The organism is Vibrio parahaemolyticus (assembly GCF_900460535.1).
Classification (GTDB): Bacteria; Pseudomonadota; Gammaproteobacteria; order Enterobacterales; family Vibrionaceae; genus Vibrio; species Vibrio parahaemolyticus.
On the sequence record NZ_UHIL01000002.1, the window covers coordinates 1 to 115,343 of the forward strand.

Sequence of the window (115,343 nt, forward strand, 5' to 3'; positions counted from 1 at the left end):
CATCGGATTTCTCGCTTGAGATTTGTCCCCAGCGGCGCATTTGGGTCAGATACCAAATCGCATCGCTGTAGTACGGGTACGTGGCGTTATGACGGAAGAACACGTTGAAGTCTGGTACGTCTCGTTTGTCGCCTTTCTCGTATTCAAACGTGCCTGTCATTGAGTTGGCGATAACATCGGCATCAGCTCCCACATACTCGCTCTTCGCCAACATCTTCACCGCTTCTTGGCGGTTGGCATTGTTGTTTTCATCCAACCAATGTGCCGCTCGAATCAGGGCTTTCACGACACGAATGTGCGTGTTGGGGTTCTTTTCTGCCCATGCTTTGGACACACCAAACACTTTCTCTGGATTGTTCTTCCAGATTTCGTAATCGGTCACGACTGGCGTACCAATGCCTTTGAATACGGCTTGCTGGTTCCATGGTTCGCCGACGCAGTACCCTTTGATTGTGCCCGCTTCCATTGTGGCTGGCATTTGTGGTGGCGGTGTAACACTCAAAAGAACGTCAGCATCCAATTGACCACTGTTATCGCCTGAGTCTGGTGCATAAAAACCTGGATGAATCCCACCAGCAGCAAGCCAATAACGCAACTCGTAATTGTGAGTAGAAACAGGAAACACCATGCCCATATTGAATGACTTGCCCTTGTCGCGATAACTGTCAACGACGGGCTCCAACGAATCCGCTTTGATTGGATGTACAGGTTTGCCATCTGGCTGCTTTGGTATGTGTGGCTTCATCTGTTCCCACGTGTCATTGGAAACCGTGATTGCGTTGCCATTCAAATCCATGCTGAACGCGGTAATCACTTCTGCTTTTGTTCCGATACCAATCGTCGCGCCCAACGGCTGCCCTGCCAGCATATGCGCGCCATCGAGTTCACCATCGATAACGCGGTCCAACAGCACTTTCCAGTTTGCTTGCGCTTCGAGCGTGACGTATAACCCTTCGTCTTCAAAAAAGCCTTGCTCATAGGCAACCGCTAGCGGCGCCATATCGGTTAACTTAATAAAACCAAACTTCAGGTCTTCAATTTCTGGCTCACCCAACTCTGCCTTTGCGCTAACCGTGGTGATTACCGATAACGAAATTGCTGACACTTTCAGCATCGAACTCCATTTCATTGGATTGCTCCCATAAAAAAAGCGCTACTACTCCGAAGAGCAGTAGCGCCGTTGCTAAGTCTGCAATTACCGCCATTGATAATTGAGATAAGCGATTCAACAATAAACCCGTTCTAACTAATCCAATTACTGTGCCAACTAATTTTTCACTTTAAATACAGCAAATTAGAGTTGACCCTAGTTACCAAACAATTGTATTTGCTTACTGTTAGTGCAACACGCACCACGGTAGAATTTTCACCATAACTCCAAAGTAGTAGAGAAGTTAATCAATTAGTTGCAATGCGGTAATCAGGTTCTTCGCAACTTGAGTAAGCGTTTGACTCGATTGCATTGCAGAGTTTCGCATTGCTTTGTACGCGTGTTCCTCATCTACATTGTGCACTTTCATCAATAAGCCTTTGGCTTTTTCCACCAGCTTTCGCTCTTCAATCTTGTTCGTCAGCGATTCAATTTCTGAATTCATTCTCTCGAACCGCTCACGTACCAAGGTTGCGTGGTCAATCCAAGGTTGAAGAGCAAACTCAGTATCATTAGGCATCAACACATAATCCATTTGGCTTGATAACCGATTGATATCATTAGAAGATAGTTGCTTTAGCACGATAAGAAGTGGTACCGATTTTTGTCGGCAGTAATCGACGATCAAACGCAGCTCTGCGGTTGGCTGCTGCCATCCAACCACAACTCTTGCCGATGGCTCTCTCCGTATCAGCGTTTCTAGCTGTGCCAATTGGCTACCGATGATGTTGTCGTAATCTTTGCTCAATAAGCCGGACAATCGAGCTTGCTCTTGAAGGCTGTCACAGCAGACGATAATGGGTGTTTTTGACGTTGATTGAGTCATGCACATTCCTTGTTAATATCTCACTCACTAAAGGAGATAAAACAAGGAATGTGCCAACTCCGATTAACTGGCGATGAGATGTTCTTTGAAGAAAGCTAAGGTACGTTCCCAAGCAAGAGCCGCTTCCTCGGGTGCGTAACGTGCCGTTGAGTCGTTGTGGAAACCATGATTGACGTTTTCATACATCAAAGCTTGGTACTTCGCACCTGAAGCAATCAACTGCTGCTCGTACGAAGGCCAAGTGTCATTCACACGTTTATCCAACCCTGCGAAATGCAACATTAATGGGCCTTTCACTTGTTTTTGAATCTCTTCTGCAGCGGGTGTTCCATAAAAAGGTACGCCTGCATCGAGCTCATTTGGCATAACTGCCGCCAGCATATTGACGACATAACCACCAAAACAGAAACCAACCGCGCCAAGCTTGCCGTTTCCATGTTCGTGCTGTTTGATAAATTTAGCGGCCGCTATAAAGTCTTGCTCAATCTTGGCTCTGTCCATCTCTTTTTGCATTGCTCGCCCTTCATCATCATTTCCCGGATACCCACCTAACGGGTAGAGAGCATCGGGAGCAAAGGCGATAAAACCATCTTTCGCTAGTCGCCTCGCGACGTCTTTAATGTAAGGGTTGAGGCCACGGTTTTCATGAATCACCAAAACCGTTGGTGATTTGATGGTCTTTTTCTGAGGCATCACCAAGTAACCACGCCCTTCACCATGCCCATTCGGCGACGAAAAGGTTTCGTACGTGGCTTTGATTTCAGGATCATTGAAGGAGACTTGCTCGGCAAGCGCGTAATTTGGTGTCAGTGCGTCAACCAGTGCGGTCATGCTAAACCCTAGCACCGCAAGGCCACCAAGCCGATTAAGAAATTCTCGGCGCGAGATCTTTCCGTGCGCGTATTCGTCGTACCAATCGAAGGCTTCTTGCGGGATGGGGTGAGCCGCCTTTTCACTTGACGTCGTGTGCTTTAGCATTATCCATGTCCTCATTTCTTATCGAAAAGTAAACCCATCACCGCAATGGTGATGTTTATGCTAACCAGCAAAGAGAGACTTGTGGTGATAAATTCATCACTGACGAGCATACACAAACAATAGATAAAGGATTCCGATCCAACAACTTTGTATCGTTAGGCAGTCATGCAATCAGTTTGCTGCGCAATACGACGCCCAGTACGAAAATGCACGTTCAAAAGCTTGTTCTCTGTCATGCATTTCAGCAAACAAGACAACCGCTATGGTAGCTAACACCGTGTTCGCCATTTGATTCATGTCGGTTTCTTCTGTACCAAATGGACAAGCCGTAGGCATTGGCACCTCTGACAGCATTTGCTCTGTCCAGTAGTGAGATGTCACGCCACTGGGTTGACTAAGCCATACTGTCTGGCTCACTTTCGGGTTGTATTCTGACTCACCCGACTGGCCTTTAAACGACACCACAGCATGCGCCGTTTGGCCAATTTCGCACTCGACTTCAGCATGGAGCTGCTGAAAACCAGGATGGAAGCTACCACGAATACCGACTGTCGCCTGCCCCGGGTTCAGTGCTCGAACCACGGTATTAATCGGCGTTCTAAGCCCATAACGATTCTTCCAACCGATCATGGTTTCTGCTTGCGGCGCAAACGCACTCAGCGGTAGATACACGATGTTTTGTGTTTCTAACACACGCTTTGCGTCTTCTGCTGATTCCGCTTTCTTGATAGCAAATTTGTCGAGGTAATCTTCTGCGTGTAAACGACCAGATTGGCGGTCGTGATAGCCGTGCATCAATACTTTATGACCGTTGTCAGCAAGGATTTTCGCTGCCAACAGGTGCCAAGGCTGACCTGCCGCCTCACGTTTGCCTGCGTAACATGGCCAGTCAATGTCTGCGCCAATGGCAGGCATGCGGGATTGGAATGCTTTCACAAAGCCAGCGATTTCTTGTTGAGTCTCGTTCTGTACGCGGATCAGCATCAACAGCATTGCCATCTGATCGTCGTCGCACTCGCCGTTTAGGTATTCATCCATCACTCGAAACGCTTGGTCAAAGTTAAGTGGTTTTCTACCACGCTCGCCACGACCAACTGTTCTGATACATTCCAAAATGCTGCTCATATTCCCTCGAATTCCGTCACTGACTGTACGGTTTCTATTAGTTGTTCGCGCAGTTTGACAACTTCTCCCATCACAATCAATGCTGGGCTGATGCCTTTGAGTGTAATCGATAACTCATTGAGCTGATTGAGTTGGGTAACGTGCACTCGCTGTTGGGGGCTACAACCATGAGTGATGATCGCAACAGGGAAATCTTGGTTCAAACCAGCACCAATTAAACCGGTTTGTATATCTGTCGATTTTTCTAATCCCATGTAGAACACCAATGTTTGGCCGCTTTGCATCAGTTGGCTCCAAGCCTCAAATGCGCCCGTGACCACTTGCCCTGTTACAAAGGTAACGCTGCGAGCAATACCACGATGAGTCAGCGGAATCAAGCTATTTGCGGAACAACCAATCGCTGCAGTAATACCGGGGATGACTTCATACGGAATCGCATGTTTGACTAGAGCTAACGCTTCTTCGCCACCTCGCCCAAACACAAACGGATCGCCTCCTTTCAGCCGAACAACACGTTTGCCTTGCTGAGCTAATGACACCATTAAACCGCAGATTTCTTCCTGGCCAATACTGGGTTGTCCGCATCGTTTTCCCACGTAAATCCAATCGGCTTGCGGCGAAGCCAACTCCAAAATATCTTTGTTAACCAGACGGTCGTACAGCAGCACCTCTGCTGACATAATTGCTTTCACTGCCTTCACCGTTAACAAGTCTGGATCGTGCGGGCCTGCTCCGACAATCGAGACAAAACCTTTGTGGTTCGCGTCGAGAGCTACGGATTGGTCTTCTAAAAGCTTGTTCAGTTTGCTTGCTTGGTCATGCCTAGAAAAGCGAGACGAGCGTTCTTGACTCTGGTCCGCTTGTCCTTTCTTAAACCAAGACTTTTGATAAGGCGCTTCCATGTGCTTATCCTCTTTGTGACTTACTTTATTTGAATCGCCAGACTTTGCTGGTGCGCTTGCTGTTTGCCCTTTTGACGCTGATGGCTGTCGACCATTTGTTTGATTTGAGAAACGCACGAACCACAGTTGGTACCGCATTTGAGTTTGTTTTGAAGTTGGGTCAGTGAAGTACAGTCTTGTTTCTCCATCGCGTCATGTATTTGTTTATCGGTGACGCGGAAACAACTACAGATCAGTTTGGCGCTGCTTTGCGATTGAGTGATGGTAAGCAGTTGCGATAGCTCCATCGGCTTGCCAATCAAGCCGGTAAAGTTGGTGTAGTCGGTTTGAATCGGTTCGCTAGACACCACCAAAACCGAACGAATGATACGAACGTCTCCAACAAGGTCGTAATCCACCGCTAGCCAACCTTGGGCAATATCTATCGCAATTCTGCGGCTCTTTTCCGTTCGACAAAGACTCTGCTTTTTTGGTCGTTTATCGTGCGCAAAGCGCCAGATGCCCAAATTACTTTCTGCTTGAAATGCGCTGTAGAGAAACTTGCTGGAATCAAACTGTGTCCCGATGAACATACCGTAGGTTTTTACCGCTGCGTCTTGCACTTCAACATAAGACGACTTAAACGCAGGTTGCCCGGAAATAGGGTCTTTTGCGCTGTTTACTATCGCGTTAACACTGCTTTCACCGCCATATCGACCCGCCCAGTGCATTGACATAAACAGTTCTTGAAAACCAAGCCCATCGTCTATGGCTATTTTGGCATGAATGCTTGTATTTGAACTTGGTTGAAAGAGTTTCGCGAGTTGCCCTGCCTTCAAACGATTTTGAGTGGCAGAGAGCGTGTTCATGTACACGGTTGGCTCCAACTCAGAGGCGGCTAGGTGTGCGATATGCCCTGTACGCGTCATGGTATGCCATTGGTCGCGTTGTCTACCCGTATTGAGCCACCAGCCTTTCGTTCTGGCTAAACGCTGTGGCGATTCGCGAGTTACTACAAACCGCGCTTTACCATCTGGGTGAGAATACACGCCATCGGAAAACGGTCGCTCACCGCCCCATTGGGTTGGCTGCCACTCTTCGTACTCTTGCTCATTCAAATTGGCATATTGAGACAGATCTAGCTTTAAAGGCGACTTCGTATTCATGCCTGTCATGGCAGCGTACTCGCAAAACACCTCGTGTTCAGAGTCAAAATCAAAACCATTCTTTGTCTCTTCTAAGGTGCATAATGCTTGCCCGACTTGGCTCACTGCCCACCAGTCCGATTTTGCCTCGCCGGGAGGGTTTTGGAACTGACGCTGTCTTGAAATCCGACGTTCAGAATTCGTCACCATCCCCTGTTTTTCACCCCATCCAGCCGCCGGAAGCAACAAGTCGGCATAACGCGCAACATCCGACTCTACGGTAATATCCGAGACAATCACAAACGGACAGCGTTCTAGCGCCCTCTTAACAAACTGATTGTCTGGCAAAGAGACAACGGGGTTGGTCGCCATGATCCACAGAACTTTAATCTCACCACGCTCAACCGCTTCAAACAGTTCAACCACTTTTAGCCCCGGTTTTGTAGCGATTTCTGGTGACTCCCAAAACGCTTGTACTTGTTGAATGGATTCGCCATCAAACCCTCGGTGCACCGCTAATTGATTAGCTAAACCGCCAACTTCTCGCCCGCCCATTGCATTAGGTTGCCCGGTAATGGAAAACGGGCCACAGCCCACCCTGCCAATTTTACCCGTTGCTAAATGCGCATTGATGATCGCATTGCCTTTATCGACACCATTTTCGGCTTGGTTAACCCCTTGGCAAAAAAGCGTAATCGCAGTCGGGCTGTGGGCAAACCATTGGAAAAACGTTGTGAGTTTGTCTTGTGAAACGCCTACATCAGTTGCTAAATTAGTGACATCGTAACGTTGTTGAGTTACTTCTCTCGCTATCGCATCAAAGCCATCGGTATGAGATTGAATGTATTGAGAATCAATGCCTTGCTTTTCGATAAGAAACTTGAGCAGCCCATTAAAAAGAGACACATCCCCATCGTTTTTAATCGGTAGATGCAAATCGGCTTGCTGTGCTGTGACCGTTTCACGCGGGTCAATGACCACCAGCTTGAGATTAGGATTGTTCTCTCTCGCTTGTTGAATACGTCGAAATAAAACCGGGTGCGTCCAAGCGGTATTAGCACCACAAATTATCAATAGCTCAGTCTTATCTATGTCATCGTAATTGACAGGAACGACATCTTCACCAAATGCTCGTACATGAGCCGCAACCGCCGAAGACATGCACAAACGGGAGTTAGTATCGATGTTAGCGCTGCCAACATAGCCTTTCATGAGTTTGTTGGCGACGTAATAGTCTTCCGTTAATAACTGACCTGACACATACATCGCGACGGAATCAGGCCCAAACTCCGCTTTAGCTTGATGGATCTTTTCAGCAATCATGTTTGTGGCTTGCGACCAGTGAATTTCTTTACCTTGTGGCCGCTCTTTGGTGACAAGCTTCGGATACAAAAGGCGTGATGGCATGTTCAAGCTTTCAGCCAACGCAACACCTTTCACACATAAGGCTCCCGCGTTCGCAGGATGGTTATCGTCCCCAATAATTCCTTTTGAGTTTACTTCAACCCCGCATCCTACCCCGCAATAAGGACAGGTCGTTTTTCTGCATCCTTGCGACATTACGCCTCCTGCTATTGACCAACGCGACTTACAAACCCAACCATGCGAGCAAAAAAAAAGCCTCTCCAAACTGGAGAGGCTGCAATGCCTTTAACGCTGTAAGTACATTTTTAAAAAGTAATACCCTAACCCGCATCTCCTCCTGCTCTGGAGAGCGGTCATCGAGTTAACGATGAACATTCTACAAATAGCAAACAAAGTGCCAATAATGAAAATGCTTTAATTACAAGGCATTATGAAAAATGATGAACGGGGTATTTTTAAATCCGCACATTTTAAGTGCAGATTGGACTCATTTCTGTGCAGGCCTACTTTACGAATTCCATTACCAAGCGGGATTCTTCATCACCGAAGTAATTCGCTTCTTCTTCTAGTACGGTAAAACCCATAGATTGATAGAGAGACAATGCAGGTTGGTTGAGAGGATCAACCGTCAGTTTAACACTAGAACCTTCGGCCAGAGGTGCCATCACCCGTTCAACTAACGATCTCGCAATTCCTCGACCGCGAAATTCCGAATTTACGGCTAACGACATTATCCAATAGTGCTTCGCGACATTGCTGGTGGTTAAAAGCACATAACCAGCAACTGCTTCTCCTTCCTTTGCGACTAACAAGCTTTCACCCCAACAATCGTAGGCTTGTCGTATAAAAAACTGAGGATACGAATGTTCTCCAAACAACTTGTTTTCTAAAGCATAAACAGCGGCTAAATCTTCTTTACGCGCAGACAAAATGTCCATCTCAACTCCACTCCTAAACTCCTTTGTTTGCAGCAATATAGAGGAATCCTTCGTTAAACCCAACTTTTGCTGTCAACTCAAACAGTTGGAGCGGAACACTTTCCTTGCCCTCATCCATAGCAAATACCACCATGGACACATTTTAATCACAAAATCTAAAACCAAAAAATATTGAAAATTTGGTAAATAACTTCAATTCACACATTAAAATTCAGAATATAAATCTAGTTTTTAAAAATATTCATAGTTTGATAATTTACAAAATTGTCTTTTTATCAGCACGATTCACCACATAGTTGATGTGATAACAATCACTAAAACAGATACCATCCGCCACATTATTATTTTTATAAAGGCGAGTCTTAAGTGAAAGAATCTCGAAATACGTTAAATTCTAGTGAATTAAACACAACAACCTCTTGGTCAAAACATGACACACATTGGGTACTTAGCCTATTCGGGACCGCCGTTGGTGCCGGTATTTTGTTTCTGCCAATCAACTTGGGCATCGGTGGGTTTTGGCCACTAGTCGCAATGGCGTTTTTGGCATTTCCAATGACTTACCTCGCCCACCGAGGTTTAGCGCGCTTTGTATTGTCTTCTAAGATCAAAAATGCCGACTTTACTGATGTGGTTGAAGAACACTTTGGCGCAAAAGCGGGACGTTCAATCTCTCTGCTTTATTTCCTATCGATTTTTCCTATCCTGTTAATTTACGGCGTGGGCATCACCAATACTGTAGACAGCTTTATGGTGAACCAAGCGGGAATGGAAGCCTTACCACGCGAGCTACTTTCGGGCGTATTAGTGTTCGCTTTGATTGCCATTATGATGGCGGGCGAAAAAGTGATGCTGCGCGCGTTTGCCGTTATGGTGTATCCGCTTGTTGCGATTCTCGCTTTCCTCTCATTCTACTTAATGCCGAACTGGACAATGCCCGTGCTTGATACACCGGACATGGGTGCGTTTGCGAGCACAATGTGGTTAGCCGTTCCTGTTGTGATTTTCTCGTTTAGCCATGCAGCAGCGATCTCTAGCTTTGCCAATGTTCAGCGCCGACACTACGGCGATGATGCCGATGCAAAAGCCGAACTGATTTTACGTCGCACGAGCATCATGCTTATCGCATTCGTACTATTGTTTGTTTTCTCGTGCGTATTAGCACTTTCGCCAGAGCAACTTGCACAGGCAAAAGCGCAAAACGTATCCGTACTCTCTTACCTTGCAAACGCAACGGATAACCCATTCATCGCAACACTTGGTCCTTTGGTGGCGTTTGTCGCGATCACTTCTTCTTTCCTTGGTCATTTCTTAGGCGCACGTGAAAGCTTGAACGGCTTAATCACAAAGCACTCAAATTTGTCTGAAACACGTGTTGATCGTATTAGCGTAGTGGTTCTTTTCTTGTCAATTTGGGCTGCAGCAATCATGAACCCAAGTATTTTAGGCATGATGGAAGCGTTATCTGGACCAGTTATCGCAATGATCTTGTTCATTATGCCGATGTTGGCGGTACATAAGATTGAGTCGATGAAGCAGTATCGTGGAAAGCCCTCTACCTATTTTGTTCTGATCACAGGTATTGTTGCGGTAAGTGCTTTGGTTTTTAGCTTACTCAGCTAAGAAGGGGTTACTTTGAGTGATTTTCAGGGGAATACCGTTTACAACTAAAGGTAATTCCCTGAATTTTGCTTTTGTTTTCTAAAACGTAATCTAGCTTACGTCACTCCACTAAATAAGAGCGAAAACACCCGCCAACATTACTACTGAGGCGATACAAGTGCGAGCAATGATGCCGAAGTGCGACGGTTGAATCATTTCGTTATGCATAAATAATCTCCTGTTTGTTATGAACAGCCAATTTACTTTGGCTTAATAACACTATGTCGAATATCCATTTTTTTTAACAACCCATACAAACATTAAATATTTATGACACCAAAATCATCTTTTGGAGATCGGAATTACTTTTGGGAGCAGTATCACACATAGTTCGCATGGAAATATCTTCACCGATTATCGCTATTTCTCAATCCAAACCTCCGGTTCCCTTATATTGCGATTAAAATTATTTCCCAACTTATAAAAAGCACTTTTCTTTATAAATCAAAAAATTAAAACAAATCAAACAATTATATTCGTCTTAAGTTCCCTTATTCTTGGGGAATCCATAAGCACTTAATAGATAAGAAGTGATAGACTTAGCAAGTACTGCTACTTAACGAGATCACAATTTATTAATAAGCTCATGCACTTTCCGATTAAAACGCTGTCTTGCGCTCTATTAGCGGTGATTGGACTCTTCTTCCAGACTGGTTATGTCTTCGCCAATACAGATAAACATATCTATCTCGAAGAACACATTTCGCCCGAAAGCCAACCCATGTTGAGTACCTACTTCCGTTCTATGGGTAAGCCTCGCTCAATCAAAGAAAATGTGCTCACGGTTCCGCAAGATGCTTCGCCCGAAACGCTCGCCCTCTACTATTTTGCTCGTATTTATTTAGAACGCTATGAAGGTGTTCCCCTACCTGACGACATGCCAGATTTGATCGAGTTTGGTCGAAAACACAATATGCCTTGGGTTGTCGCAGAAGCAAAATTGAACAAAGCGATTCGAATGATTGAGTTGGATGACGATTGGCACGCAGAGCTTTTGCTCCACGATGTAATTGGGGAGTCTCGTGATATTGGCTATCTGGCGCTGCAAGGCCGCGCTTATCGCTGGATGGGAAATTTAGAAATTGCGCGTAACCAAATCCACAACGGATTAAAACATTATCGTACCGCCTACGAGTTACTTGAAAATACAGTGTTTGAGATTCAAGTAGCGATGACACTTAACAACATCGGTACTGTCTATTTAGACTCCTCCGATTGGAATCGCGCAAGCAACTATCTAAAACAAGCACTCGATGTATATGAGAGCAGTGAATATGAGTACGACAACAGTTTCTTTATTGGCGTAATCTATGCCAACTTGAGCATTGTTCATCTTGGCTTAGGAGACAGTGAGAAGGCCGAATACTACTTCCATGAGGCGATTCGACGCTCAATGCAAACAGGGTCGGATGTCATTAAACATCATTCATTGTCCAACTTTTCTCAAATGCTAAGCAGCATCGGTAAAACAGACGATGCCCTACTGCTCGCACAACGCTGTGTTGAGTTACCTAACCCAGACGGCATCGAAATCATTAAGATGCCATGCTATGAAGCGTTTGCCGAAGCGTATCTCGCCGACAAGCAATACGACAAAGCGATTCGAACCGCTCTCCTCGTCCTAGAACAAACCAAATCAACCAATGAGCTTGAGCTAAAACAGCGTATCGATATGTTGTCGGTTTTGGTTAACGCCAACCAAGTGCTGCAAAATTATGAAGCCGCCTTCCGCTATTTGTCTCAGTTGAGAGCACTTGAAGAAGAATTTTCTGAGCACATTCACGGCGAAGAAATGATCAACATTAAGTTTGACCTTGAAGCGAAATTGGCTCAGAAAGAGTTAAATTTGCTTGAGACGAAAAACGCACTTCAAGCCTCTGAGTTGCGCTCGCAACGTTACCGCGAAATGTTCTACTTTATCGCTATTGCAGCCATTGGTGTGGTGGGTTTCCGTTATGTTTTGCGAGTCAAAAAGATCAATAAAGCACTGACGCAAGAAAGTACTACAGATCTTTTGACTGGCCTTCACAATCGCCGCTATTTAGAAGTATGGTTAGAGAAGATGGCCCGCCGCACTCCAGATAGAACCTTCGCGCTTGCGGTTCTTGATGTCGACCATTTCAAAGCTTTTAACGACACTTATGGTCACGACATCGGCGATCAAATGTTGATGCACATTGCCTCTATCTTCAACGAATCCACTCGCTCAGGTGACCTGCTGATTCGCTGGGGCGGTGAAGAATTTGTGTTGCTGGTGGAGGTGAACGATCCAAATGATTGTGCGAAATCGCTAGAGCGTTTGAGACATGTCATTGAAAATACGCCATTAATCATTGACTCTAAGCCAATAAACGCCACAATTTCGCTTGGTGCGGTCGACAGGTTATCAGCCCAAACCATCAAACAAGAGTGGGACCAATGGTTCTTCTTGGCCGACCAAGCGTTATATGACGCAAAACAAGCGGGCAGAAACCAATTTAAGATTCACTCGACGTCTTAGTGGCGTCCACGAGTAAATAGATACTTCCATGAAGAAAAAATTAATATTCGCCCTGCTTTCACCTGTTGTTTTATCCGCTTGTAGTAATCAACAAGCGTCGCAAATGGGCATGCGTAGCAGCAGTGTGAACATGTACGCTCAACAAATGAGCAATACTCAACTTTGTGAGACGCTGTATTACAATCGCTCAACGAACCAAACCAAAGTCGCGATTGGTGCAGAATTCAACCGCCGTGGACTCAATAAAAAATGGTGCGATAACGAATTGAATAAGTGGTATTTGGAGAAGTTTGTCGATAGCGTGCTACCAAAGAAAAAGCCAGCACCGCGCAAACCGATGGCAACCATTCAGCCAGCCTCCACCAAATAGTAACTGTAGTAGCTATCACCTCTCTCTAGCTAACAGATGAGATAGAAAGCAGAAAGTCCTTACCAACTTTCTGCTTTTTTACATCTAACAATGATCAAGATCAGCCAAAACCTTCCTTTACTTCAGTGAGTTAACATCAATTTACGCAGTCCGTCGAAAAAACAACGTAAACAATTTGTAAACAGTTTGCGTCCTCATTCTTTGCCGCTAGTTTTATTCATTCCTGTTTAAAGGAGTATCGAACAGGGACAAAAATTCCAAACAAAGACATGAGGTCACAAATGGAAACACGCTTTAATCGCCTATTTGCCGCTATGTTGGCTGTGGGCCTTGCACCTGCCGTCTCGGCGTTTGATCCGCTCTATTCAGAACAATGGCATCTCGACAACACTGGCCAAACAGCATTCGCAGCAAACCCTGCTGTTGCGGGTAATGACTTAAACACCAAACTTACGCAAGCCATGGGCATTGCCGGTATTGGCGTTAAAGTTGCGGTCATTGATTCTGGTGTGCAGATCGATCACCCAGACCTTGCAGGTAACGTAGTCACAGGTAGCAGAAACTTCGTTGAAGACTCTTTATTCCCATCCAGTTATCCCGTCGACACTAACGGCCACGGTACTGCCGTTGCTGGTTTGATTAGTGCGGTAGGTAACAATGGTGAAGGTGGACGCGGCGTTGCTTCTCACTCTTCGCTTGTTGGTTTTAACTGGCTTGCAAACCAAACATTAGAAGGTTGGTTAATTTCTCACGGTATGGACCCAGCAACGCGAGATGTACGCGTATTTAACCAAAGCTATGGCTTTAGTCCGATCAACCCAATCGCGTTTGATGAGAATGACCCACAGTTCAAGCTTGAAATGGATGTCATGCAGAACGTCAGCGAAACGAACGCTTGGGGCCGCGGTGCACTGTTTGTCAAGTCTGCGGGGAATGGTTACCGCTATTTCAACACTGGACGATTCTTCGTTCTTCCTAGCGATTTCTTCGCGGGAGGCGGAAACCAAGGTTTACCGATGCACAACTCGGCGCAATCTTACGACAACTCAAGCTACTTCAACCTTGTCACCAGCGCGCTACGCGCAGATGGCACCCGAGCAAGTTACTCTTCTGTTGGCGCTAACGTGTGGGTTGCCGCGCCAGCAGGGGAATACGGGCAAGACTTCCCTGCGATGGTCACAACTGACCTGATGGGATGTGAAGAAGGACAAAACACCAGTGACGGCCTTGGTATTAATGGTCTACACGGTGGTACAGAGCTTGACCCGAACTGTAATTACACCAGCACCATGAACGGCACATCATCGGCTGCGCCGAACACTTCTGGTGCAATCGCCGCTATCATGTCAACCAACCACGCTTTATCTGCCCGTGATATTCGTGCGTTGCTGGCAGAAACCGCACGCGTTACCGATGCCGAGCATCCGGGTGTTCAACTTGAATTTACCAATAATAAAGGTGAGTTGGTGAGCTACGAAGCGATCTCACCTTGGCAGAAAAACGCGGCTGGCGTGAACTTCCATACCTTCTATGGTTTTGGTGCCGTTGATTTGGATGAAGCGATGAAACGCGCTCGCATGACAAATAATGTTCTGCCAGCGCAAATCATCACACCGTGGGCAAACAATGCAACAGAAGTCAGTGTGCCCGATGCAAGCCTTGCTGGTGGTTCGTCAAACATCGCAATTACTGACGACATTACCGTTGAGTCTGTACAGGTGCAGCTGACGCTAGAGCACTCGCGTCTACCTGATTTGGCAATCGAGCTTGTTTCCCCATCAGGCACTCGCTCCGTATTGCAAACACCACGTAACGGCCTTGTTGGTCAGTCTCTTGATCCAAACATTACGGGTTACGAAAACCAACTGATGTTGTCTAACCAATTCTACGGCGAGAATGCCAAGGGTGAATGGACACTGAGAGCTATCGATACAAACGGTGATGAAGTCTTCTCATTTATCGCTTACTTCAACTCATCCGCTATCTATGATGTACCGATGGCGAACAACGCAAAACCAGGAGTTATCAAAAACTGGTCTATGCGTATCTTTGGCCACTAAGGAGTCAATCACATGAAATATCAGACATTTTCTATTTTGGCTCTTTCACTAATAGCCAACGCAGCCTATGCCGAAACGCAGTTGTCGCAACAACCGAATCCCGAGTTGTTTGTTCCTTCTGATGCAGTTGAGGTGAATGGTGAAGCGTATCGTAAAGTGCAAACGAACACAGTGAGCAATCTCTCTGAAGCAGTTAAACTGCAAGCCGGTGACGAGGTGTTTAAGAACGCGTTTGGCAATGTGTCTAAAGCGACGGGACTTATCTACATCACCGTAAACAACGCCGCTGATGCCAAAGCAGTAGCAAAAGAGTTAAAGCTAGACGTTGTGTTTGCAGATGGTGAATCTGCGGTGCTAAAAGCTTCTGAAGGACAAGACTTGCTTAGCATCAGCGATTACTTGAATGCTGACAGTCGCGTCAAAGCGTCTAAAATTGAACTAAACAGCGGTAAATACCGTGCACAATAATTCTCTAGCAAGAGAAGTTGGCTTCTAAAACAATGCCTCAGCAATTGCTGAGGCATTTTCTTTGTTCTTTCGTTTACAGAGTAACTTCTAACTTATCTTCGGCTAAAAAATGTCTCTTATTGAAGATAACCAATCAACTTGTTTGCGATATCGGTATTGTTCTGAGAGCCAACGAATGCTTGTGACCCCTTACCATAAGCAAACACCTGAACATCCACCGCGGTATGCCCTTTTGTCGTCCAACCTGTAAGGCTTTGATCGTTGATGATTGACTTTACGGCTTGATAAAGCGCTTTCGCGGGCTCTTCACTCTTCTTCGCGTCAATGAGGAGCGCAAATTGCACATCTGACAGCGCCCAATCTACTGATTCTGACCACACTTGTTTGATGTCTGACCCCTTTGCAAGTGACGTTGCTAATGGCCACGCCGTTTGATGCACGCCTTTGATCACATCCGTTTTCCAGTCGTATTCTCCATTTGCGCCGATAGTTAAACCTCCCGTGGAGTGATCGGCGGTGACAACGAGCAAAGTGTCAGGATGAGCATCAACATACGCCTTGGCTAAAGTAATCGACTTAGCAAAATCATCCATTTCTGCCATCGCGCATGCTATATCGTTAGCATGACCGCACCAGTCTATTTGGCTTCCTTCGATCATGACGAAAAAGCCATGCTTAGAGCGCGATAATAAAGACAGCGCCTTATTCGTCATCTTCTCGAGTCGGTTGGGATTCTCATCCAAAGCAAACGGAAATGCTTTGTCGGCAAACAACCCAATCGCAGGCAATGCTTGCAACGAAGGCAAGGTATCAAAATCCGTTAGGTAGTGATAACCCTGCATTTTAAATTCTTCAATCAGATTTCTGTCTTCACGCTCAAAATATCGAACACCACCACCAAGTAACAGATCGACGGGCAGCTTTCCATTTACTTTGTTATCCAAGTAGTCGTCTGCTATCTGATCATAATTACGACGAGATTCGTTGTGCGCGGCAAAGCTTGCGGGCGTCGCGTGGTTAATTTGCGAAGTCGCCACTAGAGCGGTTGTCATGCCCTGCTCTTTCGCTACTTCCAACATCGTTTTAACTGGCTTTTTATGGGTATCAACAGCGACGGCGCCATTGTAACTCTTTATGCCACTGCTTAAGGCCGTCGCGCCTGCTGCACTGTCAGTGACATAAGTATCATCATCGGGATAGGTGTGAGCCATGCCAACCAGTATCGAGTCAAAGACTGTAGGCTCAATCTGTTTAGTTTCTGGGTTATCTTGATAATAACGGTAGGCGGTTGTGTAGGCAGGGCCCATTCCATCACCGATCATATAAATAATATTTTTCGGTGCTTCATTGGCGTGAACAAACCCGGCCAGTAAACTGGCCGCAAGTAAAGAGTATCTGATTGTCATATTTCATCCATGAAAAAGTGACTGCGAATATAAGCCGTCACTTTAATTACTGTTTTGCTTACAAGTATTCATCAATACTATCATTCAGTTAGGATGAAACCGCGTGTTACATCATGGTTTTGCAACCCAAATCATTTCTTAAATAGGATCACTTCTGTACGTAGGCCGGCTTTAGGTGTCTCATTCGGGTTATTCAAGTAGCGCTCAATCCCCAAAGGCTTGCTCTTCACTTTTATGCCGTTTTGGCGTGTCAAATTCATCCCTAACGACCACGCATTGCCCAAAAACTGGTAGTCACCTTTGTGCTCAATCACAAAAGTTTCACACGCTGGAATCGTGCCAAACACAAAACCATTTGGTACCTCTACCATTTCACTCACGGGCAAGCAGGTTACAAATTCAAAATGACCGAGCTTCATATCCATTGAAAGGTAATAGCAGAACAGTTCGCCGCTGACGGGCAGACTTTCTTTCTGCATCAGTTCGTACAGTCTTTGAGTTTGCTTTTTCATGATTGGACCAAGCTCAGGAATTGTGCCTGAACCTTGCAAACCAACGTAATGAATCAAATCTTGATGACGAGTGCCGATTTCGCTCAACTGCGACAATATTTGTCCAGTTTCTAACTGGCTTTTTAGCATCTTGAGTCCACGATCGTAATCCATTTCAATCATGGATTTGAACATCGTTTTCAGAAAAAACAGATACCAAGGAACACGAGACTGCATTTGCCACTCTACGGTACAACCATCTTGTGACTGCGTCACGATGAACGTCACCTTTCCTTGGCTTTTGATAGGGCGAAAAAAATGCAGCTCCATGTCTAAACGATGTTCTTGTGTGCTTTCCAGAACAACCGCCCCCGTTCCAATTCGTTGCCCATTCCATTGGTAACCAGCACCAACGTGGCCTTGATTGTCACTGTAAGTCAGCTCGCAGCTTGGCTCCAAAATGATCCAAGGAGACCACTCAGGCCAGTTTTTAAAATCCTTTAGATAATCGATGATCTCACTTTGAGATTTGTTGATTTCAATACTTTTGCTGACCTGATAAGCAAGCATAGCCATTCCTTAAGTTTCTGTTTCGCTCTACTTATTCTAAATCAAATCCTAGTTTTTTCTTGTTTCACTGTGAGTTAGAGGTAAAAAGTGAGACAAAAAAGCCAGAACGTTAACTCTGGCTTCATTGGCAAATTTGGACGTCAAGAAACAAACGTCACTTTCGCGCTAAATCGGACGCCATCATCGTTTAATTCAAACGGCCACCCCATCCGTTCACAAATGCGTTGCACTATCACTAAGCCGCAACCATAACCCGCATTATACGTTTCGTTACCATCATGACGATTGGTGATAATCAGCGTGTTTTGCTGTAGTTCGATCTCGATGTCTCCAACGCTGTAACTGAACGCATTTTTGATTAAATTGTTGATGACTATCGTCACGAAGCTTGCTGGAGCATACACTTCGCCGCTATTTTGTTCGTTAAGCTGATAATGCGCATCTTGCTTTGCAAACAACGGAGCAAGCTCTTCCAATTGCTGGTGTAAACAAACCAAAAGCGTTTGATCGCCAAAGTGCTGTGGCTCAATTTTCTCTTTACCTAACAACAAAAACGCCTCGGTCAAAACGCGCATGTCTTCACACGCAGCTTGCATTCGCGCAATCGCTTTTTGTGCCACCCTTGGCTGGTCAGGCACTCGAGATAAAATGTCTGTTGAGCCTGCGATCACCATAATAGGCGTGCGAAGCTCATGGGAGGCAAAGCGACTAAACTCTTGTTCGCGGCGGAAATAGCCCGCGATGTCGTTCTTACTGTCTAACAACGTCTGCTCAATATGGCGCGTTTCACTGAACTTCGTTTCCACTTCAAATGCAGGCTGGTCGGGTGGCATCTGGCTGATTTTTGACTCGATTTTAGCGAGCGGTCGAGACAAAATTTTCACCATATAAATACCGTAACCAAGCATAATCAAGGAAAACAACCCGCCCAATAACAGAGTGAACTGGTGCAATGAGCTTTCGTATTCATCCAGATAATCGTCCGAGTCATCTTGGAAGACGATGTACATCAAACCTTCGCCAGAAGGATGATCAAACACCACAAAGTGCTTATCCTCTTCGCCCAACAAGTATTCATAAAAGCCTGGAGATTTGAACGCGAGCAACCAACTTGGTGTCGGAGCTTTGCTCCAATAGGAGTTAAATTCCAACTTGTTTGGTAACGGGGCTTTCCAGCCCTGCTTTTGAAAATTTTCGGTGTAGAGCGCCGCTTCTGTATCGAGCCAGTGATGGAGGCTCAATACCTCAAGTTTGTTTTCTGCGACATAAATCAGTGACCAAAACAGCGTAAACATGACGAACGTCATCACGCCAAAACCCCAGCGAATCTTGCGATAAATACTTGGGTATTCGTTATGCTTTAAGTCGGTAGCCTTGTCCATGAATAGTCTCTAATCGTGATTCTTCAAAACCTTTATCGAGTGCAGTTCTCAAACCATAAATATGACTGCGTAATGCATCACTACTAGGTGGCTCATCGCCCCAAACACTTTCGATCACTTCCGTTCGTGATACTGACGCAGGCGCGTACTTCAACAGCAGCTTTAAGATTTTGGTTTGGATGCGACTTAGCTTGATCTCTTTACCATCGCGCGTGACTTTACCAGTGCGCGCATCTAAACAGATATCAGCGAACGTCAGCGTACCAATGTCTTGGCGTGGGCCACGACTAGCTAAAGCATGAATACGTAAACTGAGCTCTTGCATCGCAAACGGCTTCATTAAGTAGTCATCCCCACCCGCTTTAAATGCCGCTATTTTGTCATCTAATGTGTCTTTTGCGGTTAGAAAAAGAATGGGCGTTCCGCAAAACTGTTCCTGACGCAGCTTTTGTACGGTACTGATGCCATCGAGTTTTGGCATCATGATATCCATAATGATCACGTCGTAATGGTTATCTTCCAACAACGCCAGCGCAGCCTCTCCGTGATACGCGCAATCTATCGTCATACCTTCGAGTTCTAGGTAGTCAGCAATGGTCTCGGAAACATTGTGGTTATCATCAACAATTAAAATTTTCATACGACTCACATTTCTTCACGATCTCTTCACGGTATGCCTCATAAGATACCGCCAAATTCCTAAACTAGCTCGTAAATTGAGGTTAATACAATGAAAAAACTGGCTCTTATTTCTGTCGTAGGTTTGGCATTGTCTGGTTGTGGTGGTTCTGGCAGCGACAATAACGACAGCTCATCAACCCTCCCAACAGCAAAACCAAGTGCAGCTATTGGGTCTGTTGAATCTGTAGATGCTCAAGAAAGCACATTAACCGTCAATGGATATACTTACCGCGTTTCAAAGGTGGTTTACGGTACAACTCCATTAGCGTTAGCTGTTGTGCAACCAAATATGATGGTAAAAGTGGATGAAAACATCCAAAAAACAGCAGACGCCCACGCCGTTGTGTCACTAGAACCAACCATTACTGGTCGAGTGACTGCCATTGATTACGCAAAGAAAACCTTCTCCGTAAATGGTGTAGAACTGCAGTTTGATGGCTTAAGTAACGAGATCGGTTTAGGTGATTGGGTGATGGTGTCTTCACTTCCAACTGCTGATGCTGGCTACAAAGTCTTATCTGTGGTGGAAATTGACGTTGACCACCACCCAAGCATAGGCGACATGTACGAAATTGAAGGCCGAATCGCAAGCATTGATGCAAACCAAAGCACCTTCAAACTGGGCGCAAACATCACCGTGTCTTACCACAGTGTTGACCAACTAAAAGTAGGTCAATGGGTAGAAGCGGAAGGCAAAATGGAAGGGGGTACTTTTGTCGCCTCTGACGTCGAAATAGAAGGCTATGACAACCTAGAAAACGACAGCGATGTGGAAGGCATCGTCACTTGGGTTGCGAACGATTACAGCGAGTTTTCACTAAACTACCGCGGTGCGTTCTTTGTTGATAACGCAACTCGATTCGAAGACGGTAGCAAAATGAGTTTAAAACAAGGCCAAGAAGTCGACGTTTCTTCTGTCTTGAGAAATGGCAAACGCATTGCCACCGTCGTTGAGTTTGAAGCGCCAGATTTTGATGACAACCATCAATGGCAAGGCAAAGAGTTTGAATGCGAAGGTTATGTGTCAAATTACGATGCGAATGCAAGAACATTTGAAATCGAACGTTGTGAGAATGATGCTGATCAACTGCTAAATAACAAATTGGTGGTTATCGATGCGCAAACTCAATTCCAAGGCATTGAAGAACTGAACTTGAATGGTGCACGTGTCGAAGTCGATGGTGTGATCATCAATAATCAAAACGTCGCTCGCGAAATCGAGCGAGAAGGCTACGACGACTAAACTAGGTCAGCCACCACGTTTAAACAAAGCCCAATAAAAGTGTCACTTCGGTGGCACTTTTTCTTACTTTGCATCCCTAGATTAAACCAGCAAATTCTCAGCCAAACTCTTTTCCCTCAATTACACTTTACCTATGTTTCACAACATCGGTGACTACCATGAAAAAACGTAACCTCGCTCTGCTTATCTTGCTTTTTGGTTCAACCACCAGCTTAGCTAGCGTGATGGACCCCGACTGCGATGCAGAAAAAGCAGCCAAAGCCGCAGCAACAAAAGCCGTGGTTGGTGTTGGCGGTCGCTGTACGCCTAAAGAAGCACTGAAAGATACCGCAGTTGATGCAGGAAAAGACAAACTGCCGGATGAAGGGATGGCAGGCAAAGCCGTTGATGCAATGACACCAGAAAAAGAGAAGAAAACGGTGAAAGGCGTGACCAAAAAGCTCGATAAAGATTAACACCTACACCATTGAGTTCGGGCGGAGAAAATATGTTCTTGAAATAAATTGTTTATTTACTTGTTGTTTGGTGCCCACGTTCAATCTTGTTCTTTCATATTTCAAGATCGCACTTTAACCACATATATTTTTTTGCAAAACAAGTTCATTAATTAGTAATAGCCTCTCCTAACTTTGAGATTTTGAGCCTAATAACAAAAGCCACAACTTGCATATGAATCACTTACCTATATTGTACGATTAACATTTATTAAAGAAAGGAGGTCTAACAATGGTTAGTGGTTATAGTGAGCAGACGCGAGAGGATTTGTAAGCGATGTTTTGGATACTGGGTCTTTTGATCTCCTTGTTTATCATGTACTCGGATTATGCGCATTACTTCTATACTAAGCGACATGGAAAGAAATCTAAGGTTCCTCGATTATTAAGCTTATTTATCACGGTAACGCTTCCTATGCTTGCGGCTACCGAGATTTTGAACGAGCTTGGGGCTGGGGAAGTCGCCTACCAAGTATGTGTAATTATTGTTTCGGCTTTAGTTGGTCTTTTGGTCTGCCTGTCGGAACAATATCGTTTTAAGGCAGAAAGAGATTAGTTGTATCGGGTTGTATAGCGATCAACATAGGCTGCAAAAAAAAACATCTCTATTGGCTATCGCATCTGATTTGTAAAAAAGCGACAACCATGCGCCGCTTTGGATATTAATCTCAGAAAGGGATGACGCTATGCTTGAGCAATCAACGCTTCTAAAGCCGTGAAAGATGCAAGCTTTTCACCTTCCATCATAACTTTAGCTTCATCTACGTACTGACCTACCCCTTCCTTCACATCTTGTTGGTAGAGTACGACATTGTTTAAAATCGAAGCCACATGAAGGCCTCGTAATCGACCGACCGTAAACAGCGCCGAAGTTTCCATGTCTGCACCTAGAATACCTTTCTTGTTCCAGTACTGACAAATGGCCTCTTCGTCATCGGTGTAGAAACTGTCGTGAGAACGTACTACGCCGAAATGATATGGCGTCGTTTGCGTTGACAAATAACGCTCGACTTCTTTCAGTAGAGTAAAGCTTGCGTACGCCGGATAAGCCGAATCGACGTACGATTTGGAACCACCTTCGTCTCTTACTGCACCTTCAGCAACAATCAATTCTCCAAGCTGAACCCAAGATTGCATAGCACCCGCAGATCCAACACGTACCACATGAGTTACGCCGCACTGTTTGAGCTCTTCTACCGCAATGATCATCGATGGTGCGCCGATGCCTGTGCTGCATACAGAAACAGCCTGACCTTTGTAGTTGCCGGTAAACACGCGGTACTCACGGTTTTCCGACACCATTTCTGCATCATCAAATAATGCCGCGATACGATTCGCTCGATCTGGCTCGCCACATACAATAACAAGAGGAGCGACTTGTGTTTCATCAACACCGATATGAGGTTGTTTAGCCATTTGCTTGTTCCTTACGCTGCTGCTTGAGCTAAGGTTTTATCGCCATTGCGCTTGGCACTACGAGCCCACTCACGCGTACCATTGGCAGCAATGAACATAAGAATCGCGTACTGAACAGACATTGCGTACACACCTTGCGTCGCGTAGATACCCACACTGATGATGTTGATCACAACCCATAGAATCCAGTTTTCGACGTATTTACGTGTCATCAGAATTTGTGCAACAACAGAAAGTACCGTCATGGTTGCATCCCAGAACGGGAACGCATCAGGCTCAAGTACTGGCTCAGACAGGCCTGCACCGAAAATGTTTAGGCTATCAACAGCAATGTTTGCCAGCGCGAAGAAGAATGGGTCAATGTAGATGGTCAACAATGCAATCGAGACCACACAAACAACCGCAGTCGCCATCAGCTTTTGCTTGCTAAGCCAACGAACTTCCAACGTTTCACCTTGTGCATTTGGTCGAGTCCATGCGTACCAACCGTAAATATTGGCGCAGAAGAAAAACAGTTGAAGAAGTAGCAATCCGTACAACTGAATTTGGAAAAAGATAACAGCAAAAAGCGTGACATTCAGTAAGCCGAATACGTAGTTGATGGTCTTCTCTTGGCTCGCAAACCAAATGCAAAGCAGACCAAAGACGGTTCCGAATGCTTCGATCCAGCTCATTGCGTAGCCGTCTCCAATCGGAATGTTAACGAGGGTATTGTTGATATCGAGTAAGGCAAATAGGTCCATGGTGATGTCCTTTATTATTTTGTTTGGAATAGGCCCATATTAGGGTGCAACAACAAACGAAAAGGAGGACATTTGTCCTCCTCTTGATGCACTCGATCATAAATCAGATCATTACTTACTTGAAAGCGCCTATTTATATCAACCATTCATTCTAAATGAACTAGGACTCGTGTCCTAGGTAGCGCTTTTTGAACGTCGATGCTGACGCGAACAGTAAAGTCGAAGCAAATGTAAACACCACGCCAGCCAAGTATACATACTCTTCATTCGCAAGTAGCTCATAAACACTCACGACAAACACCGTTAATACTAGTGAAATATTGAAACGGTGAAACCACGGCCTCTTTACTGAATACTGTGCATATCTCTTAACTAACATAAAGATTTTCCATTCATCTCAATAATTTATAAATCTAATTATGGGCTTTATTAATAATAAGCTTTTTAAGCACTATCGACACGAAATCTTTTGAGTTACTCGCAAAAAATCACACTTTTCAAATATTGATTTAATAAATTCGAACATCTGTTTTGCATGCTTATTTATTTTTAGCCCATTTTTTTATAAATTATATGCACTAAATTTGTTAACCATGCATTTGTTTTTAATTAAGAGAAATTCGTCACACTGTTGCGTACAACCAATGTTGGTTCCAGTTGAACGACTTGAGCTTCGTTAGATTTGTCGTCCAGTCTTCGGACAAGAGTTTCGACGGCAGCTTGGCCGAGTCGATATTTAGGTTGGTGGATGGTCGTTAAGGAAGGCGACATAAATTTCGCGATATGAATGTCATCGTAGCCAATAATGGAAAGATCATCTGGCACTTTAATACCGAGCTCATTTGCGGCGTTAATCACACCCATCGCCATCATATCGTTAGAGACAAAAATCGAGCTGGGTAACGTACCTCGTTCAGCCATTTTCTTGAACGCTTGATACCCACCCTCACATTCGAAGTCCGATTCAATGATCCAATTGGCGTTAAATTCCACGCCAGCTTCGTTCATTGCTCGCTTATAACCTTCGTATCGCATTTGCGCTTGGTGTTTAATCAAAGGTCCAGTGATACATCCGATTTCAGTGTGGCCGCAATCAATCAAGTATTTCGCTGCTAAGTAACCGCCACGAAGTGAGTTATCTTGAATTTTATCGCTTGTAAACAGCATCGGCCCCCAGTCCATCACCACGACAGGGATATCTGGATAACGCTCAAATACATCGATACGCTCCCCTTCTAACGACGAGCACATCAAGATCAAACCATCGACACGCTTTTGCAAAAGCGTATTAATGGATTGGCGCATGCGTTCGTTGTCACCTTCAGTGTTACATAGAATGAGACTATAACCTTTGTGGTAACAACTGCGTTCCACGCCTTTTACGACTTCGCCAAAGAATGGGTTGGTAGAAGTTGTCACTAGCATACCAATGGTTTTGGTACGATTGACTTTAAGGCTACGCGCCAAAGCAGATGGCGCGTAGTAGTTGAGTTCTTTTGCTGCATTGTTAACACGTTCAGAGATTTCTTCACTCACGAAACGCGTCTTGTTAATAACATGGCTCACTGTTGAAGTGGAAACCCCTGCCAGTTTTGCGATGTCTTTCATCGTCGCCATGTTATTACTCCTATTTTTATGAGGCGTTGTGCGCCTTATTGTTCAGCGAGAAACGCGTCCACCTCTTCGCGGGTTGGAATCGACGTTTGCGCGCCAAAGCGGGTCACAGAAATTGCAGCCGCCGCATGTGCAAACTTAATCGCTGATTCTAAAGGTAAATCTTCTAAGAGACCAGTGACGAATGCCCCATTAAACGTATCACCTGCCGCGGTGGTATCGGTCGCTTCGACACGGAAACCAGGGATGATTTCACCTCGGCCATTTTGGCTCAACCAAACACCTTTTGCACCGAGAGTGATCATGACAATTTCAATACCTTTACCATGTAGCACATTCGCCGCTTCTTGCGCGCTTTCGTTGTCTGTTACAGTAACACCTGTCAGCACTTCAGCTTCCGTTTCATTTGGCGTGATCACGTCAATACAAGCAAGCAGTTCATCTGACAACTCACGAGCTGGAGCTGGGTTTAAAATTACGTTGGTTTTTGCATCTTTTGCCACACGCGCAGCTTTCTCAATGCCGCACATCGGCGTTTCCAATTGCATTAGCAAGTAATCCGCTTGGCGAATACGTTCTAAATCTGGCTCAATCGCTTCTGCTGTCAGTTTGGCGTTCGCTTCTGCTGATATACAAATGCTGTTTTCACCACTGTCCGACACTTGAATCATCGCGATGCCTGTCGGGCAGTTTGGTTGCATCTTAACACCAGTGATATCGATGCCGTCCATTTTGAAGTTTTCACGAATATTGATGCCGAAAGAGTCATCGCCTACACAAGCAATAAAACCAATGTCTGCATTTAATCGCGCCGCCGCGACGGCTTGGTTGGCACCTTTGCCACCTGGGATAACTTGATAGTTGCGACCATGCAGCGTCTCGCCAGGGCGAGGGAAAGAAGGCACTTGAAGAACATGGTCAGCGTTTACACTACCTAACACCACTAACTTATTCATACGGTTATCCTCGGTTCTGAATGAACCCTTTTTTGAAAAACTGTTTTTGGAAAATACTTAGATGACTTTAACTTCTCGTTTGAGTCGCTATAAAAAGTCAAAGGCATCTATACCCAAGCAACCTCAAGATGCATGGCTGCTTAGGTAAACCTTGCCCTCTCCCCCTAAACGACAGATATAAACAGAGGAGAGAGCAAAGGAATTAGGACGCTTTATCGCACGTCAGGCTTACTTTGTTACCACTTTTAGAGGAACTGGGATGTACTCATCCACTTTCTCGCCTTTCAGTACTTTGTCAGCCGTTTCAACGCCTAACGCGCCGATAAGATCAGGTTGCTGCGCGATGGTCGCTGCTAGCTTGCCACGGTTAACCGCTGCGATACCGTCTTCTGTTCCGTCAAAACCAACGATCATGACGTTTTTACCAGACGCTTGAACCGCGCGTAGTGCACCTAGAGCCATCTCATCATTCTGCGCAAACACCGCTTGAACATCCGGGTTAGCAGCCAGTAGGTTTTCCATTACGTTTAGACCTTTCGTGCGGTCAAAGTCAGCTGGTTGGCTAGCCAGAAGCTCCATATCGCTACCCTTCACAGCGGTCATGAAGCCTTCACCACGCTCACGAGCCGCAGACGTACCAGCAATACCTTCCAGCTGAATCACTTTTGCTTTCTCGCCGACTTTTTCCATGATGTAGTGGCCAGCCATCTCGCCGCCTACAACGTTGTCAGATGCGATGTGGCTCACTACTTCACCACGGCTTGCACCACGGTCTAGCGTTAACACAGGGATGTTAGAACGGTTTGCCATACGAATCGCGTTAGACACTGCGTCAGAATCCGTTGGGTTAATCAAAATCGCTTTTACACCGCGAATGGTTAGGTCTTCGATGTTTGACAGTTCTTTGCTCGGGTCATTTTGCGAGTCCAGTACAATCAAATCGTATCCCAGTTCTTTCGCTTTAGCTTCCGCACCATCTTTCATCGTTACGAAGAACGGGTTGTTTAGCGTCGAAACCACAATCGCCATCGTATCTTGGGCTTGCGCCGCTACTGATACAGTGGAAGAAAGAAGTGCAGCAGAGATAAGAGTTGCAAGTTTTTTCATCGTTCTAGTCCTTTGTGTAGGGTGAGCCAGCACACGCCTACTGGCTCGGTTTGTATTCACATATTGATATGTAGATTGTTATGAATTACTTGTTTTTGTTGTCTACCAATACCGCCAGCAAGATAACCACTGCTTTTGCAATCATTTGGTAGTAAGAAGAAACGTCCAGTAGGTTAAGTGCATTGTTCAAGAAGCCGATGATCAGCGCACCAATCAATGTCCCCATGATACGGCCTTTACCGCCCATCAAGCTCGTACCGCCAAGTACCACAGCTGCAATCGCATCCAGTTCGTATCCCATACCCGCCGTTGGCTGAGCAGAAGACAGACGAGAAGTCACGATGATGCCCGCAAGTGCAGCTAACATACCGCAGATGGCGTACACACCAATCTTCACTCGGTCTACGTTAATACCAGACAGGCGAGTCGCAGATTCATTGCCGCCTAGTGCGTAAACATAGCGACCAAAGCGAGTGTGATTAAGTAGGTACCAAACCGCTGCGAATACAACAACCATCAACCAAACTGGCACTGGAATACCTAACGCGTAGCCTGTACCAAACCATGCGAATGCGTCTGCCGTGTCTGTGAAGCCAGTAGAAATTGGTCGACCGTCGGTGTAAACCATGGTCACACCGCGCAGTAATGTCATGGTGACCAGCGTCGCAATGAAGGCTTGCACTTTGCCTTTAGCGATGATGATGCCACTGATTGCGCCCAGTGCTGCCCCAGCTAATAGAGCCGTTGGAACCGCAATTAAAACTGGCACTTCCATCGCGATTAGGCTCGCGGCAAATGCACCACAAAGCGCAAGGACAGAACCGACACTCAAGTCGATACCAGCAGTTAAGATAACCAGAGTCATACCTACGGCGATGATCGCGTTGACTGAGGTTTGACGAAGGATGTTAAGAATGTTGTCTACCGTAAAAAAATTCGGGTTTAAAAAAGACACCACAACAATCAAAAATAACAGTGCAATCAGTGATTTTTGTTCAATCAACCACTCTTTAGTAAACAGCTTTTTGCTGCTTGTTTCGGTCGGTTTGCTCATGGTATTGGTACTCATGCTGCTTCCTCATTGATCTTTTTGCCTACGGCACAGGCGAGTAATTTTTCTTGGTCGGCGTCTTTCGCATCAAATTCGCCAGTTATGCGACCTTCATGCATCACAAGAATGCGATCGCTCATGCCCAACACTTCTGGCATCTCGGAAGAAACCAAGATGATGCTCATGCCGTCGGCTTTAAATTTGTTGATGAGTTGGTAGATTTCTTTCTTAGCACCAACGTCAACACCACGCGTTGGTTCATCCAAAATCAGAACTTTAGGCTTGGTCATTAGCCCTTTCGCAATCGCCACTTTCTGTTGGTTACCACCAGAAAGGTTGCCAATAATTTGGTCGCGAGTTGGTGTTTTAATGTTGAATAACTTGATGAAATCTTCCACCGCAATGACTTCTTCATCGTGCTGGATTTGTACGCCTTTAGTTAGCTTATCCAATGCACACAGAGACATGTTCTCTTTCACTGATAAGCCCAGCACCAGACCATCCCCTTTGCGGTCTTCCGAGATATAAGCGATGCCATTTGCCAAGCCATCTTGCGGGCTAACCGGATTAATGGTTTTGTTATCGAGATTGATAACGCCATGCTCGCTTGGCAGCGCGCCGTAAATCACTTTCATTAACTCGGTGCGGCCTGCGCCCATCAAACCAGAGATACCCAAAATCTCACCGCGTTTAAGCGTGAAGCTCACATCGTGAACGCCAGAACCTGTCAAGCCAATCACTTCAAGGCATGTCTCGCCGTGCTTTACATCAATACGTGGGTATTGCTCTTCTAATTTACGGCCAACCATCATTTCGATTAAGCCGTCTTCATCCGTGTCTGCTACTCGGCATTCACCGATAAATTTACCGTCACGAAGCACCGTAATGTCGTCACAGATTTCAAAGATTTCTTTCAGGCGGTGTGAGATATATACAATGCCGCAGCCTTGCTCACGAAGCTCATTAATCACTTTGAACAGAGATTCGGTTTCTGTATCAGTAAGCGCATCGGTTGGTTCATCCATGATGATGACTTTCGATTCAAACGAGAGCGCTTTGGCAATTTCTACCATTTGTTGCTCACCCAAACTTAGATCACCAAGCAAGGTTTTCGAGCTGTGTTTCACGTTCAAACGTTGTAGAAGTCTGTCCGCTTCCGCGTACATTTTGCTCCACTGAATGCGCCCCATAGAACCGGTAAATTCACGACCGAGAAAAATGTTCTCAGCGATTGTCAGTTCAGGGATTAAGTTCAACTCTTGGTGAATAATGCTGATGCCCGCTTCTTGAGAATCTCGCGGACCTTTAAATGCAGCAGGTTGACCCTGATACTGAATGCTACCTGCATCCATATGATAAATACCGGTCAGCACTTTCATCAATGTTGACTTGCCTGCCCCATTTTCGCCCATGAGCGCCATAACACGACCTGGGTATACGTTCAGGCTCGCTTTATCTAGCGCCTTTACACCTGGGAACGCTTTTTCAATTTCGCTCAGTTGTAGAATGGCTTGAGTCATAATCTGTCCTCAATTCTCAGGCTTAAAAAACCACGCCCGCTTGGAAAATCACGTTCGCGTACGGTGTGCATTCACCGGTTCGAACCACTGCGCGACTTTGCTCTGTGCGTGCTTTAAAAGCCTCGTGCGAAACGTATTTGATTTCAATCGACTTGCCCGTTTCCTCACTCTCTTTGCTCAACTCTTTAAGCAGTGCTTCATGAAGAACAGGACTGACATCGGAAAATTCTTCTGCAATGATGACCCCTTCAATCTGTGACTCAGACAAAATCACACGAACGGTATCAAGAAAACTTGGTACGCCATGCGTTAGCGCCAAATCGATGCGCTGTACATGATCAGGAATCGGCAGCCCCGCGTCACAAATCGTGATTTCATCGGTGTGGCCTAGCGTTGCCACTAAGTAAGAAATATCTGAGTTAATAAGGGTACTTTTTTTCATCTCATCGACCTTTCGGTTACACGTTCATACAACAATGAGTGCCTGTTTTAGGAAATTTTCATTATTAACAGAAAACTCATCGAAACGTTTCGATGCAATAATAAGACGCTTGCGAGATTTCACCAGTCACCGATCGGTAAGGTGTGAGAATGATCCGTGATTTTTCCAACTAAGAGAAAGAAAAGGCCGACCAAGTCACACTTTATCCATCGAAACGTTTCGATGAGCATTTTTAAAGCCCACAAAAACTCTACGGTTTGTGCCCGCGAAAGCAGAAATACGTCCAATTACTGAGAAAGCCTCTAGTTAACGGGAAGGAAATCTGCCACATCATCACATTTCTAAAATGGTTGTCTGATTTTCGAGAACACCCACCTTACAATCTGGTTACAATTTGCAAAAAATATATCATCCGTTCAGTACCGTTTAGGTAAGCAACGTTTGTAGGGACACAAACGGAAGTCGAAGAACCATAATGAAATTAAGCAATCGAGTTATCTTGCTTGTCGCACCCGTGATCATTTTGAGTGCGCTGGTATCGAGTTACATCATCTATAGCATTCAAAAAGTAACACTCATCAAGCGCGAAGATAGCTACATACAACTTCAGATGGAAAAACTGGCGGGGCAATTTCGACAAGCCAATATTTTTCTTAACAGCTATGCGTACACGCTGAGTAAAAGTGATGTGCTGCAGGACTATTTTATCAATCACGACAATCCCTACCGTGAGCGAGTGCTTTTTAGCCGCTTGGATGAAACCGCTGATGTCCTGAGTCATGGCTATAAAGGGGATGCGAGCATGGCGATCCTCGACGGCAAGCAAAATCTGCTTTATTACACCGAAAACCAATATTATGAATCGTCCGGCGTTGTTGACCCAAAGGTGCTGGAGTACATAGCAACCAGCTTCGCGGCTCGTGGTGAATACAGTCACACAGGGTTCATTTATAACTCCAGTGGCCAAAGCATCTTGTTGCGATACGAACTCATTGATAAACGAACAGGCGCACCGCCAGTTAACTTCGATCCTAGCAACGTGTTTTTTGTTGTCGTGTCCGTATCTTTAGAAGTGTTTAACGACATCAAACACGACGTCGAATTTGATACTCATAGTGTGATTACGTTTGCCGATAAACCCATTTATCTAGACATCCCTCTTGCGCAAACCATTGAACTTCTGCCCCACTTTTATGCGGTGCTCTCCCCTGCGGAGTATCTGATGTGGAACAAAGTGGACAAAGTATGGCTAGAGCTTGCACTTTCTTTTGGTATCGCGGCATTTTGTACCATCACGCTGATCGTCTTAGTGCTCTATCGTTACGTTTTGCATCCAGTCTCTCGCCTCGATAAACAACTCAGCGAGCTAGAATCGAATCAGCGAGACAACATCGAAAAGCTCGGAACCAATGATGAAATTGGCCGTCTTTCATCTCGCTTTTTTGATATGTACGAAGAGCTCAACGTCATTTACAAAAAGACCAAACGTCTCGCAGAAACTGATCACCTTACTCAGTTGGCTAACCGTCATCGATTCCACCAACTTGCCACGCGTGAACTAGCCTCGCCACCTTCTCATTTGTGGGTGATTTATGTCGATCTGGATAACTTCAAGTACGTGAACGATAAATATGGCCATGAACTTGGCGACAACCTGCTAAAGGTCTTCTCGACTCACATTAAAAACGCCTGTCAAAAGTTCTCTCAGCAATACGACAGCCCTTGTTTTGGCGCGCGTTTATCTGGTGATGAGTTCGCCATCCTACTCAGCTCCAATAAAGACGTAGGCAGCATCCCAGATTTACTCGCCAAAGAACTATTAAAACCAATTAGCAACCTCAGCCAAACTTGGGCAAACGCCTTCCCGGTGACCGCCAGTGTTGGCATCGCTCAGTACCCGCAAGATGGGCAAGACATCGCGAAACTGTTGTCCAATGCAGACGCAGCAATGTACCAAGCCAAACGTGCTGGAAAAAATCAGTACGCGTACTACTCAGCAGAACTAAATTTGGAATCTCAGCGACGCAGTCAGATCGAACGTGCACTGCGTAAAAGCAACGTTGAAGATGAGTTTAGGCTTGTGTTTCAACCTTACATGAATAACAAAGACAACGAAATTGAAGGCTTGGAAGTGCTTCTACGTTGGGACGCAGAAGGCTTGGGGCCAGTGCCACCAACCGAATTTATTCCAATCGCAGAGCAAGCTGGGTTGTTTGACAAAATAGACCGTTGGGTGTTTGCAAATGCAACCGAGGAATACCATCATTTAAGAAGCATTTTTGGCAAAGACATTGTCCTGTCCATCAACCTTTCATCGGCCGAATTAAACTCGTTAGAAATGGCGCAATTTATTCATAAACACGTAACTAGAAATGGCATCAAACCAGAATGTATCGAACTAGAAATTACCGAGACGTTTGCCGCGGAACAGCAAGGCACGGCATTGCTTGATGAGCTTTCGAAACTGGGTTATCGACTTGCTATTGATGATTTCGGCTCTGGCTACACGTCGCTCACTCAGCTTGTTCAATATCCAGTACAAAAGATTAAGTTTGACCGAGAATTTCTACTGACGTTGATGAATACCAATAATGGACACGTGATCAAACCGATCATTGAGCTGTGCCATGCTCAAAACAAAACCGTGACCGCCGAAGGCATTGAACACGACGTTATGCACAAATGGTTGTCCGCTTATCGATGTGATTTCATGCAAGGATACTTGTTCGGAAAGCCAATGGACAAAGAGCAACTTAGCTTGTGGTGGAAATCGGCCAACGATGACAATCGATTCTCTCAGCCGCTTACAACCAAACTCGCGGCTGAGGGTGGAATTTGAAGGTAAAGAATCGATAATGTTTACTTTGACGAACTCATAAAAAAGCAGCACTTAATGTGCTGCTTTTCGTATTCTCACCCTATTGCATGCGCTTAAGCATGTTGAGCGTAATGGTTGCTGAGTTATCTGCCGTCGCTTTTTTCAGCTCAGAATAAACCACATCAGCAGAACCATCCGCTTTGTCGGAAATCGTGCGGATGACAACATACGGAACCTTAAAGGCGGTTGCAACTTGTCCCAATGCTGCACCTTCCATTTCAACGGCCATCGCGTTGAACTCTTGGTAGATGCCCGTGACTTTTACTTTACTGGCGATAAATTGGTCACCAGAAGCAATGATGCCTCGGAACACACTCTCTTTGCCTAACGTCTCCACCGCTGCTTCATACGCGTAATTTTGTAGCGCTTTGTCAGCATAAAAGTAACGCTCTTGATAGTCCGGTAATAACCCTTTCGGTTTGTTGAATGCGGTTAAATCAACGTCATGATGTACAGTACGAGTAGAAATAACCACGTCCAATGGATCAAGTTTCGGGTCACTTGCTCCTGCTATACCAGTAAAAATCAGTTGGTTCACACCAAAAGATTCAATCAGCAAAGTGGTCGTCATCGCAGCATTGACTTTGCCAACACCAGATTGCGTTACCACGACGGATTTGCCCTCAAGCTCACCGATATAAAAAGTGTGGTTCGCAACTTTTTTGATTTGTTGATTCTGAATTTTTGGCAGCAGAGCTTCAACCTCTACATCCATCGCGCCAACAATACCTATCGTTGATGCAGCAAAAGTAGGAAGTGAAAACGCGGCAAGAATGAAAACAAGAGATTTCTTAAACATACGAGTCCTGAAGTGTAGCAATGCGCCGCCCTTTTGCGACGCGCCACACATTATATACCCTTGAGATTTAAAGGGGGAATATTCCGTACGCTATCAGTCAAAACAATCAGCAATGAGACAAGGTGAGCTTCTCTACAACCTCAGTTTTTGGGTTCTTGACTTGTCGGGACTCGCAGTTTCGTTGAAATCGTAGGCATAAAAAATTCGCAAGCTATCCTAGTTGCGCAGGTAGGATGTCCCCAAGCGCCACATATATCCTGATCGCTTGATTTCACTCTCGTGAATTGTCGGCATTGACCACATTTATTCGTCATTAATTCTTCTCCCTGAAAATGATCTTATTGATAAGCAAGCGGTCGTTAAGCGTAATTCTATAACGCGATAACGACCTCAACTAGCCAAATTAGTGTTTAGAAACTAACACAATGTTCTGAGTGAAGATTTGACTTATAACCGTACTTTGCTCAAAAAACTTAAGAAACAAATTCAGAGAAGACAAAATAATATTTTATCCAGACCACAATTTTTATTTATCGAATAAAAATAATTTTAAAAAATGAAACTAATTCCGTTTCAACTTGTCTTAACCGAACATTAATTCATTTATAATAAAAGTCTAATTGCTTATTCAGTTCATAAAAAGAAAACATAAAAATAATGGCTACCCATCACTTTCGTTTTTCCTTATATAGAATTGCCTGATTTAGAGTTTCCATTCGTTCCATCCCCGTATCTTATAAAACTCATCATCACATTTTTTTCACTTTTTTCAGTTGGAGTGAAACGCTCAGATGAAGAGCTGTTTATCTATCTTTCCGTTCTACATCCTTTATTCTATTTATAAAACCGTAATCACAACGATCAGAGACAGCCCCTTAAGTAACGCGGCGTTTCGAGCTGGATCACAGAGTAAACTTTTTGTCCTCCGATCATGGTTCTAATAAATACTTTGAAATTAAAAGATATTTTCCACATCCATTTAATTAAACATTGTTTTTTAACTTTACTCTATCAAAAATATTGCTAAACACAGTTTTATTAATTAGAGAAATCGGCTAGTATTTACGTCGAAGTTTTTCAAAAGCAACGATTAACTTATTAATATTAAGCAGTTTCAATTGGTTAGACAGAACCCTTGAAACTTAATGGAACCCCAACATTACGTGCTTTTGTGCATAATAAGAAACATTGGGAATATAATTATATTGATGTGCAAGTTGTTTTAACGAGTGCATGAAGCAATCGATAAATTTGTAACACCAAAGAGTTTTTATTTAGTCAAAATGAAAAAGTTATTTTTATTGTTGATATGGACATGTTTGTCGGTTTCTCCTTTTGCAATGGCGCAACACCCAAATAGCAAGACAGAGAACCGCGTATCCCAACAAGTTATTGAAAACACATATAAAGAAGCCAAACTCAATGGCGTCATCGACTTTAAACTGTTTCGCGATGCCTTTATCGCTTACCAAAAAACACCAGACAGAAAGAAGTCGATACTAACCATTATTGATTACAGCAAACCATCGACCGAAAAACGTTTTTATGTTGTGGACGTAAACAAAAAGAAGCTGATCTACAACACTTACGTGGCTCATGGTGTGAATAGCGGAAAGAAAACAGCAACACAGTTTTCGAATGTCGTGAATTCTCGCAAAACATCACTTGGCACGTTTTTGACAGACACAACATACTACGGTTCTAACGGCTATTCGCTGCGACTAGATGGTCTTAGCTCTGGCCTTAATGACAAAGCTCGCGAGCGCTACATCGTTGTACACGGCGCAGACTATGCGAATCCTTCTTTCATTAAAAAGAATGGTTACTTGGGACGCAGTTGGGGTTGCCCAGCGTTACCTCAAAAGCTGTCACGCGAAATCATTGATACGATTAAAGGTGGCAGCGTGATCTACGCCAGCGCGTAAACCACGCTGAACATCAATACTAAGGGAGCCTAGCTCCCTTTTTTGTTGCCTGATGTTCTCACAAGTCGCGGGTAAAATCGCATGTCGAGCAGAACAACGCCAATATTTGTGTAATCTTTGAGGGTCAATCACGTCATGAATCTATTAGCGCTTTTTCAGGTGTTGGTTAGATTCGCTTAAAATACTGTTCATTCCTGTTTCGTCTCGTTAGTATACGCACAATTGGTCACTTACCGACTGATGTATTGCCCAAATCTATACCCACTGACGTTTAGGATTGTTTTTTGCGTTATCTTCTTCGTATTTTATTTGTGCTGACACTGACCATGCTCTCTGGGCATTTGTATGCAGCGCACCACAATACAAATCACGTGACGTCAGAACGCCTCGACAAACTCGTGCAATCTGATTTTCAATCCGTAGTCAACGCCCCACACTCAGAAGCACAACAACACTATTGGGGTTCTGATGGGTTTGAGCGCCACATCAAGCGAGACTTGTTCGCTCTGGTGAGTTACCGCCGAACGTCTACTGATGACGGTTCGCTCTCCCTCAGCTTTGAATCTGAATACCATCTACTTGTCGCATTTTTGCCTCCTCCATTAAAAGAGTTAGCGTGGCAAACTATTCCGTTGCCTACTGATAGCTATGGCATGTTAAAAAGCCAACGTTCTCTCTATCGTTTATCAGGGCGGAAAGAGGCGAATTTACTGTACGTGTTTAAACACGGCCGCGAATCGATCATCACAGTTTGATACCACAAAGAAAAACAAGGAAGCATGTCACACCAGGCATGGATGTCCTCAAATTTATCTGATCTGATTCGAGGTCTATTTATGAAAAAATTCACAGCAGCAGCGTTAACGGCCCTACTTTTCACTGCAGTACCAACATTTGCAAATACAGACACAAACGCGGACAAAATGACAAACGAAACGCTATTGGAATGCGCAAATGCTTCCAATGCTCGTAACGCGATACCAGAGCACCGAGCCGTTTTTCGTCATTACTTGATGTCTGAACGTGGTTACAGCTTTAGCCAACTCTCTTCCACCGAAACCGAGTTTAAAGCACAAGACAACAACGATTCTGAGATAGAACAGTTCTATCAAACACAGTGTAAAGAAGTTGGTGAGCAGCTCTACCGCGTGGGCTACTGACACCAGCGAGAATGAAGAACTCGGTAAAGGGTCAACAGTTCCAAAAACAAAAGGCGCATTCTCTGCGCCTTTTGCTTACATCAATATCCTAGTTACACATGAGTGAACCATTGTTAAGAGAGCTGAGACGCCGCCTTAGATTTAAACCGCGCTTTGCGCACCTTGAGGATCACAAAACTCATCACAGCAATAGTAAGAGTAATCACTGGCGCAGCCATTAACCCCATCGTCACCATCTTGCTGATATTCTCCGGAAGCAAAGGCAGGAGCATGCCAAAGCCGCACAGTAACAACGTCCACAATATGGCGCTCAGCCATGCAAAGTAATGGAACTTCGACACGCGTTTCACACGTAATCCCATCATCAATGGCAAAAGCGAACGCACCACAGGAATGAAACGCGCACAAAACAATGCAATTAAACCATGTTTACCCAAAAGAACATCGACTTGTTCGAGTCTTTTCTGTGGGACAGCATTCACCCAGCCTTGAACTTTAGGTAGGCGGTTTAGCCATTTTCCTTGCAAGTATGCCGCCCAACTTCCTAAGCCCGCACTCACAATAATCACCAACATGATGGCAATAGGATCAAGCACGCCTACCGCCGCAAGTGTGCCAGACAATACCACCACACTATCGCACGGAAATGGCGCAGCAGGAATAAAACCACTTTCCAAAAAGATTAATGTCGCCACGACAAGATAGATAATCCCTGCACTTCCTGGCGCCATAAGTGCAGAAAAGTCTTGATGCCAAAAGGCAAGCAAGACGCCCATCATTGAATCAAACATAAAAAAGCTCCTAAACATCACTAAATAACAACAAGGTAGATGCTTAGGACTATCGAGCGTGAATAAACCGATAGATAAGATTAGAGCCTAACCCATCTCCAATTTGATATTTTGAATGAGAGAAGTCTTTCGCAAGACCAAGAAAAACAGTCAGACCCACGTTCAAATATGGCGTTTCTGATAAAGCGCGGTTCCAATGAGGAGCCAACGTTTCGAACCAACCGATATCGAGCTCATCAGGCTCTGATTTTGAATCATGAACTCGCAGTGCATTGCGATTTAACAGGCTAGCCAACGAATGAAAAGGTGGTGCTAGTGGCGTTTCGGAAACTTGTGCGTCTTCATCATAAAACGCACTGCCGACGCTGTAGTGGTGAGTAGTTTCAGGCGACGTTGATTCTTGGCCGACAGAAACCGCCAATAAGCTCAGAAATAGCCCGAAAAAGCTAATAAGAAGAGCACGCACAACGTTCACCTACATCACAGTAATACGTACTTTTAACTCTGAGGGCGAGAATTTGCAATCGAAATTCTCGCCTCGTGGTTTTAGCCACTCAGTTTGATATAACTGAGGACTTAGTTCTCGCCATATGGGTAGTTTTCGAACATTTTCGCCACTTCTTCTGTGATCAAATTTTCCCTTTTCTCAGTACTCATTGATTCGGTTAACTTGCGGCTTGAAACGCCTTTCCACACAACTTGGTTCGCCTTACTATCCACCAGCTCTACCACTAACTTCCCGTATTTGCGTTCTTTATATCGTTCAGGGCTTGATGTAATCACACCAAAGCTGTTCCATCCATAACCGACGCTAAAAGAAGAACCAGACGATACCAACTCCGACTCCTCAACGATATCGTGATGAACGTATAAATCACCCCCACTTGCAACTCGAGAAAGCCCTTTCGATTCCAGTTGAGCAGCCAAACCTTGCTCTATACGGCGTCCATCGATACTTGCTGGAGCATCATTTTGAGTACCAAAATCAAACGTTTTGTAAGAAGCGAAGTCCGCTTGTTTATCCACGTCTGTTGTTACTGTCGTACAAGCGGCCATCAAAAGCGCCATTGCCCCAATTGTTACTGTTTTCCACATACGCGCTCTCCTCGTTTTTTTACTTATACGGCTGACAATAAAGTTGTGTCATTTCAATATTGAGTCTTGACCATGAATGATAAGTGTTCAATGTCAGGTGATGATTAAACCATCAAATGGATTGACGATTAATGAGCCAGCTCTGTCACATAACGGTGTCATTTTCGTCGAGCATCATCAGGAAGCCATTTAAGTTCATCGAAAGCGTATTTTTTCACCAAGAAGGCAATTTTTTATACAACTGACAAGCGACTGATGAAAAAAGACTTTTCTTTTGAAATCAATGTGGCATATTAGCTGAGTCCTATCGATGCGCGGGCATCGTATAATGGCTATTACCTCAGCCTTCCAAGCTGATGATGCGGGTTCGATTCCCGCTGCCCGCTCCAATATCTACTCCCAAGAAATTCTTTTCTAAGTTACTCAGTTGAATCCGAAGGCGGAGCAAACAAACAGCGCCAACGTTGTTGCCATGTTAAATTTGGTCGACGTACCTCGTTGAACATATCTTTCCATTCTGCAAACGTCACCTTGATTGGGTTGAAGCTGTTTACCGGTTTAGAAATGCCATAACGAACTGTTTCTATTTCTGGTTCAAAAGTGCCAAACATTCGATCCCAGATAATCAAAACGCCTGCGTAATTTTTATCAATATATTGACGATTGATCCCGTGATGCACTCGGTGGTGAGACGGCGTGTTGAATACCCACTCCAGTGGGCCAAGTGAACGAATCGACTGCGTGTGCACAAAGAACTGCAAACCTAGATTCAACAACACCACGAATACTACCCATTTAGGGTCAAAACCAATAATGACCAAAGGTAGCCAGAACAGCCACATCCCCGCCAATGGGTACATCAAGCTTTGGCGAAACGCCGTACTAAAATTCATTCTTTCTGAACTGTGATGCACCACATGTGCCGCCCACATCCAACGAATACGATGGCTAGCACGGTGGAACCAGTAATAGAAAAAGTCTTGCAGCAACATAAGAAGCAAGAAGGCCGATACACTCATTTCGATATCAAATAATCGCCAATCAAACATCCACAAGTAGAAATGCGCAATCAGCAACCCCGTTAAAATATCAGCAGCTTGATGTAATCCCGCCAACACAAAGTTACACGCCACTTCCGGCAAATAATATTGTGCGCTGTCAGGCAGTTTACCTCGACGCTGTCCCAAACCGTATTCCGCGGCGATGCAGAGAAAAAAGATAGGAGCCAAAGCCATAAGCAAGAGCTCCGGTCGTTCCATGATTTGTGACCAATCCATTGTCTTATCTACCATTTTGCGTAGTGATCTTCCGTTAAACCCACAACACCGTCGAGTTCGTGCTTACTGCCATTGCCATCCACAACAAACCCTGAAAAGTGACCGATATATTGACGAAAGTTACTTTTCAAAAACCAGAAGTTCTTTTTCTCAGAACGTTGATTGATAGGCTCAAACACTAAGTCTACGCAACCATCTTCGGAGGTGATGCGCCAATCAGTACGTGGATTCTGACGTGAAAATTGAAACTGCACCGGATTAAGCAAATGCCTTTCACCATCCACCCACAGTACATTTTCACAAAACCCGGTTTCGTTTACGCCAGCGGCGAGGTTGAGGCCCAAACTTTTGTCGCCATCTTTATGGTTGATACTCGCCCAGCGCCAGCTCGTTTCCCTTCGCATGTAACCCGCCGAGAAATCATAACCCGCAGCAACCTGTGACAGATCTTGCTCTTCACCCAGAATAAATAGATTCCCTGTTACCGTCAGCGCGTTGTGTTTTTGCGTATACGTCCATCCGGAGTAACCCGTTGGCGTAGAGAGCATAAGAGGCAGACTTTGTGGCTGAGGATGCAGTGTAATGTTGGCGTTAACGGAAGGCGTCACAAACTGAACATGCCACTGACCCTCCTCAATGGAGAACTGAATTATATTGTTCGCGAGATGCGCTTTGCTCAACCAGCTCGATGGTTGAGTCTGATAACCAAGCTGACAAGGTTTAAGCCATTGCTGCTCGGTGAGTGCATTGCGCTTAATATCGAACAAATAACAAAATCCGGAGGCCAAATAGCGAATATCGGCAATAGCAATTCCGACGACATAGTCAGGCGTCACGAGAGACACGAACTGGAACTGCTTGTAATCGAAATGTTTTCGCCACTTCGATACAGGATTGTCCATCTCATTGAGATATTGAAATGACTCTAAATCGAGTGATCTTGGAATCGCCGACAGGTGCCCAAAAACCGGCATACCATCTTGCTGAATAAACGAGTCCAAAGGCTTAATTACGTCCATGATTCTGACTTTACTAATCACACATGGCACAAGATTAACATTAATTTAACAACAAACGAGTTGCGCGACTGCACAACAATCACGCATTTAAGGCAGGCAACGAAGCAATAGTGTGAAACAGATCACTCATATCTCATCACTATCACTGCGATTTAGAGTTTTAGCTTGGCTATAGAGCATTAATCAGAATAAAGAATATTGGTCACGATCTCCGTTTTCACCGAATTCGCGATAAAACAGTTTTCATGCGCCATGTGATGCATTTTTTCCAATTGCTCATAGCTTGGCTGCTTATCACCAGAAAATACAACTTTCGGATTTAACACCACTCTCGAAACCCACTCTTTTCCATTTTCACCAACGGTCAACTCCCCTTCAGCTGCATCAACATAAGAGTCGATCACATAACGACGCTTTGCTGCAATCGAAAGGAAAACCAACATATGGCAACTAGAAAGTGCCGCAACAAACGCCTCTTCGGGATCGACGTTTTCTTCTACCGACAGCGGCAACGGAACAACATGAGGAGATGGCGAAGCAGGAACTAACAAACCGCCATCAAAGCGCCAAGTGTGCGCTCGACTGTATTGATTATCGCTAAAGATTTCATTGGCCTGGCGTTGCCACGTTATTAATGCCGTGTGCTTACTCATACTCATTCCCTGCTTGTTGAGTGGTGTAGTAAATCACAGCTCAATACGGAAAGAAAACAGACACTGAGTGAAATGAGCGAAAAGCCTCTTCAAAGCACCTGTTCTGAGTTTTGTTGCGCTTTTACTAACTCATCTCTCAAGCGGTGTCCTTGATGAATATTCACTTGGAGGCGATTGATCAACATCTGTAGCTGTTCAATCGCTGGCACTTGCTTCATTTTTAACTGTGTTTCGAGTTCCAGCGCTTGGCTAGCCAGTATCTTCAGCCCTAAATTCAACGCCATTCCCTTGGTCGTATGCATCGTCAATTTGAGAGAGTCGAAATCGCTCTGCATAAAGTTTTCAATCAGGTCATCAACCGCCAGTTCAAAATCGGTGATGATGCTGTTGAGCAGATCAAGTAACTCATTCGGATGTTCTTTGAGGGACGCCAACATTTCGGAGTTCGACAGTTCTTCTTCCGTCAGCCTCAAGTTTTCAATCGGCTTACGTTGCAGTTGCAATACATTGCTCGCTGGCGATACCTCTTCAGTTTGTTTCACTTTGAGCCTCGCACTGAATTGCTTCAAAGCGTCAGCAAAACTTTCCCGCTGTAGAGGCTTGGTTAGGACATGATCGGCACCTGCCGCGATAAAGTGGTCATGGGCCTCACGAAAGACATCCGCAGTATAGGCAAACAACAACGTCTTTACCCCTAGCTTTTCGCGAATAAAACGAGTCGCTTCGACACCATTCATCTCTGGCATGTGATTATCCATCAAGATAAGGTCATAGTCGTTGTCGCGTGCCTTTTCTACAGCAACCAGCCCGTTTTCTGCGACATCCACTGCGTGCCCTAACTTTTCGCAAAAGCCTTTCGCCACCAAAGCATTTACGCGGTTATCTTCTGCCAACAAAATGCGCAAGTTCTGAGTGCTTCGGGTTTGAACTGGCGTATGCTGCGGGCTCGGTTTTTCGCTCTCATTCCATGGTATCGGCAAAGTGACAATAAACTGCGTGCCAACCCCTTCTACGCTCTTTAAGGTAATAGAACCACCCATAAGTTCAGTGAGCTTTTTAACGATGGCCAACCCTAAACCCGTTCCTCCAAACCTTCTTGTAGTTGAAGAATCTGCTTGCTCGAAGGAGTTAAATACTCGCCCTTGTTTATCGGGCGCGATACCGATCCCCGTATCACTGACGATGATCAACAGCTGTTTGTCTTCACTATTTAACTCGGTACGAATCAGTACGTGCCCTTCATTGGTAAACTTCACGGCGTTACCCGCCAAATTAAACAGAATTTGGCGAAGTCGAGCACAATCGCCTGTGAACTCGGTGTTGTTCGGAACGTCGTTCTCAACAATCAGCTCAATGCTTTTTTCATCAATTAACGGTTGTATGGCGCTGCAAACCGGAGTTAAGACTTGCTCAAGATGAAACGGGGCTTCTTCCAGTTCTAGCTTATTTTCCTCAACTTTAGAAAAGTCCAAGATGTCGTTGAGGATAGTCATTAAATGCTGCCCTGAATCCAGAATCACCTTAATGTGCTCTTTGGTGACGGGCTCTTTGGTTTCCTCTGCAATCAACTGAGAAATCCCGAGCACCCCATTCATTGGCGTTCTTAATTCGTGACTCATTGCAGCAAGAAAGCTGGATTTAGCCTTCGCGGCTCGCTCTGCTTTGTCAGTCTCGGCTTCCAACTCCGAGTTAAGCTGCTTCAAGTTGTGCATTCGGTATTGCAGTTGATACAAGAACGACCCGACTAACAACATCACTGCGACAAACACAAACAGCCAAGTGAAGCGCGCCTCATTTTGGGCGAGATCAAGAAGTGAGTGCTCGGCCTCTTCCACAAACACAAAGTAATTGTGATCCAGTAGCTCATTGGTCAACAGCTCGATTTTTTTATCGCTTTCATGTAAGCGCCCCAAAAAGTTCGCGCCACTTTCGCTTTGCTCCCCACTTTGATTCACTAAGTCGCGGCTAAAAAACTCGACGTAATGTTTATCTAATTGCGTTTCACCAATGTGCGTCGAAAACTCCTCTTCATAGATGTCCAACAGCATCAGCAAAGCGTATTGATTTTCGACTTGTACCCCAATCAACATGTCTAATTGCGAAGTGGTTTGAATAACTCGTTGCTCAAACTTGGCTAACGTCTGTTGTATTTTCTGGCGGTTGGGTGAGATGGGAAACCAAACGGCGTTATCGAAGGTATCAGCCAATTTTTCCGCTTCCACTTCAATATCAACCAACGATTTAGTGAGCTCGAAGTTCTTTCGCTCCTTGATGGCATACTGATTCACAATCACATCGCGTTCTTCAATCAGCTGATGGCCGACCTCAGAAAGCGCGCTATGAAGTTGTTGCGTACTCTTGGAATTAATGTGAGCCATGTAGGCAAAGGTGCACGCCACCAGCATCGCAATAAATAAGCATGAATTGACCAACCTAAACTTATTCATTTTCCAGCACCTCTAATATTACTGGCCTTGGGGCGCTGAGTGACGTCAAGAACGCTTCGATGTCTTCGATGTTGCTATCACTCATCGTAATACCAAGCTGCGTTTGCGACATGATTTGAATCGCCTCAGCAAGGGTGGTCACTTGCCCGTTATGAAAATACGGCCCCGTTAATGCGACGTTTCTTAAACTGGCAACACGGAAATAATACCCCTCATCCCCTTCCGTTGTGAGTAAATGGCGACCTGTGTCTTTCTGCACGGGTTTATGCTCAAAGTAAGCGAAGCGTTGAATCATCGCGCCGCCAACATTTTTCCCTTGATGACATTGTACGCAACCAGCTTTCTGGAAGGTTTTCCAACCGCGTTTCGCTTTCTCACTCAAAACATGCGTGTAACCCAATAAGTAGGCATCAAACGGCGCGCCTGGAGTTTCAAGCCCTTTCACAAACTCAACAATGGACGCTTTGATGTTGTCGATAGAAATTGGCAGGTTTCCAGCGCGTTTAAACAGCGCTTGATATTGCTCGTTGTTTTGAACGTAGCTTTCAATCTTCGGCCAGTTGGAGTCCATTTCTAACGGGTCGTGAATTGGGCCATCCATTTGAGAGACTAACGTATTCGACGAGCCATCCCATAACAGTCGGTAATTCAGTGACGCATTAAAAACCGTGATCGCGTTTCGTATTCCTGCCCCTTTTACACCTGCTGCTACGGCTGTGTTTTGCGCGCCATTCGTTTGTAGATTGTGGCAACTTTCACAACTGACTTTACCATTCGATGACAAGTTGGGATCTCTAAATAAATACCAACCAATCCGCGCTAACTTAACGTCGACGACCGGATCGCCCTCGATAGGCAAAACAAGTTCGACTTCTGCTTTTGCAACACTGACGGATGATGCGGTACAAACGAATAGCACGGCGGCACCCCATTTGATAGCTGTACTCAGCCTCATAACTTGAACTTCCTAGAACGCCCTAACTATGAACCTAGTTGCAAATGCGATTTTTTGCCATTTTCAGGCGAGAGTAAAAGGTATGATTTTGTTTCGTATAAAGCTCAAGAGGGAGAGAGATAAAAACAGACAGAGCGAGTCCAATAGAATTCGAACTCGCGTCAGGAAGGCAATAGAGCGTGGCTAGTTGATGAAGGCAAGCAGGCGATAAAACCAAGTGACTTCACCGTAAGCAATCAAATCAAAGATGGTGAAGAAGATGACACAGATGATGGCCAATTTGACCAAGCGTTGAACTATAAACATCACAATTTCCTGTTGTTTTTTCGCAGTTTACTACGTCAACAGGCGAATGAAAAACGGATGCTTGTATCAAGGCGTGTTAAACAATCAACAAAATTTTTTGCAAAAAATGACGTGCTAGACGCGCTGTTATCTAAGCGATTGTACTATCTACTTTTTTATTAATTTACTGCTCGTTTTGCTTAAAAAGCAATCGGTTAACTCACTGTATAACCTAGATAAGCGAGCGAAAATGGATGTCGACAAGTTGGACGAGCATCAACTATTTCAAATATGATATGTCGTACACTTTTTTAAAACTAATACTTATAACTATTTTTTAATGCAAACACCTCGCTTGTTTAACTTAAATCTTCGCTACAAGACTGCCTTGTATTTCTCGCTCGGTCTGCTCGGGATGATAATTAGTTTCCTTTTTATCAGCCGATACTTTTTCCTGTACAGCTTAGATGAGTTGGAAAACATGGAAATTGACCACTCAAGTCAGCAAGCTATAGCCGTAATTGACATGATGGTGACTCAGCAAGAAGGAAGTTCCTATGATTGGGCTTACTGGGATGAGACCTATGACCTTTTCACACACCGTGACATCGCAGGTTACAGCGAACGCAACTTATATGTCGAAACCCTTGATGCGCTGAACCTCGATTTGATGTCGTTTATCACACTGGATGGGCAGTCCTTAGTGTCATTGAGTCGTGAAAACACACCAGAGTCTTCATCCTCACTAAACAATAAAGTCGTGTCCGTGCCACTCCTCCAACAGCATATTTTGGCGATGAACAGTAAGCTTGATGTTCACCGCGAAAGTTTGGCGGGCATATTTAAGATCAATGACAACATTTGGGGGTTGAGCTTAGCGCCGGTTCGCAACAGCGAAGGAGATCGTCCTTCGAACGGCTGGATGCTGTGGGGACGCAATCTGTCTGAGCGTTTCCCTGGCGACTTTAAAGCGATGATGTCTGCCAACAATACGCTCGTGACCAAGTCGTTTAATCCTGTCGATCATGCCAAAACTAAAAGCATCGATAAAACCTCAGAGTCCATCATCAAATGGACCCCAATCAGCGATCTCGCGGGTGAGCCGATTGCGTGGTTGAAAACACAAACCAAACGCGAACACTATTCAAAAGGTAATACACTCTTTATTTACCTCTTTGCGACGGTTGGGGTGGTAGCGTCAGTCATTGCTACCAGCACGTTTTTCATCTTCAAAAGAAAGGTGGCAACACGCTTTAGCCACTTTGCCGAAGGCATTAACGAAATCGCCTCCCAATATCAGCTTGAAGGTTTGCAGTCCGTAAAGTTCGATGAGTTAGAACTCGCGACAAAGCTTGTGCAAAAGCTCTCTGAAAACACGTCTATGACTCAGTTACAGCTGAAAGACTCCATGGAGAAATTCGGCGCACTTTACCACAGCTCATCGTTAGGCATGCTGATCGTTATTGAACGTGAAATCGTCGACGCCAACCATCGAGCGCTTGAACTACTGAGTTATAAAAAATCCGACCTTCTTGAGCAGCCATTAGACACGCTCTGCCCTACGACTGTTGATGAGTGTCGTGTTGATGCAATGTATCGAGAGCTTCAACATGGCCGCAATCAGTTTGAAGCACAGATGCTAGACAGCCATGGCGAAACCATCGATTGTTTAATAGAAGCAACACTGATTCAGCACAACGGGCACACCGCCTTGATGCTGCTGTTGCAAGATTTGAGTGAAAACAAACAACAAGCTGAGATGATTCAAAAGCTGACCGATTTTGATCCTGTGTCTGGCTTTTGTAATCGCCCAGTGATCTTAGGTGCACTTGAAGAGTTGGTGAAACACCAGCCGAATCACTTCTCGTTCATTTACATCACAAGTAAGAGCCTCAAACAAATCGCTGAAGTGTACGGACACCTGATTTTTGATGAGGCGATCCAGTACATCTCGACTTTGTTGCGCGACCATTTGGGCACTCACCAAATTGGTCGGATTAGTGAGCATGAGTTCATCGTCATTCTTCCCAACGCAAGCGGTCACAGCGACGCGTTGGAAGCGGCAAACCGACTGTTAAATCAGCTATCTTACAAAATCGAACTCTCTGGGATTATGTTGTCGCTCGACAGCAAAGCCGTGATGGTTGACCCTAAAATCACCCACCAATCCCTTGAGCACCTATTGCTTGTAGCTCGTTACTCTGCGCAGTCAATGAGCGGTCGTCACATGCATGAAGTGTTGGTCGCTGATGGTGAGTTATCTGAGCAGGCAGAAACGTCGATGATCATCCATCGCGACTTGGAAGTAGCAATTCGACAAGACAACATCATTCCTTATTTTCAACCAATCGTGAACGCGAAATCAGGTGAAATCATTGGCTTTGAAGCATTGGCTCGATGGCCGCATCCAACGCTCGGCATTATCTCGCCGTTGATCTTTATTCCACTTGCAGAGCAAGGGAAACTGATTGTGGAACTTGGAGAGTCCATTCTCAATCAGTCTTGTGATTTTATCGGCAAACTGAACACAAAGAGACACAGCCAAGGCTTGCCGCCACTGACGGTGCACGTCAACCTGAGTGCGCAGCATTTCTACCATTCACGGTTGATTTCATTCCTGCAAACCATGATTGAAGAGCACAACATCTCTGCAGGTCATTTGGTGCTAGAAATCACCGAAAGTATGCTGATGGGCGGCGAAACGGAATCCATCCACTGCATCAACGAAATCAAACAACTGGGCGTACAACTGGCGCTGGATGATTTTGGTACGGGCTACGCATCATTCAGCAGCGTGTGCAACTTCCCGCTAGACATCGTCAAACTCGACAAATCGTACGTGGATGAAATTGAAACCAACGACCGAGCCAAAACGCTCGTGCGAAACATTGCCAATATGTCGCAAGAGTTGGGATTAACCATCGTCGCAGAAGGCGTCGAGACGGCCAGCCAAGTCCGCAAACTAAAAGTGTGGAATATAGATGAGTTACAAGGTTTCTACTTCTATAAACCGATGACTCGAGAAGACGCATTCGCTCAGTTTTCTGGCTTGCCCCCCTGTTAATCTAGCTCCCCCTCCCAAGGCAAAGCAGCCTCTGTCGCTTTGCCTTTTTTGTTCCCCAATCTCTCTGCTTCTTGCCAAGTAAGACTCAGTATTGCATCGCACTGATGATCGAACACGGTTTCAACCCGATATAAATGTCTGCGTATATACTTTAAACAAGGTTTTCAATAAGTCCCTGTCACCGGACAAGGAGGACTGCATGAAACGGACATGGATATGGCTACTACCGCTGCTTCTATTTGCTGGCCAAATACTTGCAAATACGGTTTGGATTGTGCCCGTAAAAGGGGCAATTGGCCCAGCCAACAGTGACTACCTCACTAGGGAAATTAAACAAGCTCAAATCAACGGCGTGAGCCTAGTGATTCTCAAAATGGATACCCCTGGCGGGCTAGATAGCGCGATGAGAGACATTATTCACGCCATCACAACCTCGACCACACCGATTGCGACTTGGGTTGGGCCTTCAGGCTCAAGAGCCGCGAGCGCGGGCACCTACATTCTGCTTGCCAGCCACATTGCGGCAATGGCAGAAGCGACCAACCTAGGCGCAGCAACACCTGTCGCCATAGGTGGTGCACCACAAGCGCCCTCTTCTGATGACGGCAAAGACAAAGAAGCCTCGGATGAAAACAAACCCAATGCAGAAAAGAGCGGCGATCAAGTTCCGGCTAAAACCGCCATGGAGAAAAAGGTCATCAATGACGCAAAAGCCTACATTAAAGGGCTCGCAAAATTACATAACCGCAATGCACAATGGGCAGAAAAAGCCGTCAGTGAAGCCGCCAGTTTAGACGCGGAAGAAGCCTTAGAACTCAATGTCATTGATGTCATCGCCAACTCGCCAGAAGAGTTGGTCACCGCAATAAACGGTAAATCCGTCAAGGTGAACAATCTCCCCGTGACATTGTCACTCGACAATCCCATTTGGGTTGAAAGAACACCGGACTGGCGCGCAGAAATGCTTGCGGTGATCACCAATCCTAATGTCGCCTACATTCTAATGCTCATCGGCATTTACGGCCTATTACTCGAGTTTTATAACCCCGGAGTGGGTTTACCCGGTGTGCTTGGCGGCATCTGCTTACTGCTTGCGATGTACGCACTGCAAATGATGCCCGTCAACTACGCAGGTTTAGGACTGCTGCTACTCGGTATCGCGCTCATGATTGCCGAAGCCTTTAGCCCGAGCTTTGGCATTTTAGGCTTGGGCGGCGTAGTAGCATTTGTGCTTGGTTCAATATTCCTGATGGACAGCGAGCTCCCGGGCTTCCAAATTGCCCTACCGTTGATTTTCGGTATCGCCATTTTCTCTATCGCGTTGATTCTTCTCACTATTGGTTTCTTACTCAGGATTCGAGGAAAAGGCGTCACCACAGGTTTAGAGACCTACCCCGGTAAACATGCCATTGTGAGTGACGACTTCATCGACGGACAAGGCCGCGTGCAGTTTGAAGGTGCATTTTGGCAAGCGAAGACCGAACAAGATCAAGAACTCAAACAAGGTGAATCGGTCACCATTGTTCATGTTAAAGGGCTAACCTTAACGGTGAAGCCCAATGACCGCCCTAAAGAATAGGAGGCGTTTATGATGCTCTACACTGTTGCTGTGATCGTGGTGCTGCTGTTCGCATTAGCGACACAAATGTTTAAGGTTCTGCGCGAGTACGAACGAGGCGTGGTGTTCTTTCTGGGGCGATTTCAAGAAGTAAAAGGCCCAGGCTTGATCATTTTGATTCCTTTCATCCAACAAATGGTGCGTGTTGATTTACGAACCATTGTGCTGGATGTACCAACACAAGATTTGATCACCAAAGATAACGTCTCTGTGCGCGTTAACGCGGTGGTGTATTTTCGCGTGGTTGACCCACAAATGGCAATCAACAATATTGAAAGTTACAGCGATGCCACCAGCCAGTTAGCACAAACGACGCTACGCTCGGTGCTGGGCCAACACGAGTTGGATGAACTGCTGTCCGAACGAGAACGACTCAACAAGGATTTACAGTCCATCCTCGATCAACAAACCGACGATTGGGGCATTAAAATCTCCACCGTCGAAGTCAAACACGTCGATTTGAACGACAGCATGGTTCGCGCGCTGGCTCGACAAGCCGAGGCGGAACGTAACCGCCGAGCGAAAGTGATTCACGCAACGGGTGAATTGGAAGCGTCGAACAAGCTGAAAGAAGCCGCAGAAATGCTAAACGAAGCGCCAAACGCGCTGCAATTACGCTATATGCAAACCTTAACCGAAATTACGACGGACAAAACCTCAACCATCATCTTCCCAATGCCAATTAATTTGGTCGAAGCGGTGACGGACATTGCCAACGCCGTTAAAAAGAATCAGGGGCAGGATAAAGAAGAATCGCCACATTAATTTTCAAATAAGGGCGGAAGCGGCTTGGGTTTAACTTGAGTGGACTTAGTTTGGTCTCGTTGAGTTTGGTGTAAACAGTAAGGCCGCTTCTTCATATTAGATATCACAAACCTTTCGATCACTGATCCGTGTCGGATTTACTTGGCGGTGTACCACATTCGCGTTTCATGATTTCCAGACCCGATTTAAAACAAGCGCGCCATGCCTTTTCAACGTCTGAGTTGTACTCATAATCACACTCTCGTACTGTTTCCAATAAGCTTTCAAACCAAATATCAATGTCTTCGGGTTTGACACCAATGTTACCGATACCGTGCTTTTTGCCATACTTTTCCATCATTTTTCGCGCATCAGAAGACGTGTCTGTCATCATAAAAAAGACGATCGAACCTTTGAGCATACGAACTTGCTTTTGCATATCTACGCCTTCAAATTTCTGCCGAAAGCTCTCTCCTTTCGACCAAAACTTGGCATAAAACCGCTCGAAAAAGTGCTCACTGAGAACACAACGCTCGTAACTGTCGTTGAAAACCTCAATCACATTCATGACCACTCCAAACGAAAACCAGAGTACAACTCATATTTTATGAGTGTAATTTAATATCTCAAACAAGGGGCAAGCGAATATCTCAACGCTCGTAATTTTGGCCAAGAAACAGCAAAGGCCACGTTCTCAACACAAAGTTTGAAACATCACTCCCAAGTTCTCTGTTCGATTTTCAACAAAAAGTTAAAAGTGATTTAAATAAATGCCATCTTATCAATTGCTGGTTATTCGGTACTATGAACTCACTTTCGAGGTACGCGTGGTTGTCGAAGCTAAAAGCGGCCGATATAAAACTGAATAACGAGGATAAAAGCGTGTCTCATCAAATCATTAAAGATCTAAACAGCCGCTACACAGCGAAAAAATACGACGCTGAAAAACGCATTTCTCAAGAAGATATGGCCATCATCAAAGAAGCCATTCGTCTGTCTGCATCGTCAATCAACTCGCAACCATGGAAATTCATCGTGATTGAAAGTGATGAAGCGAAACAACGCTTCCACAGCACGTTCGCGAACAAACACCAATTTAACCAACCCCACGCAACCACGGCGTCGCACACTATCCTTCTTGCTTACGATCCTAAGTTCACAAAAGAGAAGTTTGCAAAACGCGTGGATGCCGAAGTCACTTCAGGTCACCTACCAGCAGATATGTACAACACCTTTATGGGCGCATACGCATTTGCCGAAGCGAACACCGATGAAAATGGCTTCAACGGTCATTGGACTAAGGCGCAAGTTTACATCGCACTGGGTAACCTACTGCACACATTAGCGCGCCTTGGTATTGACTCCACTCCAATGGAAGGCGTTGATCCTGAGCTGATTGGCGAAGAATTTAAAGACGAGTTGGAAGGCCACGTTTGTGAAGTTGCGCTGGCGATCGGTTACCACAAAGATGGAGAAGACTACAATCACGGTTTACCTAAAGCGCGTATGGCATTGGATGATGTTATCACCACGCTATAAAAGCTGATTGAAATCATCATTGTTGAATGAACAAGCCGCACATTGATGTGCGGCTTGTTTGTTTTGAGTGTAATTTGAGTTGAGTATCGCTTTCAGTTCAGACGTTTATCTCAACTAAGCCACTTGCTCGGATTTAAAATTACCAAGCAGCGCGTCATACAACTCGTGATCACTCAACACACCAACCAACTTGTCATCTTCCACCAGCAACAGAGGCTGGTTACTGCGCTGCTTAAGCTCTATCGCTTCGCGCATGCTGATGTTCGGGCTAACCTGAACCAGAGAGTTAGATTCGACATCATCAAGGTTCGATGATTCGCTTACCCACTGAATCAGCGACTGTTCAGAGTTCGGCAAACTCAGGCCTTTCGACTCTTGCGTCACCCAAATTTCTTTATCAGGACAAATAAGCACACGCTCTTTTTCACGTACCAAAGCATCACTCGACTTCATTAGAGAACGACCTTTAAGCACATTCAGAGGATTCGTGTGGGCAACGAAGTCCGCCACATAATCGGTTTCTGGTGCCAGAATGATCTGCTCTGGTTTGCCATGTTGAATCAGTTTACCCGACTCCATAATGGCAATGTTGTTACCAATTTTAAGTGCTTCATCTAAGTCATGACTCACGAACAAAATGGTTTTATTGAGCTTTTCTTGCAGCAGAATCAGTTCATCTTGCAGCTGCGCTCTGATCAGTGGGTCAAGTGCTGAAAACGGTTCATCCATGAGAAGAATGTCCGTATCCATCGCAAACGCTCGCGCCAAGCCCACGCGCTGCTGCATACCACCAGAAAGCTCATGCGGGAACTTACTCTCCCATTCTGACAAGCCAACCATTTCTAACTGTTCACGTGCTTTTGCACGTCGCTCTGCTTTACCTATACCTTGCATTTCCAGGCCAAAGGCAACGTTATCTAATACCGTTAGCCAAGGCATCAGAGCAAACTTCTGGAACACCATCGACACTCGATGTGTACGTAGATGGCGTAGCGTCTGCTCATCACAGTTAGCGAGCTCCACCATATCATCGCCGTCTTGGATTTTCAGAGAGCCACGAGAAATATCGTTGAGTCCGTTTACTGTACGAAGCAAGCTGGATTTGCCAGAACCAGACAAACCCATCAATACACAGATTTCTCCACGCTTGACCGTCAGAGATACATTATCAACACCAACTACTTGACCAGTTTCGTCGATGATCTCCTGACGAGACTTACCTTGGTCTAGCAAAGCCAAAGCTTGTGATTGCTGCTGACCAAACACTACATCAAGATTTTCAATAGTAATTGCGTCCATGATTAAGCCTCCTTCTGGTTTGGTGCTTTGCATAAGCGATCAAGAATGATGGCAACAAGAACAATCGTTAAACCAGCTTCAAAACCTTGCGAGATATTTACCGTGTTCAGTGCGCGTACAACCGGCTTACCTAAACCATCTGCACCTACCAGTGCGGCAATGACCACCATCGAAAGAGATAGCATAATACATTGAGTAACCCCCGCCATGATGCTAGGTAATGCCGCAGGTAACTCCACCTTAAACAGTAACTTCATACGGCTTGCACCAAATGCTTTACCCGCTTCCAGTAGTTCTTCTGGCACTTTGATGATGCCCAAATACGTCAATCGGATTGGTGCTGCAATGGCAAAAATGATGGTTGATATCAGTCCCGGTACAATGCCTAAACCAAAAAGAACCAATGTCGGGATCAAGTACACAAATGTCGGTACGGTTTGCATCAGATCCAAAATAGGTCGGAGTAACGTGTATAACCAAGGGCGATGCGCTGCCATGATCCCCAGTGGCACGCCAATTAATACGGAAATCGTTGTCGCTGCAAACACAAGAACAAAGGTTTCCAGCATTTCTTGCCAGTAGCCAAGGTTAAGAATTGCCAACAGAGCCAATACAATAAATACGACCAACGGGAGACTGCGGTGCAAAAACCACGCTAACGCAGCAGTCATAATGATAGGAGCGGCTGGCGGCATCCATTTAAAGATATCCACCACAAACATGATGATGGTTTCTAGGGTAATAGAGATTGCATCGAAAAAGCCGGATGCATTGATGGTTAACCAATCGACGCCCGTTTCCATCCATTGGCCCAACGGTAGTTTGTTGTCCGTAATAAAATTCACAATAAAACCTTTGTGTTGATGATGTGGGCATTGCTGCCCACTAAGAAAAATCAATTAAGCGTTGTCTTTAAGGTAACGAGCAATTGCCGACTGTGCGTCTTGACCATCGACGGTTTTGACGTCTTTCAGCCACGCTTCGATTTTGTCTGCGTTCGCGTTTAACCAAGCTTGTGCGGCTTTAGATGGTTTTTGCTTCTGGTTAAGAATCGCTTCCATCAGCTCGTTTTCCATTTCTAGGCTGAACTCTAGGTTTTTCACTAGTTGACCCACATTCGGACACTCAGCAAGGTAGTTTTGACGTACGTTTGTATAAACGTTTGCACCGCCGTAGTTTGGACCGAAGAAATCATCGCCACCCGCCAGGTATTCCATTTCAACATTACTGTTCATTGGGTGCGGTGCCCAACCCAAGTAAACGATCCACTGATTGCGACGTACCGCACGTGATACTTGTGACACCATGCCCGCTTCACTTGATTCAACCAGGCTGAAGTCTTTTAAACCAAACGCATTGCTGTCGATCATGGATTGAATCAGGCGGTTACCATCGTTACCTGGTTCAATGCCGTAAATGCGGTCTTTAAATTTGTCAGCATGTTTTTCCAGGTCAGCAAAGCTCCTCACACCTGCGTCATAAACGTATTTTGGTACTGCCAGAGTGTATTTCGCGCCGACAAGGTTCGCTTTTACTGTTTCGACAGTGCCAGCATCTCGGTACTTAGCAATGTCACCTTCCATCGTTGGCATCCAGTTACCAAGGAAGATATCAATGTCGCCATTCGCCATAGAAGAATAAGTTACTGGTACAGACAGCAGATCCGTCTTGGTTTTGTAACCCAAGCCTTTCAGTAGCTCTGTGGTTACAGCAGTGGTTGCGGTAATGTCTGTCCAGCCGACATCGGCAAATCGAACGGTTTCACATTGGTTTGCGTAAGCGCCGGTAGCGACAGAAGTTAATGCGATAGTTGATAGTATTTTCGTCATCTTAGACATATTGAATTCCTTTTGAAGTTTAATGATTTTTATAATTTCTGACTTTTAGCTTTATAAATAATTAAGAGATCGAATCTAAGTCTCTTTTCGGTGGATGCATTCGCTGCATCTCTTGCCAGTTCGGTGCAATCCAAACAGGAGTGTTATTTGCTTTTTCTAGTGCGTTACCCAAGATCATGTCCGCAGCCCGTTCTGCAACCATGATGGTTGGCGCGTTCAAGTTACCATTTGGAATGGTTGGGAAAATCGACGAGTCCACAACACGCAAACCCTGGATGCCGCGTACCTGACACTGCTCATCCAGTACGGCTAACGGATCATCGTCTGCACCCATTTTGCAACTGCACGATGGGTGATAAGCGCTCTCAACATTCTGTTTAACCCACTCGTCAATTTGTTCGTCGGTAGTGATGTGAAGACCTGGTTGAATCTCGTCACCACGGAATTCATCCATCGCAGGTTGATTAAGAATCTCACGTGTCAGACGAATACAATCACGCCAGTCCTGCTTATCTTGCTCAGTCGAGATGTAATTAAACTCAATCTTTGGCTTATCATTCGGGTTAGAAGAAACCACCTCTACAGTGCCACGGCTCTCTGGTTTATTAGGGCCGACGTGTACCTGAAAACCATGGCCATCAAAGGCCGCCTGACCGTCATAACGCATCGCAGCTGGTAAGAAGTGGTATTGAATATTTGGCCACTTCAGCCCTTCACGCGAGCGAATAAACGCACACGATTCAAAATGGTTAGTTGCGCCAAGACCTTTGCGAGTCAAAATCCACTCGGTACCGATTAGCCCTTTGCTCACCAAGCCTAGTTTACTGTTCAGTGTGATTGGCTGCTTACAGTGGTATTGGAAGTACACTTCCAGATGGTCTTGCAGGTTTTTACCTACCCCTTCCAACTGGTGTTTCAACTCGATGCCCACTTTTTCCAGTACATCTTTAGGACCAATACCGGAAAGTTGAAGTAGCTGTACCGAGCCGATTGAGCCTGCACTAGAAATGACTTCATTTTTCGCGAAACACTGCTGAATTGAACCTGATTTCTCAAATTCAACGCCGACCGCTTTCTTGCCTTGTTGTCCTGTCTCTTCAAGCCCTTTTTCTTCAAGCCTTGTTTCTTCAAGTAATACACGACGCACAGTCACTCGCTTCATGAGCGTGAAATTTTTGCGCTTTTTGGCACGGCTTAAGTATGCATTAGAGGTTGAAGCACGTACGCCTTTATCAACGGTCATGTGCATCGGACCAAAGCCTTCTTGCTGGAAACCGTTGTAATCGTCAGTTTCTGGATAGCCCGCCTCTTTACCAGCCTCAATAAAGGCTTCATACAACGGGTTCAGCTTCATGTCATTGCCGCTACAGGTGCCTAGCGGACCACTGTCACCGCGGTACTCATCAGCACCACCGACCCAAGATTCCGCTTTGCGGAAGTACGGTAAGCACGCCTGGTAATTCCAGCCTTTTGCTCCCGCATCTTCCCACTGGTCGAAATCACAAGCATGGCCACGTACGTAAACCATGCCGTTGATAGAAGAGCTACCACCAAGAACTTTACCGCGAGGACAGTGAAGCTGGCGTCCATCAAGACCATCTTCTTGTACGGTCTCAAACTGCCAAGCGTATTTTTCAGTGTTCATCGGGTACGAAAGTGCTGTCGGCATTTGGATGAAAATACTCTTATCCGTACCACCCGCTTCCAGCAATAATACTGAGTGCTGACCACTCTCACTCAAGCGATCCGCTAACACACAGCCGGCCGAACCCGCACCGACGATAATATAATCGTAGTGTTGTTTCATTTTGTGTCTCCTAGGTGTGTTTAGGCGTAAGGGCTTTCGAAGTCGCTAAGCTGAACCAGTACGCTCTTAGTTTGCGTGTAGTGCTTCAGTGTTTCGACGCCGTTCTCACGGCCAATACCGGATTGCTTATAGCCACCAACTGGCATTTCTGCCGGAGAGTCACCCCAAGCATTAACCCAGCAGATACCTGCCTGAATTTTGTGAATAACGCGATGAGCGCGAGAGAGATTCTGAGTGAAGACACCAGCAGCCAGGCCATAATCCGTATCATTAGCGCGTTCGATAACTTCAGCTTCGTCGCTGAATTTAAGCACGGACATGACAGGACCAAAGATCTCTTGCTGTACGTGGCTCATGCTATCGTCACAATCGATAAATACGGTTGGAGCAACGAAGTTACCATTTTGCAGACCATTATCTGTTACTTTGTAACCGCCGGTCAGCAGAGTGGCACCGCTCGCTTTTGCGCTCTCAATCGCTGACAGCACTTTGCTTTCATGTTCTTTTGAAATTAGGGCTCCGATTTGTGTATTTTCATCAAGAGGGTCGCCGACAACCAGTTTCTCAGTGCGAGCTTTAAGCTGTGCAACAAAATCGTCGTAGATAGATTCATGGACAAATACACGGGTACCGTTGGTACATACCTCACCCTGAGTGTAGAAGTTAGCAACCATAGCGGCCGATACCGCATCGTCCAGCTTTGCATCGTCGAATACGATCAAGGGTGACTTGCCACCTAATTCCATTGTGACTTGCTTAAGCGTTTTTGCACTGTCACCCATAACAACTTTGCCAGTGCCTGATTCGCCAGTGAACGATACTTTAGCAATATCCGGATGCGCCGTTAGCATCTGCCCTACGCGGTAGTCACCCTGCACGACGTTAAACACACCATCAGGAAGACCCGCTTCAGAATAAATTTCCGCAAGCTTAAGCGCTGTAAGCGGTGTTTCTTCCGACGGCTTAAAGATCATTGCATTACCAGCTGCCAGTGCTGGTGCTGATTTCCACATTGCGATTTGAATAGGATAGTTCCAAGCGCCAATACCTGCGCAAATTCCCAGAGGTTCACGGCGCGTATAGAAAAACTGGCTTTCATTGAGAGGTTGTTGCTCACCCTGCAAACTTGGTGCAAGGCCAGCGTAATATTCGATAACATCTGCGCCTGTCGTAATATCAACAGCGATCGCTTCTTGAATTGGCTTGCCCGTGTCCGCCACTTCTAAAGCGGCTAACTCGTCATTGCGTTCACGCAGAATCGCTACCGCTTTGTTAAGAATCCGGCTACGTTCAATGACCGTCATTGCAGACCAAACCTCAAAACCGCGTTTTGCAGATTCAATCGCAGCTTCCATATCGCTCTGGTTTGCTTGTTTAACATTGGCCAATGGCTCACCATTTGCCGGATTGTAAGTGGTGAAATGCTCTTCAGAACATCCGATATACATTGCACCATCGATGTAATGTGTTTTCATTTCCATAGTGAAGACCTGTGACTTTTATATTTTATGAGAGTAAAACGTTAGCTGCTTTTCGAGATAATCGTTGATGATGATCCTCGCTTTATCAGCATCGATGCCTTGCGGGTTGAGCGTGCCGCGTAGCCATATACCGTCAATCAGTGACGCTATCCCGTGAGCAACCAACTCTGCTTGCTCCGCACTTAATAGTGCTTTTAGTTCTCTTCTTAGATGGGACAACAGACGTCGTTCATTCACTCGTTGCAAACGCTTAAGCTGTTCGTCGTGCATTGAGTAAGACCAGAAAGCTAGCCACGTTTTAGCCACTTTGTTTTCTGCCTGATAACCAACAAAGTTGCCGTCAATAATGGCGTTGATACGCTGATGATGAGCATCTGCTGGCAACGCACGAAGCTTCCCAGTGATTGTTGAAGAAAGCTGACGAAGGATCTCGCGCATGGTTTCTTCTAACAACCCATGCTTACCACCGAAGTAGTGATTAATTATCCCCGTTGATACTCCAGCCTCTTTACTGATCAACGAGATGCTCGCAGCATGTAAACCGACTCTGTCAATCACTGACATGGTCGCTTTTACAAGCTGCGGTTTTCTGATTTCAGGCATCCCCACCTTTGGCATTTTGCGTCCTTGTTATTTTTAATTGAACGGTTAGTTAAATATAAAATGCCAAAAAATTAGTTCGAACTCAAACCATTTATTGTTAAAAGTAGTGATAATGAGATTTAAATACACACTATACCAAGACAAACCCAACCCCATTATCTATTCAAAGAACCACCCAAAAAGAAGAAACAAAACAAATTAACGCAATTAATTTCAACAACTTAATTAACAGCAGAAGTTAAATTGAACTTCAACACCAACGAAGCGAACAACGCAACGTAGAAGCGTTAGAAAACATTTACATCGAACACTAATTATTTGTGCTATGTCATTTCTGAATGGTAGGTAAGTAATTCCAATTAACTACCCAGCCCCGTGAGTTGCTAGATTGTTACCAACCACAACTACGTAAATTAGAAGATTTAAATGAAAGATGGGAGCACCTGGCAAAAGGACGCATATACAGGTGCTGCACTTGCAGGAAGCATATTGATAAGAATCAGATAGATAAGTAAGTCGAGTTCTGCCAGAGCCTAAGAGGGACGTGATGAGCACATAAAACTGGCAAAAAAAAGAGCCGCGTTGCGCGACTCTTATTGTGCAATGATCAGCTAAACGACTGTGCTTTCACACAGTTTCGTCCACTGGATTTGGCTTCGTACAACAACTTATCTGCTTGGCTACAAAGCGCTTCAAATGCAACGTCGACGTCATCCGAAGTGATCACACCAAAACTACAAGTGACATTCACGGCTTGATTGTTCTCCGTTACAAAGCCACGTTGAGAAAGCGCAATACGCAGTCGTTCAGCCAGCGCGGTTGCTTCTTCAAGATCGGTATTAGGAAGAACGATAACGAACTCTTCCCCACCAAGGCGAGCAACAATATCACTCTCACGCACCGACGAATCGAGCACTTTGGCTACGCCAGTTAATACGACATCACCAAACACATGACCATAGGTATCGTTGACTTGTTTGAAATGGTCGACATCCATCATAACCAGCGTGATAGGCCCTTTTTCCGGCTTTTTCGCTACCATTTTCTGCTTATCAAGCTTTCTTTCAACCCAATGATTGAGCGCCAAATAGCCGTATTGAACACGCATGACTTGCTTATTTAGCTTGTGAACCAACTGACCTTTCTTCGTTTCTGGAATTGGCTTTTCAATCAGCTTAGGCTTTTGCTCTGCAGGTTTCGCAAACCATTCTTCCAAGAATCGGCGGTTAAACAGGCCCGTTAACATGTCGGTTTTCGCCAAACGACGCATACGTAAACGCGAACGGTTCACGTACAAAAATACCAACGCCATAAGCAATAAAATACCAATCATTACCAATAACACTTCACCCAACAGGTAGAACGTTCGGCGATTATTCTCCAGCTCTAGACGCTGTAATACATTGTTCCAGTTGAGGTTTTCGTTCTCGTACTCTAATCGCTCTAGCTCAAACAAGGTTTGTTGTCGCTCTAAGTTCTCGACTTCACGCTGATTACTAAATTGAATGAATTTTTCATGATATTGACCGTAGGTTTGATAGGCCAATTCGAAGTTTTGATCTCCGGCGTAAGCCATAGCAGCGACTTTTAACAGCTCCATTTGCTGCTGTTTGATGTAGCGACTCTCGATGATCTCAGGAAGTAAAGGCGTAATCATCGTTAACAAAGCTTGATACTGCTTACGCTCTAGCATGTACTCAGCTTGCAACAACTTAAATGTTGCCAAGTACGCATTCGAGGTTTCACGATACTGCAAGTTTTCGGCAAGCTTGAGATGACGCAGCATGTTTTTTTCGTTGTTGGTTTCGCGATACAGAGACGCAAGCTCCAAGTTCACCCGAAAGCGAAAACGTCCGTCACCAATAATCTGCGCAAGCTTTAAAGCGGCTTGATAAGATTTGATGGCTTCATCGTATTGGAACTGAGCTTTGTGTAGCTTTGCAATAGTTAGGACGCTAAGCAACTCATTAAACGACATGCGGCGGTCTTTAAAATAACGATACGCCTGCTTCAGCACGACTTCAGAGCGGTCATAGCCTTGAATTTTTACCAATACATCACCGAGCTCTAGTGCTGCTCGTTCGACTAAGCCCTGCGCACCTGATGACTCCGCCGCTTCCATCGAAGACATCAACGCCGCGTACGATTTCTTATAGTCCCCTTGCTCATCGTAGTAACGACCTTTGAGCAACAGAACTTCCGATTCCAATTTCTTGTCACCTTTTTCTCGTGATGTTTCAAGCAAAGCATCCAACGACGAGAGCGCGGTATCGATATCTCGATTGCCCATCATGGCTCGAATTTGGATCAGCTTGAACAGCAAGTGCTCTTGGCTTTGCTCTGGTGTCAAACTCAGCCCTTTATCTACCACTGCTAAGCTCTCTTTATCGCGCCCTAACAACTCAAGAACGGTCGACTTCGCCAGCCAATAACGAATCAACAGATCCTTGGGCTGGTTTTGCAGTAGAGAGTCTTCTTCTAATGATTCGATTTGTGCTAGTGAACTTTGTGGCAGCGCGTAAATTTGGCTCTCAATCCCTTCAAGAGATTGCAGAAACTTATCTTTTGGCTCAGGGCTTTGCGCGTAGACGTAGACTTTGGTCGTCAAAAACACGAACCAAAACACAAGCGACAACGCTCTGAGCTTATAAAATTGCGACATTATTATTATTCCCTGATGGGTAGTTACTTCAGTGTGGTGGGAAGTTTTGATTATTATTTTGCACGTGAATGACAATGGTCACACCGCGCATGCTTTCCCATGCATTCTGTAGTGAATAATAAATCACCAACTTTCGATGTAGAAACGATTTCGTCCCACAAAAAAGACAAAGAGAATAATTTTCAACCATAAAAGGGGATTTCTCATTTAAGAGACAAATGAATAATTTCAGTTTTGACGCAACAATAGATTTTGTGGTTATTTTGCTCGAAAACATCACAATTTTGGATAAAAGAGATAATTGCGTCGTGTCACTGAGCATGGTGTGTTATGAAAACTAGCGTATAAACGCTGTTGGAAGAGGACATTACGTGAAACTAAAGTGGCGCTTTAACGATCACTAGAATAATACGGAAGAACCAGCAACACTGTTATCACTGGTCCTCTTATTAAGATTACATTCGCATTCCACCATCGACTTCTAGTACCCTCCCGGTGACGAACTCGTTGGTTAACACATATTTGATGGTCGATGAAATTTCGTCCGCAAGCCCTAAGCGTCCCACAGGAATCATATTAACTAAGCGTTCCATTGCTGCGGGTTTTATTTGATCGGTCATTGCGGTTTTGATGACACCCGGTGCAATCGCTACTGAGCGGATGCCAAAACGCCCTAACTCTTTCGCCCACACCGTCGCCATGGTGGCTACGGCCGCTTTGGATGCGGAGTAGTTGGTTTGACCAATATTCCCGGCACGCGCAACGCTGGATATGTTGATCAGCACGCCTTTACTGTCTGTGTTGAGCATCACTTTGCTCGCTTCACGACCGCATAAGAAAGTACCCGTGACATTCACATCCAGAACCGACTGAAATTGTTCCAGCGACATCGTATTGATCTGACCATCTTTGACTTTGACAAACATGCCATCGCGCATAATGCCTGCATTATTAATCACGCCATTGAGCTGCTTGAAATCCGCTTCAATTTGCGTAAAAGCAGCGCACACCTGCTGCTCGTCGGTCACGTTCGCCACATAAAAACGAGCGGTAACACCGAGAGATTCACACTCCGCTTTCGTTTCAGCCAGTTGGTCTGAATTGAGGTCGATAAGCGCAAGATGAGCACCACTTTCCGCCAGTGACAGTGCCATTTGTTTACCCAGCCCCTGCCCAGCCCCCGTGATCGCAATGACCTTATTTGCTAACTCCATAAGCGCTCCTTAGGCCTGATTTTGCTTTTGGTAGAACTCGAACAAGCTTGAGAAATCTTTTTGCCCGTTGCCCTGACCGTTGTGAAAATTAAACAGATTACGAGCCAAGCTGCCCATTGGTGTTGATGTTTGACTGGCAACCGCCGCTTCCATCGCAAGACCGAGATCTTTCGCCATTAACTGGCTCATAAAGCCGCCCTGATAACCATTGCTTGCAGGTGTGTTTTCCATCACGCCCGGACACGGGTTGTAGAGCTCTAGAGCCCAATTTCGACCCGAACTTTGCAGCATAATGTCGGACAACACTTTAGGATCGAGTCCGTTTTCCATGCCTAAATTGAGTGCTTCACAAGTGCCGCTCATCAAAATGCCCAACATCATGTTATTGCAGATCTTCGCCACCTGACCGGCTCCGGCATCGCCAGCATGAAAAATGTTTTTGCCCATGTGGCTAAGCACCACTTTGGCTTGAACAAAGTTCTCTTGTGAGCCGCCAACAATGAAAGTCAGCGTACCTGCCGCTGCGCCCGCAACGCCGCCAGACACCGGCGCGTCCACAAAGCTGATGCCACGCAGCTCTGATTGTTCTCCGACTGATCGTGCTGTCTCCGGATCGATGGTCGATGAATCAATCAGCAAAGTGCCCGATTTAACGCTGTCTAAGATCCCGTCTTGACCGAGATAAACGCTTTGAACGTGTTGGCTCGCTGGCAACATGGTGACTACCACGTCCGCACCTTGTACTGCCTGCTGAACCGAATCGGCACTTGAAGCGCCTAGTGCGGTAAGTTCTGCCACAGCGTTTGGATTCAAATCAAACACTTCGACGTTCAAGCCCGCTGTGAGTAGGTTCTTAGCCATAGGCGCGCCCATGTTACCAAGGCCAATAAATGCAATTTTATCCATGTCGTATTTCTTCCTTGTCTAAAGTGCCACAGTGGCAACCGAGGATGCGGTCAGTGGGTATTCTGCTGAATCAATTGGCGCGAAGAAGCGTTCCAAAACTTGTGGCGTTACGTCAGAAACCGTGCGATATTGCCAAGTCGGTTGATTGGTTTTATCGATAATCAGCGCACGAACCCCTTCTCTAAAATCACCTTCTAAACCACAACGTAGTGTTAGGTTAAATTCCATATCAAAACACGCTTTCAAAGAGAGGTTTTGATACTGCGTTAACTGCTGATAAGTGATATTGAGCGACAACGGACTGCCATAGTTCAGTGCCTTTTGCGCATTGACGAACCACTTATCGTCAACGTCAGCACTGCTGATTGCGCGAACAATCGAATCTAAATCGCCAGAACAAAGCTGCTCAATCAATCCCGCATGTGGCATCAACATCCCTTCGCTTGGCTCGTCCACTTGTACCGAACGCAGCGTAGTAGCGATTTTTTCGTTGATGTTCGCTTCACCTTCCCAACTTACCGATGCGAGCAGATCCAACAGTGCTTGTTTGCTTTCTGGCTTTGCAATCCATTGGCTTAACCCCAACGCTTCCATGTCTGTCGCGTTGATTTGGCAAGCCGTCAAACTCAGGAAAAGTGCCAAGTGTTTTGGCAGCTGATTTAGGAAGTACGTCGCGCCTACGTCTGGGTAGAGGCCAATTTTGATTTCTGGCATCGCAAAGCGTGTGGTCGTTTCTGCAACGCGATGGCTGGCGCCCATAAACAAGCCCACACCGCCGCCCATCAGGTAACCATGCCCCCACGCGATGATCGGTTTTGGATAAGTGTGAATAAGATGATCACAGCGATATTCGAGGTCAAAGAAGGTCTCCATCGCTGAAAACGCAGAATCAAAATCTTCTTCTTTGTTTTCAAGTGCACGGTAGATCGCTTGAATATCGCCACCAGCACAAAACGCTTTTTCACCTTGAGCATGCAAGAATACCGCGACGATGCTGTCGTTCGATTGCCACTCTACCAGTTGGTTATAGAGCTGCTCGATCATCACATAGCTAAGTGCGTTGAGGGCGGCTGGATTATCAAGCTCCAACACACCAATGGCAGAGCCGTCAGCACATTCTATCTGTGAAACATTTACTGTACCTGTCATTTGGCCTCCGCTAGCTGTTTGTCCATTGTGGCTTACGCTTTTGCAAGAAGGCGTTCACACCCTCAGTCTGATCTTGTGTATTGAACAACTGCAAGAAGAGTTCACGCTCCAAGACCAATCCGGCCGCGTGAGTTTGGCTGCGTCGGCCTTGAATGAGCGTTTTGCACGCAGAAATGGATTTTGGCGATTGACCTGCGACACGCTGTGCCAATGCCATCGCTGAATCTAGTGCTTTGCCTTTTGCAACGACCTCTTCAACCAAACCGATTTGTTCTGCTCGCTCGGCAGTCAGGCGCTCACCACACAGAATCATACGCTTCGCCCAACCTTCGCCAACCAACGCGGTCAGGTTTTGCGTTCCGCCCGCGCAAGGCAACAAGCCGACCGATGCTTCAGGAAGTGCCATTTGTACTTGTTCTTCTGCGATGCGAATGTCGCACGCCATTGCCACTTCCAAACCGCCACCCATCGCGTAACCATTAATTGCCGCGATGGAAACACCATCGAACGCAGACAGCGCTTCAAAGGCTTCACCAAATGCGAGCGCCATATCTGCTGCTTGCGATTTATCACCGGATGAAAAGTTGTTGAGATCCGCGCCAGCAGAGAAGAACTTTTCCCCTTCGCCCGTCAGTACCAACGCATAAATGGAGCGATCATTACTGAGTTCAATCGCCAATTCTTTTAGCTGATTCAAAGATTCAAGCGTCCAGGTGTTTGCTGGCGGGTTACTAATCGTGAGCTTGGCAATGTGCGCTTCACGCTCTAGTTTGATTTGTGCCGTCATAATCTTTCAGTCCTTTGTTATTCCTTGAGGTAAGGCTGTGTCTCGCTTTCTAAAGCAGCTCTACGCCTTCCGTGAGTAAACGTCTTGAAATGATCAGACGCATGATTTCGTTGGTACCTTCCAGAATTTGGTGAACACGAACGTCTCGGAAATGGCGCTCGACTGGGTATTCTTTGATGTAGCCATAGCCACCGTGAATTTGCAGCGCCTGATCGCAGACTTTAAAGCCCACATCAGTAGCAAAGCGTTTTGCCATGGCACAGTACGCGCTTTTTTCTGCGTGTTGGGCATCAAGTTTGGCGGCAGCGAGTCGCACCATTTGACGTGCGGCAACCAGCTCAGTAGCCATATCGGCCAACTTGAATTGCAGGGCTTGGAATTGCGCCAGTGAACGTCCGAATTGTTTACGCTCGGTCATGTATTGCTTGGCTTCATTCAGTGCTTGTTGTGCTGTGCCGACGGAACAAGTAGCGATATTGATTCGCCCACCATCCAGACCAAGCATGGCAAACTTAAAACCTTCGCCCTCTTCACCCAACAGATAGTCAGCTGGAATACGGACATTTTCGAAGGTGATCATGCGCGTTGGCTGGCAATTCCAACCCATTTTGGCTTCTTTCTTGCCATAGCTAATGCCTTCGATGTCAGCAGGAACGATGAACGCAGAAACGCCACCCGCCCCTTCACCGCACGAACGCGCCATCACGACGAGAACATCTGTATCACCCGCGCCAGAGATAAACACTTTTGCGCCATTCAAGACAAACTCGTCACCGTCACGTACCGCACTTGTCGTCAGCGAAGCGGCGTCCGAACCTGCATTTGGCTCGGTTAAACAGTAGGAAGCGAGCTTTTCGCCTGAAATTAAATCCGCGCTAAATTGCTGTGCCACTTCGGCTTTGGCAAAGCTGGTGATCATCCACGTCGCCATGTTATGGATTGTCATAAACGCTGTAGTCGCGGTACAACCCATGGCCAACTGCTCAAAAATGATCGCCGCATCCAAACGAGATAGCCCCAAGCCACCGTGCTCTGGTGGCGTGTAGATGCTCAAAAAGCCAAGCTCACCCGCTTGACGCAGTACATCTTTAGGGAAGTGATGATTTTCATCCCACTCGGCCGCATGCGGCGCTAACATTTGGTCTGCAAACTGCTTTGCTACTTCGGCAAACGCGAGTTGATCTTCGTTTAATTCAAAATCCATCTTGAAGTCCTAAGGTCTAATTCGTTGCACTTGACGCCAAGCCCACTTAAACGGTGGCGCTTGGCTAGATGTATCGCCAATCCAGTAATTAGCTAAGTTGAATAGTCATGTTTGGACCGCTTGGAATGTCATCTTCAAACCAACGCGCAGTGACGGTTTTCGTCTCGGTGTAGAAGCGAACCGCCTGTTTTCCATAAGCATGCAAATCGCCATAGAAGCTGCCTTTCCAACCCGTAAATGAGAAGAACGGTAAAGGCACCGGAATCGGCACGTTGATACCTACGTTACCCACTTCAATATTGTGTTGATACTTTCTCGCGGCTGCGCCGTTCGCCGTGAAAATAGACGTACCGTTACCAAAACGATTTGCATTGATCAGCTCAATTGCCGCATCTAAATTGTCGACTTCCATTGTCAGCAGCACTGGGCCAAAGATCTCTTCCTGATAAATCGACATGTCAGTAGTCACGTTAGTGAATAGCGTTGGACCCACCCAGTTACCGTTCGGGAAGCCAGGTACTTGGCAATCTGTCCCATCCAGAACACAGTTCGCGCCAGACGCTTTGCCTTCATTAATCAGATTCACCACACGCTGCTTCGCTTGAGGGCTAATCAGCGGGCCATAACCTGCGGTTTCATCATCCCACGCCCCCGGCTGTACTTGAGCTAACGCCTCTTTAAGCTCTGGAATCCATTCTTTGGTCTCGCCAACAAACACCGCCACCGAAATCGCCATACAACGCTGACCTGCGGCACCGACTGACGCGCCAACCAAGTTATTAATCACTTGCTGTTTGTTTGCATCTGGCATGATGACCATGTGATTCTTCGCACCCGCAAACGACTGCACGCGTTTTAGGTTGTCCGTACCCGTTTTGTAGATGTACTCACCAACTGGCACAGAACCAACAAAAGAGATCGCACGAACGACTGGATCAGTCAGAATGCGGTCGACTTGCTCTTTGGTACCGTGAACAACTTGCAAAACACCTTTTGGTGCGCCTGCTTGTTCAAACAGCTCTGCCAATTTCATTGCGGTAAGCGGCACTTGCTCTGACGGTTTCAAAATAAAGGTGTTGCCACAAGCGATCGCCATTGGGAACATCCACAATGGAATCATCGCAGGGAAGTTAAACGGTGTGATGCCAGCACAAACACCGAGCGGTTGAATGTAAGAGTAACCATCAATATTGGTCGCGACGTTTTCCACCGTTTCGCCCATCATTGAGCTACAAATGTTCGCCGCTTGTTCTACCACTTCAATCCCGCGCCAAACATCACCTTTTGCATCCGCTAGAGTTTTGCCTGTCTCACTTGAAAGCAATATCGCCAACTCATCGTGTTGCTCTTTTAGCAGGTGTTGGTAACGCAGCATCAATCTCGCACGCTCCGGCGCAGCCACTTCTTTCCAACGCTTGAATGTTTCTGTTGCGCTGGCGATCGCCGCATTCATTTCCGATTCCGTGGCACAAGGTACTTGCGCAATCACTTCGTTGGTTGCCGGGTTGGTTACATCTAGCCATTGTTTTGAATCGGAGATGGCGAATTCACCACCGATATACTGCTTTACTTGTTCTGTCATGATGACATCCTTGTATTTTTCAGCTTGTTACTGACTACTGTTATGTAAGTGAAACTTTGTTGAGAATGAATTAGCAGATTTCAATCGCGATTGCGGTAGCCTCGCCGCCACCAATACAAAGCGATGCAACGCCGCGCTTACCGCCCGTTTGTTTAAGAGCGTGAATCAAAGTAACGAGGATTCGGTTGCCACTTGCACCAATTGGGTGGCCTAATGCACATGCACCGCCGCGAGAGTTCACTTTGCTCGCGTCCAGTTCGAGTGTCTTCACCGCGTATTGAGTGACAACAGCAAAGGCTTCATTGATTTCCCAAAGGTCCACGTCTGATTTGTCCCAGCCCGTTTTTTCCAGCAGCGTTTCAATCGCGAAGACGGGTGCGATGGTGAACTCATCAGGCTGTCTTGCATGCGTGCTGTACGCGACAATTTTGGCTAGAGGTTGAAGGTTTTCCTGACGGCCAAATTCACTGTCGACTAAGATCATTGCCGATGCACCATCAGAAATAGAACTTGAGTTGGCTGCCGTTACGCCGCCATCTTTAGCAAACGCAGGGCGTAAGGTAGGAATTTTCGTGACGTCGAGTTTACTCGGTTGCTCATCGTCTACAACCAAGGTTTCGCCGCGTCGACTTTTTACGTTAACAGGCACGATCTCTTCTTTGAACAAACCTTGCTCAATCGCTTGCTGCGCACGAGTCACCGATTGTTGTGCCCATGCATCCATACTTTCACGGCTGAATTGGTACTTTTGCGCGGTTTGTTCAGCAAAGACACCCATCAATTCGCCTTGGTAGGCATCCTGCAAACCGTCATAAAACATGTGATCAAGCACTTGCTCGTGACCTAAACGGAAACCATCACGCGCTTTCTTTAATAGATAAGGAGAAGACGACATGTTTTCCATACCACCAGCGATAACCGCATGCGCATTACCAGATTGAATAAGATCATGCGCCAGCATCACGGTTTTCATACCCGAGCCACAGACTTTGTTCAATGTCGTACAACCGATGTATTGTGGCATTTCTGCTTTAAGACTTGCTTGTCTTGCTGGCGCTTGCCCCACGCCGGCGGGTAAAACGCATCCCATCAACACTTCGTCTATTTTGTGTGCATCTAGCTGGCTTTCAGCTAGTGCCCCTTGGATGGCTTTCGCACCTAGTTCCGTGACATCGGTTGAAGCTAATGCACCTTGAAAAGAGCCGATAGGCGTTCGCTTGGCGGCAACAATCCACGTTTCATTTTTCATTCCATTAACCTTTTGTTGACGTTTACGTCATAACTATACTAACATTTACGTTAACGTCAAGTTTGAGGTTATTATTTGTTCGAGTGATTCTTTTATTTCGAGTAAATGCGAGTGATATCAAGGCTCAAGAGTCGATGTTGTTTGTTTACTTTAACGTTAACGAATTGTATATTCGTATGAATGTTATACGAAAGTCGTAAGGTTAAGGAATGAACACATTTAAGATCAGCGAGCTCGCGAAAGAGTTCGACATTACTACCCGAAGTATTCGCTTCTACGAAGATTTAGGTCTCCTAACTCCAGAACGTAAAGGCAACACTCGAATCTACAATGGTCGCGATCGAATTCGACTAAAACTGATTTTGCGAGGTAAGCGATTGGGCTTTTCTCTTGCAGATATCAAAGAGTTATTTGAACTCTACGATACCGATCAAAGTACTGAGCAGTTGAACTATATGATTCGGTTGATCGAAGAGAAGAAGGCAGCATTGCAACAGCAAGCAAACGACATTCAAGCGGTAATGATGGAGTTAAACGCGGCACAGTTGCGATGCCAAAACACACTGAGATCCATGAAAGGCGAAAAAGTCACCTGACACCTCAGCACTGGGATGTAGGTGACGTAAAGGCAAGGACACGCAATGAAATCTACCTACTCTTCCCTGAACTTTGTTTATGACGAAAATACCGATTTGCTTCGCGAGCAAATCAATAGTTTTGCTGCAAGAGAAATTGCGCCTTTAGCGCAATCTATCGACCAATCTAACGACTTTCCAAACCATCTTTGGTCCAAATTAGGTGAAATGGGGCTTTTAGGCGTGACCACCAGCGAAGAGTTTGGTGGTGCAGGCATGGGCTATCTCGCCCACGTTATCGCTATGGAAGAAATCAGCCGAGCATCCGCTTCGGTTGCGTTAAGTTACGGCGCTCACTCCAACCTTTGTGTCAACCAAATCCACCGCAACGGCACACAAGCACAAAAAGAGAAATACCTACCAAAGCTCATCTCTGGCGAACATATTGGCGCACTAGCGATGAGTGAGCCCGGAGCAGGTTCCGATGTGGTTTCAATGCAGCTTAAAGCGGAACGTAAAGGCGATATATTCCTGTTAAATGGCAACAAAATGTGGATCACCAATGGCCCTGATGCACACACCTATGTTGTCTACGCCAAAACCGACCCAAGCCAGCATTCTAAAGGCATCACGGCCTTTATTGTAGAACGGGGCTTTCCTGGATTCACTCAAGCACAAAAACTCGACAAGTTGGGTATGCGCGGCTCGAATACGTGTGAGCTGGTTTTCCAAAACTGCGAAGTCCCTGCGGAAAATATTCTCGGCAAAGAAAACCAAGGCGTGAAAGTGTTGATGAGCGGTTTGGACTACGAACGAGTGGTGCTTGCCGGTGGCCCGCTTGGCATTATGCAAGCATGTATGGACATCGTTGTGCCTTACATTCACGACCGCAAACAATTTGGCAAATCCATCGGTGAATTCCAGCTTGTGCAAGCAAAAATCGCCGATATGTACACACAAATGAATGCCGCGAAAGCCTACGTTTACGCAGTGGCTGCTGCTTGTGATCGCGGAGAAACCACACGTAAAGATTCTGCTGGTGCGATCCTCTACAGCGCTGAGCTGGCAACCAAGATGGCATTAGATGCCATTCAGTTACTTGGCGGTAATGGCTATATCAATGAGTTTGATACAGGTCGTTTGCTACGCGATGCCAAACTGTATGAAATCGGTGCGGGCACTTCAGAAATTCGCCGCATGCTTATTGGTCGCGAATTGTTTAACGAAAGCGCCTAATCATCATACCTAGGGGTTCTAACTCGAAACAACTTCCTTATTCAACCTAAATCTTATTCAACATAGATAAAGACGGGTGGTGTCACCCGTCTACCGAATGGAGATCGGCTATTTATGGCTTGTTTGACGACCAATATTAATACCCATTCAGAGCAGTATCAGGAAAATTACCGCTCTATGGCGTCGCTTGTAGATCAACTTTATACCGTGACTGCACAAATCGAAGATGGCGGCGGTGAGAAAGCCCGCGAGCATCAGCAGAAGAAAGGCAAACTTCCGGTACGTGAGCGCATTCTTGCCCTCCTCGATCCCGGCTCATCTTTTTTAGAAATCGGTCAGTTTGCTGGCTGGGATGTGTATCCTGATTACGTTCCATGCGCGGGCGTAGTAGCGGGGGTCGGTGTGATTGACGGCACCGAATGCATGATCGTCGCAAACGACGTGACGGTAAAAGGCGGCAGTTACTACCCACTTACCGTGAAAAAACACTTACGCGCACAGGAAATTGCAGAAAAATGCCAACTGCCGTGTGTTTACTTAGTCGACTCTGGCGGTGCTAACCTCCCCCGCCAAGATGAAGTCTTCCCAGACAAAGACCATTTTGGCCGTATTTTCTATAACCAAGCACGTATGTCAGCCAAGGGTATCCCGCAAATTGCGGTGGTCATGGGGCTATGTACCGCTGGCGGCGCTTACGTACCTGCCATGTGTGATGTTTCCATCATCGTCAAAGAACAAGGCACGATCTTCTTAGCTGGCCCTCCTCTGGTAAAAGCGGCGACAGGCGAAGAAGTGAGTGCGGAAGATCTTGGCGGCGCAGACGTGCATTGCCGTACATCTGGCGTGGCCGATTATTACGCAGAAAACGACCACCATGCATTAGAGCTGGCAAGACAAGCGGTTTCACAAATCAACCACTTGAAACCCGTCCAACTCAAGCAAAAAATGCCACAAGAACCACGCTTTCCTGCGCAAGAGCTTTACGGCATCGTCGGAACCGATCTTAAAAAGCCTTTCGATGTTAAAGAGGTCATTGCCCGAATTGTTGATGACTCACAATTTGATGAATTTAAAGCCTTGTTCGGTGAAACCTTGGTCTGTGGCTTTGCTCATATTCACGGCATGCCGATTGGTATCGTCGCCAACAACGGGATTCTATTCTCTGAGTCGGCACAAAAAGGCGCCCATTTTATTGAGCTGTGTGCACAGCGCAAAATTCCTCTGCTTTTCTTACAGAACATCACTGGCTTTATGGTCGGTCAGAAGTATGAAGCAGAAGGCATCGCCAAACATGGCGCGAAAATGGTGACCGCTGTTGCGTGTGCAGACGTGCCGAAGTTTACCGTGGTTATTGGTGGATCGTATGGCGCAGGCAACTACGGTATGTGTGGCCGAGCTTATGACCCAACCATGATGTGGATGTGGCCAAATGCGCGAATCTCCGTTATGGGCGGCGAACAAGCGGCTGGCGTGATGGCGCAAGTGACCCGCGATATCAAAACGCGCAAGGGTGAAAGCTGGAGCGTAGAGGAAGAAGAAGCGTTCAAACGTCCAATTGCGGAGCAATATCAAGTCCAAAGCCATGCGTATTACGCCAGTGCCCGCCTGTGGGACGACGGGATTATTGATCCGGCGAAAACACGCGATGTTGTCGGCATTGCTCTGTCTGCTGCGCTCAATGCACCAATACCAGACAGTAAATTTGGCATCTTCCGCATGTAGCCGGATGCAAGGTAAACCTTAATTCCTCGCGAATACCGATGTTTATACAAGTATTGGTTAGCGAGCAATGGAATCTCAGACTGAAATGTCAGACATAGGAAGTCACATGACCGGACTACTGCTTGAAAAAGACAGCAATGGCGTTGCCTGGTTGAGCCTGAATCGACCAGAGAAACACAACGCGTTTAATGATGAATTAATTGCTTCACTTATCGAAACCTTGGAACAACTTGAGCGAGACGACTCTCTACGTGCAGTGGTACTCACCGCGCAAGGGAAACACTTTTCTGCAGGTGCGGATCTTGGCTGGATGCAGTCAATGGCCACCAAAACCGAGAGTGAAAACCTGCAAGATGCACAGCAATTGGCGATGCTCCTGCATAAACTGGATACCTTTAGCAAACCAACCATTGCCATGGTGCACGGCGCTGCATTTGGTGGCGCACTTGGGCTTATCTGCTGCTGCGATATCGCTATCGGCACACCTGAAAGCCGCTTCTGTTTGAGTGAAGTGAAACTCGGCTTATTGCCCGCGACCATCGGACCCTACGTAATTCGAGCGATTGGACAACGCCAAAGCCGACGCTACTTTTTGACTGCGGAAATGATCGATGCCGAAACCGCGTTATCGATGAACATTCTTCATCAAATCGATCCCCAGCCAAAAGAGTCGGTCAACCGTATGGTTGAGCACCTGCTTAATAATGGCCCGCAAGCCATGCAGGCTGCAAAAGCACTCTGCTTACGTTGTGACAACCACCCTATCGATCACTCATTAATTGAATACACCAGCCAAGCCATTGCAACCGCCCGCGTGTCCAGTGAAGGACAAGAAGGACTGAGTGCATTTTTTGAAAAGCGCGCCGCCAATTGGAGGAATCATGTTTAAAAGAATACTGATCGCAAACCGCGGTGAAATTGCCTGCCGAATCATTAAAACCGCAAAAAGCATGGCTATCGAGACGGTTGCCGTCTATTCCGAAGCGGATCGCAGCTGCTTACATGTAAAACAGGCGGATTTCGCTGAATTTATCGGCCCTGCTCCGGCGAGTGAGTCGTATCTCGATATCGATGCGATTATCGGCGCAGCGAAAAAGTGGCAAGCCGATGCTATCCACCCTGGGTATGGTTTTCTTTCCGAGAACCCGAAACTGGCGAAAGCGTGCAGCGAAAATGGCATTGTTTTTATTGGCCCTTCCACCAGTGCAATCGAGGCGATGGGCTCGAAGTCGCAAGCCAAAGCCATCATGTCAGAGGCGAACGTACCATTGGTTCCGGGCTATCACGGCACAGACAACAGCATTGAGCACTTATCGGCTGAAGCGGAAAAAATCGGTTATCCGGTCATGCTGAAAGCAACCCAAGGTGGCGGCGGTAAAGGCATGCGAGTGGTCAATAGCGCAGCCGAACTACCGTTAGCCATTGACGGTGCGCAGCGTGAAGCACTTTCAAGCTTTGGCGATAAGCAGCTTCTTGTCGAAAAATGCATATTGCAACCGCGCCACGTTGAAATTCAGGTCTTTGCTGACCAACATGGCAACTGTGTCTATCTTTCTGATCGTGACTGTTCCATTCAGCGTCGTCACCAAAAAGTAGTCGAAGAAGCACCAGCTCCCGCTCTGAGTGATGAACTGCGTAAACAAATGGGTGAAGCCGCGGTTCAGGCCGCTCAAGCGATTGACTATGTAGGCGCTGGTACGGTTGAGTTCTTGCTCGATAGCCGCGGTGAGTTTTACTTCATGGAAATGAATACCCGTCTGCAAGTTGAACACCCTGTCACTGAATTGATCACTGGCGTTGATTTAGTGGAGTGGCAATTCAAAGTTGCGGCTGGAGAGCATTTACCGATCTCGCAATCCGAAATCACCCATAACGGACACTCAATCGAGCTGCGAATTTACGCAGAAGATGCGGACAACGACTTTATGCCGTCGACTGGATGCATTGATTATTTACAAGAACCCATCTCGGATAACAATGTTCGACTAGCTTGTGTGCGTGTTGATAGCGGTGTTACTCAAGGCGATATCATCAGCGAATACTACGATCCGATGATCAGCAAACTGATCGTCTGGGGTCAAACTCGTGACATCGCGCTCAAGCAGCTTAAGCAGGCGTTAACCCACTACCACGTACGTGGAGTAACGACAAACATCGGTTATCTGCATAGCATTATTTCGCAGCCAGCCTTTGCCAACATTGAGCTCGATACTGGTTTCCTCGTCACACACCAGCAAGGCATAAGTGAGCAGCAAAACGTGTCGGATTCTATTTGGCTAACGTTGGCGGCGGTTGCTCGCTGGAATGATCTCACTTCAAAATCAGGTAGCTCAACGTTACCCTCTCCAACCACGCAAGGATTTAGGCTGTCGGTTGACAACGTTTATCGATTTAACTTCACGGATGCCAATGCCAACCATCAAGTACGCTTGCAACAACCATCGCAAGATACAGGGGCTCAGCACCTTAACCACTTCACAGTCCGATGTGGTGAGGAGTTGCATCAGGTCATCCTGCTTGAAAGTGGCAACCCGTTTATCGTCGATATCGATAATGTGCGTTACACCTTTAATGCGCTTAGCGACGAGCACCAGACAACGCTGTTTTATCTTGGTCAGCAACGTACGTTCGCTCATCAACCTAACTTTGACTCTACAAAAGATATAGACGATGAGTTAAGTCCAACCGCGCCACTCAACGGCATAATTTCGGCTGTCATGGTGGCTAAAGGTGACGAAGTGGCGGCGGGCGATCCGCTTTTGGTACTCGAAGCAATGAAGATGGAATACACCATCACGGCTCCGGTAGCAGCAAAAGTCGACGAATTGTTTTATCAGCACGGAGACCAAGTACAACATGGTTCTATCCTGCTGCATTTGGCTTCGTCATCGGATAACGCCAGCGAAGATAAGGAGCTCGAGTATGCTGCCAACGAAAGTTAATATTGTCGAAGTCGGTGCACGCGATGGCCTGCAAAATGAAACGGCAGTGTCGCTGGTCGATAAAATCCGTTTGATCAATCAACTAAGCACCAGTGGTTTAAAACACATTGAAGTTGGGTCTTTCGTCTCCCCAAAGTGGGTACCACAAATGGCCGATTCAGCACAGGTATTTGTGGGTATCACTCGACAGCCTGATGTAGTGTACAGTACGCTAACACCGAACCTAGCAGGGTTAGAACGTGCGCTCGAAAGTGGTGTAAAGCAAATTGCGGTGTTTGGCTCCGCTTCAGAGGCGTTCAGCCAGAAGAACATCAACTGCAGCATTGCGGAGAGCCTAGCCCGTTTTGAGCCCGTTATCGAATTGGCGAACCAGCACAACATTCCTGTGCGCGGGTACTTGTCTTGTACCATGGTGTGTCCATATGAGGGGGACATCATGCCAGAGCAAACTACCAAGGTCGCAAATACGCTGTTTGATATGGGATGTTATGAGATTTCTCTGGGCGATACTGTCGGAAAAGCAACCCCCAATCGCGTTATCTCCATGCTGGATTCGCTGTTAACGCAACTGCCAAAAGACGCATTAGCAGTGCACTTCCACGATACCTACGGGCAAGCACTAGCCAATATTTACCAAGCCTTGTTAATGGGTATCAACACCATTGACAGCGCTGTTGCTGGTTTGGGGGGCTGCCCTTACGCGAAAGGAGCCAGTGGTAATGTCGCAACGGAAGATGTGCTTTATCTGTGTGAGCAGCTTGGCATTGAAACGGGGATTGATCTCAACATTATCAATGAAGCGGGTTGGCAAATTTGCCGTGCGTTAGGTAAACGTCCGTCTTCCAAAGTAGCACTCGCTCTGGGTGATCCGCACAGCTTGTAAAAGACTCCATCCGCGATAAGCAACCAATAAATACAAACGGGCATGCGTAACAACATGCCCGTTTTATTAGGGCCAAATACAATTCACAAAAGCACTAACCAGAGGCGTGCTTTTCAGCCATTTGAGTATGGCGTCCCCACTTCGCAATCATATCGAGTAAATCGCTTTTCTGAACTGGCTTCGTCAGGTAATCATTCATCCCTAGTGCAATACTTTTTTGCTGCTCTTCTTGCATCGCGTGAGCAGAAAACGCCACGATTGGACACCAAGGAAACTCACCGTTTTCCTGTAACTCACGAATGTCTTTTGTCACACCAAAACCATCTTTGTTTGGCATAGAAATATCGGTAATCACCAAATCAGGGGAAAGCTGCTTGTAGAGTTCAACGGCCTCGACACCATCTTCCGCCAACGTCAGTTTCACTCCGGTGTCTTGCAACATTTTTTCAATCAATATTCGATTGATATGGCTGTCTTCTGCAACCAAAAGGTGCAAATTAGAAAAATCTGGATTGTCTTGTGAGGAAAGCGCTCGACGCTTTTGTATTTTGCTAGAAAGCAGAGTTTGCAGTTTATGCTGCGTGACAGGTTGCGGCAGTAAACGATCCCGTTCGCACGACCATGCCAGCCCTTCCTCCATCACGCAAGGGGCGAGAAACAGTACCCGTTTGGCGGCTGATTCTGTCGCATCAAGCTCATAGAGCGCATCTCTATCCTGAGCATTGTTCACGCTCGCGATGATGCGGTCAAAACCGTCCAAATCTCTGCCCAAAGACTGCGCCGCAGACCAATCGTTGCGATGAGTCACCTCGATGCCAATCTCTTTAGCTAAGCGCATCAAGTGTTCCACGCGTGGTTGATAATCATCAATCAACAATAGTCGATTTGCATTCAGTTCTACCGGTTCAGAATGAGGCTGACTTCGTTTAGGCAACTGCAAACTAAAGCTAAAACACGATCCGTTGCCAAAATCCGAACGCACACAAAGCTCACCGTTGTACATGCTGATCAAACGTTTTGAGATTGCCAACCCTAAGCCCGTTCCTTCATGTCGCCTTGTCGCGGAGGTATCGACCTGCTCAAATTTATCCATAATATGAGTTAGCCTGTCTTCAGGAATTCCAATGCCTGTATCGGTCACTGAAAAATCAAAACCGAGCTCACTTTCTCTTACTTTCAGCTGCACATGACCTTCATCCGTGAATTTCACTGCATTGCCGAGCAAGTTAAGTAAGATTTGATTAATCCGACCTTTATCACCGACCACGACCGTATTCATGGCTAATGGTATATCAACCAATAACTTAAGGTTCTTTTTATCCGCTTGATACGCACACAATGCCGTGCAACTCTCTACTAACGAGCGCAAATCAAACTCCTCTTCAACAAGCGTCAACTTGCCTGCTTCAACTTTGCTGTAATCGAGGATGTCGTTAATGATGGTCACAAGGTTATTGGCAGATTTGTGCAGCAGGAGCAATAACTCCCTTGGCTCTCGGCGGTTTTCGTTCTCAAGCAATATCTCGCTGATCCCCATGATCGCGTTCATTGGAGTGCGAATCTCATGGCTCATGTTCGCCAGAAATTCCGACTTGGCTTGCGTGGCTTTTTTCGATTTATCCAATGCAGACGACAAACGCTTCTCCATCTCGCGTCTATCGGTGATGTCACGTTCTACCGCAATAAAACGCAGTAGCTCGCCATTTTCATCAAACACCGGAGACAGCTCTAACTCGACCCAATATGGGCGCCGCGATTTGGTGTAATTGAGTATCTCAACCCTAACCGGGGAATGGCTGCGAACACTTTGCGAGAGCAGCGCGACGGTGTTTGCGTCGGTGTCTTCACCTTGCAGCAGTTCGCCCGGTGATTTGCCAACCACTTCCTCTAACGAATATTCGGTTAACTGCTCAAACGCAGAGTTTACCCAAGCAATCGTGCCGTCAGGATGCGTAATGATGATGGTATCGCGAGCGTGTTCCGCCACCTCGGCAAGCTGAGATATTTTGGCGGATAACTGCTGTTGGGTTTGATGTTCTTGCTGAAGTTTGTTTTGCGCTTGCGCTAAAGAGCGCGACATTTGGTTAAACGCTTCTCCAACGCGCGTGACTTCGTCATTGCCTGAAATAGAAATTTGCGAACCCGGCCCTTGCTGTGAAACCTTGATTACCCCAGTGCGGAGAAGATCCAAACGCTTCATTAAATAGCTGCCTAGCGCAAATGAAAACAGCGCCACCAGCGACATTTCGACAAAGGCAATCACCAAACTCGCATGAGTCGCAAACGAAAGCATTTGATGAACATGCTCGACGTGAACACCCATTTCTACCACGCCAAAAGTCTGATCGCCTAACGTGATTGCTTTCGCCACGTCATAAACACCGTCGCTTGCATCGAAAGGACGAACATTGGTGTCAACGCCTGTATAATCACCTTGAAGCGTAAGTTCGATGCCATCTTGATTGACGATACGGATGTAAGCCAACTTGTGCTCACTTACGACAGAGCGTGCAAAGCTGTCTAAGTACGCCAGATCCGTTGCGATTACCGCGTCTCTCGAAGCTTGAGCAAACACACTCACCAAATTCTGGCTACCAACTTCGAGACTGGTCTCGTTCGAGCTTTTAAACCAGTTGAGGCCACTGATGATAAGTACACCGAGCGCGAGTGCTTCGATGAGTGCAATGCCGATTATCGTTTTTGAACGCAGCGTCATAAAGCGCCCACTTATCTCGAAATGCCCAATTGGACGACGTCTTGCCAATCTTAGTCTTGCGCCAATTGCAATCCATCAATATTGAGTAAAGCGAAGCTCTCCTGTGCTTTGGGATCCTCATTGAGTTGTGAGATCGCCGCTCGCAATGCCAAAGCCATCTCTTCATCTACCTCATTCGAGACTGCAATGGCATGAGGGGTATAACCTGCGGTTGTATAAATCACGCTCAGTTGTTCTTTGGTTTCACTCGGCAAGCTCTCAAAGGTACGCTTCACGCCACCACCAGCGACATACAAGCCTTTCAGAACACCTAAATAGACCGAATCGTGCGAGCCCACATATTTGGGCGTAAATTTGATGCCTTTCTGTTCTAGTTCAGATTGCGTGATGATGGAAGCCGCAAACGCGCGCGGAGCCGGAAAAGCAATCGTCTCCTCTTGCAGATCATCAAGAGTAACTGACTGCCCTTTTCTCGCCACAATAATGCCTGTAATACGCTTGTTCTTCGCTCTTGCTAACGCCGTATAACCCGGAGTTTGGTTCACCAACGTAAAGTGATAAGGATTCATGTACGCGATGTCATATTCTCCAGCCATTAAACGGGCTTCAAAAGTAGGAATATCACGCGCAGTAGCAAATTTGATTTCAACTCCAGCAAGCTCGCCCCAACGTTGCAGTAAGGGTTGCCATTGTTGAACTAATTTGGTGGCCGATTGTTGTGGCACTACACCAAAAACAAGAGAGGGCTGAGCGAAGATGGAAGGCGACAATATGCATAACGTCATAAGCAACGTAAAAATTCGCCTTTTAAACGGCCAAGTCAGCTTCTGCAATTGAGAATTCAACAAAACCACCTCCTTGTGTTTGTCTTCCGTTAAAGATAGATAGCTATTTGAAAGATTGCGAATTAACGCGTTAAATTGCCTCATGTCTCGGATAGGATTTATACTCAAACGAACACCTAAAAATAGGAGCAGTACATGCTTATTACATTTCGTTGTCGTAGCTACGCAAATGTCACGATGTTTGGCGACATTGCATTAGAGATGATCAAAATGATGGGTCACAGCGGCACAGTGCCGGGGTCAATTTCCGCTCAAGATGTTCCTGACGCGCTATCAAAGTTAACTTCTGCTCTATCTGCGAAAAATGCGGCTGAGGAAAACCTCCCTACTGATGTAGATGTAGACGAAAAGGAAGAACAAGTAGAGCCTACGGTAAGCTTAGGGCGCAGAGCGTTTCCACTGATTGAGTTGCTAAAATCAGCAATCAAAGAAGAATGCGAAGTCATGTGGGACAACCAATAACGTCTTCAAACTGGTTTCTAGCGAGGTGAATCCATATTGTGACCGCCTCGCTATCACTACTCGAAGCCAAAATAAGGGCACCTACACCGCTTATCGCCCTATCCGTTTCTCTCCCTAGACAACTTGATTTCCCCATCAATGTGCACATCTCGTTGTGGAAACGCGATTTCAATACCGTGCTTTTCGAAAGCTTCATAGATTTCAAAACGTATGGCACTTGCGACCGTTCGAATCCCGCCTTCAACTGTTGAGTTAATCCAAAAATAAGATTCGAAGATCAAAGCATTATCGCCAAAGTCTTGAAAAAACACATCTGGAGCTGGTGAACTCAGAACTTGCGCTTGCTGCGAAGTCACTTCCGCCATTAAGGCAGCAACCTGTTTGACATCGCTCCCATACGCGACACCGACGATGACCGAGCCACGAACTAATCTGTCGCATAACGTCCAGTTGATCACCACGTTCTCAATCAACTGACTGTTGGGAATGAGCATGTGAACGCCATCGGTTCGTCTGATTCGAGTTGAACGTGTATTTATTTGCTCGACAATGCCTTTGGCGCCCTCGACCTCTAAAAAGTCCCCAATTCGGATTGGCTTTTCACCAATCAAAATCCAGCCACTTATGAAGTTGTTAATGATGTTTTGTGCACCAAAACCGAAGCCGATAGCGATGGCACCAGACAGAAAGGCGAACGCGGTAATTGGCACATTGATCATCGAAAGTGTGGTCATAAAAATAATGGCGAGAGCGATGACAAATAATATCCGTTTAACCAAATGAATGACGTTTGGATCTTTCCCCGATGAGGACATTCTTGACGTAACGGTTTTGATTAAAATTTTGGACAACCATAAAGCGACAATCACCCATGTCGGCACCATCAATATCGCCCACAACGTGATAGGTTGTTCGTTAAAGGTAAACAGCGTTGTTTCTAAAAATGAAATGACCCGTTCGAACATAAAGTGCTCACTCTTGATTCATCGTTGCCAGCAAGCCAGAGCGCATAAGTCTTATATTTTTAGCCCAATCGATAGCGCAAACGGCTCAATTAAGTTCTTCTTATTAACTATATTGTAATCTACGCAAAACGCTTCGAGTGGTTTCCCGCTTTAGCTTCAACACGATTAAGCTATTTAGGGAGCACGTCTTTGTGTACTAAACGAGCCAATCAACCGACTGAATACGCAAGGCAAATCAGTGATAACTTTCTGATTTTTAAGCATCAAATTTTCACTTCGAGTCACTCTCACTTATTATTGTGCACCTTGTTGCAAATAACATTGATGGAATGATTGTTATGTCAGAACTGACTCGGATGCGCTCTGGAGAAACCTATAATTGTCTGGATGAAGAGCTAAAGCTCATGCGCGCCAAAACCGCGCAGCTTGTCTTCCAATTTAACCACGAGCCAAACCCAGATATCCGTAGACAACTATTGGCGGAAATGAGCGTCCAATTAGAAAACAGCGCCTGTATAGAGCCACCGCTTCAACTTACCTACGGTTGCCACTTGTCCATCGGGGAAAACACCTACATCAACTGGGATGCCATTATTCTGGACAATGGACAAGTTGAGATTGGCGCGAACGTCATGATTGGGCCTAGAGTGCAAATTTACACAGCCGCTCATTCACTCGATACACAAAGACGCTTAGCCGGAGATGAGATCGCCAAACCGGTAAAAATTGGCAATAACGTTTGGATTGGTGGGGGCGCAATCATACTGCCAGGCGTGACCATTGGCGATGAGGCCGTCGTCGGCGCTGGCTCTGTCATAACCAAAGACGTTGCGCCGGGCGATCGAGTTGCTGGAAATCCGGCGCGCTCCATTAAACCAAAAAACTGAAAAAAGTCGCTATTTTGCCAAATGATCGCGAATAATGTTGGCAAGCAAATTGAGAGCATGGACGTATTTGTCATTAAGCTTAAAAGAAGCGTTAAGACGAATACAGTGATCGTATTGTTCTGTCAGGCTGAACATCTTTCCCGGTGCGATGCTGATATTATCTTTTAGCGCTTCTCGATATATCTGCAAGCCGTCGATATGCTTGGGAAGCTCTAACCAAATAAAGTACCCGCCGCTTTGGCTTAACACTTTGACTTCTTCAGGTAACAGCTCATTAAGCAGATCCGTCATCTTACTTTTACGTTCAAACAGCTTTTTCCGTAACTGCTTCAAATGCGATTCATAATTGCGGCTTGTTAAATAGTGCACCAATGTCATTTGCACTGGTGCACTCGTCGCTAATGTACTCATTAACTGTAACTTTTGTACCTCTAGCGCCCGCTTTCCCGCCGCGACCCAACCAATACGTAGCCCTGCGATTAATGATTTTGAAAACGAGGAGCACAACATGGTATTGCCCGTGTCATCAAACATTCTTAGTGGGTAAACCGAGTCATTCTCGGCATGCAGTTCGCTGTACACATCATCTTCAATCACTGGCACGTTATATCGCTGTGTCAGCTCAATCAGCTTTTGTTTTTTCTCGTTGGAGAGCGTAAAACCCAGAGGATTTTGGAAGTTCGACATCAGCCAACATGCTTTCACATCGTGTGTTTGCAGCGCTCGTTCCAATGAATCTAGGTCAATACCCGTGACTGGGTCTGTTCTTACCGAGAGCGCTTTCAAACCTAACCGCTCTAAGGATTGCAATGCGCCATAGAATGCAGGCGACTCCACAACCACCCAATCTCCCGGTCTTGTGCAGGCTTGCAAACTGAGCGTTAACGCCTCCAGCGCGCCTGCCGTAATGACAATTTCATCGGGTGAAATTTCAATGCCTTTCGCAGCATAACGCTTCGCGATGATGGTGCGTAATTGTTCGTTTCCCGGAGGTAAGTTATCAAAGGTGGTGGAAATCGGCATATTGCGAGCGGCTGCGCTCATCGCCCGATTCACGTGATAGCGTGGATACAAACTTGGATCTGGATAGGCAAAGCCAAAATTGATCATGGATGGATTTTTACTCGCCTGCAGAACATCAAAGATAAATTCATTGATGTCTACCTGCTCTGTCCACGAAACCGCGGCTGGCGCTTGGGGTTCATTTGAACTCTTAATATTGGGAGCGACTCGGTAACCAGAGCGCGGCTGTGAGGTGACCCAGCCTTGAGATTCCAGAATTTGATAGGCATGCAACACCGTCATCAAGCTCAAACCCAAGTGTTCAGATTGGCGACGCAGAGAAGGCAGCTTGTCACCCGGATGCCATATCCCCGATTTTATCTGCCTTTTAAGCTGTTCCACTAACTCTTGATACTTCGCCAAACGCAAATCCCCCTCCATAAAGCTGAATTCAAAATAATAACACTTCAATATTTAATCTGTTATAGGTTTATAGTCACTGTCTGTACCTACTTCCCTCATTCCGCTCCTTTTAAAATAGCTCTCTCATAAAACTTAAAAGATCAAAGGAAGTTTAATGTTTGGCCTCGACGCATTTATGCTTGCACGGATACAGTTCGCCTTTACGGTATCCTTTCATATTATTTTCCCCGCTATCACCATAGGTTTGGCCACCTATCTCGCCGTGCTGGAAGGCTTATGGCTAAAAACACGTAATCCCGATTACCAAAAGCTCTATCACTTCTGGTCGAAAATTTTTGCAGTTAACTTTGGGATGGGTGTTGTATCTGGTCTTGTCATGGCCTATCAATTCGGCACCAACTGGAGTGGTTTCTCCGACTTCGCTGGTTCTATCACTGGCCCATTACTGACTTATGAAGTGTTAACGGCTTTCTTTCTCGAAGCTGGATTTCTTGGCGTGATGCTGTTTGGTTGGCGTCGCGTCGGCGAAAAGCTGCACTTTTTTGCAACCTCGATGGTGGCGTTAGGCACGATCATTTCGACGTTCTGGATTCTCGCCTCCAACAGTTGGATGCAAACGCCACAAGGCTATGAAATTGTCGACGGACGTGTGGTGCCAACCGACTGGTTTGCTATCGTTTTCAATCCTTCATTTCCTTATCGTTTGGCGCACATGAGCGTCGCGGCTTTTGTCAGTTCAGCACTCTTTGTAGGCGCGTCAGCCGCTTGGCACTTATTGAGAGGCAATCAATCGACTACGGTAAAAACGATGTTTTCGATGTCGCTCGGGATCTTAGTGTTCCTTGCGCCACTCCAAGCCGTGATTGGCGATGTACACGGGCTAAACACCTTGGAATACCAGCCCGCCAAAATTGCCGCCATCGAAGGACATTGGGATAACAGCAATGGCAAACCAACCCCATTGATTTTGTTCGGCATGCCAAACATGGAACAAGAACGCACAGACTATGCCTTAGAAATTCCTGTTCTAGGAAGTTTGATCCTACGCCACAGTTTAACTGAGCCAATCCCGGCGCTGAAAGACTTCCCGAAAGAGGAACGACCGAACTCACCTATCGTCTTTTGGTCATTTCGAATCATGGTCGGGCTAGGACTTCTGATGATTTTTCAAAGCTTCTACAGCATGTGGTTACGAAAAAAGAACACGCTTTATACCTCGCGTTGGTTCCTCAAGTTTTCATTATTTATGGGGCCATCTGGTCTTATCGCAATACTCGCTGGCTGGTTTACGACTGAGGTTGGTCGGCAGCCTTGGGTGGTGTATGGCGTACAAAAAACGCGTGATGCGGTTTCTGCACACGGAGACCTACAAATGAGCATCAGCCTGCTGTGTTTCCTTGTTGTGTACAGCTTGGTGTTTGGTTTTGGGTATTACTACATGATCCACCAAATCAAGAAAGGCCCCGATGCAATCGAACACGATGAGCACGACATGACGACCGTTTCAGGCCGCATCTAGAATTTGTCACAAAGTTAAGGTAGAGAATATGCATTTTGATTTATCCGTGATTTGGTTCGCGATCATCGTTTTTGCCACTTTGATGTACATCATCATGGATGGCTTCGATTTGGGTATTGGAATACTGATGCCCTTCATCAAGGATGAAAAACAAAAAGACGTCATGGTCAACAGTGTCGCGCCAGTTTGGGACGGCAACGAAACTTGGATTGTGCTAGGAGGCGCATCTCTATTTGGCGCTTTTCCGATGGCTTACGCGGTGATTATTGAAGCGCTAACCATCCCTTTGACGTTGATGTTGATTGCTTTGATCTTTCGTGGCGTCGCATTTGAGTTTCGCTTTAAGGCATTGGAAAACCACTTAAAGTTCTGGGACCGCTCTTTTATGATCGGCTCGATTTTAACCACGTTTTTCCAAGGCATCGTCGTTGGCGCGGTAATTCAGGGCTTTGCGGTGGAAAACCGCGTCTTCGTAGGTAGCCAATTAGACTGGCTCAGCCCTTTTCCCATCTTTTGTGGTTTGGGTTTAGTCGCAACGTACGCGCTACTCGGTAGTACATGGCTCATCATGAAGACGGAAGGTGCACTGCAAAACACGATGTATCGCTTCACTAACAAAACACTACTGGCGATGATCTCCGCATTAATCATTGTGAGCGCTTGGACCCCACTTGCTTACCCTGCCATTGCGGAAAGATGGTTTTCTCTGCCTAATTTGTTCTACTTACTGCCGGTACCTGTCATTACTGGACTGGTCTGTTTGAAGATTGCCGACTCCGTAAAAAAGCGAAAAGAGCGCAGCCCTTTCGTGATGGCATTGGTGATCGTGATTCTCGGGTTCGCTGGGCTTGGCATCAGTATCTGGCCAAATATCATTCCTCCTAACATATCGATATGGGAAGCAGCGGCTCCTGCAAGCAGTCAGCGCTTTATGCTCGTTGGAGCGGTGATCATCATCCCGATCATTCTGGCTTACACCTTTTGGAGTTACTACGTCTTCTCCGGAAAAGTGAAAGAAGACGAAGCGTACCATTAACGAGTTGGCAAGGAGTGAGTATGAAAATCAAAAATTGGTGTCGCCAATGGGCTTGGATGGTTGGGATCTGGGCGGCCAGTGTGCTAGCTCTGGGGTTCGTATCAATGCTGTTTCGCGTCATGATGACCGCTGCAGGGTTAAAATCTTAGCTCGGCACTTATAGGACAATCAAAAAATCGACCGCCTCCGGTTCTTGGTCAGAGCTAGAGGCGTTTAAAGTTAAGTGCGACTTTTTACGTGTGCAGACAATACGATAGTAGATTCTGAACCACGAGCCACTTCAAAATAACCACCAGCACGAGATAGCTGACGAGCCGTCAATTTTTCTTTGCCCAGCTTTTCAAACCAATAAGGCGCTAATGAGCACTGAGCCGAACCTGTGGCAAGATCTTCTGAAATACCGATTTTAGGTGCAAAGTAACGCAGCACATAGCCACTATCAGAACTTTGAGCCGTCACGATGACAGCATGAAACTCATCAATTTTAATCAGCTCATCAAAGTTAGGATGATAGCAAACAACATCATCTTCGGATTCGAGAACAACAACCAAATCACGCGTTGTAAAAGCATCTACGGGGCGATTTGAGAAGCCTGAAATATCCAAGGGGATGGCATGAGGCTTGGCTTGCCAACTTGGCATCACGATCCTGTACATTCCACCCAGTTCAGAAACAGTAATATGACCATGCGAACTTTGAAGAATGACCTCATTCCGATGATATTTAGAAATGAGCGCGGCTCCTGCGCCTAAACTCCCATGTCCGCATAAGTTGATTTCCCCTGCTAGAGTAAACCAACGAATGTGGTAGTCACTGCCAGACTTAACCACAAATGATGTGACAGGTTGAGCGACCTGATGAGTGATTTGAAGTAACTCAGAATCACTCAGCCAGTGATTTAGTTCGACAACGCCACAAGGGTTACCTTGAGCCAACTCATCACAAAATACATCATATATTTGCGCTTTAATCATCCACCATCCTTGCGGTTTAATAACACGTTAAAAAATATAAAAATAAAAGCGTTAGAGACTCCTAACGCTCACTTTCAATGTTGCTTGCAAGCAGCTAAACCTGCCTTTCCGAGAGTACTTCTTTAAAGGCAAACATGCCATTTAATGCAGCTAGAAATCCTGCGTAAACAGACATTTGTATGATCACTTCTTTGATCTCTTCTTCCGTGCAACCAACGTTTAGCGCAGCGTGTAAATGCACTTTAAGCTGTGGAGTACAGTTCCCCATCGCCGTCAATGCGGACACCGTAGCGATCTCTCGCGATTTTAGATCTAGCCCTTCACGGGTGTAGATGTCGCCAAACGGGTACTCAATCGTGAACTTTGCTAAATCAGGGCAAATGTCGTTCAGGCTTTCGATAACTTTTTGGCCAGCCTCTCCATCGATTTTTGATAACTGCTCTAACCCTGTTTGAAATCGCGTATTTTCCATTTTGTGTGCTCCTTTGAGTGAATACCCGCACACCTTACAAGTTAGAGTGAACTCTAAGTCAACGTACTTTTCCGCTTTTATACAGATCTATTTTTTCTTCTAATCGTTTCAGATGCTCATTTTGTTGTCGGATATGTTCGATTAAATTATCTCGATGAACTTCCAAAAGCTTTTGTCTGTCAGCAGTCGTTTGCGAGCCAATCTCCCTCAATGAAGCATATTCTTGAATATCTTCTAACGGCATTCCCGTCTCTTTCAGCCGCTTGATGAAGTTGACCCAATCAATATCTCGATGGGTGTAGACACGGTGCCCACTGCTATTTCGGTGGACATGTTTCAGTAAGCCAATTTTTTCATAGTATCGAAGCGTGTAAGACGACAACCCAACTGCGTTGGAAAACTCTTTCATATTCATTATTTTTACCGAAGATTATCCCTTCCTGTGACCACAAGTAATGTAACCACACTATGGATAACCTTTGCAAAGCAAGCAGTCTAGTTTCTTACCGATGTTGTTAAGACTATAAATAGTCGTCTACTTTTATTGATGTAAACCCTTTAGTAAGGCAACTGTAGAGATCGGCGATACGAACTAAGGGACGAGAATGACGTAGCAGTTCTTGGGCGTGTGCCGACAAAGGAACACATCATGAGTGAGAACGAAAAAAACAAACCGCAAGGGATCTATAAATATTATGAAAACAATCCCAAATCTGCGGATGAGAAAGTCTTTGGACGAGTCAGCTACCCAGACAGGCGCGGTTTTCTAAAAGGCGCTGGTTTAGCGACCATGGCCGCCGCGCTTGGTGGATTTATCCCATTCCATCGCAATATGCCGGCTGGCATCATCCCCGCAGCTTTTGCAGAGGGTCTTGATGACGTCATGATCGAAGGCAAAGACGGTTTAACGGTGCTCAACGACAGACCGATGAATGCAGAAACCCCACCTCATTTGTTGAATGACGACGTAACTCCAACTCGACGCCATTTCATTCGCAACAACGGTATTCCACCAGCAGACGTGAACCCTGAAACTTGGACGTTGACCATTGATGGATTGGTCGACAAACCAATGTCGCTGTCGATTGCCGATCTCAAAAAGAACTTCGATGTCGTAGAACAACAACTGGTCGTTGAATGTGGCGGTAACGGCCGTGCTTTCTTTGATCCCAAAGCATCCGGTAATCAATGGACTTACGGCGCTGTGGCTTGCTCCAGTTGGACAGGCGTTCGCTTGGCCGACGTGCTCAAAGCCGCAGGCGTAAAAGACGGAGCCATTTACACCGCGCACTATGGTGCCGACAAGCATCTTTCAGGCAAAGAAGGCAAGTTACCAATTTCTCGTGGCGTACCCATCGCTAAAGCCATGAGCAGTGAAAATCTCATCGCCTTTGCCCAAAACGGCGAAGCACTTCACCCTATGAATGGCGCGCCATTGCGTTTAGTGGTTCCAGGTTGGCCGGGTTCTTGTTCGCAAAAATGGCTCACTCGTATTCAAATTCGCGATCAAATACACGATGGACCAAAGATGACTGGCACTTCCTATCGAGTCCCTAACCGACCTGTCGCCCCGGGAGAAAACGTGGCGAAAGAGGATTTCGAGATCATAGAGCGCATGCCAGTAAAATCTCTCATCACCTCTCCGCAAACCAACACAGAAGTCAATGGCAATGAAATCGCCATTCGCGGACATGCTTGGTCTGGCGACCGAAAAGTGACCAAAGTGCAGATTTCGATTGATTTTGGCGCAACATGGATGGATGCCGACCTCGCAGCTCCTGCTAACGACGGTGCTTGGCAAACGTTCAATGCTAAGGTGAAGTTCCCTCAAGCGGGTTACTACGAAGTGTGGGCGAAAGCGACTGACGATCAAGGCGTCAGCCAGCCTTTTGCCATCGCATGGAATCCGAAAGGTTACCTCAACAACACTTTCCACCGCATTGCATTGATTGTACGAAGCTAAAGAGTCTGTAGCAGAATGGTGAGAAATTAGGGGACATAACACGGTGAGAACAAAACAACCATCAGAGCGGGTACTCCCGCTCGCTTTCACCCTTTTGGCTTTGTTGAGTGACCCTGTACTTGCGAATAACGACGAGTTGATTGCAGCAGGCGAGAAGCAAGCCATGGTTTGTAAAGCCTGCCATCAATTTGAGCCGAATGGCGTAACGGTGGTTGGCCCGCCCTTATGGGGGCTAGCAGAACGCAATATCGCCAGTTTTGAGGGCTTCAATTACAGCGACGGAATTAGACAACATCAAGGAAAGTGGGACACTGAAAAGTTGAACGCATTTTTATCCGATCCGAATGACTTCGCGCCAGGAACCAACATGGTCTTCCCTGGCGTAACAGATCCCGGTGCGCGCGCGGCTATCATTGCATGGCTTACAACGAAAAACCCGACACCACCCAATTGGAATATGACGTCATCAGGATTGGAGGTTAAATCGCCAGGTGATGGGATATTAACGCCGGGAGAGAATATGGAGCTCGTCGCTGCAGTCTGCTCAGCCTGTCATTCGTTACACATGGTCACACAACAAGGACTAAGCCGCCAAAGATGGGATGAAACCCTCGACTGGATGATTGAGGAGCAAGGAATGGAAGATTTATCAGGCGACGACCGAGAAGCCATTCTAGAATACCTTTCTACCTATTATGGGGGGTAACCAAACGTCAGCGGCTATCGCTATTTGATTATACGAGACTCAACCTGTCCTTGGACAAAGTGAAGTTCAGCGCGACCGCCAGTTATAGTAAGCGACTGCGACCCATTCCATACATTTACGTCGTTTTGCGAAATACTAAATGTATGGAAAGTACATCGACTCGCAATCACAAAACTCCACCGCTACTTGGGGGTTAAACTCTCAAGTCCGCTTGTATCGACTCCTTCTAATGCATGTTTTTCAAGAAGATATGTCTCTGAGCGCTCATTGGCTTTGCGTTGTTCAATCAGCTTTTGCTGCTCTATTGTTATTCGGGTTTGACGCTCAATTGCTTCCTGTTCACTCTCACACTGTCTGAATCCATCAGACCAACCTTGAGCATACTTTTTATCAGAGTTAAATCGGGAAATGTCTTTCTTAAATTCATCAAACAAGCTTCCAGCCGCTTTGTATCCACTGTGACACCCGTCATCAAAACCCTCTGCATATTGAACAGGAAACCCTTTGGCCACCATATTGTCTTTCGTGCTTGCGCAGCCTAAAAGCCCCAAAGTGAATAAAGAGATAACGAACACATTACATTTAGACATTATTTTCATGAAGAATACCTTCGTTTAGCATGGGCAATCAGATTAAAGTCTAGGCAATGGAGTTCGAGGATAGCAAGGTGTCTATTCGGTATCATCTATGTCTCCATATCTAATCCAAAAATGAGTCAACTACCAAACTACTAATAGGTAATTGGACAACTAAAGATCACCAACAATGTTAGATTGAATTACCATGGCCTCATTTCTTCTGCCACACCATCCACTGTTCTTTGCCTTTGAAGACATCAACGCTGTCGGTAACGGGTGCGCTTTCGATTAGGTGGAAGTTGGCCGCTAGCTTTTGTTCAATCTCTCCGCTACGCAAACAAAAAGGAGGAAAACGCGATCGGTAGTCGTCGCTGATAACAAAATACCCCACCAGCAAGCCATTACTTGGTAGCAAACGTTCGATCATTGCAAAATACTCATCCCACATCTCTCTCGGCAGTGCGGCTAAAAAAGCGCGTTCATAAATCACATCAAACGATCGGGAAAAGTCCGCACTAAATACATCCCCAAACATCACTTTATCTTGATATTGACCAAGCTGAGATTTCGCAAGGTTGACAGCTTCTGCGCTGTAATCCATCGCGATAACGTCATGTCCGCAATCGACAAAATGCGATACTTCATAAGCTGCGCCGCAGCCAGGGATAAACACCGAGTGAGCCTTGTCAGCAATGCGTTTTAAGTAGTGCTTCAGCTCGTTTGGCGTTTGGTTACGATCCCAAGGCATCGTGCCGTTGAAAAACAGCGCATCCCAAAATTGTTCATTGATGATTGGTGAATCTTTGCTTTTCATCGTTCTTGTTCTCGCTTACATGCACACATTCAACAAAAGCATTCACTCATAAAAAGAAAGGGATACGCGATGAATCTCGGTATCCCTTTTTCGTTGATAGCCTAGCATTAAATGCCTAGTGTTGATGTTTAACGTTGTTAATGACGTGACTCTTCTTATTATTCATTTAACTGCGCAAATCATTGATCAAGGGCTGATCCGCATCGTTTCCGACAAACTGAACATTGCCTTTCAGTTTGGTGACGGATTGAAGTGTCGCTTGAATGTCCTCTGCCGATACATGTACATCATGACAACAGAATGTGATGGCATCGTTGAAGCCATCGCGCTCAATTTTCAAGGAGCCTTTAATATCGTGGCGACGACAGACTTCTTGGATCTGATGCGGATAAACAAACAGACCTTTGACTTTTACCGCCGAATCCGCACGACCCATCCAGCCCTTTATTCGCGCATTTGTCCGTGGCGAATCGGAGCCAGCGTCTAAATAAGCCGATAAATCTCCCGTTGCATAGCGAATCAGCGGAAACTTGTCATCAAGTGAGGTAACGACCACTTCTCCGACTTCTCCCGGTTGGACTGACGTACCGTCGGGATCAACGATTTCGACAATAATATCTTCAGCAATCACTAAGCCTTGCTCACCAGCAACTTGATACGCAATCAAACCAAGCTCGGCACTCGCGTAGGCTTGAAATACAGCAATGCCTTTGTCCGTAAACGCCTGTTGCATGTCTGCGGTGACGGCTTCACCAGAAACTAACGCTTTGGTAAAGCTAGGTAACTCGCCGTATTGCTCTTGGTATTTCTGTAACAACGTCAACAAATAAGATGGCGTTCCCGTGTAACCCGTCGGCTGAAGCTGTTTAATCGCTTCAATCTGTGCTTCAGTATTGCCAACACCTGCCGGAAATACCGCGCAACCACACGCTCTAGCACCGCCATCCATAATGAATCCACCCGGAGAGAAGTGATAAGAGAGCGTGTTGTGGACTAAATCACCACGGCGAAATCCTGCGGCATGAAACGCGCGTCCCATACGCCAGAAGTCCGATTCATCCGTTTGCGCCTCATACAACGGTCCCGGAGATTGAAATACACGCGCCATCTGGCCGATTGCAACGCTGTTTAAACCACCAAACGGCGGCTTGAGTTGCTGCTGGCTTGGGACATTGAATTTGCGAGTGATCGGAAACTGGGCGAGCCCTTCACGGTTACTTGCGATTGAGGCGTCGATATCTGCGAAGATGTTGCCGTAGTGCTCGCTGTTCGCTTTTGCGTTTTCAATCAGTGTCGGCAGACGTTGAAACAACGATTCTTCTCTCTCAGCGGGAGATAAAGACTCTTTTGCATCGAATAATTCGTTCATCTCTGCTCCTTACAACCAGCGCTTACGACGTTTGTAAGACTTAAGATTCTTGAAGCTCTTGCGCTCTTCATCGCCGCCACCCAGATAGAACTCTTTCACGTCTTCGTTATTAAGCAGCTCGTGCTTACTGCCATCGAGCACAATCTTGCCTGACTCCATGATGTAGCCGTAATCGGCGGCATGCAGCGCAAAGTTTGCGTTCTGTTCCACCAGCAACATGGTAATGCCTTGGTCTTTGTTGATCTTCTCGATGATGCTGAACACTTCCTTCACCAACAGTGGTGAAAGCCCCATCGACGGCTCATCAAGTAAGATCATTTTCGGGCGCGCCATCAATGCGCGGCCAATAGCCAACATCTGCTGCTCACCGCCCGACAAATAGCCCGCGAGACCAGTTCGTTCTTTGAGTCGAGGGAAGTAATCAAACACCATTTCGATGTCTTTCTCTACTTCGTTGTCGTTGCGGGTAAACGCACCTAAACGAAGGTTCTCGATAACCGTCATGTCTTCGACAATTCGACGCCCTTCCATCACTTGGAAAATACCCGAACGGACAATCTCTTCTGGGCTTTTGTTGTCGATACGCTCGCCCATGAAGGTAATTTCACCGCGAGTCACTTCACCATCTTCGGTTTTTAACAAACCCGAAATGGCTTTTAGTGTGGTCGATTTACCTGCCCCGTTCGCGCCTAACAGCGTCACGATTTGACCTTTAGGTACTTCAAGGCTCACGCCACGCAGAACCAAAATAACTTCGTCGTAGACCACTTCGATGTTGTTTACCGAGAGTAAGATCTCCGCTGGTTCTATATCCCTTGCTAATTCACTCATCAAGCCACTCCTTGTGCAGGGGAAGGGATGATGTATATCGCATCCCCTCACCTGTTCTTGTTTTGTTGTTAGTAACCTAGCCAATCGTCACGGCGTGACAATGTCACCTGAGACACTTTCTTGATGTCTACTGCACCGCCTTGGTTGTTACCCATAAACACGTTTACGGTGGTTGTGCCGCGGTGATCTTCTGGTTGCCAGTTAGCAGGAATACACACGCCCTCTAGACCTTTTGGAACCCAGTTTTTGTGAACGTACATGCCTTTCTTGATGTTTTCACCCGTAATGCCGCCGTTGTCCTTCGCCCATTCCATCGCTTCTTTCATGTAAAACGCTGAACAAACGCCGCGAATGTAATGGTGAGTTCGGAACTCTCCCGGCTCAGATTCAGACAGTTTGGAGATTTGCTGAACCAGCTTCATGCCTTCGCTATCGTCGCCCCAGAATGCCGTCATACCTGGGAACACGTAATCTTTCAGACCGTCACCTGCCGCTTCAATTACGGGTTTATCACCACCCCAGATATTCGCCATGTACTGGAATTCCGTGCCAACCGTGTTACATGACTTCACTAGTGAAATGACTGAGCCACCTAGGTTCGCGATGTAACCGTAGTTGGTGCCGGATTCTTTTAGCGACAAACATTGCGCTTTGAAATCACCCGGTTTGAGTGAGACAACCACAGGATTTTGTACTTCAAAGCCCAGCTCTTTGGCGTATTCCGCACACGCGTCTTTTGGTGCATTTGGGAACGGATGGTTATCACCAATGTGAGTAAATTTAGGTGCCGTGGTATTGCCTTTTGATTCCCAATCCTCTTTCGCCCATTTCACCAATGCACGACAGGCATCTGAGTAAGAAGCGCCATAGAAAAAGTTGTAGGGAGCAGGCTTGGCTGTTTTCGGGTTTTTGCCCGTAGGGTCCGTTAAGTGGCCCGAGTAAGATGCCGAAAATACCGGCACTTTGTCTTTGGTTACGAATGAGATCAGCGCTTCGGTATCTGCTGTGCCCCACCCTTGCATCGCGACCATGTTTTTACGCGCAACCCAACGTTTGTAGTTAGAAATCGCCACTGGCACTTTGTACGCCATGTCCACCGTTTCAAATTCCAGTTCGGTACCGTTGATGCCACCATTTTGGTTGATCCACTGCAGCGCATCTCGCACGCCAGAGCCGTAAGGCTTGCTCACATAAGCAGTAGGCCCAGAGAAGTCCACCAGATGCCCGACAAATACAGAATCTTTTGCCCAAGATGCAGTAGTAAACAGCGCCGAAGATAGCACCAACGTTGTCGCTAAATGTCCTTTGTTCATAACTCGTTGTCCTTGTTATTTAGGTATATTCCACTTAAGTACACGTTAATAAGAAAACGGATAGTGTTTCCAATATGCTCGAATTTGTTGCCAGCGATGCGACAATCCTTGAGGTTCAAAAATCAGGAACAGCATGATGACCAAACCAATCGCCATTTCTTTGAAGTAAGCAAGCCCATCAATGAACGACGTGTTATCGCTAAACGCAGCTAGCCCCGTCACACCAAACTCTAAAACCTCCGGTAGCAACACGATGAAGATCGTGCCCATCAATGTACCTTTCACCGATCCCAGACCACCGATGATGATCATCGCGAGGAACTGAATAGACATCATAATGGTGAAGCCTTCGGCAGAAACGAACCCTAAGTAATGCCCGTAGAGCGCGCCGCCGATGCCTGCATAAAACGCACACACTCCAAAAGAGAGCAGACGATATTTAGTCAGGTTGATACCCATGATTTCAGCCGATAGGTAATGATCGCGTACCGAAACAAACGCACGACCATCACGAGAACGGATGAGGTTGGAAGCCCATAGATACATAAAGATCAGCGCAAACAGTGCAACATAGAAGAAGCTTTCATCGGTCGAGAACTCGAAGCCAAACAGGTTGATTGGGCTGGCACTCGCACCGTATGAACCACCACTGAACCACTCCGCGCGAGCAAAGAAGTCTTCCAAAATGAACTGCGCGGCTAAAGTTGCAATCGCAAGGTACAAACCTTTGATTCGCGCGGCTGGCAAGCCAAAGAGCATCCCGACGATCATGGTCAAGTAACCCGCGAGCGGAATGGCAAACACCACCGGAATGTTGAACTGGTTGTTCAGCCAAGCCGATGCAAACGCGCCAAAGCCAAAGAACGCACCGTGACCTAGAGATATTTGTCCGGTAAAGCCGACCAAAATGTTCAAACCAAGGGCCGCAATACCGAGGTACGCAATCTGAATAAACAGGTTGAGGAAGTAAATATCCAGTACCAGAGGTGCGGCCAGCATGGCGATCACACCCGCTATCGCTAGGCTTCTGATGGTTTTGGTTTCAAAAATTGGCGTATCACTTTTGTATGTGGTTCGAAAATCCCCACATGGGCGCATGCTAAGTTGAGCCATAGTATTTCTCCTTAAATACGCTCAATATCTTTGGTACCAAACAGGCCGTATGGCTTGAAGGCAAGAATGATTAACAGCACATAGAACGGTGCGATGTTGTAAAGGTTACCGACTTGCAGATATTGGCTATCAAAGAACTCAGCCAAGTTCTCCAGCACCCCGATGGTGATACCACCGACGATTGCACCAACCACGGAATCCAAGCCACCTAAAATAACCGCTGGGAACACTTTGATGCCGATGATAGATAACGCGTCTGATACGCCATTTACGATCCCGATAACAATCCCTGCTGTCGCGGATACCATCGCCGAAATAGCCCAACTGATGGCGAACACTTTCTTGATGGAAATGCCAAGACTCTGGGCGACCTGCTGGTTAAATGCGGTCGCTCGCATCGCCAAACCCATTTTGCTGAATTTGAAGAACCAGTAGAACGCGCCCATGATGATCATCGAGAAGATCAAACTGAGGATGTAAGCAAATTCCACGTTCAAACCACCAATATTAACGACGTTAGTTTCGAATACCTGTGGGTACGACACCGCAGACACACCAAACATCCATTTCATCAGTGCTTGGAAGAACATCGACAAACCAATCGTCACCATGATCACCGAGATGATCGGCTCACCAATCAACGGCCTGAGCACAATGGTTTGCACGGCGATACCAAACACCATCATAAAGGCGAGAGTGAGTAAGAAGCCGACGAAAAACGGCAGTTGCAGATGAACCAATGCAGCCCAACACACCCACGCGCCGATCAGAAGAAACTCACCCTGAGCAAAGTTCACCACCTGAGTTGATTTGTAAATCAGTACAAAGCACATGGCGACCACGCCATACAACATGCCGACGATCACGCCATTAATGACTAGTTGCAGTAATAAATCCGTATTCACTATGCGATCCTCCGTTGTTCGCTATCCACCAGTGTCAGCTCATGTTGAATAAGCGTTTCTATCACCAGCGACGTTTGAATGCGTGTCTTGGTTCCATCCTGATAAGTGATCACCGTATCGACGTCCACAGTCGGCGCGGCGCTGTAAATGGTTTCGATGATGTCACCGTATTTCTCGGCAACCACACCACGACGCACTTTACGTGTACGAGTTAGCTCGCCGTCATCCGCGTCCAGCTCTTTATAAAGCAGAATGAATTTGCTGATTTTCTGTGCGTCTGGCAGCGATTCATTCACTTTCAGCACTTCTTCACGAATCGCTTGATAGACTTCAGGTTGAGAAGAAAGGTTGGTGTAGTTGGTGAATGCAATGCCCTTTTGCTCTGCCCACTTCGCGACGATCGCGTAACGAATACAGATAATTGCGGAGAGCCAAGGTCGGCCTTTACCCACCACCACCGCTTCTGCGATAAATGGCGAGAACTTGAGTTTGTTTTCAATGAACTGCGGAGAGTAACGGTCGCCATGGCTGGTTTCCGACATGTCTTTCAAACGGTCGATAACGACTAAGTGACCAGAATCTTTAAAGTAGCCCGCATCGCCTGTGTGCATCCAGCCGTCTTGCACATCTTCATCGTACGCCGCTTGGTTATTGAGATAGCCGGTAAACATGCCAGTACTTTTCGCGATGATCTCACCCACCCCGTTGCTGTCTGGGTTGATGACTTTCACGTCTGCATTGTCAAACGCAACGCCGACTGAATCGTAATCCACGTCATCGGCTTGGTGTACGGTGTACGCGCCACACATTTCGGTCTGACCATAAAGCTGCTTAAGTGGCACACCGATCGCTTGTAGGTAACGGAAAGTATCTGGCCCCATTGCCGCACCACCGGTAGCCGCAGAAGACAGATTCGAGAAACCTAAACGGTCGCGTAGAGCGCGTAGAAGAATCCATTCGGCCAGCTTAGAACGCTTGCCCTGATCCAGCGCTTTGTTCGCTAAGCTCATGCCCAGTTTGTACATCTTCTGCTTAAACGGTGTGGAATCCATCATGCGTGCAGACACGTCTGCCACAATGTTTTCCCACACGCGCGGTGCCAGTAACACGAAGTTCGGGCCAATCTCGCGTAAGTCCGACATCATGGTCTCTTGCTCTTCAACAAAGTTGACGATTTGACGAGAAATCAACGCCTGACCAACCACATACACCTGCTCCATGATCCAAGGAAGAGGAAGAACAGAAACGTAATTGTCGCCTGGAGAACGTGGGTCCGCACGCAAGTAAGCCGCACAGTGATCTAAGAACGTGCCGCTGTGAAGTTGCGCCAATTTCGGTTTTGAGGTCGTACCCGAAGTAGTACAAAGAATCGAGAGATCACTGCCTTTGGTTGCGGCAACCATATTGAGATACTTATCTGGGTCCGCTTTATCGATCAGCTGACCTTTTTTGTAGACCTGCTCAACATCGATCAGTCGCGGATCATCGTATTTGCGCATCCCGCGTGGATCGCAGTAAATAATGTATTCCACACTTGGAATTTCATCCCCAAGCTCAAGAAGTTTGTCGCATTGCTCTTCATCTTCGGCAATCACAACTTTGGCTTTGGCGTAGTTGATTAAGTACGCCACTTCTTCATGCATGGAGTCTTGATAGATACCCAATGAATAGCCTTTGATCGCGTGCGCAGCCAGTTCACCCCACACCCATTCAGGTCGGTTGTCGCCTAAAAGCCCCACAACATCTTGCTCGCCGATGCCTAAATCTTGTAGCGATAATGCCATCCACTTGACTCGGTTTTCGTAATCCTGCCAAGTAAACTCTCGCCAAATACCGAACTCTTTCTCACGCATTGCCACTTGCTCTGGCCAGTGCTTGGCATTGTGCTGCAACACTTTTGGAAAGGTATCTAAGCTGGTTATATCTGCCCAATCATTATGTTGCTGTGCCATTATGCACTCTCCTCTAATGTCGGTAGTTCTTCACCCAAATAAGCCTGTTTCACGTGTGGGTTCGCCATCACTTCTTCCGGTTCGCCCATGGCAATGTGTTTACCAAAATCCAAAACCAACACGCGATTGGAGATATCCATCACCACGCCCATGTCGTGTTCGATCATGATGATGGTGATGTCGAGTTCTTCGTTCAGATCCATGATGTAACGTGCCATGTCTTCCTTTTCTTCAAGGTTCATACCGGCCATCGGCTCATCGAGTAAAAGAAGTTTTGGTCTTAACGCTATTGCGCGCGCAAGCTCGACACGTTTACGTAAACCGTAAGAAAGCGTGCCAGCGGTGGCTTTGCGGATGTGTTGGATTTCAAGAAAATCGATGACATCTTCCACGTATTTGCGGTGTGCCATCTCTTCTTTTTGCGCGTTAGAGAACCAGTAAAGCGGGCCTGTCACGAAGTTATTTTTCAACAGGTGGTGTCGGCCAACCATGATGTTGTCGAGCACAGACATGTGTGAAAAGAGGGCTAAGTTTTGGAAGGTTCTGCCCAGACCTAACTCAGCGCGTTGGCTCGGGGTACGTTTGGTTACGTCGCTTCCAGCAAAGATGACCGAACCTTTGTTCGGAGTGTATCGGCCAGAGATGCAGTTGAGCATCGAGGTTTTACCAGCACCATTGGGACCGATGATTGAGAAAATTTCCTTCTCGTTCACATGGAAGCTCACGTCGGTTAACGCTTTCACCCCACCAAAGGCCAATGAAATATCGTTTACCTGCAAAAGAGGTGTTTCCGATACCATAGTTGATCTCCCTTTCATTTTGAGTGCGTTTCCTTGAGCACTATTTCGATATCAAACTTCACTTTGATACTGGTAACCGCTTCTACACCTATGCATCAACTTTTAATTCAGTTTACGTAAACGTCAATTTAAAATCAGAATAGTGCCTTGAAGATTAAGTTGCAATCGAGTTCACCGATAAAGATTTGAACTGACGCAAACTTTAAGTAAATAAGTTGTTAATAAAAATTATTCTCAGACCACTACATATTTGGGTAGTTGGGACCACCACCACCTTCAGGAGGCATCCAGGTGATGTTTTGACTTGGGTCTTTGATATCGCAGGTTTTACAGTGAATACAGTTCGCCGCATTAATCTGTAATTCGGCTTGCTCTGCACCTTCTACAATTTCATACACCCCAGCAGGACAATAGCGTTGAGCGGGCTCGGCATAGAGCGCCAAGTTCTGTTCGATAGGAATGCGCTGGCTGGCAAGCTGCAAATGACACGGTTGGTCTTCTTCATGGAAAATATTGGATAAATAGACGGAAGAAAGACGGTCGAAACTCAACACGCCATCAGGCTTCGGATAGAGGATCTCATTGCTGTTTTCCGCCAGAATCAAAGACTGATGATCGGGATGTTCACAACGTACATTCCACTTTGCTTTGCCTTTTAACACGTTGTGTTCCAACATCGCTAAACCACCACCTAACCAAGAGCCAAAACGGTGTATTCCGCTAGAGAAATTGCGTGCTTGATAAAGCTCTTCATATAGCCATGACTGTTTGAAATGGCTTTGGTAGTCGGCAATAACCGATTGATTTGAAACCGCTTCAAAAACGGCTTCAGCGGCGAGTATCCCCGACTTCATCGCGGTATGCGTGCCTTTGATTTTCGCGCTATTGAGCGTGCCAGCATCGCAGCCAATCAATAGTCCACCCGCAAATTGTTGGGTCGGAAGGGAATGAAAGCCGCCTTTGGCAATCGCCCTAGCCCCATAGCTGATGCGCTTACCGTTTTTCAGGTACTGCTCAATCAACGGGTGATGTTTAAAACGCTGAAATTCGTCAAACGGACTCAGGTGGGGATTTTCGTAATTAAGGTCAACAATCAGGCCAACTGCGACTTGGTTGCCCTCAAGATGATAAAGATAACTGCCACCACTTGCTTCGTTTGCCAACGGCCAACCTAACCCATGAACAACCAATCCTTGCTGATGTTGCTCTGCGGGTATTTCCCACAGCTCTTTAAAGCCAATCGCATAGTGCTGTGGCGTTTTATCTTCAGCGAGATTAAATTTGTTAATCAATTGCTTACCAATATGGCCACGAGCCCCTTCAGCAAACAGAGTAAACTTAGCGCGAAGTTCGATACCCGGCTCGAAATTGACTTTTTTCTCGCCGTTTTTATCTAACCCCATGTCGCCAGTAAGCACGCCACAAACACGGTTTTGTTCATCAATAATGGCTCGGTTAGCACTAAAGCCAGGGTAGATTTCTACGCCTAGGTTTTCTGCTTGCGATGCCATCCAACGGCACAAATTACCTAAACTGATGATGTAATTACCATCGTTATGCAGCGTATTCGGCACTGCCCACATTGGCAGTTCATGACCATTAAGTTCGTTACTGAAATAGTAGGTTTTATCTTGATTGACTTTGGTATTGAGCGGCGCGTCCTTTTCTTTCCAATCCGGAAACAACTCATCCAAACTGCGCGTTTCAAACACCGCGCCAGAGAGAATGTGCGCCCCCACTTCCGAACCTTTCTCTACAACACAAACTGAGATTTCTTGGTCTTTTTCCATTGCCAACTGTTTGACGCGACAGGCAGCAGACAAGCCCGCCGGGCCCGCACCCACAATCAGAACATCAAACTCCATGCAGTCTCTTTCCATGGTTGTATTCCCTTCTTCTTTTGCATGTTGCCAAATTGTTAATCAATAATATATTTAAAGTTGACGCAAACGTAAAGGTAAATTAACATCATTTTAAAGACGTCAACACATAGTCTTCACTGTAAAAAGGAATCTAACGTGAAAATACTAGTGCCAATTAAAAGGGTCATTGATCCCTACATTAAGGTCCGTGTTAAACCGGACAACAGCGATGTTGAAACCAATAACGTCAAGATGACTATCAACCCGTTTTGCGAAATCGCCGTTGAAGAAGCGGTTCGACTAAAAGAGCAAGGGATTGCAGAAGAAGTCATCGTTGTGAGTGCTGGCGGCACACAATGTCAGGAACAATTGCGCACGGCCCTAGCACTAGGAGCAGATCGCGCGATTCATATCGACACGGCGGACAAGATTGAACCGCTCGTGGTGTCCAAGTTGCTCAAAGCGATTGTTGAACAAGAGCACGCTCAGTTGGTGATCACCGGCAAACAATCGATCGATACGGACAACAACCAAGTCGCGCAGATGCTGGCCGCTTTGCTTGACTGGCCTCAGGCTACTTTTGCATCGGATGTAAAAATTGAAGACCAAAAAGTGCAGGTGGTGCGAGAAGTCGATGGTGGATTGATGACGGTAGCAATGAACTTGCCAGCGGTGATCAGCACTGATTTGCGTTTAAACGAGCCTCGCTTCGCTTCCCTACCTAATATCATGAAGGCCAAACGTAAGCCCCTCGACACGATCACACCAGAGAGCTTGGGCGTTGAAGTTGTGTTCAGCCAAACCATCACGGAAGTTACCCCACCAGCGCAAAGAAAAGCCGGTATCAAAGTGGAGTCTGTTTCAGAACTTCTCGATAAGCTACGTAACGAAGCGAAGGTGATTTCATGAAGAATCTAATTATTGCAGAACATGACAACAACCAACTGCACGCCGATACGTTGAGAGTCGTGAATGCCGCAAGTCAAGCGGGCCAAGATAACACATTGCTCGTGATTGGTTATCAATGTGAAGAAGTCGCTCAGCAAGCGAGCCGTGTCGATGGTATTGCAAAAGTAATTTGCATTGACGACGAATCGCTGGTGCACCAATTCGCGGAAAATATCGCGCCAGTTGTTGTAGGACTTGCAGACAGCTTTGACGGCATCTGGGCCAATTCATCATCCAAAGGCAAAGATCTTGCGCCACGTATCGCCGCTAAATGTGGTGTTGGGCAAATCTCTGACATCGTTCAAGTGGTGGATGACAAAACGTTTATACGCCCAATTTATGCGGGCAACGCTTTCGCTAAAGTGACTTCAAATGACAGTTTACGTGTGGTCACCGTGCGCGCATCTGCTTTTGATCCTGTTGCTTGCAACAGCCAAGTCGATATTGAACATCAGCAAACCTCGGCTCAATCTCTCGTTGTAGAGTTAGTTGCTATCGACAAGACCGTTTCTGAGCGCCCTGAACTCACCGCTGCGGAAATCGTGATTTCTGGTGGTCGTGGCGTGGGTAGCAAAGAGAACTTCGAGCTTATCGAAAAAGTCGCCGACAAACTCGGCGCGGCGATTGGCGCGTCTCGCGCTGCTGTCGATGCAGGTTTTGTCGCTAACGACTTACAAGTCGGTCAAACAGGCAAAATCGTCGCGCCTAAGCTTTACATTGCCGTCGGGATCTCTGGTGCAATCCAACACCTTGCCGGCATGAAAGAGTCGAAAGTGATTGTCGCTATCAACAAAGATCCGGACTCCCCTATCTTCGAAGTGGCGGATTATGGGTTAGTCGGCGATCTGTTCGAGATATTGCCTCAGCTCGCTGAGCAACTATAAATAAACCGACCAAGGGCGAGCAGATGATGCTCGCCCTTTTTGATCAATGTAAGTTAACAATGGATTGAATATAGAGGGAACTATGCCAAGCCAAACTCCTATTTGGTCGCCATCTGCTGAGCGAGTCAGAGACAGTAACCTGCTTCGATTTATCGAGAGCACTAATGCACGAAACAGCGCAAGTAATGAGATTAGCGATTATGCGTCATTACACCGCTGGTCTATTGAACACAATGACGCATTTTGGCAGCACACTTGGCAATTTTGTAAAGTCGTTGGCAAGTTAGGTTCACAAGTCAAAAGTTTAGGCGAGCCAAAATGGAGCGATTCAAACTCACCAAATATCAACAGAGATACGGTTTGGTTCTGCGATACAACCCTTAACTACGCTCAGAATTTACTTGTACACGCAGAGCAATCACCAGAGCGACAATTGATTGTTTTCAGCAATGAAAGTGGCGAGCAAAAACAGCTCTCTGGTCAACAGTTGATTGAGCAAGTGTCCATCATCCAACAATGGTTGATTGCAAATGGTGTCGGCAAAGGAGATGTCGTGGCGGCCTACTTGCCCTACCTTCCTGAGACCGTAATCGCGATGCTCGCGACCACCAGCCTCGGTGCTATTTGGACATCGACCTCTCCAGACTTTGGCGTCGACAGCGTGTTGGAGCGGTTCGGCCAAGTGACACCCAAAGTATTGTTTTGTTGTAATGGCTACCAATTTGGCGGCAAGATCTTCGATATGACGCAAAAAAACCGAGCGATTAGCAGCAAGCTCGGAAACACCATCAGCGTTTGCCAAATTGACTATTTAACGCCAAGCAGCGAATTAAAACCAAGAGACGAACGATCCGACTCCGACTTCATTACATGGAGCGAGTTGTCTGAACACATTGCTCCACAAGCTATTCACTACCAACCAGCGCTGTTTAATGACCCGTTATTCATTTTATATTCGTCAGGAACCACTGGACAGCCTAAGTGCATTGTCCATTCCGTAGGTGGAACCTTACTCAATCATTTGAAAGAACATCAGCTGCACTGCGATGTTAAACCTCTCGACAAGGTTTTCTACTACACCACTTGTGGTTGGATGATGTGGAACTGGCATGTTTCCGCACTCGCGAGCGGTGCCACGTTGGTGATTTACGACGGTAGCCCCGTGTACCCCGACCATTCTGTGCTTTGGCGCTTGGCGGAAGAACAGTCGGTGTCACTGTTTGGTACCTCTGCAAAGTATCTCGAAGCGCTTGAGCAAGCCAATTATTCGCCTCGGTCAGAGCATAATTTGGATTCGCTGAAGACCTTATGCTCTACAGGTTCCGTGCTCTATCCTGAGCAGTTCAGTTACGTTTATCAACATATCAAACAGGATTTACACTTAGCTTCCATCGCAGGCGGAACCGACATTTGTGGCTGCTTTGTTCTTGGTAACCCAATCTCTCCCGTCTACAAAGGGGAATGCCAAGGTGCGGGGCTCGGCAACAATGTAAAAGTGCTTGATGACGCAGGGAGCGAAGTAGTTTCACAACGCGGAGAACTGACATGTAACAACTCGCTGCCAAACTTTCCTATCGGCTTTTGGCATGACAATGGCGAACGTTATCACGATGCTTACTGGAGCAAATTTGCGGATACTTGGCACCACGGTGATGACGTCATGCAAACCGCAAACGGCGGCTTTATCTTCTACGGCCGAAGTGACGCAACGCTCAATCCCGGCGGAGTACGTATTGGCACAGCAGAAATCTATCAACAAGTGAACGCGCTATCGGGTATCGAAGATTCGATTGCCGTCGGTAAGTTGAGCCAGCAATCTGAAGAGATCTGGTTATTCGTCAAATTAAGCCAAAGTGTTGAGTTAACGCCACAACTGACTGACTTGATCCGCCAAACGTTGAAAGCGAACTGCTCACCGCGACATGTCCCGCGCAAGATCTTCGCACTCAGTGATATTCCACGAACGCGTTCCGGTAAAACGGTTGAACTGGCAGTAAAGCAGGTCGTGAATGGTCAGACAGTTAAAAATATCGGCGCAATTGCGAATCCAGAGGTTTTGGAAGAGATAGCGGCAATTGCCGTTGAAACACAGCCAGTACTGACCAATGCGCTATAAAAAAGAGCCGCTATTGCGGCTCTTACGATTTCAATTTATTCGAAGTTTAAATTACTTCTCTTTACCGAATACGTTGTTCTCTTGCTCTTGTACGCGGATGAAAGTCGTACGCTTCGTTAGTTCTTTAAGCTTCGCTGCGCCTACGTAGGTACAGGTTGAACGCACACCACCAAGGATATCTGAGATCGTACCGTGAACACTGCCACGGAATGGCAATAGTACGGTTTTACCTTCAGCGGCACGGTACTTAGCCACACCACCAGAGTGCTTGTCCATTGCCGACTGAGAAGACATGCCGTAGAACTTCATGAAAGTCTCACCATCTTTCTCGATGATCTCGCCGCCTGACTCTTCGTGACCCGCTAACATACCGCCAAGCATCACGAAGTCTGCACCGCCGCCAAACGCTTTTGATACGTCACCCGCGCATGAACAACCACCGTCACCGATGATCATACCACCCAGGCCGTGCGCCGCATCACCACACTCAATGATTGCAGAAAGCTGAGGATAACCCACACCCGTTTTGACACGAGTAGTACATACTGAACCTGGGCCAATGCCCACTTTTACGATGTCTGCGCCAGCAAGAATAAGCTCTTCACACATATCACCAGTAACCACGTTACCCGCAGAGATCACTTTGTCTGGAAACTCTGCACGTACACGCTCTACGTACTCAACTAAATGCTCTGAGTAGCCGTTCGCGATATCAACACAGATAAAGATGAGCTCGTCAGAAAGTGCCATGATGTCTTTTGTTTTTTGGAAATCTGCGTCAGAAGTTCCCGTAGACACCATCACGTTTTTTAGCGTTGCGTTGTCAGCAGATTTTACGAAGTCTGCCCAGTCGTTCACTGTGTAGTGTTTGTGAACGGCTGTCATTACACCATGCTCAGCCAGTGCTTTAGCCATTTCAAAGCTACCAACTGAATCCATGTTCGCTGCGATTACAGGCACACCAGACCATTGACGACCACTATGCTTGAATGTAAAATCGCGGGTTAAATTTACTTGAGAACGGCTTTTCAGGGTAGAACGTTTCGGGCGAAACAGTACATCTTTAAAACCTAACTTAAGTTCTTGTTCGATACGCATTGTGTAATTCCTTGATTCATATGTATATGTGTCATCTCAGAGTGCGTAGTGAAACCGTTGGCAGACGGGTTCACTGTTCTTCGGACACAAAAAAACCGGAGCGTTGGCAGACGCTCCGGTTTTCAGCATTATAGGCTGTGATTTCTTTCCTACAAGTCTGATATTTGCATTTTTTTTGTGTTACCATCTTGAAAATCGCATATCAAAAATCCCTTTCAAGACACTCTTTTTTCTTCTTAATTAACAAATTCAACAACTTAAGAAAACCTAAAAGCTAATCCATTGCGCAAACCTTTGCGTCATTCACTTTTATCTTGGCCGATATACCTCTCAAAGCTGATTAAAACTCAACCGTTTAATCTTCAATCTCGCGTATACATATCAAAGATCATTAAAGAAATTTCACTTTTAAAGTCACATTTTCGCCCGAGATTCAGTTTTTCGCTCGCTTAATATGAGTCGCAGTGCGAAGAGTCTCCACGACATCTGTGGCTAATAATCCCACTTCTCCATGTTTTTCTGCATTGAGATCGGCAGCGTGGCTATGAATCATGACTCCTAATCGCGCTGCGATAGAGATCGGTAAACCTTTGGCAAGCAGTGCGCCAATCACACCAGAAAGTACGTCACCCATTCCGCCCGTCGCCATGCCCGGATTACCTGCGAGGCACACATACATTCTGACACCATCAAAAACCAGCGTTCCTGCACCTTTTAACACCACTACGCCACCATAGCGTTCTTGCAGTTGGCGTGCTGCGGAATATCGATCACTTTCAATCTGTTGAGTGGTCACATTTAACAAGCGAGCGGCTTCTCCCGGATGAGGAGTGATGACGCGTTGGTTGTCACACACCAATGTGCCATCACATCGTTGACTTAACATTGCCAGAATATTTAGACCATCCGCATCCACAACTTTCGGTTTTTGTTCTTGAGATAGGTATTGATAAGCTTGATACGCCCACTCATCGTCGCCAAAACCGGGGCCAAACACCAAAACATCTGCCCAGCGAATACGCTTAGTGAGCGCGTTTTCCGTGTCTCTGAGTAAGTCCGTGGTTATGCTTTGACTCATCACTTCTGGGCAACTGACCTGCAGAGGGATGAAACTATCTGGGTGCGTAATACTTGCTGTTAACCCTGCCCCGCTTCGAACCGCCGCAGACGCGCACAAACGGATTGCACCAGACATACCTTGATTCCCGCCGACGCAAAGTAATTTACCGTTATCACCTTTGTGAGCGGTCGCTTTTGGTTTTGGAAGCAAACGAGGGATGACTTTATGGTCAATGCCCAGTGCGCTTTCTTCTTCTATGGAATCGAATTCCACGTTAACGCCCAAACCACAAAAGTGCAGCTCACCAATTCGGTCTCTCGCTTGAGCGGTACATAACCCTTGCTTAACGCCGATGAAGGTAACTGTATGGTCAGCTTGGATTGCGTCCCCTAAAACTGAGCCAGTGTTAGCGCACAAGCCGGACGGGATATCGACCGCAATAACCGGGCACTGAATTTGGTTGATCTGCTCTATATAACGACGATATTCAGTTCGGACTTCACCCTTTAGCCCCGTGCCTAACATAGCGTCGATGATCACTTCCGCTTCAAGTAACGCAGTATTCCAATCATCCCAACTGCTGTTTTTACCATCAACGGTTTGCCAGTCCTGATACGCACGCAATGCATCGCCCTGAAGCTGCGTTACATCACCAATTTGAAAAACTTGAACATTCAGCTGAGCTTGTTTTGCAAGGGATGCAAACACGTAGCCATCGCCGCCGTTGTTGCCTTTGCCACAAACGACAAGAACGTTTTTCGCTCTTGGGTATAAATGAAGAAATCGTTCGTAAACAGCCATGCCAGCTCGCTGCATTAGGCTATACATAGAAACGCCTGCCATGTGGGCGGCAACCACTTCTCCGTTTTTGACTTGCTCGGCGGTGTAGAGTTTTAAGGCGAGATTAAAGTCCATATTTAGGCTCTGCGCATTGGGGAAACACAATTATAAGTATACAAAAAAGCCAAGGTTCCCCTTGGCTTTTAACGAATAAATTTCAATCGCTATTTATGTTGTGACATCAAGGCTTCTGCTGTCGCGTCTTGGATAGACAAAAACAGTGAGTTGATTTTTCCAGTTGGCGTTCGCATTGGGTTGAGCGTTACGTTCTGGTACATAAACTCAGCCTGTTGCGTAACAGGGCGTACGTTGCGACAGCGGAACAAATACGGACGTTGACGCCACGTAATAAAGCTTCTGCAACCCAAGTCGTACACGGGTTTCGTCTTCAACTTAAACCATTCCGGCGGGATTTCTGGGAAGATATCGAAGATCGAACGGCCAATTGCCTCATGCGATTGCAAACCGCTGTGGTGCGTCATAAAACCGTTCCAGACTTGAACATTGTAATCTCGATCAATCACCACCAACCCCATATCGACGTTCTGTACCATGTCGACCATCCAATGGAATTGTTCAAACTCTGCTGGCATATTCAACATTAGAACTCCTCCATTAGGTATGCGAGTTTGTTGTCAAGCAATGGCAGCGATTCATCAACAAACATAAACAGCAAATCACAGCGAATCGATGTGCCTTCGATGTTGTAGCTCACTTCAAACGTCATTGTGCGTTTGAATGCGCCCGTTGTGGACTCAATAATGGAATCAATCGAAATGTGCTGACCAAGCAATACCGGCAGACTTTGGAAGAAGCGCACTTCTGATTGCTCGCCTAAACCATTTAGGAACGAGCCAACCAAGATGTTAGAGATATCCATCAACAGCTCGAGTTCTTCAAGCTCTTCACTGTCGGCTGGCACTTTCATCAGCTTTTTCAGATCCGATACGCTAGAGTCACTCAAAATGACCAATGCTTCCCCGGCAATGCCTTCGCCACAAAAACCCTGACAAACGCCTGAGACGTTATCGTGCGATGCCAAGTCACGCAGCGCCATGTGAAGCTCGCTCACTTCAAAGATATTCACGTTTGGTAAAGGCAGTTGAACAAATACGTCAAAATGGCGAGCTAACGCGTCGGCAGCTCGGCCGATAGAAACGTTCGCCACTTCCATGTAAATATCGCGTCGGCGGAGAATTGGCAGCTCAATCACGCTTGGTGTGATGATAAGCGGTCGAGGCTCTGGCTCAATCAGCTCTTTGAGGGCGTTTTTTAGCTCATCCTTTGCGATGGGCTTTTGAATAAATGCTTTGGCACCTAACGCGAAAACGCGCTCTTTGGCTTTGGGTTGAATGTCCCCCGACACAACCACAACTGGCGTTTTATTTCCTAAACGCTGCATGTTTTCTAAGGTTTCAAAACCGTCCATTTCTGGCATGGTGAGGTCAAGAAACATCAGTTTAAATTCTTTTTGCGCTAATTCTTCAAGCGCATTTTTTCCGTGGATAGCAAACGTAATATCCGGATTCAATGTTGCTGGCAGTGATCTAGCCATCTGCTTGCGTGCTAACGCTGAATCATCACAGATGAGTACAGGAAAAGACATTCAATCACCTTTTTATATTCAACAATCTGCGCTGGAGTCTACCAGATTGTTACCGCATATAGTACGAGAAAACTGACGAGGAATTTGTATTTTTTGTTTATGCAGTAAGCATACGCAAGATCAATAGATGAGTGAACCTAGCCAACAAGAAACAACGCATTTCACTGTCGATTTAGTGACATCGAACAAAGCCTACTGACCATTCTCAGCCCTTGATACGCATAGGGTTGCGTTTATCTAAGCTCCAGAAAGCCGAGAAAAAGTTCGTTACTTGCTAAAGTGAAGAAAGGAAAGAGGAAACATCAAAAAAGGCATCTAATAAGATGCCTTAAGTAAAATCACGATGCTAATGCGCTTTCTATGGCACACCGTGACCTTTCGAAGCAACCCAAACTCGATACCATTGCTCGCGAGTCAATTCGATATTCAGCGCATTCACGGCCGTTTGCACACGCTCAATTTTCCCTGAACCAATGATTGGAATTGGCTTAGATGGCAAGCGACGTACCCAAGCGTAAATAACTTGGTCAATGCTGGTCGCACCCACTTCTTCACGAATCGCTTCTAGCTCGTTACGAACGCGAATCGCTTGCTCGCTTTCCCCACTGAAGATTGAGCCGCCACCTAAACAAGACCAAGCCATTGGACGCGTGCGCAACATTTGCATTTGGTCCAGCGTTCCATCGTGCGCAACCTCAAAATTAAGCGGGTTGATTTCCACTTGGTTAGTCACAAGAGGTTTACCAAGGCGCGATTGCAGCAATTCGAACTGATGCGGCGTAAAGTTAGACACACCAAAGTGCTTCACTTTACCTACTTTGTGCAGCTCCGTGAATGCTTCCGCAACTTCATCAGCATCCATCAATACATCTGGACGATGGATCAATAGCACATCGATTTCATCCACATTTAAGCGCTCAAGTGAGTTGTTCACTGATTGGTAAATGTGTGCCGAACTTGTGTCGTAGTGATTAATTTTGCGTTCAGGTGTTTTGTCACCACACAAATTAATGTCACATTTGGTCACGATCTGGATTTGGTCACGTACTCTTTTATCCAAAGCTAACGCTTCACCAAACAACGCTTCACATTCGTAGTTACCGTAAATGTCTGCGTGATCGACCGTAGTGATCCCTAACTCAATATGTTGCTTAAGAAATGACAAACGCTCTTGAGCCGTCATTCCCCAATCTGCCGCACGCCAATATCCTTGAACTAGCTCTGAAAATTCAGGGCCATTTGGTGCAGTCACAACTTTTGCAACCATGGGTTTTCTCCTTCAATTGAACTGCATTCATCCTAGTCTTGTTTTCACGTCGTCTCAACGGGTAAACTTTCGCAATTCGAACTGGAGTACGAAATATGTCTTTTGCCCAACGTTTAGCCACTTTGATTGGCGAAGAAAGCATCAGCGGATTTGCTCGACGCGTTGATGTGTCGGAAGCGCTCATCCGAAAGTACCTAAAAGGCAGCGAACCTAGCCTAACCAAAGCCAATCAGATTGCGATGCGGGCAAACTGCTCTCTTGAATGGTTAGCGACGGGTTGCGGTTATCTCTACCGTCGAGCTGAAGTGGTGGATATGGATGCCTATAAGTTGGCTTTCCAACACGTGATGAATGATGAGCTGACAGAAGATAAAGAAGAGCTTCATCGAAAGCTCATTGCAGGGTACCAATACCTGCGCGCACATAAAAAGGCAGACGGATTTTTAGATGAATCCGCCATGGCGACATTTCTTGCTTTGCATAAAGAGACTAAAGCCGAGTAAGTCGCAACTCGATCATTTCGCCATCACTGCGTAAAGTAATGACTACGTGCGGTGATGGCTCTGTAAACTCATCTGCTTTTACCCAAACCATCGACCTCTCAATCTCTGGCGGGTAGCGATTTATCAGCAACACCACTTCTTTGTCGACCTCTCCTGCAGATTTGTTTTTCATCGACGCTGCGACATCGTATCGCTCGTTGCCGATTGCTAAGCTTCGCATCACCAAACCATCTTTTCTTAGATTAAGAATGAGCTCACTCAGCGTTTGTCTCTGGTACTCGGTTAAAAAGGAGAATTGCGCTTTCTTTTCTTCGAATACCACCTCGCCGTATAGCGTCTGCTGATAGTAGGAAAACTCATCTAAACAGAAAGAACGGCCGAGATTTTCTGTCTCGCCAATCTGCACATCACACGGATACCAGTTCCCATCATATTGAATCTGTTCACTCAGTTTCTGGTACGGCGTAGAAGACAAGACTTCTTGCCACCAGCGCTGCGAAGCCAATGAAGAAAAGGATGCCGCGACACAGCAGAAAAATAGCAAAGTTCGAGAAGCAAATCGCATGGTGTGTTTAAAGTGAAAAACGTAAAACAACGACCTTAACGCTAGGCTTAGATTTATCAAAGAGAATATTTTAGAGGCGAGTACGAAAATGTTATCTAGCAGACATTAAGAAGGCGCACTCTTGCGTGCGCCTCTACCTCGTTACTCAATCGTGAGTTTGCGAATCGATGATGTCTATTGATGCATCCCGAACATAAAACGAGGACTTACTGTAGGGTTTGAATCCATCCAAATTGTGTGTAAAACCTCACATCCCTCCTTCTGAAGCAGTCATGTTGCTTTACACTTAAAGCATGGTTCATTTTGCTCAGAAAACAAGTTTTTTTATATCAAAAAACCGCCAAATATGAGAGCAATAGCACAATCCTAAATAATGGTTGTCGTCGAGATTCTTCGAACACTCAATAGTGGAAAGCTAAATTGCATCTTTACTGATTAGGTCTAGACTCTCCGAAGCGTATACTTTCGTTCTTCCTTTCCACAAGCTTCAGGAGAATTTGTTAATGACCAAACGAGAGAGAATTGTGAAATCTGTGTTAGCGCACGTACCGAAAGATGCGATTAACCAGTTTGTCTCTCGAGGGTCCACACCATTTTCTGTCCTGATTATGGCCGCCATCGTCGGCACGTTAGCTGGTTTCGTCGGTACTTACTTCGAACTTGCGGTTCATTTTGTTTCTGAAACCCGCACCGAATGGCTGAGAAGCGAAATCGGTAGCGTACTTCCTCTTTGGCTTGCTGCGGTGCTGATCAGCGCGTTGCTTGCTTTTATTGGCTACTTTCTTGTTCACCGCTTTGCCCCAGAGGCGGCGGGCTCAGGTATCCCTGAAATTGAAGGCGCGATGGACAACATTCGTCCTGTGCGTTGGTGGCGAGTCCTGCCAGTAAAATTCTTCGGCGGCATGGGCGCACTTGGCTCTGGTATGGTGCTTGGTCGTGAAGGCCCAACGGTGCAAATGGGCGGTGCTGTCGGTCG

101 protein-coding genes and 1 tRNA gene (1 of these 102 running past the window's edge) are annotated in these 115,343 nt (G+C 46.2%); 34 read left to right on the forward strand and 68 right to left on the reverse strand.

The genetic code is table 11. The features are described 5' to 3' along the window. The 7 genes from DYB02_RS16835 to DYB02_RS16875 form a co-directional block, all read right to left on the reverse strand. Positions 1 to 1,129, reverse strand: a 1,129-nt coding sequence (locus tag DYB02_RS16835; protein ID WP_147284179.1) for a CmpA/NrtA family ABC transporter substrate-binding protein, incomplete at its 3' end; no start/stop codon positions are given. Positions 1,130 to 1,394: 265 nt separating this feature from the next. Beyond that, a complete protein-coding gene (locus tag DYB02_RS16845; RefSeq protein WP_029806569.1) occupies positions 1,395 to 1,976 on the reverse strand; it encodes an ANTAR domain-containing response regulator in 582 nt (193 codons plus the stop codon). 63 nt (positions 1,977 to 2,039) lie between these two features. Further along, complete coding sequence (locus tag DYB02_RS16850) at positions 2,040 to 2,957, reverse strand: dienelactone hydrolase family protein (RefSeq protein WP_169610060.1); 918 nt, start codon at positions 2,955 to 2,957, stop codon at positions 2,040 to 2,042. Between the two features lie 168 nt (positions 2,958 to 3,125). Continuing rightward, complete coding sequence (locus DYB02_RS16860; protein ID WP_025506879.1) at positions 3,126 to 4,079, reverse strand: glycosyl transferase family protein; 954 nt, start codon at positions 4,077 to 4,079, stop codon at positions 3,126 to 3,128. Beyond that, the gene (gene cobA, locus DYB02_RS16865) at positions 4,076 to 4,981 is read right to left on the reverse strand and encodes a uroporphyrinogen-III C-methyltransferase (RefSeq protein ID WP_029806567.1); all 906 of its coding nucleotides are present in this window, start codon (positions 4,979 to 4,981) and stop codon (positions 4,076 to 4,078) included. Before cobA ends, DYB02_RS16860 begins: the two co-directional genes overlap by 4 nt. A gap of 20 nt (positions 4,982 to 5,001) precedes the next feature. Beyond that, a complete protein-coding gene (locus DYB02_RS16870; RefSeq protein ID WP_029853203.1) occupies positions 5,002 to 7,665 on the reverse strand; it encodes a nitrate reductase in 2,664 nt (887 codons plus the stop codon). Positions 7,666 to 7,973: 308 nt separating this feature from the next. Then, complete coding sequence (locus DYB02_RS16875) at positions 7,974 to 8,408, reverse strand: GNAT family N-acetyltransferase (protein WP_005499071.1); 435 nt, start codon at positions 8,406 to 8,408, stop codon at positions 7,974 to 7,976. Positions 8,409 to 8,774: 366 nt separating this feature from the next. Here DYB02_RS16875 and DYB02_RS16880 point away from each other — a divergent pair, with 366 nt between their 5' ends. The 5 genes from DYB02_RS16880 (at position 8,775) to DYB02_RS16905 (ending at position 15,468) form a co-directional block, all read left to right on the forward strand. Next, positions 8,775 to 10,031 carry an aromatic amino acid transport family protein gene (locus DYB02_RS16880; RefSeq protein WP_025502772.1) on the forward strand — a complete coding sequence of 419 codons (1,257 nt, stop codon included), beginning with the start codon at positions 8,775 to 8,777 and terminating at the stop codon, positions 10,029 to 10,031. A 625-nt stretch (positions 10,032 to 10,656) separates the two neighbouring features. Then, complete coding sequence (locus DYB02_RS16890; protein WP_005499080.1) at positions 10,657 to 12,570, forward strand: tetratricopeptide repeat-containing diguanylate cyclase; 1,914 nt, start codon at positions 10,657 to 10,659, stop codon at positions 12,568 to 12,570. 28 nt (positions 12,571 to 12,598) lie between these two features. Next, positions 12,599 to 12,940, forward strand: a complete 342-nt coding sequence (locus DYB02_RS16895; protein ID WP_005463744.1) for a hypothetical protein — start codon at positions 12,599 to 12,601, stop codon at positions 12,938 to 12,940. A gap of 281 nt (positions 12,941 to 13,221) precedes the next feature. After that, positions 13,222 to 15,000, forward strand: a complete 1,779-nt coding sequence (locus DYB02_RS16900) for a S8 family peptidase (RefSeq protein ID WP_029804115.1) — start codon at positions 13,222 to 13,224, stop codon at positions 14,998 to 15,000. A gap of 12 nt (positions 15,001 to 15,012) precedes the next feature. Further along, positions 15,013 to 15,468: a serine protease external chaperone gene (locus tag DYB02_RS16905; RefSeq protein WP_005463738.1), complete on the forward strand. Its 456-nt coding sequence runs from the start codon at positions 15,013 to 15,015 to the stop codon at positions 15,466 to 15,468. A 116-nt stretch (positions 15,469 to 15,584) separates the two neighbouring features. On the opposite strand, the gene DYB02_RS16910 is transcribed toward DYB02_RS16905, so the two are convergent. The 4 genes from DYB02_RS16910 to DYB02_RS16925 form a co-directional block, all read right to left on the reverse strand. Beyond that, positions 15,585 to 16,874: an alkaline phosphatase gene (locus DYB02_RS16910; protein WP_029845802.1), complete on the reverse strand. Its 1,290-nt coding sequence runs from the start codon at positions 16,872 to 16,874 to the stop codon at positions 15,585 to 15,587. Between the two features lie 131 nt (positions 16,875 to 17,005). Beyond that, positions 17,006 to 17,935, reverse strand: a complete 930-nt coding sequence (locus DYB02_RS16915; RefSeq protein ID WP_029804112.1) for an SRPBCC family protein — start codon at positions 17,933 to 17,935, stop codon at positions 17,006 to 17,008. Between the two features lie 140 nt (positions 17,936 to 18,075). Then, positions 18,076 to 19,317 carry a sensor histidine kinase gene (locus DYB02_RS16920; RefSeq protein WP_029804111.1) on the reverse strand — a complete coding sequence of 414 codons (1,242 nt, stop codon included), beginning with the start codon at positions 19,315 to 19,317 and terminating at the stop codon, positions 18,076 to 18,078. Then, entirely contained in the window at positions 19,289 to 19,957 is a 669-nt protein-coding gene (locus DYB02_RS16925; RefSeq protein WP_005463721.1) for a response regulator transcription factor, read from the reverse strand. Before DYB02_RS16925 ends, DYB02_RS16920 begins: the two co-directional genes overlap by 29 nt. 90 nt (positions 19,958 to 20,047) lie before the next feature. On the opposite strand from DYB02_RS16925, the gene DYB02_RS16930 reads away from it, so the two are divergent. Then, positions 20,048 to 21,241 carry a DUF5666 domain-containing protein gene (locus DYB02_RS16930; RefSeq protein WP_029804110.1) on the forward strand — a complete coding sequence of 398 codons (1,194 nt, stop codon included), beginning with the start codon at positions 20,048 to 20,050 and terminating at the stop codon, positions 21,239 to 21,241. 158 nt (positions 21,242 to 21,399) lie between these two features. Beyond that, positions 21,400 to 21,696, forward strand: a complete 297-nt coding sequence (locus DYB02_RS16935; RefSeq protein WP_029804109.1) for a hypothetical protein — start codon at positions 21,400 to 21,402, stop codon at positions 21,694 to 21,696. 723 nt (positions 21,697 to 22,419) lie between these two features. On the opposite strand, the gene DYB02_RS16945 is transcribed toward DYB02_RS16935, so the two are convergent. The 9 genes from DYB02_RS16945 to rbsD form a co-directional block, all read right to left on the reverse strand. Further along, the gene (locus DYB02_RS16945) at positions 22,420 to 23,151 is read right to left on the reverse strand and encodes a nucleoside phosphorylase (RefSeq protein ID WP_025610311.1); all 732 of its coding nucleotides are present in this window, start codon (positions 23,149 to 23,151) and stop codon (positions 22,420 to 22,422) included. 11 nt (positions 23,152 to 23,162) lie between these two features. Continuing rightward, complete coding sequence (pnuC, locus tag DYB02_RS16950) at positions 23,163 to 23,894, reverse strand: nicotinamide riboside transporter PnuC (RefSeq protein WP_005499105.1); 732 nt, start codon at positions 23,892 to 23,894, stop codon at positions 23,163 to 23,165. Positions 23,895 to 24,054: 160 nt separating this feature from the next. Further along, positions 24,055 to 24,273: a hypothetical protein gene (locus DYB02_RS16955; RefSeq protein WP_005499106.1), complete on the reverse strand. Its 219-nt coding sequence runs from the start codon at positions 24,271 to 24,273 to the stop codon at positions 24,055 to 24,057. Positions 24,274 to 24,503: 230 nt separating this feature from the next. Further along, a complete protein-coding gene (locus DYB02_RS16960) occupies positions 24,504 to 25,511 on the reverse strand; it encodes a substrate-binding domain-containing protein (RefSeq protein WP_029804107.1) in 1,008 nt (335 codons plus the stop codon). A 35-nt stretch (positions 25,512 to 25,546) separates the two neighbouring features. Then, positions 25,547 to 26,464, reverse strand: a complete 918-nt coding sequence (gene rbsK, locus DYB02_RS16965; RefSeq protein ID WP_020837978.1) for a ribokinase — start codon at positions 26,462 to 26,464, stop codon at positions 25,547 to 25,549. 228 nt (positions 26,465 to 26,692) lie between these two features. After that, entirely contained in the window at positions 26,693 to 27,571 is an 879-nt protein-coding gene (gene rbsB, locus DYB02_RS16970; RefSeq protein WP_005463703.1) for a ribose ABC transporter substrate-binding protein RbsB, read from the reverse strand. A gap of 85 nt (positions 27,572 to 27,656) precedes the next feature. Beyond that, positions 27,657 to 28,640 carry a ribose ABC transporter permease gene (rbsC, locus tag DYB02_RS16975; protein WP_029804105.1) on the reverse strand — a complete coding sequence of 328 codons (984 nt, stop codon included), beginning with the start codon at positions 28,638 to 28,640 and terminating at the stop codon, positions 27,657 to 27,659. Beyond that, positions 28,637 to 30,142: a ribose ABC transporter ATP-binding protein RbsA gene (gene rbsA, locus DYB02_RS16980; protein WP_015313344.1), complete on the reverse strand. Its 1,506-nt coding sequence runs from the start codon at positions 30,140 to 30,142 to the stop codon at positions 28,637 to 28,639. The genes rbsC and rbsA overlap by 4 nt, the downstream gene beginning before the upstream one ends. Before the next feature lie 22 nt (positions 30,143 to 30,164). Next, positions 30,165 to 30,584: a D-ribose pyranase gene (rbsD, locus tag DYB02_RS16985; protein WP_015313345.1), complete on the reverse strand. Its 420-nt coding sequence runs from the start codon at positions 30,582 to 30,584 to the stop codon at positions 30,165 to 30,167. 475 nt (positions 30,585 to 31,059) lie between these two features. Here rbsD and DYB02_RS16990 point away from each other — a divergent pair, with 475 nt between their 5' ends. Beyond that, entirely contained in the window at positions 31,060 to 33,423 is a 2,364-nt protein-coding gene (locus DYB02_RS16990) for an EAL domain-containing protein (RefSeq protein ID WP_029837115.1), read from the forward strand. Positions 33,424 to 33,502: 79 nt separating this feature from the next. Here DYB02_RS16990 and DYB02_RS16995 read toward each other — a convergent pair whose 3' ends face one another. Continuing rightward, positions 33,503 to 34,261 carry a 5'-methylthioadenosine/adenosylhomocysteine nucleosidase gene (locus DYB02_RS16995; protein ID WP_005463697.1) on the reverse strand — a complete coding sequence of 253 codons (759 nt, stop codon included), beginning with the start codon at positions 34,259 to 34,261 and terminating at the stop codon, positions 33,503 to 33,505. Between the two features lie 1,283 nt (positions 34,262 to 35,544). On the opposite strand from DYB02_RS16995, the gene DYB02_RS17005 reads away from it, so the two are divergent. The 3 genes from DYB02_RS17005 (at position 35,545) to DYB02_RS17015 (ending at position 37,346) form a co-directional block, all read left to right on the forward strand. Then, complete coding sequence (locus DYB02_RS17005) at positions 35,545 to 36,186, forward strand: murein L,D-transpeptidase catalytic domain family protein (protein WP_025521685.1); 642 nt, start codon at positions 35,545 to 35,547, stop codon at positions 36,184 to 36,186. 284 nt (positions 36,187 to 36,470) lie between these two features. Beyond that, the gene (locus tag DYB02_RS17010; protein WP_029806282.1) at positions 36,471 to 36,941 is read left to right on the forward strand and encodes a hypothetical protein; all 471 of its coding nucleotides are present in this window, start codon (positions 36,471 to 36,473) and stop codon (positions 36,939 to 36,941) included. Between the two features lie 81 nt (positions 36,942 to 37,022). Continuing rightward, positions 37,023 to 37,346, forward strand: coding sequence for a hypothetical protein (locus DYB02_RS17015; RefSeq protein ID WP_025509265.1), 324 nt, complete (start codon positions 37,023 to 37,025; stop codon positions 37,344 to 37,346). A gap of 113 nt (positions 37,347 to 37,459) precedes the next feature. On the opposite strand, the gene DYB02_RS17020 is transcribed toward DYB02_RS17015, so the two are convergent. The 3 genes from DYB02_RS17020 to DYB02_RS17030 form a co-directional block, all read right to left on the reverse strand. Further along, positions 37,460 to 38,137: a DedA family protein gene (locus tag DYB02_RS17020; RefSeq protein ID WP_024700708.1), complete on the reverse strand. Its 678-nt coding sequence runs from the start codon at positions 38,135 to 38,137 to the stop codon at positions 37,460 to 37,462. Positions 38,138 to 38,186: 49 nt separating this feature from the next. Beyond that, positions 38,187 to 38,603 (reverse strand): hypothetical protein, encoded by a 417-nt coding sequence (locus DYB02_RS17025; RefSeq protein WP_029806281.1) that lies wholly within the window; start codon positions 38,601 to 38,603, stop codon positions 38,187 to 38,189. Between the two features lie 110 nt (positions 38,604 to 38,713). After that, positions 38,714 to 39,232 carry a DUF4136 domain-containing protein gene (locus DYB02_RS17030; RefSeq protein WP_025540540.1) on the reverse strand — a complete coding sequence of 173 codons (519 nt, stop codon included), beginning with the start codon at positions 39,230 to 39,232 and terminating at the stop codon, positions 38,714 to 38,716. Positions 39,233 to 39,546: 314 nt separating this feature from the next. Here DYB02_RS17030 and DYB02_RS17035 point away from each other — a divergent pair. After that, a tRNA-Gly gene (locus DYB02_RS17035) sits at positions 39,547 to 39,621 on the forward strand. Between the two features lie 30 nt (positions 39,622 to 39,651). Here the strand turns inward: DYB02_RS17035 and DYB02_RS17040 are convergent. The 6 genes from DYB02_RS17040 to DYB02_RS25960 all read right to left on the reverse strand — a co-directional run bounded on the left by DYB02_RS17040 (position 39,652) and on the right by DYB02_RS25960 (position 45,889). Further along, positions 39,652 to 40,509, reverse strand: a complete 858-nt coding sequence (locus DYB02_RS17040; protein ID WP_021821779.1) for a sterol desaturase family protein — start codon at positions 40,507 to 40,509, stop codon at positions 39,652 to 39,654. Between the two features lie 8 nt (positions 40,510 to 40,517). After that, positions 40,518 to 41,528 (reverse strand): DUF2804 domain-containing protein, encoded by a 1,011-nt coding sequence (locus DYB02_RS17045; RefSeq protein WP_025637039.1) that lies wholly within the window; start codon positions 41,526 to 41,528, stop codon positions 40,518 to 40,520. A gap of 179 nt (positions 41,529 to 41,707) precedes the next feature. Beyond that, entirely contained in the window at positions 41,708 to 42,181 is a 474-nt protein-coding gene (locus tag DYB02_RS17050; RefSeq protein WP_021449509.1) for an OsmC family protein, read from the reverse strand. A gap of 89 nt (positions 42,182 to 42,270) precedes the next feature. Further along, the gene (locus DYB02_RS17055) at positions 42,271 to 44,628 is read right to left on the reverse strand and encodes an ATP-binding protein (RefSeq protein WP_029805737.1); all 2,358 of its coding nucleotides are present in this window, start codon (positions 44,626 to 44,628) and stop codon (positions 42,271 to 42,273) included. Beyond that, a complete protein-coding gene (locus DYB02_RS17060; protein ID WP_029805736.1) occupies positions 44,621 to 45,583 on the reverse strand; it encodes a cytochrome-c peroxidase in 963 nt (320 codons plus the stop codon). Before DYB02_RS17060 ends, DYB02_RS17055 begins: the two co-directional genes overlap by 8 nt. A 183-nt stretch (positions 45,584 to 45,766) precedes the next feature. Next, the gene (locus DYB02_RS25960) at positions 45,767 to 45,889 is read right to left on the reverse strand and encodes a hypothetical protein (protein ID WP_017447435.1); all 123 of its coding nucleotides are present in this window, start codon (positions 45,887 to 45,889) and stop codon (positions 45,767 to 45,769) included. Positions 45,890 to 46,208: 319 nt separating this feature from the next. Between DYB02_RS25960 and DYB02_RS17075 the strand changes: the two genes are divergently transcribed. From DYB02_RS17075 to DYB02_RS17085, 3 genes are all read left to right on the forward strand, one after another. Next, positions 46,209 to 48,932: a bifunctional diguanylate cyclase/phosphodiesterase gene (locus DYB02_RS17075; protein ID WP_029805734.1), complete on the forward strand. Its 2,724-nt coding sequence runs from the start codon at positions 46,209 to 46,211 to the stop codon at positions 48,930 to 48,932. 199 nt (positions 48,933 to 49,131) lie between these two features. Continuing rightward, positions 49,132 to 50,511, forward strand: coding sequence for an NfeD family protein (locus DYB02_RS17080; RefSeq protein WP_029806609.1), 1,380 nt, complete (start codon positions 49,132 to 49,134; stop codon positions 50,509 to 50,511). Between the two features lie 9 nt (positions 50,512 to 50,520). Continuing rightward, positions 50,521 to 51,315, forward strand: a complete 795-nt coding sequence (locus DYB02_RS17085; RefSeq protein WP_029806611.1) for a slipin family protein — start codon at positions 50,521 to 50,523, stop codon at positions 51,313 to 51,315. A 118-nt stretch (positions 51,316 to 51,433) separates the two neighbouring features. Here DYB02_RS17085 and DYB02_RS17090 read toward each other — a convergent pair whose 3' ends face one another. Further along, positions 51,434 to 51,862, reverse strand: a complete 429-nt coding sequence (locus DYB02_RS17090; RefSeq protein WP_029806613.1) for a globin — start codon at positions 51,860 to 51,862, stop codon at positions 51,434 to 51,436. Positions 51,863 to 52,176: 314 nt separating this feature from the next. Here DYB02_RS17090 and DYB02_RS17095 point away from each other — a divergent pair, with 314 nt between their 5' ends. After that, the gene (locus tag DYB02_RS17095; RefSeq protein WP_005499154.1) at positions 52,177 to 52,833 is read left to right on the forward strand and encodes an NAD(P)H-dependent oxidoreductase; all 657 of its coding nucleotides are present in this window, start codon (positions 52,177 to 52,179) and stop codon (positions 52,831 to 52,833) included. 114 nt (positions 52,834 to 52,947) lie between these two features. Here the strand turns inward: DYB02_RS17095 and choV are convergent, their stop codons facing one another. From choV to DYB02_RS17170, 14 genes are all read right to left on the reverse strand, one after another. After that, positions 52,948 to 54,132 (reverse strand): choline ABC transporter ATP-binding protein, encoded by a 1,185-nt coding sequence (gene choV, locus DYB02_RS17100; RefSeq protein ID WP_029803587.1) that lies wholly within the window; start codon positions 54,130 to 54,132, stop codon positions 52,948 to 52,950. Positions 54,133 to 54,134: 2 nt separating this feature from the next. Beyond that, positions 54,135 to 54,977 (reverse strand): choline ABC transporter permease subunit, encoded by an 843-nt coding sequence (gene choW, locus DYB02_RS17105; protein ID WP_029803589.1) that lies wholly within the window; start codon positions 54,975 to 54,977, stop codon positions 54,135 to 54,137. Between the two features lie 54 nt (positions 54,978 to 55,031). Next, positions 55,032 to 55,970: a choline ABC transporter substrate-binding protein gene (locus DYB02_RS17110; RefSeq protein WP_029803591.1), complete on the reverse strand. Its 939-nt coding sequence runs from the start codon at positions 55,968 to 55,970 to the stop codon at positions 55,032 to 55,034. Between the two features lie 61 nt (positions 55,971 to 56,031). Next, complete coding sequence (gene betA, locus DYB02_RS17115) at positions 56,032 to 57,777, reverse strand: choline dehydrogenase (protein ID WP_029803593.1); 1,746 nt, start codon at positions 57,775 to 57,777, stop codon at positions 56,032 to 56,034. A gap of 20 nt (positions 57,778 to 57,797) precedes the next feature. Continuing rightward, positions 57,798 to 59,258 (reverse strand): betaine-aldehyde dehydrogenase, encoded by a 1,461-nt coding sequence (gene betB, locus DYB02_RS17120; protein WP_029803594.1) that lies wholly within the window; start codon positions 59,256 to 59,258, stop codon positions 57,798 to 57,800. Between the two features lie 18 nt (positions 59,259 to 59,276). Then, positions 59,277 to 59,876, reverse strand: coding sequence for a transcriptional regulator BetI (gene betI, locus DYB02_RS17125; RefSeq protein WP_005463648.1), 600 nt, complete (start codon positions 59,874 to 59,876; stop codon positions 59,277 to 59,279). Positions 59,877 to 60,468: 592 nt separating this feature from the next. Continuing rightward, on the reverse strand, positions 60,469 to 62,523 hold the full coding sequence (locus tag DYB02_RS17130) for a tetratricopeptide repeat-containing diguanylate cyclase (RefSeq protein ID WP_029803596.1): 2,055 nt from the start codon (positions 62,521 to 62,523) through the stop codon (positions 60,469 to 60,471). Positions 62,524 to 62,978: 455 nt separating this feature from the next. Next, positions 62,979 to 63,737: an SDR family oxidoreductase gene (locus DYB02_RS17140; protein WP_029803597.1), complete on the reverse strand. Its 759-nt coding sequence runs from the start codon at positions 63,735 to 63,737 to the stop codon at positions 62,979 to 62,981. A 9-nt stretch (positions 63,738 to 63,746) separates the two neighbouring features. Further along, positions 63,747 to 64,643, reverse strand: a complete 897-nt coding sequence (gene mmsB / locus DYB02_RS17145; protein ID WP_029803598.1) for a 3-hydroxyisobutyrate dehydrogenase — start codon at positions 64,641 to 64,643, stop codon at positions 63,747 to 63,749. An 18-nt stretch (positions 64,644 to 64,661) separates the two neighbouring features. After that, positions 64,662 to 65,792 carry an enoyl-CoA hydratase/isomerase family protein gene (locus tag DYB02_RS17150; RefSeq protein WP_029803600.1) on the reverse strand — a complete coding sequence of 377 codons (1,131 nt, stop codon included), beginning with the start codon at positions 65,790 to 65,792 and terminating at the stop codon, positions 64,662 to 64,664. 10 nt (positions 65,793 to 65,802) lie between these two features. Next, on the reverse strand, positions 65,803 to 66,579 hold the full coding sequence (locus DYB02_RS17155) for an enoyl-CoA hydratase (protein ID WP_029803602.1): 777 nt from the start codon (positions 66,577 to 66,579) through the stop codon (positions 65,803 to 65,805). A 49-nt stretch (positions 66,580 to 66,628) separates the two neighbouring features. Further along, on the reverse strand, positions 66,629 to 67,783 hold the full coding sequence (locus DYB02_RS17160) for an acyl-CoA dehydrogenase family protein (protein ID WP_029803604.1): 1,155 nt from the start codon (positions 67,781 to 67,783) through the stop codon (positions 66,629 to 66,631). Between the two features lie 88 nt (positions 67,784 to 67,871). Continuing rightward, entirely contained in the window at positions 67,872 to 69,365 is a 1,494-nt protein-coding gene (locus DYB02_RS17165) for a CoA-acylating methylmalonate-semialdehyde dehydrogenase (RefSeq protein WP_005499171.1), read from the reverse strand. A gap of 70 nt (positions 69,366 to 69,435) precedes the next feature. Beyond that, on the reverse strand, positions 69,436 to 70,614 hold the full coding sequence (locus DYB02_RS17170) for a thiolase family protein (RefSeq protein ID WP_029803605.1): 1,179 nt from the start codon (positions 70,612 to 70,614) through the stop codon (positions 69,436 to 69,438). A 209-nt stretch (positions 70,615 to 70,823) separates the two neighbouring features. Between DYB02_RS17170 and DYB02_RS17175 the strand changes: the two genes are divergently transcribed. The 6 genes from DYB02_RS17175 (at position 70,824) to DYB02_RS17200 (ending at position 77,972) form a co-directional block, all read left to right on the forward strand. After that, complete coding sequence (locus tag DYB02_RS17175) at positions 70,824 to 71,210, forward strand: MerR family transcriptional regulator (RefSeq protein WP_005373242.1); 387 nt, start codon at positions 70,824 to 70,826, stop codon at positions 71,208 to 71,210. Between the two features lie 45 nt (positions 71,211 to 71,255). Further along, positions 71,256 to 72,425: an isovaleryl-CoA dehydrogenase gene (locus DYB02_RS17180; RefSeq protein ID WP_029803606.1), complete on the forward strand. Its 1,170-nt coding sequence runs from the start codon at positions 71,256 to 71,258 to the stop codon at positions 72,423 to 72,425. Between the two features lie 114 nt (positions 72,426 to 72,539). Then, entirely contained in the window at positions 72,540 to 74,147 is a 1,608-nt protein-coding gene (locus DYB02_RS17185) for a carboxyl transferase domain-containing protein (protein WP_025552349.1), read from the forward strand. Positions 74,148 to 74,253: 106 nt separating this feature from the next. After that, entirely contained in the window at positions 74,254 to 75,036 is a 783-nt protein-coding gene (locus tag DYB02_RS17190) for an enoyl-CoA hydratase/isomerase family protein (RefSeq protein ID WP_029803608.1), read from the forward strand. Further along, a complete protein-coding gene (locus tag DYB02_RS17195; RefSeq protein WP_029861949.1) occupies positions 75,029 to 77,089 on the forward strand; it encodes an acetyl/propionyl/methylcrotonyl-CoA carboxylase subunit alpha in 2,061 nt (686 codons plus the stop codon). The genes DYB02_RS17190 and DYB02_RS17195 overlap by 8 nt, the downstream gene beginning before the upstream one ends. Continuing rightward, a complete protein-coding gene (locus tag DYB02_RS17200) occupies positions 77,070 to 77,972 on the forward strand; it encodes a hydroxymethylglutaryl-CoA lyase (protein WP_029803610.1) in 903 nt (300 codons plus the stop codon). Before DYB02_RS17195 ends, DYB02_RS17200 begins: the two co-directional genes overlap by 20 nt. A gap of 94 nt (positions 77,973 to 78,066) precedes the next feature. Here DYB02_RS17200 and DYB02_RS17205 read toward each other — a convergent pair whose 3' ends face one another. Together DYB02_RS17205 and DYB02_RS17210 are read right to left on the reverse strand one after the other, a co-directional pair. Continuing rightward, positions 78,067 to 80,688, reverse strand: coding sequence for a hybrid sensor histidine kinase/response regulator (locus DYB02_RS17205; protein ID WP_029803613.1), 2,622 nt, complete (start codon positions 80,686 to 80,688; stop codon positions 78,067 to 78,069). 50 nt (positions 80,689 to 80,738) lie between these two features. Continuing rightward, positions 80,739 to 81,536: a phosphate/phosphite/phosphonate ABC transporter substrate-binding protein gene (locus tag DYB02_RS17210; RefSeq protein WP_161793089.1), complete on the reverse strand. Its 798-nt coding sequence runs from the start codon at positions 81,534 to 81,536 to the stop codon at positions 80,739 to 80,741. Positions 81,537 to 81,668: 132 nt separating this feature from the next. Between DYB02_RS17210 and DYB02_RS17215 the strand changes: the two genes are divergently transcribed. Beyond that, positions 81,669 to 81,995, forward strand: a complete 327-nt coding sequence (locus DYB02_RS17215) for a DUF1840 domain-containing protein (RefSeq protein WP_029803615.1) — start codon at positions 81,669 to 81,671, stop codon at positions 81,993 to 81,995. A 98-nt stretch (positions 81,996 to 82,093) separates the two neighbouring features. On the opposite strand, the gene DYB02_RS17220 is transcribed toward DYB02_RS17215, so the two are convergent. Beyond that, positions 82,094 to 82,960: a mechanosensitive ion channel family protein gene (locus DYB02_RS17220; protein WP_025623668.1), complete on the reverse strand. Its 867-nt coding sequence runs from the start codon at positions 82,958 to 82,960 to the stop codon at positions 82,094 to 82,096. 338 nt (positions 82,961 to 83,298) lie between these two features. Between DYB02_RS17220 and DYB02_RS17230 the strand changes: the two genes are divergently transcribed. Then, on the forward strand, positions 83,299 to 83,847 hold the full coding sequence (locus DYB02_RS17230) for a sugar O-acetyltransferase (RefSeq protein WP_025606195.1): 549 nt from the start codon (positions 83,299 to 83,301) through the stop codon (positions 83,845 to 83,847). A 9-nt stretch (positions 83,848 to 83,856) separates the two neighbouring features. Here the strand turns inward: DYB02_RS17230 and DYB02_RS17235 are convergent, their stop codons facing one another. After that, on the reverse strand, positions 83,857 to 85,272 hold the full coding sequence (locus DYB02_RS17235) for an aminotransferase-like domain-containing protein (RefSeq protein ID WP_031822820.1): 1,416 nt from the start codon (positions 85,270 to 85,272) through the stop codon (positions 83,857 to 83,859). 154 nt (positions 85,273 to 85,426) lie between these two features. On the opposite strand from DYB02_RS17235, the gene DYB02_RS17240 reads away from it, so the two are divergent. From DYB02_RS17240 to DYB02_RS17250, 3 genes are read left to right on the forward strand one after another with little or no spacing between them, the layout of a single operon-like run. Then, positions 85,427 to 86,791, forward strand: a complete 1,365-nt coding sequence (locus tag DYB02_RS17240; protein WP_029803618.1) for a cytochrome ubiquinol oxidase subunit I — start codon at positions 85,427 to 85,429, stop codon at positions 86,789 to 86,791. Positions 86,792 to 86,819: 28 nt separating this feature from the next. Beyond that, a complete protein-coding gene (gene cydB / locus DYB02_RS17245; RefSeq protein ID WP_029803619.1) occupies positions 86,820 to 87,827 on the forward strand; it encodes a cytochrome d ubiquinol oxidase subunit II in 1,008 nt (335 codons plus the stop codon). A 20-nt stretch (positions 87,828 to 87,847) separates the two neighbouring features. After that, a complete protein-coding gene (locus DYB02_RS17250; RefSeq protein WP_015313385.1) occupies positions 87,848 to 87,976 on the forward strand; it encodes a DUF2474 domain-containing protein in 129 nt (42 codons plus the stop codon). Positions 87,977 to 88,046: 70 nt separating this feature from the next. On the opposite strand, the gene DYB02_RS17255 is transcribed toward DYB02_RS17250, so the two are convergent. The 3 genes from DYB02_RS17255 to DYB02_RS17265 form a co-directional block, all read right to left on the reverse strand. Beyond that, positions 88,047 to 88,802 (reverse strand): PhzF family phenazine biosynthesis protein, encoded by a 756-nt coding sequence (locus tag DYB02_RS17255; protein ID WP_029803621.1) that lies wholly within the window; start codon positions 88,800 to 88,802, stop codon positions 88,047 to 88,049. 94 nt (positions 88,803 to 88,896) lie between these two features. After that, positions 88,897 to 89,274: a carboxymuconolactone decarboxylase family protein gene (locus DYB02_RS17260; RefSeq protein WP_029803623.1), complete on the reverse strand. Its 378-nt coding sequence runs from the start codon at positions 89,272 to 89,274 to the stop codon at positions 88,897 to 88,899. 58 nt (positions 89,275 to 89,332) lie between these two features. Continuing rightward, positions 89,333 to 89,689, reverse strand: coding sequence for a MerR family transcriptional regulator (locus tag DYB02_RS17265; RefSeq protein WP_029803625.1), 357 nt, complete (start codon positions 89,687 to 89,689; stop codon positions 89,333 to 89,335). A 234-nt stretch (positions 89,690 to 89,923) separates the two neighbouring features. On the opposite strand from DYB02_RS17265, the gene DYB02_RS17270 reads away from it, so the two are divergent. Both DYB02_RS17270 and DYB02_RS17275 read left to right on the forward strand, forming a co-directional pair. Beyond that, positions 89,924 to 91,237 carry a molybdopterin-dependent oxidoreductase gene (locus tag DYB02_RS17270; RefSeq protein ID WP_025556166.1) on the forward strand — a complete coding sequence of 438 codons (1,314 nt, stop codon included), beginning with the start codon at positions 89,924 to 89,926 and terminating at the stop codon, positions 91,235 to 91,237. Between the two features lie 43 nt (positions 91,238 to 91,280). Next, a complete protein-coding gene (locus DYB02_RS17275) occupies positions 91,281 to 91,943 on the forward strand; it encodes a c-type cytochrome (RefSeq protein ID WP_029803627.1) in 663 nt (220 codons plus the stop codon). 182 nt (positions 91,944 to 92,125) lie between these two features. Here the strand turns inward: DYB02_RS17275 and DYB02_RS17280 are convergent, their stop codons facing one another. The 10 genes from DYB02_RS17280 to DYB02_RS17330 form a co-directional block, all read right to left on the reverse strand. Beyond that, positions 92,126 to 92,542 (reverse strand): hypothetical protein, encoded by a 417-nt coding sequence (locus DYB02_RS17280; protein WP_020838025.1) that lies wholly within the window; start codon positions 92,540 to 92,542, stop codon positions 92,126 to 92,128. A 190-nt stretch (positions 92,543 to 92,732) separates the two neighbouring features. Next, entirely contained in the window at positions 92,733 to 93,335 is a 603-nt protein-coding gene (locus tag DYB02_RS17285) for a methyltransferase domain-containing protein (RefSeq protein WP_029803629.1), read from the reverse strand. A gap of 166 nt (positions 93,336 to 93,501) precedes the next feature. After that, on the reverse strand, positions 93,502 to 94,704 hold the full coding sequence (locus DYB02_RS17290; RefSeq protein WP_029803630.1) for a phenylacetate--CoA ligase family protein: 1,203 nt from the start codon (positions 94,702 to 94,704) through the stop codon (positions 93,502 to 93,504). Positions 94,705 to 94,713: 9 nt separating this feature from the next. After that, the gene (locus DYB02_RS17295; protein ID WP_005477074.1) at positions 94,714 to 95,535 is read right to left on the reverse strand and encodes an ABC transporter ATP-binding protein; all 822 of its coding nucleotides are present in this window, start codon (positions 95,533 to 95,535) and stop codon (positions 94,714 to 94,716) included. Positions 95,536 to 95,603: 68 nt separating this feature from the next. Next, a complete protein-coding gene (locus tag DYB02_RS17300; RefSeq protein ID WP_005499215.1) occupies positions 95,604 to 96,848 on the reverse strand; it encodes an ABC transporter substrate-binding protein in 1,245 nt (414 codons plus the stop codon). A gap of 45 nt (positions 96,849 to 96,893) precedes the next feature. Continuing rightward, positions 96,894 to 97,961, reverse strand: coding sequence for a branched-chain amino acid ABC transporter permease (locus tag DYB02_RS17305; RefSeq protein ID WP_005463596.1), 1,068 nt, complete (start codon positions 97,959 to 97,961; stop codon positions 96,894 to 96,896). A gap of 11 nt (positions 97,962 to 97,972) precedes the next feature. Beyond that, positions 97,973 to 98,866, reverse strand: a complete 894-nt coding sequence (locus DYB02_RS17310; protein WP_005463595.1) for a branched-chain amino acid ABC transporter permease — start codon at positions 98,864 to 98,866, stop codon at positions 97,973 to 97,975. Then, positions 98,866 to 100,818 carry a long-chain fatty acid--CoA ligase gene (locus DYB02_RS17315; RefSeq protein ID WP_025540111.1) on the reverse strand — a complete coding sequence of 651 codons (1,953 nt, stop codon included), beginning with the start codon at positions 100,816 to 100,818 and terminating at the stop codon, positions 98,866 to 98,868. The genes DYB02_RS17310 and DYB02_RS17315 overlap by 1 nt, the downstream gene beginning before the upstream one ends. After that, positions 100,818 to 101,618, reverse strand: a complete 801-nt coding sequence (locus DYB02_RS17320) for an ABC transporter ATP-binding protein (RefSeq protein ID WP_029803632.1) — start codon at positions 101,616 to 101,618, stop codon at positions 100,818 to 100,820. The genes DYB02_RS17315 and DYB02_RS17320 overlap by 1 nt, the downstream gene beginning before the upstream one ends. Before the next feature lie 242 nt (positions 101,619 to 101,860). Continuing rightward, positions 101,861 to 103,498, reverse strand: coding sequence for an electron transfer flavoprotein-ubiquinone oxidoreductase (locus DYB02_RS17330; RefSeq protein WP_029803634.1), 1,638 nt, complete (start codon positions 103,496 to 103,498; stop codon positions 101,861 to 101,863). A gap of 138 nt (positions 103,499 to 103,636) precedes the next feature. Here DYB02_RS17330 and DYB02_RS17335 point away from each other — a divergent pair, with 138 nt between their 5' ends. The 3 genes from DYB02_RS17335 (at position 103,637) to DYB02_RS17345 (ending at position 107,428) form a co-directional block, all read left to right on the forward strand. After that, positions 103,637 to 104,389: an electron transfer flavoprotein subunit beta/FixA family protein gene (locus DYB02_RS17335; RefSeq protein WP_029803502.1), complete on the forward strand. Its 753-nt coding sequence runs from the start codon at positions 103,637 to 103,639 to the stop codon at positions 104,387 to 104,389. Further along, complete coding sequence (locus DYB02_RS17340; protein ID WP_029803636.1) at positions 104,386 to 105,312, forward strand: electron transfer flavoprotein subunit alpha/FixB family protein; 927 nt, start codon at positions 104,386 to 104,388, stop codon at positions 105,310 to 105,312. The genes DYB02_RS17335 and DYB02_RS17340 overlap by 4 nt, the downstream gene beginning before the upstream one ends. A gap of 82 nt (positions 105,313 to 105,394) precedes the next feature. Continuing rightward, positions 105,395 to 107,428, forward strand: a complete 2,034-nt coding sequence (locus tag DYB02_RS17345) for an acetoacetate--CoA ligase (RefSeq protein WP_029806716.1) — start codon at positions 105,395 to 105,397, stop codon at positions 107,426 to 107,428. 51 nt (positions 107,429 to 107,479) lie between these two features. Here the strand turns inward: DYB02_RS17345 and DYB02_RS17350 are convergent, their stop codons facing one another. The 5 genes from DYB02_RS17350 to DYB02_RS17370 form a co-directional block, all read right to left on the reverse strand. After that, positions 107,480 to 108,526, reverse strand: coding sequence for a GMP reductase (locus DYB02_RS17350; RefSeq protein ID WP_005463577.1), 1,047 nt, complete (start codon positions 108,524 to 108,526; stop codon positions 107,480 to 107,482). Positions 108,527 to 108,959: 433 nt separating this feature from the next. Then, positions 108,960 to 110,501 carry an NAD(P)H-hydrate dehydratase gene (locus DYB02_RS17355; protein ID WP_025624905.1) on the reverse strand — a complete coding sequence of 514 codons (1,542 nt, stop codon included), beginning with the start codon at positions 110,499 to 110,501 and terminating at the stop codon, positions 108,960 to 108,962. 89 nt (positions 110,502 to 110,590) lie between these two features. Continuing rightward, positions 110,591 to 111,028: a PAS domain-containing protein gene (locus tag DYB02_RS17360; RefSeq protein WP_005463573.1), complete on the reverse strand. Its 438-nt coding sequence runs from the start codon at positions 111,026 to 111,028 to the stop codon at positions 110,591 to 110,593. Further along, positions 111,028 to 112,032 carry a response regulator gene (locus tag DYB02_RS17365; protein ID WP_029805849.1) on the reverse strand — a complete coding sequence of 335 codons (1,005 nt, stop codon included), beginning with the start codon at positions 112,030 to 112,032 and terminating at the stop codon, positions 111,028 to 111,030. Before DYB02_RS17365 ends, DYB02_RS17360 begins: the two co-directional genes overlap by 1 nt. A gap of 358 nt (positions 112,033 to 112,390) precedes the next feature. Further along, positions 112,391 to 113,299, reverse strand: coding sequence for an aldo/keto reductase (locus DYB02_RS17370; RefSeq protein WP_029805847.1), 909 nt, complete (start codon positions 113,297 to 113,299; stop codon positions 112,391 to 112,393). Positions 113,300 to 113,394: 95 nt separating this feature from the next. Here DYB02_RS17370 and DYB02_RS17375 point away from each other — a divergent pair, with 95 nt between their 5' ends. Continuing rightward, positions 113,395 to 113,802: a helix-turn-helix transcriptional regulator gene (locus DYB02_RS17375; protein ID WP_005463567.1), complete on the forward strand. Its 408-nt coding sequence runs from the start codon at positions 113,395 to 113,397 to the stop codon at positions 113,800 to 113,802. Here the strand turns inward: DYB02_RS17375 and DYB02_RS17380 are convergent. Beyond that, positions 113,789 to 114,367 (reverse strand): hypothetical protein, encoded by a 579-nt coding sequence (locus tag DYB02_RS17380; protein WP_029805846.1) that lies wholly within the window; start codon positions 114,365 to 114,367, stop codon positions 113,789 to 113,791. The two genes, DYB02_RS17375 and DYB02_RS17380, sit on opposite strands and share 14 nt — an antisense overlap. Before the next feature lie 503 nt (positions 114,368 to 114,870). Between DYB02_RS17380 and clcA the strand changes: the two genes are divergently transcribed. Continuing rightward, on the forward strand, positions 114,871 to 115,343 hold the 5' portion of the coding sequence (clcA, locus tag DYB02_RS17385) for a H(+)/Cl(-) exchange transporter ClcA (RefSeq protein ID WP_005463563.1). 931 nt of this gene lie beyond the right edge of the window; only the first 473 of its 1,404 coding nucleotides appear in the window; its start codon is at positions 114,871 to 114,873; the stop codon falls past the right edge of the window.

What these genes read in the sequence shown, in the direction of transcription:
- DYB02_RS16845 (WP_029806569.1), bottom strand. Translation starts at nt 1,976, where the DNA reads ATGACTCAATCAACGTCAAAAACACCCATTATCGTCTGCTGTGACAGC.
- DYB02_RS16860 (WP_025506879.1), bottom strand. Translation starts at nt 4,079, where the DNA reads ATGAGCAGCATTTTGGAATGTATCAGAACAGTTGGTCGTGGCGAGCGT.
- cobA (WP_029806567.1), bottom strand. Translation starts at nt 4,981, where the DNA reads ATGGAAGCGCCTTATCAAAAGTCTTGGTTTAAGAAAGGACAAGCGGAC.
- DYB02_RS16870 (WP_029853203.1), bottom strand. Translation starts at nt 7,665, where the DNA reads ATGTCGCAAGGATGCAGAAAAACGACCTGTCCTTATTGCGGGGTAGGA.
- DYB02_RS16875 (WP_005499071.1), bottom strand. Translation starts at nt 8,408, where the DNA reads ATGGACATTTTGTCTGCGCGTAAAGAAGATTTAGCCGCTGTTTATGCT.
- DYB02_RS16890 (WP_005499080.1), top strand. Translation starts at nt 10,657, where the DNA reads ATGCACTTTCCGATTAAAACGCTGTCTTGCGCTCTATTAGCGGTGATT.
- DYB02_RS16895 (WP_005463744.1), top strand. Translation starts at nt 12,599, where the DNA reads ATGAAGAAAAAATTAATATTCGCCCTGCTTTCACCTGTTGTTTTATCC.
- DYB02_RS16900 (WP_029804115.1), top strand. Translation starts at nt 13,222, where the DNA reads ATGGAAACACGCTTTAATCGCCTATTTGCCGCTATGTTGGCTGTGGGC.
- DYB02_RS16905 (WP_005463738.1), top strand. Translation starts at nt 15,013, where the DNA reads ATGAAATATCAGACATTTTCTATTTTGGCTCTTTCACTAATAGCCAAC.
- DYB02_RS16910 (WP_029845802.1), bottom strand. Translation starts at nt 16,874, where the DNA reads ATGACAATCAGATACTCTTTACTTGCGGCCAGTTTACTGGCCGGGTTT.
- DYB02_RS16915 (WP_029804112.1), bottom strand. Translation starts at nt 17,935, where the DNA reads ATGCTTGCTTATCAGGTCAGCAAAAGTATTGAAATCAACAAATCTCAA.
- DYB02_RS16920 (WP_029804111.1), bottom strand. Translation starts at nt 19,317, where the DNA reads ATGGACAAGGCTACCGACTTAAAGCATAACGAATACCCAAGTATTTAT.
- DYB02_RS16925 (WP_005463721.1), bottom strand. Translation starts at nt 19,957, where the DNA reads ATGAAAATTTTAATTGTTGATGATAACCACAATGTTTCCGAGACCATT.
- DYB02_RS16930 (WP_029804110.1), top strand. Translation starts at nt 20,048, where the DNA reads ATGAAAAAACTGGCTCTTATTTCTGTCGTAGGTTTGGCATTGTCTGGT.
- DYB02_RS16935 (WP_029804109.1), top strand. Translation starts at nt 21,400, where the DNA reads ATGAAAAAACGTAACCTCGCTCTGCTTATCTTGCTTTTTGGTTCAACC.
- DYB02_RS16945 (WP_025610311.1), bottom strand. Translation starts at nt 23,151, where the DNA reads ATGGCTAAACAACCTCATATCGGTGTTGATGAAACACAAGTCGCTCCT.
- pnuC (WP_005499105.1), bottom strand. Translation starts at nt 23,894, where the DNA reads ATGGACCTATTTGCCTTACTCGATATCAACAATACCCTCGTTAACATT.
- DYB02_RS16955 (WP_005499106.1), bottom strand. Translation starts at nt 24,273, where the DNA reads ATGTTAGTTAAGAGATATGCACAGTATTCAGTAAAGAGGCCGTGGTTT.
- DYB02_RS16960 (WP_029804107.1), bottom strand. Translation starts at nt 25,511, where the DNA reads ATGGCGACGATGAAAGACATCGCAAAACTGGCAGGGGTTTCCACTTCA.
- rbsK (WP_020837978.1), bottom strand. Translation starts at nt 26,464, where the DNA reads ATGAATAAGTTAGTGGTGTTAGGTAGTGTAAACGCTGACCATGTTCTT.
- rbsB (WP_005463703.1), bottom strand. Translation starts at nt 27,571, where the DNA reads ATGAAAAAACTTGCAACTCTTATCTCTGCTGCACTTCTTTCTTCCACT.
- rbsC (WP_029804105.1), bottom strand. Translation starts at nt 28,640, where the DNA reads ATGAGTACCAATACCATGAGCAAACCGACCGAAACAAGCAGCAAAAAG.
- rbsA (WP_015313344.1), bottom strand. Translation starts at nt 30,142, where the DNA reads ATGACTCAAGCCATTCTACAACTGAGCGAAATTGAAAAAGCGTTCCCA.
- rbsD (WP_015313345.1), bottom strand. Translation starts at nt 30,584, where the DNA reads ATGAAAAAAAGTACCCTTATTAACTCAGATATTTCTTACTTAGTGGCA.
- DYB02_RS16990 (WP_029837115.1), top strand. Translation starts at nt 31,060, where the DNA reads ATGAAATTAAGCAATCGAGTTATCTTGCTTGTCGCACCCGTGATCATT.
- DYB02_RS16995 (WP_005463697.1), bottom strand. Translation starts at nt 34,261, where the DNA reads ATGTTTAAGAAATCTCTTGTTTTCATTCTTGCCGCGTTTTCACTTCCT.
- DYB02_RS17005 (WP_025521685.1), top strand. Translation starts at nt 35,545, where the DNA reads ATGAAAAAGTTATTTTTATTGTTGATATGGACATGTTTGTCGGTTTCT.
- DYB02_RS17015 (WP_025509265.1), top strand. Translation starts at nt 37,023, where the DNA reads ATGAAAAAATTCACAGCAGCAGCGTTAACGGCCCTACTTTTCACTGCA.
- DYB02_RS17020 (WP_024700708.1), bottom strand. Translation starts at nt 38,137, where the DNA reads ATGTTTGATTCAATGATGGGCGTCTTGCTTGCCTTTTGGCATCAAGAC.
- DYB02_RS17030 (WP_025540540.1), bottom strand. Translation starts at nt 39,232, where the DNA reads ATGTGGAAAACAGTAACAATTGGGGCAATGGCGCTTTTGATGGCCGCT.
- DYB02_RS17040 (WP_021821779.1), bottom strand. Translation starts at nt 40,509, where the DNA reads ATGGATTGGTCACAAATCATGGAACGACCGGAGCTCTTGCTTATGGCT.
- DYB02_RS17045 (WP_025637039.1), bottom strand. Translation starts at nt 41,528, where the DNA reads ATGGACGTAATTAAGCCTTTGGACTCGTTTATTCAGCAAGATGGTATG.
- DYB02_RS17050 (WP_021449509.1), bottom strand. Translation starts at nt 42,181, where the DNA reads ATGAGTAAGCACACGGCATTAATAACGTGGCAACGCCAGGCCAATGAA.
- DYB02_RS17055 (WP_029805737.1), bottom strand. Translation starts at nt 44,628, where the DNA reads ATGAATAAGTTTAGGTTGGTCAATTCATGCTTATTTATTGCGATGCTG.
- DYB02_RS17060 (WP_029805736.1), bottom strand. Translation starts at nt 45,583, where the DNA reads ATGAGGCTGAGTACAGCTATCAAATGGGGTGCCGCCGTGCTATTCGTT.
- DYB02_RS25960 (WP_017447435.1), bottom strand. Translation starts at nt 45,889, where the DNA reads ATGTTTATAGTTCAACGCTTGGTCAAATTGGCCATCATCTGTGTCATC.
- DYB02_RS17075 (WP_029805734.1), top strand. Translation starts at nt 46,209, where the DNA reads ATGCAAACACCTCGCTTGTTTAACTTAAATCTTCGCTACAAGACTGCC.
- DYB02_RS17080 (WP_029806609.1), top strand. Translation starts at nt 49,132, where the DNA reads ATGAAACGGACATGGATATGGCTACTACCGCTGCTTCTATTTGCTGGC.
- DYB02_RS17085 (WP_029806611.1), top strand. Translation starts at nt 50,521, where the DNA reads ATGATGCTCTACACTGTTGCTGTGATCGTGGTGCTGCTGTTCGCATTA.
- DYB02_RS17090 (WP_029806613.1), bottom strand. Translation starts at nt 51,862, where the DNA reads ATGAATGTGATTGAGGTTTTCAACGACAGTTACGAGCGTTGTGTTCTC.
- choV (WP_029803587.1), bottom strand. Translation starts at nt 54,132, where the DNA reads ATGGACGCAATTACTATTGAAAATCTTGATGTAGTGTTTGGTCAGCAG.
- DYB02_RS17110 (WP_029803591.1), bottom strand. Translation starts at nt 55,970, where the DNA reads ATGTCTAAGATGACGAAAATACTATCAACTATCGCATTAACTTCTGTC.
- betA (WP_029803593.1), bottom strand. Translation starts at nt 57,777, where the DNA reads ATGAAACAACACTACGATTATATTATCGTCGGTGCGGGTTCGGCCGGC.
- betB (WP_029803594.1), bottom strand. Translation starts at nt 59,258, where the DNA reads ATGGAAATGAAAACACATTACATCGATGGTGCAATGTATATCGGATGT.
- betI (WP_005463648.1), bottom strand. Translation starts at nt 59,876, where the DNA reads ATGCCAAAGGTGGGGATGCCTGAAATCAGAAAACCGCAGCTTGTAAAA.
- DYB02_RS17130 (WP_029803596.1), bottom strand. Translation starts at nt 62,523, where the DNA reads ATGTCGCAATTTTATAAGCTCAGAGCGTTGTCGCTTGTGTTTTGGTTC.
- DYB02_RS17140 (WP_029803597.1), bottom strand. Translation starts at nt 63,737, where the DNA reads ATGGAGTTAGCAAATAAGGTCATTGCGATCACGGGGGCTGGGCAGGGG.
- mmsB (WP_029803598.1), bottom strand. Translation starts at nt 64,643, where the DNA reads ATGGATAAAATTGCATTTATTGGCCTTGGTAACATGGGCGCGCCTATG.
- DYB02_RS17150 (WP_029803600.1), bottom strand. Translation starts at nt 65,792, where the DNA reads ATGACAGGTACAGTAAATGTTTCACAGATAGAATGTGCTGACGGCTCT.
- DYB02_RS17155 (WP_029803602.1), bottom strand. Translation starts at nt 66,579, where the DNA reads ATGACGGCACAAATCAAACTAGAGCGTGAAGCGCACATTGCCAAGCTC.
- DYB02_RS17160 (WP_029803604.1), bottom strand. Translation starts at nt 67,783, where the DNA reads ATGGATTTTGAATTAAACGAAGATCAACTCGCGTTTGCCGAAGTAGCA.
- DYB02_RS17165 (WP_005499171.1), bottom strand. Translation starts at nt 69,365, where the DNA reads ATGACAGAACAAGTAAAGCAGTATATCGGTGGTGAATTCGCCATCTCC.
- DYB02_RS17170 (WP_029803605.1), bottom strand. Translation starts at nt 70,614, where the DNA reads ATGAAAAATGAAACGTGGATTGTTGCCGCCAAGCGAACGCCTATCGGC.
- DYB02_RS17175 (WP_005373242.1), top strand. Translation starts at nt 70,824, where the DNA reads ATGAACACATTTAAGATCAGCGAGCTCGCGAAAGAGTTCGACATTACT.
- DYB02_RS17180 (WP_029803606.1), top strand. Translation starts at nt 71,256, where the DNA reads ATGAAATCTACCTACTCTTCCCTGAACTTTGTTTATGACGAAAATACC.
- DYB02_RS17185 (WP_025552349.1), top strand. Translation starts at nt 72,540, where the DNA reads ATGGCTTGTTTGACGACCAATATTAATACCCATTCAGAGCAGTATCAG.
- DYB02_RS17190 (WP_029803608.1), top strand. Translation starts at nt 74,254, where the DNA reads ATGACCGGACTACTGCTTGAAAAAGACAGCAATGGCGTTGCCTGGTTG.
- DYB02_RS17195 (WP_029861949.1), top strand. Translation starts at nt 75,029, where the DNA reads ATGTTTAAAAGAATACTGATCGCAAACCGCGGTGAAATTGCCTGCCGA.
- DYB02_RS17200 (WP_029803610.1), top strand. Translation starts at nt 77,070, where the DNA reads ATGCTGCCAACGAAAGTTAATATTGTCGAAGTCGGTGCACGCGATGGC.
- DYB02_RS17205 (WP_029803613.1), bottom strand. Translation starts at nt 80,688, where the DNA reads ATGACGCTGCGTTCAAAAACGATAATCGGCATTGCACTCATCGAAGCA.
- DYB02_RS17215 (WP_029803615.1), top strand. Translation starts at nt 81,669, where the DNA reads ATGCTTATTACATTTCGTTGTCGTAGCTACGCAAATGTCACGATGTTT.
- DYB02_RS17220 (WP_025623668.1), bottom strand. Translation starts at nt 82,960, where the DNA reads ATGTTCGAACGGGTCATTTCATTTTTAGAAACAACGCTGTTTACCTTT.
- DYB02_RS17230 (WP_025606195.1), top strand. Translation starts at nt 83,299, where the DNA reads ATGTCAGAACTGACTCGGATGCGCTCTGGAGAAACCTATAATTGTCTG.
- DYB02_RS17240 (WP_029803618.1), top strand. Translation starts at nt 85,427, where the DNA reads ATGTTTGGCCTCGACGCATTTATGCTTGCACGGATACAGTTCGCCTTT.
- cydB (WP_029803619.1), top strand. Translation starts at nt 86,820, where the DNA reads ATGCATTTTGATTTATCCGTGATTTGGTTCGCGATCATCGTTTTTGCC.
- DYB02_RS17250 (WP_015313385.1), top strand. Translation starts at nt 87,848, where the DNA reads ATGAAAATCAAAAATTGGTGTCGCCAATGGGCTTGGATGGTTGGGATC.
- DYB02_RS17255 (WP_029803621.1), bottom strand. Translation starts at nt 88,802, where the DNA reads ATGATTAAAGCGCAAATATATGATGTATTTTGTGATGAGTTGGCTCAA.
- DYB02_RS17260 (WP_029803623.1), bottom strand. Translation starts at nt 89,274, where the DNA reads ATGGAAAATACGCGATTTCAAACAGGGTTAGAGCAGTTATCAAAAATC.
- DYB02_RS17265 (WP_029803625.1), bottom strand. Translation starts at nt 89,689, where the DNA reads ATGAATATGAAAGAGTTTTCCAACGCAGTTGGGTTGTCGTCTTACACG.
- DYB02_RS17270 (WP_025556166.1), top strand. Translation starts at nt 89,924, where the DNA reads ATGAGTGAGAACGAAAAAAACAAACCGCAAGGGATCTATAAATATTAT.
- DYB02_RS17280 (WP_020838025.1), bottom strand. Translation starts at nt 92,542, where the DNA reads ATGAAAATAATGTCTAAATGTAATGTGTTCGTTATCTCTTTATTCACT.
- DYB02_RS17285 (WP_029803629.1), bottom strand. Translation starts at nt 93,335, where the DNA reads ATGAAAAGCAAAGATTCACCAATCATCAATGAACAATTTTGGGATGCG.
- DYB02_RS17290 (WP_029803630.1), bottom strand. Translation starts at nt 94,704, where the DNA reads ATGAACGAATTATTCGATGCAAAAGAGTCTTTATCTCCCGCTGAGAGA.
- DYB02_RS17295 (WP_005477074.1), bottom strand. Translation starts at nt 95,535, where the DNA reads ATGAGTGAATTAGCAAGGGATATAGAACCAGCGGAGATCTTACTCTCG.
- DYB02_RS17300 (WP_005499215.1), bottom strand. Translation starts at nt 96,848, where the DNA reads ATGAACAAAGGACATTTAGCGACAACGTTGGTGCTATCTTCGGCGCTG.
- DYB02_RS17305 (WP_005463596.1), bottom strand. Translation starts at nt 97,961, where the DNA reads ATGGCTCAACTTAGCATGCGCCCATGTGGGGATTTTCGAACCACATAC.
- DYB02_RS17315 (WP_025540111.1), bottom strand. Translation starts at nt 100,818, where the DNA reads ATGGCACAGCAACATAATGATTGGGCAGATATAACCAGCTTAGATACC.
- DYB02_RS17320 (WP_029803632.1), bottom strand. Translation starts at nt 101,618, where the DNA reads ATGGTATCGGAAACACCTCTTTTGCAGGTAAACGATATTTCATTGGCC.
- DYB02_RS17330 (WP_029803634.1), bottom strand. Translation starts at nt 103,498, where the DNA reads ATGGAAAGAGACTGCATGGAGTTTGATGTTCTGATTGTGGGTGCGGGC.
- DYB02_RS17340 (WP_029803636.1), top strand. Translation starts at nt 104,386, where the DNA reads ATGAAGAATCTAATTATTGCAGAACATGACAACAACCAACTGCACGCC.
- DYB02_RS17345 (WP_029806716.1), top strand. Translation starts at nt 105,395, where the DNA reads ATGCCAAGCCAAACTCCTATTTGGTCGCCATCTGCTGAGCGAGTCAGA.
- DYB02_RS17350 (WP_005463577.1), bottom strand. Translation starts at nt 108,526, where the DNA reads ATGCGTATCGAACAAGAACTTAAGTTAGGTTTTAAAGATGTACTGTTT.
- DYB02_RS17355 (WP_025624905.1), bottom strand. Translation starts at nt 110,501, where the DNA reads ATGGACTTTAATCTCGCCTTAAAACTCTACACCGCCGAGCAAGTCAAA.
- DYB02_RS17360 (WP_005463573.1), bottom strand. Translation starts at nt 111,028, where the DNA reads ATGTTGAATATGCCAGCAGAGTTTGAACAATTCCATTGGATGGTCGAC.
- DYB02_RS17365 (WP_029805849.1), bottom strand. Translation starts at nt 112,032, where the DNA reads ATGTCTTTTCCTGTACTCATCTGTGATGATTCAGCGTTAGCACGCAAG.
- DYB02_RS17370 (WP_029805847.1), bottom strand. Translation starts at nt 113,299, where the DNA reads ATGGTTGCAAAAGTTGTGACTGCACCAAATGGCCCTGAATTTTCAGAG.
- DYB02_RS17375 (WP_005463567.1), top strand. Translation starts at nt 113,395, where the DNA reads ATGTCTTTTGCCCAACGTTTAGCCACTTTGATTGGCGAAGAAAGCATC.
- DYB02_RS17380 (WP_029805846.1), bottom strand. Translation starts at nt 114,367, where the DNA reads ATGCGATTTGCTTCTCGAACTTTGCTATTTTTCTGCTGTGTCGCGGCA.